At 53.0% G+C, this 112006-nt stretch carries 111 protein-coding genes, 1 tRNA gene, 1 other RNA gene, 1 pseudogene and 1 riboswitch (2 of these 115 only partly in view); of the genes and pseudogenes, 70 read left to right on the top strand and 44 right to left on the bottom strand.

From position 1 onward, the window contains the following. Together mutY and hemH are read left to right on the top strand one after the other, a co-directional pair. On the top strand, positions 1 to 671 hold the 3' portion of the coding sequence (gene mutY / locus ABNV41_RS10570; protein ID WP_050818758.1) for an A/G-specific adenine glycosylase. 403 nt of this gene lie to the left of the window's left edge; the window shows 671 of its 1074 coding nt (coding positions 404-1074); the start codon falls outside the window, past its left edge; its stop codon occupies positions 669 to 671. Between the two features lie 2 nt (positions 672 to 673). Beyond that, positions 674 to 1702 carry a ferrochelatase gene (gene hemH, locus ABNV41_RS10565; protein WP_050818756.1) on the top strand — a complete coding sequence of 343 codons (1029 nt, stop codon included), beginning with the start codon at positions 674 to 676 and terminating at the stop codon, positions 1700 to 1702. Positions 1703 to 1741: 39 nt separating this feature from the next. On the opposite strand, the gene nth is transcribed toward hemH, so the two are convergent. Beyond that, entirely contained in the window at positions 1742 to 2599 is an 858-nt protein-coding gene (nth, locus tag ABNV41_RS10560) for an endonuclease III (RefSeq protein WP_050820284.1), read from the bottom strand. A 68-nt stretch (positions 2600 to 2667) separates the two neighbouring features. Between nth and ABNV41_RS10555 the strand changes: the two genes are divergently transcribed. The 5 genes from ABNV41_RS10555 to ABNV41_RS10535 all read left to right on the top strand — a co-directional run bounded on the left by ABNV41_RS10555 (position 2668) and on the right by ABNV41_RS10535 (position 7774). Next, on the top strand, positions 2668 to 4461 hold the full coding sequence (locus ABNV41_RS10555) for an ABC transporter ATP-binding protein (RefSeq protein WP_050818754.1): 1794 nt from the start codon (positions 2668 to 2670) through the stop codon (positions 4459 to 4461). Positions 4462 to 4687: 226 nt separating this feature from the next. Further along, positions 4688 to 5899 (top strand): phage integrase central domain-containing protein, encoded by a 1212-nt coding sequence (locus ABNV41_RS10550; RefSeq protein ID WP_349934671.1) that lies wholly within the window; start codon positions 4688 to 4690, stop codon positions 5897 to 5899. 287 nt (positions 5900 to 6186) lie between these two features. Next, entirely contained in the window at positions 6187 to 7125 is a 939-nt protein-coding gene (locus ABNV41_RS10545; RefSeq protein WP_349934670.1) for a plasmid recombination protein, read from the top strand. A gap of 65 nt (positions 7126 to 7190) precedes the next feature. Beyond that, positions 7191 to 7445 (top strand): type II toxin-antitoxin system HicA family toxin, encoded by a 255-nt coding sequence (locus ABNV41_RS10540; RefSeq protein WP_006116155.1) that lies wholly within the window; start codon positions 7191 to 7193, stop codon positions 7443 to 7445. Beyond that, positions 7442 to 7774, top strand: a complete 333-nt coding sequence (locus ABNV41_RS10535; RefSeq protein ID WP_012812714.1) for a type II toxin-antitoxin system HicB family antitoxin — start codon at positions 7442 to 7444, stop codon at positions 7772 to 7774. The genes ABNV41_RS10540 and ABNV41_RS10535 overlap by 4 nt, the downstream gene beginning before the upstream one ends. 41 nt (positions 7775 to 7815) lie before the next feature. On the opposite strand, the gene ABNV41_RS10530 is transcribed toward ABNV41_RS10535, so the two are convergent. Then, complete coding sequence (locus ABNV41_RS10530) at positions 7816 to 8121, bottom strand: hypothetical protein (protein ID WP_349934669.1); 306 nt, start codon at positions 8119 to 8121, stop codon at positions 7816 to 7818. 374 nt (positions 8122 to 8495) lie between these two features. On the opposite strand from ABNV41_RS10530, the gene ABNV41_RS10525 reads away from it, so the two are divergent. Together ABNV41_RS10525 and ABNV41_RS10520 are read left to right on the top strand one after the other, a co-directional pair. Then, a complete protein-coding gene (locus ABNV41_RS10525) occupies positions 8496 to 9044 on the top strand; it encodes an ImmA/IrrE family metallo-endopeptidase (RefSeq protein ID WP_349934668.1) in 549 nt (182 codons plus the stop codon). 3 nt (positions 9045 to 9047) lie between these two features. Continuing rightward, positions 9048 to 10103, top strand: coding sequence for a hypothetical protein (locus ABNV41_RS10520; RefSeq protein WP_349934666.1), 1056 nt, complete (start codon positions 9048 to 9050; stop codon positions 10101 to 10103). A 509-nt stretch (positions 10104 to 10612) separates the two neighbouring features. On the opposite strand, the gene tnpC is transcribed toward ABNV41_RS10520, so the two are convergent. The 3 genes from tnpC to tnpA form a co-directional block, all read right to left on the bottom strand. Next, positions 10613 to 12223: an IS66 family transposase gene (gene tnpC, locus ABNV41_RS10515; RefSeq protein WP_349934665.1), complete on the bottom strand. Its 1611-nt coding sequence runs from the start codon at positions 12221 to 12223 to the stop codon at positions 10613 to 10615. Positions 12224 to 12286: 63 nt separating this feature from the next. Beyond that, the gene (gene tnpB / locus ABNV41_RS10510) at positions 12287 to 12634 is read right to left on the bottom strand and encodes an IS66 family insertion sequence element accessory protein TnpB (RefSeq protein ID WP_012812355.1); all 348 of its coding nucleotides are present in this window, start codon (positions 12632 to 12634) and stop codon (positions 12287 to 12289) included. Then, positions 12631 to 12990 carry an IS66-like element accessory protein TnpA gene (gene tnpA, locus ABNV41_RS10505; RefSeq protein ID WP_012812356.1) on the bottom strand — a complete coding sequence of 120 codons (360 nt, stop codon included), beginning with the start codon at positions 12988 to 12990 and terminating at the stop codon, positions 12631 to 12633. Before tnpA ends, tnpB begins: the two co-directional genes overlap by 4 nt. A gap of 231 nt (positions 12991 to 13221) precedes the next feature. Between tnpA and ABNV41_RS10500 the strand changes: the two genes are divergently transcribed. From ABNV41_RS10500 to ABNV41_RS10490, 3 genes are all read left to right on the top strand, one after another. After that, on the top strand, positions 13222 to 13647 hold the full coding sequence (locus ABNV41_RS10500; RefSeq protein WP_349934663.1) for a RusA family crossover junction endodeoxyribonuclease: 426 nt from the start codon (positions 13222 to 13224) through the stop codon (positions 13645 to 13647). A 909-nt stretch (positions 13648 to 14556) separates the two neighbouring features. Continuing rightward, the gene (locus ABNV41_RS10495; protein ID WP_349934662.1) at positions 14557 to 15402 is read left to right on the top strand and encodes a hypothetical protein; all 846 of its coding nucleotides are present in this window, start codon (positions 14557 to 14559) and stop codon (positions 15400 to 15402) included. 5 nt (positions 15403 to 15407) lie between these two features. Beyond that, complete coding sequence (locus ABNV41_RS10490) at positions 15408 to 15932, top strand: hypothetical protein (RefSeq protein WP_349934661.1); 525 nt, start codon at positions 15408 to 15410, stop codon at positions 15930 to 15932. Positions 15933 to 15988: 56 nt separating this feature from the next. Here ABNV41_RS10490 and ABNV41_RS10485 read toward each other — a convergent pair whose 3' ends face one another. After that, a complete protein-coding gene (locus tag ABNV41_RS10485; RefSeq protein WP_349934660.1) occupies positions 15989 to 16774 on the bottom strand; it encodes a DUF2971 domain-containing protein in 786 nt (261 codons plus the stop codon). A gap of 514 nt (positions 16775 to 17288) precedes the next feature. Here ABNV41_RS10485 and ABNV41_RS10480 point away from each other — a divergent pair. The 5 genes from ABNV41_RS10480 to ABNV41_RS10460 all read left to right on the top strand — a co-directional run bounded on the left by ABNV41_RS10480 (position 17289) and on the right by ABNV41_RS10460 (position 21409). Then, the gene (locus ABNV41_RS10480) at positions 17289 to 17486 is read left to right on the top strand and encodes a hypothetical protein (RefSeq protein ID WP_349934659.1); all 198 of its coding nucleotides are present in this window, start codon (positions 17289 to 17291) and stop codon (positions 17484 to 17486) included. Position 17487: 1 nt separating this feature from the next. Continuing rightward, a complete protein-coding gene (locus tag ABNV41_RS10475; protein ID WP_349934658.1) occupies positions 17488 to 17940 on the top strand; it encodes a hypothetical protein in 453 nt (150 codons plus the stop codon). 186 nt (positions 17941 to 18126) lie between these two features. Continuing rightward, positions 18127 to 18606 carry a hypothetical protein gene (locus ABNV41_RS10470; protein WP_349934657.1) on the top strand — a complete coding sequence of 160 codons (480 nt, stop codon included), beginning with the start codon at positions 18127 to 18129 and terminating at the stop codon, positions 18604 to 18606. Then, positions 18599 to 20698, top strand: coding sequence for a hypothetical protein (locus ABNV41_RS10465; protein ID WP_349934656.1), 2100 nt, complete (start codon positions 18599 to 18601; stop codon positions 20696 to 20698). The genes ABNV41_RS10470 and ABNV41_RS10465 overlap by 8 nt, the downstream gene beginning before the upstream one ends. 60 nt (positions 20699 to 20758) lie before the next feature. After that, on the top strand, positions 20759 to 21409 hold the full coding sequence (locus ABNV41_RS10460; protein WP_349934655.1) for a phage baseplate assembly protein V: 651 nt from the start codon (positions 20759 to 20761) through the stop codon (positions 21407 to 21409). A gap of 325 nt (positions 21410 to 21734) precedes the next feature. On the opposite strand, the gene ABNV41_RS10455 is transcribed toward ABNV41_RS10460, so the two are convergent. Further along, a complete protein-coding gene (locus ABNV41_RS10455) occupies positions 21735 to 23120 on the bottom strand; it encodes an IS1380-like element IS1380A family transposase (protein ID WP_012812390.1) in 1386 nt (461 codons plus the stop codon). A gap of 210 nt (positions 23121 to 23330) precedes the next feature. On the opposite strand from ABNV41_RS10455, the gene ABNV41_RS10450 reads away from it, so the two are divergent. Further along, positions 23331 to 24332: an AsnC family protein gene (locus ABNV41_RS10450; protein WP_349934654.1), complete on the top strand. Its 1002-nt coding sequence runs from the start codon at positions 23331 to 23333 to the stop codon at positions 24330 to 24332. Between the two features lie 155 nt (positions 24333 to 24487). Here ABNV41_RS10450 and ABNV41_RS10445 read toward each other — a convergent pair whose 3' ends face one another. The 5 genes from ABNV41_RS10445 to ABNV41_RS10425 form a co-directional block, all read right to left on the bottom strand. Continuing rightward, the gene (locus tag ABNV41_RS10445) at positions 24488 to 25552 is read right to left on the bottom strand and encodes an AAA family ATPase (RefSeq protein WP_349934653.1); all 1065 of its coding nucleotides are present in this window, start codon (positions 25550 to 25552) and stop codon (positions 24488 to 24490) included. A gap of 375 nt (positions 25553 to 25927) precedes the next feature. Continuing rightward, positions 25928 to 26164 carry a hypothetical protein gene (locus tag ABNV41_RS10440; RefSeq protein WP_349934652.1) on the bottom strand — a complete coding sequence of 79 codons (237 nt, stop codon included), beginning with the start codon at positions 26162 to 26164 and terminating at the stop codon, positions 25928 to 25930. Between the two features lie 47 nt (positions 26165 to 26211). Next, positions 26212 to 26637: a hypothetical protein gene (locus ABNV41_RS10435; RefSeq protein ID WP_349934651.1), complete on the bottom strand. Its 426-nt coding sequence runs from the start codon at positions 26635 to 26637 to the stop codon at positions 26212 to 26214. 335 nt (positions 26638 to 26972) lie between these two features. Further along, on the bottom strand, positions 26973 to 27221 hold the full coding sequence (locus ABNV41_RS10430) for a hypothetical protein (protein WP_087651612.1): 249 nt from the start codon (positions 27219 to 27221) through the stop codon (positions 26973 to 26975). After that, the gene (locus ABNV41_RS10425) at positions 27205 to 27426 is read right to left on the bottom strand and encodes a helix-turn-helix domain-containing protein (RefSeq protein WP_349935105.1); all 222 of its coding nucleotides are present in this window, start codon (positions 27424 to 27426) and stop codon (positions 27205 to 27207) included. The genes ABNV41_RS10430 and ABNV41_RS10425 overlap by 17 nt, the downstream gene beginning before the upstream one ends. Positions 27427 to 27591: 165 nt before the next feature. On the opposite strand from ABNV41_RS10425, the gene ABNV41_RS10420 reads away from it, so the two are divergent. From ABNV41_RS10420 to ABNV41_RS10370, 11 genes and pseudogenes are all read left to right on the top strand, one after another. After that, a complete protein-coding gene (locus tag ABNV41_RS10420) occupies positions 27592 to 27765 on the top strand; it encodes a hypothetical protein (RefSeq protein WP_185327938.1) in 174 nt (57 codons plus the stop codon). Further along, a complete protein-coding gene (locus ABNV41_RS10415) occupies positions 27762 to 28001 on the top strand; it encodes a hypothetical protein (protein ID WP_042786818.1) in 240 nt (79 codons plus the stop codon). The genes ABNV41_RS10420 and ABNV41_RS10415 overlap by 4 nt, the downstream gene beginning before the upstream one ends. Continuing rightward, the gene (locus ABNV41_RS10410; RefSeq protein ID WP_349934650.1) at positions 27998 to 28264 is read left to right on the top strand and encodes a hypothetical protein; all 267 of its coding nucleotides are present in this window, start codon (positions 27998 to 28000) and stop codon (positions 28262 to 28264) included. The genes ABNV41_RS10415 and ABNV41_RS10410 overlap by 4 nt, the downstream gene beginning before the upstream one ends. After that, positions 28261 to 28530 (top strand): hypothetical protein, encoded by a 270-nt coding sequence (locus ABNV41_RS10405; protein ID WP_087651608.1) that lies wholly within the window; start codon positions 28261 to 28263, stop codon positions 28528 to 28530. The genes ABNV41_RS10410 and ABNV41_RS10405 overlap by 4 nt, the downstream gene beginning before the upstream one ends. Then, positions 28527 to 28787: a hypothetical protein gene (locus tag ABNV41_RS10400; RefSeq protein WP_042786815.1), complete on the top strand. Its 261-nt coding sequence runs from the start codon at positions 28527 to 28529 to the stop codon at positions 28785 to 28787. The genes ABNV41_RS10405 and ABNV41_RS10400 overlap by 4 nt, the downstream gene beginning before the upstream one ends. After that, positions 28784 to 29035, top strand: a complete 252-nt coding sequence (locus ABNV41_RS10395) for a hypothetical protein (RefSeq protein WP_087651607.1) — start codon at positions 28784 to 28786, stop codon at positions 29033 to 29035. The genes ABNV41_RS10400 and ABNV41_RS10395 overlap by 4 nt, the downstream gene beginning before the upstream one ends. Further along, positions 29005 to 29376: an SANT/Myb-like DNA-binding domain-containing protein gene (locus tag ABNV41_RS10390; RefSeq protein ID WP_349934649.1), complete on the top strand. Its 372-nt coding sequence runs from the start codon at positions 29005 to 29007 to the stop codon at positions 29374 to 29376. Before ABNV41_RS10395 ends, ABNV41_RS10390 begins: the two co-directional genes overlap by 31 nt. Before the next feature lie 716 nt (positions 29377 to 30092). Beyond that, the gene (locus ABNV41_RS10385) at positions 30093 to 30305 is read left to right on the top strand and encodes a helix-turn-helix domain-containing protein (RefSeq protein WP_050818712.1); all 213 of its coding nucleotides are present in this window, start codon (positions 30093 to 30095) and stop codon (positions 30303 to 30305) included. Between the two features lie 132 nt (positions 30306 to 30437). Then, entirely contained in the window at positions 30438 to 30791 is a 354-nt protein-coding gene (locus ABNV41_RS10380) for a hypothetical protein (protein WP_087652125.1), read from the top strand. Beyond that, positions 30788 to 33331, top strand: a pseudogene (locus tag ABNV41_RS10375) (DUF927 domain-containing protein). The gene ABNV41_RS10380 and the pseudogene ABNV41_RS10375 overlap by 4 nt, the downstream one beginning before the upstream one ends. A gap of 154 nt (positions 33332 to 33485) precedes the next feature. Beyond that, positions 33486 to 34022, top strand: a complete 537-nt coding sequence (locus ABNV41_RS10370; protein ID WP_349934647.1) for a hypothetical protein — start codon at positions 33486 to 33488, stop codon at positions 34020 to 34022. A gap of 332 nt (positions 34023 to 34354) precedes the next feature. Here the strand turns inward: ABNV41_RS10370 and ABNV41_RS10365 are convergent. From ABNV41_RS10365 to gatC, 4 genes are all read right to left on the bottom strand, one after another. Continuing rightward, positions 34355 to 34447: transfer RNA gene (locus ABNV41_RS10365), tRNA-Ser, on the bottom strand. 102 nt (positions 34448 to 34549) lie between these two features. Further along, positions 34550 to 36004 (bottom strand): Asp-tRNA(Asn)/Glu-tRNA(Gln) amidotransferase subunit GatB, encoded by a 1455-nt coding sequence (gene gatB / locus ABNV41_RS10360; RefSeq protein WP_050818706.1) that lies wholly within the window; start codon positions 36002 to 36004, stop codon positions 34550 to 34552. After that, on the bottom strand, positions 36001 to 37488 hold the full coding sequence (gene gatA, locus ABNV41_RS10355; protein WP_050818704.1) for an Asp-tRNA(Asn)/Glu-tRNA(Gln) amidotransferase subunit GatA: 1488 nt from the start codon (positions 37486 to 37488) through the stop codon (positions 36001 to 36003). Before gatA ends, gatB begins: the two co-directional genes overlap by 4 nt. Beyond that, on the bottom strand, positions 37488 to 37775 hold the full coding sequence (gene gatC / locus ABNV41_RS10350; RefSeq protein ID WP_003626251.1) for an Asp-tRNA(Asn)/Glu-tRNA(Gln) amidotransferase subunit GatC: 288 nt from the start codon (positions 37773 to 37775) through the stop codon (positions 37488 to 37490). Before gatC ends, gatA begins: the two co-directional genes overlap by 1 nt. An 80-nt stretch (positions 37776 to 37855) precedes the next feature. On the opposite strand from gatC, the gene ruvX reads away from it, so the two are divergent. Both ruvX and ABNV41_RS10340 read left to right on the top strand, forming a co-directional pair. Beyond that, positions 37856 to 38320: a Holliday junction resolvase RuvX gene (ruvX, locus tag ABNV41_RS10345; protein WP_003626252.1), complete on the top strand. Its 465-nt coding sequence runs from the start codon at positions 37856 to 37858 to the stop codon at positions 38318 to 38320. Positions 38321 to 38322: 2 nt separating this feature from the next. Then, on the top strand, positions 38323 to 38979 hold the full coding sequence (locus tag ABNV41_RS10340) for an endoglucanase (RefSeq protein ID WP_050818702.1): 657 nt from the start codon (positions 38323 to 38325) through the stop codon (positions 38977 to 38979). Between the two features lie 374 nt (positions 38980 to 39353). Here ABNV41_RS10340 and gabT read toward each other — a convergent pair whose 3' ends face one another. Both gabT and ABNV41_RS10330 read right to left on the bottom strand, forming a co-directional pair. Then, entirely contained in the window at positions 39354 to 40640 is a 1287-nt protein-coding gene (gene gabT / locus ABNV41_RS10335; protein ID WP_050818700.1) for a 4-aminobutyrate--2-oxoglutarate transaminase, read from the bottom strand. A 160-nt stretch (positions 40641 to 40800) separates the two neighbouring features. After that, the gene (locus ABNV41_RS10330; RefSeq protein WP_050818698.1) at positions 40801 to 41748 is read right to left on the bottom strand and encodes a LysR substrate-binding domain-containing protein; all 948 of its coding nucleotides are present in this window, start codon (positions 41746 to 41748) and stop codon (positions 40801 to 40803) included. Positions 41749 to 41865: 117 nt separating this feature from the next. Beyond that, positions 41866 to 42086, top strand: a riboswitch (cobalamin riboswitch). Positions 42087 to 42491: 405 nt separating this feature from the next. On the opposite strand from ABNV41_RS10330, the gene ABNV41_RS10325 reads away from it, so the two are divergent. Both ABNV41_RS10325 and ABNV41_RS10320 read left to right on the top strand, forming a co-directional pair. After that, a complete protein-coding gene (locus tag ABNV41_RS10325) occupies positions 42492 to 42710 on the top strand; it encodes a CbtB-domain containing protein (protein ID WP_050818696.1) in 219 nt (72 codons plus the stop codon). Positions 42711 to 42733: 23 nt separating this feature from the next. Next, complete coding sequence (locus ABNV41_RS10320; protein WP_050818694.1) at positions 42734 to 43468, top strand: CbtA family protein; 735 nt, start codon at positions 42734 to 42736, stop codon at positions 43466 to 43468. A 118-nt stretch (positions 43469 to 43586) separates the two neighbouring features. Here the strand turns inward: ABNV41_RS10320 and ABNV41_RS10315 are convergent, their stop codons facing one another. From ABNV41_RS10315 to ABNV41_RS10300, 4 genes are all read right to left on the bottom strand, one after another. Further along, positions 43587 to 45167 carry a carbohydrate porin gene (locus ABNV41_RS10315; protein WP_050818692.1) on the bottom strand — a complete coding sequence of 527 codons (1581 nt, stop codon included), beginning with the start codon at positions 45165 to 45167 and terminating at the stop codon, positions 43587 to 43589. Positions 45168 to 45331: 164 nt separating this feature from the next. Next, positions 45332 to 45883 carry an iron transporter gene (locus tag ABNV41_RS10310; protein WP_196332591.1) on the bottom strand — a complete coding sequence of 184 codons (552 nt, stop codon included), beginning with the start codon at positions 45881 to 45883 and terminating at the stop codon, positions 45332 to 45334. A 33-nt stretch (positions 45884 to 45916) separates the two neighbouring features. Continuing rightward, positions 45917 to 46738: an FTR1 family protein gene (locus ABNV41_RS10305; RefSeq protein WP_050818687.1), complete on the bottom strand. Its 822-nt coding sequence runs from the start codon at positions 46736 to 46738 to the stop codon at positions 45917 to 45919. 3 nt (positions 46739 to 46741) lie between these two features. Then, the gene (locus ABNV41_RS10300; protein ID WP_014457553.1) at positions 46742 to 47101 is read right to left on the bottom strand and encodes a cupredoxin domain-containing protein; all 360 of its coding nucleotides are present in this window, start codon (positions 47099 to 47101) and stop codon (positions 46742 to 46744) included. Between the two features lie 74 nt (positions 47102 to 47175). Between ABNV41_RS10300 and ABNV41_RS10295 the strand changes: the two genes are divergently transcribed. Then, positions 47176 to 47706 (top strand): hypothetical protein, encoded by a 531-nt coding sequence (locus tag ABNV41_RS10295; RefSeq protein ID WP_050818686.1) that lies wholly within the window; start codon positions 47176 to 47178, stop codon positions 47704 to 47706. A gap of 76 nt (positions 47707 to 47782) precedes the next feature. Here the strand turns inward: ABNV41_RS10295 and thiC are convergent, their stop codons facing one another. Next, entirely contained in the window at positions 47783 to 49660 is a 1878-nt protein-coding gene (gene thiC / locus ABNV41_RS10290; RefSeq protein ID WP_050818685.1) for a phosphomethylpyrimidine synthase ThiC, read from the bottom strand. A 411-nt stretch (positions 49661 to 50071) separates the two neighbouring features. Here thiC and ABNV41_RS10285 point away from each other — a divergent pair, with 411 nt between their 5' ends. Then, on the top strand, positions 50072 to 51559 hold the full coding sequence (locus ABNV41_RS10285; RefSeq protein WP_050818684.1) for a sugar porter family MFS transporter: 1488 nt from the start codon (positions 50072 to 50074) through the stop codon (positions 51557 to 51559). Between the two features lie 95 nt (positions 51560 to 51654). Here ABNV41_RS10285 and accC read toward each other — a convergent pair whose 3' ends face one another. From accC to aroQ, 3 genes are read right to left on the bottom strand one after another with little or no spacing between them, the layout of a single operon-like run. Then, positions 51655 to 52998 (bottom strand): acetyl-CoA carboxylase biotin carboxylase subunit, encoded by a 1344-nt coding sequence (gene accC / locus ABNV41_RS10280; protein ID WP_050818682.1) that lies wholly within the window; start codon positions 52996 to 52998, stop codon positions 51655 to 51657. After that, positions 52998 to 53471 carry an acetyl-CoA carboxylase biotin carboxyl carrier protein gene (accB, locus tag ABNV41_RS10275; protein ID WP_014457552.1) on the bottom strand — a complete coding sequence of 158 codons (474 nt, stop codon included), beginning with the start codon at positions 53469 to 53471 and terminating at the stop codon, positions 52998 to 53000. Before accB ends, accC begins: the two co-directional genes overlap by 1 nt. Continuing rightward, a complete protein-coding gene (aroQ, locus tag ABNV41_RS10270) occupies positions 53471 to 53923 on the bottom strand; it encodes a type II 3-dehydroquinate dehydratase (protein ID WP_003626846.1) in 453 nt (150 codons plus the stop codon). The genes accB and aroQ overlap by 1 nt, the downstream gene beginning before the upstream one ends. A gap of 302 nt (positions 53924 to 54225) precedes the next feature. Between aroQ and ABNV41_RS10265 the strand changes: the two genes are divergently transcribed. Then, positions 54226 to 54777 carry a septal ring lytic transglycosylase RlpA family protein gene (locus ABNV41_RS10265; protein ID WP_408735225.1) on the top strand — a complete coding sequence of 184 codons (552 nt, stop codon included), beginning with the start codon at positions 54226 to 54228 and terminating at the stop codon, positions 54775 to 54777. A 107-nt stretch (positions 54778 to 54884) separates the two neighbouring features. Here the strand turns inward: ABNV41_RS10265 and ABNV41_RS10260 are convergent, their stop codons facing one another. After that, entirely contained in the window at positions 54885 to 55865 is a 981-nt protein-coding gene (locus ABNV41_RS10260; RefSeq protein ID WP_230844589.1) for a YihY/virulence factor BrkB family protein, read from the bottom strand. A 272-nt stretch (positions 55866 to 56137) separates the two neighbouring features. On the opposite strand from ABNV41_RS10260, the gene ABNV41_RS10255 reads away from it, so the two are divergent. Further along, a complete protein-coding gene (locus ABNV41_RS10255) occupies positions 56138 to 57451 on the top strand; it encodes a type III PLP-dependent enzyme (RefSeq protein WP_196332590.1) in 1314 nt (437 codons plus the stop codon). 47 nt (positions 57452 to 57498) lie between these two features. After that, on the top strand, positions 57499 to 58287 hold the full coding sequence (locus tag ABNV41_RS10250; protein WP_196332625.1) for a YfdX family protein: 789 nt from the start codon (positions 57499 to 57501) through the stop codon (positions 58285 to 58287). 68 nt (positions 58288 to 58355) lie between these two features. On the opposite strand, the gene ccmB is transcribed toward ABNV41_RS10250, so the two are convergent. Both ccmB and ccmA read right to left on the bottom strand, forming a co-directional pair. After that, positions 58356 to 59024, bottom strand: coding sequence for a heme exporter protein CcmB (ccmB, locus tag ABNV41_RS10245; RefSeq protein WP_003624591.1), 669 nt, complete (start codon positions 59022 to 59024; stop codon positions 58356 to 58358). After that, positions 59021 to 59767, bottom strand: coding sequence for a heme ABC exporter ATP-binding protein CcmA (ccmA, locus tag ABNV41_RS10240; protein ID WP_080986713.1), 747 nt, complete (start codon positions 59765 to 59767; stop codon positions 59021 to 59023). Before ccmA ends, ccmB begins: the two co-directional genes overlap by 4 nt. Positions 59768 to 59958: 191 nt before the next feature. On the opposite strand from ccmA, the gene acnA reads away from it, so the two are divergent. From acnA to ABNV41_RS10220, 4 genes are all read left to right on the top strand, one after another. After that, entirely contained in the window at positions 59959 to 62652 is a 2694-nt protein-coding gene (gene acnA, locus ABNV41_RS10235) for an aconitate hydratase AcnA (RefSeq protein WP_050818674.1), read from the top strand. 64 nt (positions 62653 to 62716) lie between these two features. Then, positions 62717 to 63478 carry an amino acid ABC transporter ATP-binding protein gene (locus ABNV41_RS10230; RefSeq protein WP_050818673.1) on the top strand — a complete coding sequence of 254 codons (762 nt, stop codon included), beginning with the start codon at positions 62717 to 62719 and terminating at the stop codon, positions 63476 to 63478. Beyond that, positions 63475 to 65034, top strand: coding sequence for an ABC transporter substrate-binding protein/permease (locus ABNV41_RS10225; RefSeq protein ID WP_050818672.1), 1560 nt, complete (start codon positions 63475 to 63477; stop codon positions 65032 to 65034). The genes ABNV41_RS10230 and ABNV41_RS10225 overlap by 4 nt, the downstream gene beginning before the upstream one ends. Positions 65035 to 65245: 211 nt before the next feature. Next, positions 65246 to 66160: a LysR family transcriptional regulator gene (locus ABNV41_RS10220; RefSeq protein ID WP_050818671.1), complete on the top strand. Its 915-nt coding sequence runs from the start codon at positions 65246 to 65248 to the stop codon at positions 66158 to 66160. Between the two features lie 39 nt (positions 66161 to 66199). Here the strand turns inward: ABNV41_RS10220 and ABNV41_RS10215 are convergent, their stop codons facing one another. From ABNV41_RS10215 to ABNV41_RS10205, 3 genes are read right to left on the bottom strand one after another with little or no spacing between them, the layout of a single operon-like run. Beyond that, on the bottom strand, positions 66200 to 67168 hold the full coding sequence (locus ABNV41_RS10215; protein ID WP_050818670.1) for a hypothetical protein: 969 nt from the start codon (positions 67166 to 67168) through the stop codon (positions 66200 to 66202). 43 nt (positions 67169 to 67211) lie between these two features. Continuing rightward, the gene (locus tag ABNV41_RS10210) at positions 67212 to 68495 is read right to left on the bottom strand and encodes an AAA family ATPase (protein ID WP_050818668.1); all 1284 of its coding nucleotides are present in this window, start codon (positions 68493 to 68495) and stop codon (positions 67212 to 67214) included. After that, the gene (locus ABNV41_RS10205) at positions 68492 to 69088 is read right to left on the bottom strand and encodes a hypothetical protein (RefSeq protein ID WP_050818666.1); all 597 of its coding nucleotides are present in this window, start codon (positions 69086 to 69088) and stop codon (positions 68492 to 68494) included. The genes ABNV41_RS10210 and ABNV41_RS10205 overlap by 4 nt, the downstream gene beginning before the upstream one ends. A gap of 234 nt (positions 69089 to 69322) precedes the next feature. Between ABNV41_RS10205 and rimP the strand changes: the two genes are divergently transcribed. Genes rimP through rbfA form a run of 5 tightly spaced genes read left to right on the top strand, consistent with a single transcriptional unit; the run spans position 69323 to position 75294 of the window. Further along, entirely contained in the window at positions 69323 to 69928 is a 606-nt protein-coding gene (gene rimP / locus ABNV41_RS10200; RefSeq protein WP_003624600.1) for a ribosome maturation factor RimP, read from the top strand. Between the two features lie 30 nt (positions 69929 to 69958). Continuing rightward, complete coding sequence (nusA, locus tag ABNV41_RS10195; RefSeq protein WP_050818664.1) at positions 69959 to 71503, top strand: transcription termination factor NusA; 1545 nt, start codon at positions 69959 to 69961, stop codon at positions 71501 to 71503. Between the two features lie 13 nt (positions 71504 to 71516). Further along, positions 71517 to 72167 carry an RNA-binding protein gene (locus ABNV41_RS10190; RefSeq protein ID WP_349934645.1) on the top strand — a complete coding sequence of 217 codons (651 nt, stop codon included), beginning with the start codon at positions 71517 to 71519 and terminating at the stop codon, positions 72165 to 72167. After that, positions 72164 to 74833 (top strand): translation initiation factor IF-2, encoded by a 2670-nt coding sequence (gene infB, locus ABNV41_RS10185; RefSeq protein ID WP_050818662.1) that lies wholly within the window; start codon positions 72164 to 72166, stop codon positions 74831 to 74833. The genes ABNV41_RS10190 and infB overlap by 4 nt, the downstream gene beginning before the upstream one ends. Beyond that, positions 74830 to 75294: a 30S ribosome-binding factor RbfA gene (gene rbfA, locus ABNV41_RS10180; RefSeq protein WP_050818660.1), complete on the top strand. Its 465-nt coding sequence runs from the start codon at positions 74830 to 74832 to the stop codon at positions 75292 to 75294. The genes infB and rbfA overlap by 4 nt, the downstream gene beginning before the upstream one ends. 4 nt (positions 75295 to 75298) lie before the next feature. Here the strand turns inward: rbfA and ABNV41_RS10175 are convergent, their stop codons facing one another. After that, complete coding sequence (locus ABNV41_RS10175; RefSeq protein WP_050818658.1) at positions 75299 to 75751, bottom strand: Lrp/AsnC family transcriptional regulator; 453 nt, start codon at positions 75749 to 75751, stop codon at positions 75299 to 75301. A gap of 128 nt (positions 75752 to 75879) precedes the next feature. On the opposite strand from ABNV41_RS10175, the gene alr reads away from it, so the two are divergent. The 3 genes from alr to ABNV41_RS10160 all read left to right on the top strand — a co-directional run bounded on the left by alr (position 75880) and on the right by ABNV41_RS10160 (position 80099). Then, positions 75880 to 77025, top strand: a complete 1146-nt coding sequence (gene alr, locus ABNV41_RS10170; RefSeq protein ID WP_080986712.1) for an alanine racemase — start codon at positions 75880 to 75882, stop codon at positions 77023 to 77025. Between the two features lie 30 nt (positions 77026 to 77055). After that, positions 77056 to 78315 carry a D-amino acid dehydrogenase gene (locus ABNV41_RS10165; RefSeq protein ID WP_050818653.1) on the top strand — a complete coding sequence of 420 codons (1260 nt, stop codon included), beginning with the start codon at positions 77056 to 77058 and terminating at the stop codon, positions 78313 to 78315. 251 nt (positions 78316 to 78566) lie between these two features. After that, on the top strand, positions 78567 to 80099 hold the full coding sequence (locus ABNV41_RS10160) for a glucoamylase family protein (RefSeq protein WP_050818652.1): 1533 nt from the start codon (positions 78567 to 78569) through the stop codon (positions 80097 to 80099). A gap of 50 nt (positions 80100 to 80149) precedes the next feature. On the opposite strand, the gene ABNV41_RS10155 is transcribed toward ABNV41_RS10160, so the two are convergent. From ABNV41_RS10155 to ssrA, 4 genes are all read right to left on the bottom strand, one after another. Then, positions 80150 to 80542: a VOC family protein gene (locus tag ABNV41_RS10155; RefSeq protein WP_003624614.1), complete on the bottom strand. Its 393-nt coding sequence runs from the start codon at positions 80540 to 80542 to the stop codon at positions 80150 to 80152. 60 nt (positions 80543 to 80602) lie between these two features. Beyond that, positions 80603 to 82255 (bottom strand): fumarate hydratase, encoded by a 1653-nt coding sequence (locus tag ABNV41_RS10150; protein ID WP_050818651.1) that lies wholly within the window; start codon positions 82253 to 82255, stop codon positions 80603 to 80605. A 46-nt stretch (positions 82256 to 82301) separates the two neighbouring features. Next, a complete protein-coding gene (locus tag ABNV41_RS10145; protein ID WP_050818650.1) occupies positions 82302 to 82838 on the bottom strand; it encodes an SspB family protein in 537 nt (178 codons plus the stop codon). A 175-nt stretch (positions 82839 to 83013) separates the two neighbouring features. After that, positions 83014 to 83342: a transfer-messenger RNA gene (gene ssrA, locus ABNV41_RS10140) on the bottom strand. A 97-nt stretch (positions 83343 to 83439) separates the two neighbouring features. On the opposite strand from ssrA, the gene thyX reads away from it, so the two are divergent. The 3 genes from thyX to ABNV41_RS10125 are packed head-to-tail and all read left to right on the top strand — an operon-like array spanning position 83440 to position 84971. After that, a complete protein-coding gene (gene thyX / locus ABNV41_RS10135; protein ID WP_050818649.1) occupies positions 83440 to 84348 on the top strand; it encodes an FAD-dependent thymidylate synthase in 909 nt (302 codons plus the stop codon). 22 nt (positions 84349 to 84370) lie between these two features. After that, the gene (locus tag ABNV41_RS10130; RefSeq protein ID WP_050818647.1) at positions 84371 to 84649 is read left to right on the top strand and encodes a hypothetical protein; all 279 of its coding nucleotides are present in this window, start codon (positions 84371 to 84373) and stop codon (positions 84647 to 84649) included. Positions 84650 to 84689: 40 nt separating this feature from the next. Beyond that, positions 84690 to 84971: a hypothetical protein gene (locus tag ABNV41_RS10125; RefSeq protein ID WP_050818645.1), complete on the top strand. Its 282-nt coding sequence runs from the start codon at positions 84690 to 84692 to the stop codon at positions 84969 to 84971. 75 nt (positions 84972 to 85046) lie between these two features. Here ABNV41_RS10125 and ABNV41_RS10120 read toward each other — a convergent pair whose 3' ends face one another. Continuing rightward, positions 85047 to 86162: an Mrp/NBP35 family ATP-binding protein gene (locus tag ABNV41_RS10120; protein WP_050818644.1), complete on the bottom strand. Its 1116-nt coding sequence runs from the start codon at positions 86160 to 86162 to the stop codon at positions 85047 to 85049. 157 nt (positions 86163 to 86319) lie between these two features. Here ABNV41_RS10120 and ABNV41_RS10115 point away from each other — a divergent pair, with 157 nt between their 5' ends. The 6 genes from ABNV41_RS10115 (at position 86320) to ABNV41_RS10090 (ending at position 93159) form a co-directional block, all read left to right on the top strand. Then, positions 86320 to 87531: an OpgC family protein gene (locus ABNV41_RS10115; RefSeq protein ID WP_050818643.1), complete on the top strand. Its 1212-nt coding sequence runs from the start codon at positions 86320 to 86322 to the stop codon at positions 87529 to 87531. A 33-nt stretch (positions 87532 to 87564) separates the two neighbouring features. Then, positions 87565 to 88200: an SGNH/GDSL hydrolase family protein gene (locus ABNV41_RS10110; protein WP_050818642.1), complete on the top strand. Its 636-nt coding sequence runs from the start codon at positions 87565 to 87567 to the stop codon at positions 88198 to 88200. Positions 88201 to 88334: 134 nt separating this feature from the next. Beyond that, complete coding sequence (locus ABNV41_RS10105) at positions 88335 to 89867, top strand: DegQ family serine endoprotease (RefSeq protein WP_050820280.1); 1533 nt, start codon at positions 88335 to 88337, stop codon at positions 89865 to 89867. Beyond that, complete coding sequence (locus ABNV41_RS10100; protein WP_050818641.1) at positions 89868 to 90896, top strand: aromatic acid exporter family protein; 1029 nt, start codon at positions 89868 to 89870, stop codon at positions 90894 to 90896. It abuts the gene before it with no gap. A 109-nt stretch (positions 90897 to 91005) separates the two neighbouring features. Continuing rightward, a complete protein-coding gene (locus ABNV41_RS10095) occupies positions 91006 to 91989 on the top strand; it encodes a quinone oxidoreductase (protein WP_050818640.1) in 984 nt (327 codons plus the stop codon). 465 nt (positions 91990 to 92454) lie between these two features. Beyond that, the gene (locus ABNV41_RS10090) at positions 92455 to 93159 is read left to right on the top strand and encodes a hypothetical protein (protein ID WP_050818639.1); all 705 of its coding nucleotides are present in this window, start codon (positions 92455 to 92457) and stop codon (positions 93157 to 93159) included. A gap of 127 nt (positions 93160 to 93286) precedes the next feature. Here the strand turns inward: ABNV41_RS10090 and ilvD are convergent, their stop codons facing one another. Next, positions 93287 to 95155 (bottom strand): dihydroxy-acid dehydratase, encoded by a 1869-nt coding sequence (gene ilvD, locus ABNV41_RS10085; protein WP_050818638.1) that lies wholly within the window; start codon positions 95153 to 95155, stop codon positions 93287 to 93289. Positions 95156 to 95419: 264 nt separating this feature from the next. On the opposite strand from ilvD, the gene pstC reads away from it, so the two are divergent. The 4 genes from pstC to phoU are packed head-to-tail and all read left to right on the top strand — an operon-like array spanning position 95420 to position 98842. Next, complete coding sequence (pstC, locus tag ABNV41_RS10080; RefSeq protein WP_014457531.1) at positions 95420 to 96403, top strand: phosphate ABC transporter permease subunit PstC; 984 nt, start codon at positions 95420 to 95422, stop codon at positions 96401 to 96403. Positions 96404 to 96405: 2 nt separating this feature from the next. Continuing rightward, positions 96406 to 97281, top strand: coding sequence for a phosphate ABC transporter permease PstA (pstA, locus tag ABNV41_RS10075; protein WP_050818637.1), 876 nt, complete (start codon positions 96406 to 96408; stop codon positions 97279 to 97281). Continuing rightward, the gene (pstB, locus tag ABNV41_RS10070; RefSeq protein ID WP_003624643.1) at positions 97278 to 98108 is read left to right on the top strand and encodes a phosphate ABC transporter ATP-binding protein PstB; all 831 of its coding nucleotides are present in this window, start codon (positions 97278 to 97280) and stop codon (positions 98106 to 98108) included. The genes pstA and pstB overlap by 4 nt, the downstream gene beginning before the upstream one ends. Before the next feature lie 17 nt (positions 98109 to 98125). Beyond that, a complete protein-coding gene (gene phoU / locus ABNV41_RS10065; protein WP_050818636.1) occupies positions 98126 to 98842 on the top strand; it encodes a phosphate signaling complex protein PhoU in 717 nt (238 codons plus the stop codon). Between the two features lie 28 nt (positions 98843 to 98870). Here the strand turns inward: phoU and ABNV41_RS10060 are convergent, their stop codons facing one another. Both ABNV41_RS10060 and ABNV41_RS10055 read right to left on the bottom strand, forming a co-directional pair. Then, entirely contained in the window at positions 98871 to 99743 is an 873-nt protein-coding gene (locus ABNV41_RS10060; RefSeq protein WP_050818635.1) for an SDR family oxidoreductase, read from the bottom strand. Further along, positions 99743 to 101074 carry a hypothetical protein gene (locus tag ABNV41_RS10055; protein ID WP_050818634.1) on the bottom strand — a complete coding sequence of 444 codons (1332 nt, stop codon included), beginning with the start codon at positions 101072 to 101074 and terminating at the stop codon, positions 99743 to 99745. The genes ABNV41_RS10060 and ABNV41_RS10055 overlap by 1 nt, the downstream gene beginning before the upstream one ends. A 206-nt stretch (positions 101075 to 101280) precedes the next feature. Between ABNV41_RS10055 and rplM the strand changes: the two genes are divergently transcribed. After that, a complete protein-coding gene (rplM, locus tag ABNV41_RS10050) occupies positions 101281 to 101757 on the top strand; it encodes a 50S ribosomal protein L13 (RefSeq protein WP_006115057.1) in 477 nt (158 codons plus the stop codon). A gap of 5 nt (positions 101758 to 101762) precedes the next feature. Beyond that, entirely contained in the window at positions 101763 to 102251 is a 489-nt protein-coding gene (gene rpsI / locus ABNV41_RS10045; protein WP_003624653.1) for a 30S ribosomal protein S9, read from the top strand. Positions 102252 to 102317: 66 nt separating this feature from the next. Here the strand turns inward: rpsI and ABNV41_RS10040 are convergent, their stop codons facing one another. Next, positions 102318 to 103910 carry a S10 family peptidase gene (locus ABNV41_RS10040; RefSeq protein ID WP_050818633.1) on the bottom strand — a complete coding sequence of 531 codons (1593 nt, stop codon included), beginning with the start codon at positions 103908 to 103910 and terminating at the stop codon, positions 102318 to 102320. Between the two features lie 184 nt (positions 103911 to 104094). On the opposite strand from ABNV41_RS10040, the gene ABNV41_RS10035 reads away from it, so the two are divergent. Next, complete coding sequence (locus ABNV41_RS10035) at positions 104095 to 104655, top strand: hypothetical protein (protein WP_230844588.1); 561 nt, start codon at positions 104095 to 104097, stop codon at positions 104653 to 104655. Between the two features lie 60 nt (positions 104656 to 104715). Here ABNV41_RS10035 and ABNV41_RS10030 read toward each other — a convergent pair whose 3' ends face one another. Beyond that, complete coding sequence (locus ABNV41_RS10030) at positions 104716 to 106473, bottom strand: DEAD/DEAH box helicase (protein ID WP_050818631.1); 1758 nt, start codon at positions 106471 to 106473, stop codon at positions 104716 to 104718. Positions 106474 to 106594: 121 nt separating this feature from the next. After that, positions 106595 to 108640: a hypothetical protein gene (locus tag ABNV41_RS10025; protein WP_050818630.1), complete on the bottom strand. Its 2046-nt coding sequence runs from the start codon at positions 108638 to 108640 to the stop codon at positions 106595 to 106597. 46 nt (positions 108641 to 108686) lie between these two features. Here ABNV41_RS10025 and ABNV41_RS10020 point away from each other — a divergent pair, with 46 nt between their 5' ends. From ABNV41_RS10020 to ftsY, 4 genes are all read left to right on the top strand, one after another. Then, complete coding sequence (locus ABNV41_RS10020) at positions 108687 to 109088, top strand: VOC family protein (RefSeq protein WP_003624126.1); 402 nt, start codon at positions 108687 to 108689, stop codon at positions 109086 to 109088. A 105-nt stretch (positions 109089 to 109193) separates the two neighbouring features. Further along, positions 109194 to 110006 carry a diaminopimelate epimerase gene (gene dapF / locus ABNV41_RS10015; RefSeq protein WP_050818629.1) on the top strand — a complete coding sequence of 271 codons (813 nt, stop codon included), beginning with the start codon at positions 109194 to 109196 and terminating at the stop codon, positions 110004 to 110006. Then, positions 110003 to 111247 carry a tRNA (N(6)-L-threonylcarbamoyladenosine(37)-C(2))-methylthiotransferase MtaB gene (gene mtaB / locus ABNV41_RS10010; protein ID WP_050818628.1) on the top strand — a complete coding sequence of 415 codons (1245 nt, stop codon included), beginning with the start codon at positions 110003 to 110005 and terminating at the stop codon, positions 111245 to 111247. Before dapF ends, mtaB begins: the two co-directional genes overlap by 4 nt. A 1-nt stretch (position 111248) precedes the next feature. After that, positions 111249 to 112006, top strand: partial view of a signal recognition particle-docking protein FtsY gene (gene ftsY, locus ABNV41_RS10005; RefSeq protein ID WP_050818627.1) — the 5' portion only. It continues 172 nt past the right edge of the window; 758 of the gene's 930 nt are visible here — the first part of the coding sequence; its start codon is at positions 111249 to 111251; its stop codon lies beyond the right edge, outside the window.

Below are 112006 nucleotides of genomic sequence, written 5' to 3'. Positions count from 1 at the left end.
TGCCTGTAGATGGCAATGTGGAGCGTGTAACGGCGCGCTTGTTTGCTATTACGGAACCATTGCCCCCAGCCCGTAAAAAATTGGCGCAACTGGCCAGAACATTAAATGCAGACGCAGAAGCGCAGGAACGACCATCAGACTTTGCCCAGGCTTTGTTTGATTTGGGTTCTTCCCTGTGTTCCCCACGCGCTCCAGCATGCGGCTTGTGCCCATGGCAGGGGGAATGCGCAGCCTACAAACAAGGTATTGCAGCCGAATTGCCGCGTAAGCTGCCTAAGGCAGAGCGGCCCGTACGCTATGGTGCAGTTTTTCTTGCGCAAGATGCTGCAAGGCAGGTTCTGCTACGCAAACGGGCGGAGAAAGGACTTTTGGCAGCCATGACGGAACTGCCCGGCACCGAATGGCGATTAGAAAACTGGAGCGAGGCAGATATTTTGCAAGCGGCTCCATTTGCAGCAGACTGGAAGTTGGCTGGGCGTATTAAGCATGTGTTTACACATTTTACCTTATATCTGGATGTGTATGTGGCCCAGATAAAGCATTTTTCCAATCAGGCTGTGAGTGATGGTTTTTTGGTGCCTGTGGAATGTGTGAAAGATACAGCGTTACCTTCTGTGATGCAGAAATGCTTTGAAAAAGGTTTAAGCTGTTTGAAAGAAAAGAAGTCATAAACATGGTTTTTCATCATATTCCAACTCAGCCACAACATGCACAGGCTGCTCCGCGCGTTGGTATCCTGCTGGTTAATCTGGGCACACCGGATGATACAGGTTACCGGGCTGTTCGCCGTTATCTTTCCGAATTTCTGTCTGACCGCCGGGTAATAGAAGGGCCCCCAGCACTTTGGCAGCCCATCTTGCAAGGGGTTGTGCTAACAACCCGCCCGCGTAGGAGCGGGAAAGCCTACGCGCGTATCTGGAATACTCATAAAGATGAAAGCCCCTTACGCACCTATACGCGCCATCAGGCTGAAGCACTGAGTGAACGGTTTGCGGCACAAAATGTGCCTGTTGCGTGGGGTATGCGTTATGGCACGCCCACTATTGCGCAAGCGCTGCACGAATTGCTTGAAAAAGGGTGTGATCGTGTTTTGTGCATGCCGCTTTATCCGCAATACAGTGCTACAACAACAGCCACTGCAAATGATCAGTTGTTTCGTGCGCTGATGCGTTTGCGTAATCAGCCTGCCATACGCACGCTTCCATCATTTCCGGATAACCCAGCTTTTATTAAGGCTATTGCAGATTCTATCCGTCTGGCTGAGGCAGAAGCCGATATTCCTTTCCAGATGGTTGTCGCCTCCTTTCACGGTTTGCCAGAAGAATATGTGCGCAAGGGTGATTCCTATCGAGCGGAATGTGAAAGAACTGTTGTGGCTTTACGCAAGGAGTTGGGGCGGGATGAAACAACTCTGCCCATGACATTCCAATCCCGGTTTGGGCCCACCAAATGGTTGGAGCCTTACACGGCACCATTTATTGCTGGTTTGCCGGAAAAAGGCATTACCAGCATTGCCGTTGTAACGCCCTGCTTTATGGCGGATTGTCTGGAAACACTGGATGAAATCGGCAACGAAGTGCGCGAAGAATTCATACAAGCTGGTGGGCAGGAATTTACGCTGGTGCCATGCCTGAATGATACGCCTGCCAGTATTGATTTGCTGGAGGCTTTAGCGCATCAGGAACTTGCAGGCTGGCTATAAGGGTTTTGCCATATAGCTAACTAGGGCCTGTGTGGGATTCTACTCGGCCAGGGTTTTGGGTGCCTTTACACGTGGCGCGGGTGTTTTGTCTGGAAATAGGCAGGGATTTTTAGCATTGCAGCGCCAGCACTCAGGTTTTCTGGCTTTGCAAACATATCTTCCCTGAAGAATCATCCAATGGTGGGAAGGCTGGATCATTTCCAGAGGAATGCGGGCTTCCAAAGCTTTTTCAACAGCCTCTACTGTTTTGCCTCGTCCCAGTCCAGATCTGTTGGCCAAACGGAAAACATGCGTATCTACCGGCACGGTAGGTTTGTGGAACGCAACATTCAGCACGACGTTTGCTGTTTTGCGTCCTACACCAGCCAATTTTTCCAATTCCTCTCGCGTGCCGGGCACTTCACCATGATGGTCTTCTACAAGTTGGCGGGAAAGTTCGACAACATTCTTCGCCTTATTGCGCCATAGCCCAATGGTGCGAATAAGTTTGCCCACTTCTTCTTCCCCCAGTTCCACCATGGCGGCAGGGGTGGGGGCGGCGTCAAACAAGGCGGGAGTTACGCGGTTGACGGAGGCATCTGTTGCTTGAGCTGAAAGTACAACGGCCACCAATAGCGTAAAGGGTGTGGTGTAAAGCAGTTCCGTTTTGGCATCTGGCCATGCTTGGGAAAGGTCTGTCAGAAAACTGTATATTTCCTGAGGTGTCATATCCCGTGGTGCAATAGCAGCAGGTTTATTCCCCGGTGTTGCTGGGGCCGGTTTTTTGGCTGGCGTACGTTTTTTTGCACGCGGCTTATCCGTCGGTTTGTCTGAGGTCACGGGGGCTGCTGTGGTGGGTTTTTTGGCCATGGGGCAGTGTAACGCGTCTGGCCGTCTGGCGTCCATGCTGATGCGTATTCCAGATTTGCAGGGCTTTATGTCTCGGGATACACAGCGCATCGGTTCTGTTTTTTCAGGTTTTTATCATGTCACAAACTTCAGAAAGTCATGTCGAATCCGGGCGTAAGGCATCGCTTTTTGTAGATGTGCTGAAGTTTGTGGTGCGGCGCTGGCTGGCGTTTCCCCTGCCTTTAACCATAACAGCCGGGAGCATTCTGGCCGCAACGGTAGCTGATGTGCTGATGCCTTTGGCCGCTGGGCGTTTGGTAACAGATGTTTCCGCCCCGGCAGTGCAGGCAGGCAAAGTGCATGATGCACTCTGGATGCTTGGCGCCATGGCGGCATGCGGGTTTGGGAATGTGCTGTTAAAGCGGTACGCTTATTTAGGCATTACGCACCTGACCACTCAGGTCATGCAGAAAATAGGTTCTGAAGCTTTTGCGCATGTACAAAAGCTTTCTGCAGAATGGCATGCCAATACGTTTGCAGGTTCCACGGTGCGGCGGTTAACGCGCGGTATGTGGGCTGTGGATATGCTGGATGATACACTGCTTTTAATGCTGATCCCCGAAGCGTGCCTGCTCGTGCTGACAACCTTGGTGCTGGGGTGGCATTGGCCGTTTATGGGGGCCATTCTGGGCGTGCTTTCTATTTTGTTTATTGTGCTTTCCTGCACGTTAACGCTGCGTTACGTGGCGCCATCTGCTCGTGCTGCCAATGCGTGGGATAGCCGTATGGGGGCAGCTTTGGCAGACGCCATAACCTGCAATACGGTTGTAAAAGCTTTTGGCGCAGAAAAGCGCGAAGAAAGCCGCCTACAGGCACTTATTTCTAAATGGCGAAAGGCCACCGTTCATACATGGACCAAAGGCACAAACAGCGCCAACATTCAGGCAACCGTTGTAATGTGCATGCGCTTTGTGCTGGCCGGTGCTGCTGTTTGGTTGTGGTGGAAGGGGCGTGCAGGCCCGGGTGATGTCGCCTATGTGCTGACCATGACCTTTTTGGTGCAGGGATACCTGCGCGATATTGGGCAGCAGGTTTCTGTCGTGCAGAGATCTGTGAATGAAATGGAAGAATTATTGGCGTTGTGGCGCACGCCTGCGGCGGTAGCAGACCTTGCCAACCCAGTGCCCTTGCAAGTGAGTGCGGGGGAAATCCGTTTTGAACATGTCTTGTTCAAATATCCGGGGCAGGAGCGGGCTCTTTTTACAGATCTTTCCGTTACCATTGCCGCAGGTAGCCGGGTAGGGTTGGTGGGGCCTTCTGGTTCAGGAAAATCAAGTTTCATTAAACTGCTACAGCGCTTTTATGTGCCGCAGTCAGGCAGAATTTTGATTGATGGAACAGATATTGCGCGCGTGCGTCAGTCTGATTTGCGGGCAAAAATTGCTTTAGTGCCGCAGGAAGCTGTGCTGTTTCATCGGAGTCTGGCAGAAAATATTGCTTATGGCAGGCCAGATGCCACGCCAGAGCAAATTGCGCAGGCGGCTCAATTAGCCAACGCCGCTGGTTTTATTGATAGGCTTCCCGAAGGATACCAAACGCTAGTGGGTGAGCGAGGGGTCAAACTTTCGGGCGGGGAGCGTCAGCGTATTGCCATTGCGCGCGCCTTTCTGGCCGATGCCCCCATTCTTGTGTTGGATGAAGCCACTGCCAGCTTGGATTCCGAATCCGAAGCGTTGGTGCAGGAGGCAATGGAACGCCTGATGACAGGCCGCACAGTGTTGGTGGTGGCGCACCGCCTTGCCACAGTTGTGGGGCTGGATCGGATTCTGGTTTTTGAACACGGCCAGATCGTAGAAGATGGCGCACATACAACATTGATTCAGCAACAAAATGGGCTGTACCGTCGGCTGTATGACTTGCAGTCTCTTTAACGCGCCTTGGCGCGGAAGAGACCAAAAAATATGTGCATAAGAAGTTTGGGGAGATTTTCATCTCTGGCGGAGGGGAAGTCCGCCTAACTGACGTGTCTGCGTGTGTCCACATGGTTCAAAAACCCCTAGAAAATTAACAACTTGTACGCTCTTGTGTGTCTGCGTGGGTCTGGACGGGTCTGCGTGACGCTGATTCTAAGGGGGGTAATAAGGTGGGGGAAATCAAGTGAGCAGGCTCGCACCGCATCAATTGACCGCTATGCAGGTATCCAGACTTAAGAGCGGATCTCTCTGTGATGGTGGCGGGTTATGGCTTGTGGTCTCTGGTGGCTCTCGGTTGTGGGAGTTGCGTTTCAAGTCTCCTGCAACACGAACGCGCCGTCAGATGAGCCTTGGAAGCGCCCATGTTTTTACCCTCGCAGAAGCACGGGAAAAAGCTGCTACCTGTCGGCGTATGATTGCCAACGGTCTTGATCCGATTATTGAACGGGAAAAGGAAAAGGCAGCTCGAAAGCTGGAAAGCGGCATTACCTTTAAGGAAGTGGCTGAGCAATTCATTCAGGAGAAAGCGCCTGAGTGGAAAGACCGCAAGGGTGTGGCTACCTGGCAGGGGTCTTTGTCGCTGCATGTCTTTCCTGTGTTTGGAAGTAAAACTGTTCGTAATGTGGATACGCAGGACGTCCTTGCTGCCCTCCGTCCAATTTGGACAAAAAAGACAGAAACAGCAGATCGCGTGCGGGGCCGTATTGAACGCATACTTGATTATGCCCGCGCTCATGGTTGGCGGGAGGGTGAGAACCCCGCTCTCTGGCGCGGGCATTTGTCCGCCACGCTTCCTACCCCATCCAGACTGGTACAGGTGCAGCACCTCAGGGCTGTAAAATGGCAGAATATTGCTGCCGTGATGGCGGCCTTGCGATCATCGGAAGGAATGGGGGCTAAAGCTGTAAGGTTTGCCTGTCTGACAGCGGCCCGGTCTGGTGAAGTTAGAGGGTGCTTGTGGGGAGAGATTGATGAGCGTGCCCGTCTATGGACAATTCCAGCTCACAGGATGAAGGCCAAAAGGGAACACCGCGTACCTTTGTCTGATGATGCCTGTGAGGTTCTGTCTGAGGTGCGCCTTTTGCACAAAGGGTCAGCGGATGAGTATGTATTCCCAGGTCATCGTGCTGGAAAGCCATTGTCCGATGTGGCGCTTAGCAAAGCCCTACACATTGCAGCCAAGTGCAATAGCGAGAATGAGGACGTAACAGTTCATGGTTTGCGTGCCACGTTTAGGAACTGGACTGCCGATACAAATGCTTGTTCGGGTGATGTGGCAGAATTGGCCCTCGCTCATGTTGTAAAGAACAAAGTGGAAGCGGCTTATCGCAGGACCGATTTGCTGGAGCAGCGTCGTTCCCTGATGAACGCGTGGGGTGTTTATTGTCGAGGGTAACCTGAAATCTCAAGCAGGTTACTTTTTTTGTGGGTAACCGTGGTAACTTGGTAACCGATCCCCTGAAACCGCAGAGAACTGACATTTTTTATGTATGGTAACGGTTACCATGCAGGGAAATTCACAGGTAACCATGGTAACCGACACTTGCGCCTGTTGGGTTTGCGCATCAAAAATTTAGTTGGGACAGACTGGAAGCCTTAGTCGGTTAATAAGGCTTCCAAATTGGTGCGAGTTTGCTTCCACAATATCTGGTGCCTTGCATACAATTGCGCACAATAATTTTTATGAGCACGCAATTTATTCATCTGGAAACATACTCCAGAAAAGTCGACAGACAGGGGCGATCGGTTTCGTTTGTTTTGGCTGAAGCCGCCCGTGAGGCATGGGCCTGTTATCATGTAGCCCGGCCGGAGCCGCCGGTTATTTTGCATGGTCTCCATCCTCTAGATGTGCTGGCCAATCATGATGAACTGGTCACCTCGCAGCGCATCAAAACGGCGACAGGCATACGCGCGATACGTCGTGATCAACATACGCTTTGGGCACTGGTATCGTCCTTCAACAGCTCACCCTCCGACTACTCTGAATGGGAGCAGCGCACCTTAAAATGGCTGCAGGAGAAATATGGAGAACGTATAGTTTCGGTGGTTCGCCACACAGATGAAAGTTGCCCACATCTGCACGCCTATGCATTGCCAGCGGCGCCAGAGATGCAGGCAAGAAAACTTCACCCAGGAGCAGTGGCAAAGGATAAAGCCATCCAATGTGGTGCTTCCAATAGGGCAGGGGATGCAGCTTACCGATCAGCGATGAGGGAACTGCAAAATGATTATTGGCTGGCGGTTTGTGCTCCATTAGGTATTCCGCGACTTGGCCCCTCCAGACGCAGAATGAGCCGGGCAGAGTGGCACCGGGAAAAAACCGAGCGAAAATGTAAGGCTGCTGCGGTCGCGAAGATTTCCCATGACATGAAGAAGTTACGAGAGGCCGAGGCCTGTTTGAAAAAATGGCAGCAGGATCTAGAGCAGGCTTATCAGGATTTGCGTAAGGGCCATGCTCAGATGCGGCGTGAGATCAAGCAGCGCTTGCTTGCCGAGCATGAGCAGAAGATGCAGGAGTTGGTACAGCTATATGAAGCGGAGCGAGAGAGATGTCTGGATCTGCAGGAAAAGCTTGAACAGGTAGCGCCTGATGAGACGTATTCATGGCAGGAGTCGCTGTAAGTGCTGGATGGAGTATATATGATTGATCTTGAAAAATGATACTAAAATATAGTATCTAAAAAGATATGAAAGCCAAGCACCGCCGCACATTGGAGTTGATTTTCAAACGTCCTGTTTCGGGCAATGTGCCATGGGCAGACATTGAAGCTTTGTTTGTTTCTCTTGGGGCGGAGGTGTCTGAGAGAGAAGGCTCCCGCATAGGGGTGTTCCTGTTTGATGAGGTGAAAGTGTTTCATAGACCTCATCCCAAGCCGGATACCGACAAGGGTGCTGTAGCCTCTGTGCGAAAATGGCTTGAGCAGAATGGAGTGACGCCATGAACAACGTAATGGAAATTGGCGGCCATCGGGCTGTTATTCAGTTTGATCCTGAAATCGGGATGTTTCGGGGCGAGTTTCTGGGACTGAACGGAGGGGCTGATTTCTACGCAGATAGTGTGGCAGGCCTTCAGCAGGAAGGGGAAGCTTCCCTCCGTGTATTCATGGAGATGTGTGCCGAAAAGGGCATTGATCCCGTGAAGCATTATTCAGGCCGGTTTGTTGTGAGATTGCCGGAAGAGGTCCATGCACGGGCAGTCGAGATTGCTGCAGCGCGTGGTGTCAGTCTTAACCGACTGGTACAGGATGCTCTGGCACAGGTTGAAGGATAAACTGTCCCGCGTATCTTAAACCCGCCAATTCGGCGGGTTCATCATTCGTCTTTCAATGCGGCTGCCAGCAGGCCGGAAACACCTGCCCCTTTTACTTCGATGGCCTGGCCATCTGGACCGCTATGTTCCAGAGCAAGGCGTGGTTTCCCATACGCTCTGTCCAAAATGGAATTGGCAGCAGAGACGCGGGCGGCTTCGCTTTCACCATTTTCAGCGATGAAAGCCAAGGTAGCGATGGCAGTATCGGTATAGGCTTGGGCAATTTCCTTGATTTCGCGTGTAGCCTTGTTGGGAGTGCCTTTCTGCCTGCCGCCTGTTTTGGGTGTACCGATCTTACGTCCTACCATCTCTATTTCTTTCTATTTTAGAAATGCGGCTATTCTTTCAGAGGAGATCAATCCTGTACAGATTGGGCAGTTATTAAGGAAATCCTGACAACTGGAACCGCGCGGAGGGACATGTGTAGAATTGCATACCCTTAGTGCTTTGGAGGGCAGTCAGTAGAAGCATTGCTCAGATGTGAGCAACGAGATCGCCAGAAATGCGTGGTCTTGATTATCTTATGAAATATCGATGCCGATTTCTGATCAAAACAAGCTATGCAAAAGCTTCATTTTTCTCGGCGCAGATATTCCTTAGGAAACCTATCCACGATTTGTGTCTTCCTTTATATAAAAGAGAGAACAAACCGTGCTCGAAAAAGGTATGAAAGTTAGATGCAATGATGTGCGCAACTAGAGAACAATTTGTCTCTCCTCTTCCAATAGGAGCTTCAAAAGTGGCCGTAGAGCAGTTTGCGGCTGACGTTGCGCGTAAATTGCATTTCAACATAGATGACAACATTATGCGTCTTGTTGCTCGGTTAGGTGGAAAAATTGTAACAGGCACAACCGGGCCAGAGGATGAAGAAAGTGGATCGTTGATTGCGGCCTCTTTGAATGAATTTACAATTTTTCTTTCACCACTAACTTCATCGGAACGTGACAGGTTCACCATTGCTCATGAACTTGGGCATTTATTAATGCATTTACCTGTGGTTAAAAAAAGAAATTCTAAAGCTATTATGCGCGCTACAAGATATGTTGATGAACGTTCTCCTCAACAACAGCGGGCTGAGTGGGAAGCTAATTGGTTCGCGGCAGCACTGCTTATGCCTGCTGACATCTTTAAAGCAGAAATGTTGTTCGGCTTTTCTCATTTAAAAGCACGATTCCAAGTTAGTGGGGCAGCTATCAATGCTCGCGCAAAATCCCTGGGGGTTAATTTATAAATTATGAGACTCCCCGAATATCGCGTTCGCCTTTTTCTATCCGTAGATCTTACAGGTTCTACGGCTTACAAACATGAAAAAAAACATTCTCTTCTTTGGATTAAGGCGTTTAAAACTTTTTATGAAACTTTTCCCAACCTTTTAAGCAAACATTACTCGGAAACTGCACAAGAAGATCGTCATTTATCTCGTATAGAACGAGAAAACGGTTTCCCTCGTCTATGGAAGACTGTCGGTGATGAAATTCTGTTTTGCTGTACCCTGACAAGCTTATGTCATCTAGGTGTGTGTATAGATGCATTTATTAAAACTCTAATTGATTATGGGAAGATTGCAAAAACTTATAACTTAGATACAAAAGGCAATGCTTGGGTGGCATCGTTTCCAACCCCAAATTGTAGCATTAAGCCTATAAAATCTTCTAGTGGACAAAATGAAAATAGCCTGCCAACGGAAGATGACGAAATAGAAGTTGATGAAGACCCAAGTAAATTTGATTTTCTGGGGAAAGGTATTGATGCTGGATTTCGTATATCTCGTAATTCAGGAATAAATGCATTAACAATTTCACCTGGTTTAGGAATTCTATTGTGTGAATGCAAAGAGTTGAAATCTATATCTAATTTTGACACTGATATTCGATTAATTAGTGTACAAGAATTCAAAGGAGTCGCAAAAAATAATTTATACCCTGTAATTACAATAGATACCTTTAGAGATGATAGTTACAAGAAAATAATAGATCAGCAACGAGACCTTCTAGGACAAAATCCAGAGCAAGACTTCAAAAAACTGCGGGATTATCTTACAGATTATTTGAAATACTTTAAAATAGAAATTCCAAAAGTGAGAAAACTTTATGATGATACAAACTTTACACTTCCAGACTTTTATGATTCTTATAAAGAAATATGGAATGAAGAATTTAAAGGCATCCAGAAAGAAGATGAGCAAATAGAATCGTCATCTAATATCCAAGAAGAAAATATACAAACATCAACTGGTGCCCAAAAGGCGTTAAAAAAATTAGAGAGTTCTATCCCTGATCTACCTCAATAAAAATCAATTCAGCACGCCTACTGCTCCGTAAGTGATCTGGGCAGTGGTGTAGTTTCTTTCGGCATCTTGATGTTGCTGTGGTCAAAGTGGCTTATAATACCTGACAATGATATGGATGGTTCAAGTCGGAATATCGCTGCCGGATGTCGCAAGGGGTGTGGCATAATTCCGATCAGGCTTGCGTAGTGTCTACTTGCGAAGGGGTGCGCACCCATTTCGCTCCCACGTCACGGTAGTAGGGGAAGGGTCTTCATAATATGAAGTTCTTTGCGTGTGCGCGTACTGGTCAGAAAACTACGCCAAATGTCCGAAACCGGATGCCTGAATGACGGGTATAAACAGGGTACGATTTGGCTGGCTTATCGCGAGCCAGATCATGTTCAAACCACCTGCGTAACCTTGCTACGATTTTGAGTGTTTTTCACTGCTAGAGAACCTGTGCAACTCGCGTGTATTCTTGTGGTCTCTTGCTATGATTTGGTGTAACCGGCCGTTCTAGGCCGCCTTGATTATGCGGCCTGCCTATGCGGTATATTCGCGGGTTTCCAGTTCCATGGCAACAGTTCGTGGAGCCGATTGATCTTGTGCTCGTTGATACGGGCCAGGACGTCGGCGAGGTAATCGTGCGGGTTGATGCCTGAGAGTTTTGCGCTTTCGATAAGCGTCATGGCATCAGCGATGTTGTCGCCCCCGGCGTCTGAACCGGCAAACAGATAGTTTTTCCGCCCGACGCATACCGGTCGTATGGCCCGTTCGGCAGGATTGTTGTCGATGGCAACACGACCATCTTCGAGGAAGATGGTAAAGGCTGCCCACCGGTTGAGCGCATAACGGATTGCTTTTGCCAGTTCCCCCTTGCCTGGGATACGGGCGAGCTGTGTTTCGCACCATGCGTGGAATGCTGTGACACGAGGGCGGCTTTTTTCCTGTCGGACAGCCAGACGATACGGAGCAGGAGACCCGGTGAGCTGCCGCTCGATATCGTAGAGTTCCCCGATCTGCTCGAGTGCTTCCCTTGCGATTGTCGAATCACTGCCCTTCCAGACATCATGGAAGGCCCTGCGGAGATGAGCCCAGCAGGCCGCTTCGCGCACATGCACGGTTCCCGTTGCATCGGGTTTATACAGATCCCTGAACCCCGCGTAGGCGTCAGCCTGCAGAATGCCCCGGAACTGTGCCAGATGGGTCTGGGGATTGATCCCCTTGCGATCGGGAGAGAACCAGTAGGCCACGGCGGGCGGATCACTCCCGCCCCAGGGGCGGGGATCGCGCAGATAGGTCCAGATCCGCCCTTCCTTCACACCACGTGGTTTCCCAGCCTGACGCAGGCGAGGATCAAGAACCTGGATGGGTGTATCATCGGCATGCAGCAGGTCTGCCTTTACGACATCCTGACGGATCAGATCTGTGAGAGGACGCAGAACGGCAACGGCCTGACCACACCAGTCGATCAGGGTTGAACGGGGAATGTCCACACCCTGACGGGAAAAGATCTCATTCTGACGATAAAGCGGAATGTGATCATCGAATTTTGAGACCAGGATATGGGCCAGCAGCCCGGGGCCAGCCATGCCCCGTGGGACAGGGCGCGACGGTGCTTCAGGCTGTACCATTGTTTCGCAATGACGGCAGGATTTCTTCAGCCGTGCCGTTTCGACAACTTTCAGTTTTGCCGCAATAAAGTCCAGTATTTCGGTGACATCTTCGCCAACGAGGCGTAGGGGACCGCCACAGGCGGGACAGGCCTCGCCCGGGTCGAGAACAATACGCTCCCGTGGTGTCGTGTCGGAAACCTTTGGTTTGCCGCGCCGTCTGGGGGAAAAGACCACACCATCGCTGTCATCGTGCTCCCTGATGTCAGGAGAAGGATCGGCTGCCGCGATGGCGATTTTCACATCTTCAAGAAGCAGTTCGAGCTGTTCAATCTCACGGTCTATCTTTTCTGAACTGGCCCCGAATTTCTGTTTCTGAAGACGCGCGATCCGGATTTTGAGAGACTGGACAAGAGCTTCATACGCACGGGCTGAAGCGGAAAGCCGAGCCACTTCAGTCTGCAGGGAAACAATCATTTCCCTCAGGATATCCGGATCATCAGGCAGGACCGCGGGCGCATGCGTCATTATGAAAAAATAGCAGAAAACCCAATAAAAGACAAAAGGTTCTGCATGATCACGTCATAAAAATCAGGCCACGCGAGACGGTGGCGCAGACCAGGAAGGTCGTCTCCACTCCATGCCTTCCCACAGCATGGCCATCTGTGCGGCTGTCAGGCGTGCAACGCCCTCTGCCGGCGAGGGCCATGGAAAACGTCCCTTCTCAAGAACCTTGTAATAAAGACAGAACCCCTGACCGTCCCACATCAGAAGCTTGATCCTGTCCCCACGGCGACCACGAAAGGCAAAGAGCGCCCCTGATGTCGGGTTCTGACGCAGCACGTCCTGTGCCAGTGCAGCCAGACCCGATATCCCCTTGCGCATATCCGTAACCCCGCAGGCCAGATAGACGCGCACACCGTTGCCCACGCCAATCATGCTGTCTCGGCAATCCGGATGATCTTCGCCAGAAACTCTTCTGCAGGATGTCCACTCACCCTGATACTGCGGCCATTACGCAGCATAATGGCCAGCCCTTCATTATCATCGCCAGAGACCAGAGCAGGTGTCTTCACTGCAGCGACAGGAACAAACGCCACAGACTGATCCGGGGAAGACAGTCTTTGGCGGAAAGACGTCCGCCATTGGTAAAGATGTTGACGGGTCAGGTCATGCCGACGGGCCACATCCGATACACTTGCCCCGTCCACACCAACTTCAGCCAGTATCGCAAGCTTGCGTTCATCCGACCAGCGGCGACGGCGTTCAACGCCAATCAGGATTTCTTGAGCCATAGCTACCTCCCAAACAACGTCAATAACGACGTCGTTAACGACGGTAACTTACCAGGCACAATCCTCACTCATAAGGCGGTCTCAAGCGGCCGCTTACGATTTGGTGGCGGAGGGGTTTCGCGGAGTGATGCCGCAAAACCTTACTTCGTACGAAATTCGTACGCACAAAAACACCGCAGGAAACAGCCATTTCCTTGTACTGTCTGCCTGTTCCGTACTATCCTTTCGGGTATGGAAACTGCTGCTTCTGAACCTTCTGTTTACCGCATCACCATTCCCGGCCAGCTGAGAGCCAAAGGACGCCCGCGTTTCGGGAACGGTCGCACCTTTACGGATGCTAAGACAGCGCAGGCCGAGAAGCATATTCAACGTCACGCCATAGAACAGATTGGTAAGCCCTGCCTGACCGGCCCGCTGCATGTTTCCCTGATGATCAACATTGCCCCTCCGCCTTCATGGAGCCGGAAGAAAACAGCAGACGCATTGGCAGGCCGTATCCTGCCGACTAGCAGGCCAGACATCGACAACCAGATGAAGACTGCTGCTGATGCTCTGAACGGTATTGCCTGGAAGGATGATGCCCAGATCGTGGATGCCACCTTATCGCGCCGATATGGGCTGGAGAGCATGACCGTGATTGAGGTGCGTCCGTTATGACCGGCAAGGGATCCCGAACTATGCAGAACTGCACAGTTTCAGAAACTACCGGGATGCCGGGAGTAAACCCCCATAATAGGGGAATTAAAGAGGTGGCCAGGAATATCCGGTTACGTAACAAAAGACGCATTCCTCGTAAACCAAGTCCTGCCCAGATTGCACGGTTTGAGGCCCTCCGTGCGCGGATAATGGGGATACCGGAAAGTCGGTAGGGGCTTCGGGGAATATCCCGTCCCCTCAAATGCTAAATTGACCTTACAGAATAACCAATCTCGCCAATGACGATTTTGCTCACCACATTTGGGGAATGAGCTGCCAACACCCGGCTGCTTCCTATTGCTTAGGTTTACGGCAGCGGCAGGTATGGAGGGAAAGCGGAATGTCAGTTATCGGAAAGGGATGACCGAAAGCCGCCATTCGCAGTGTTCACGTTCATGACAGCTACCGACCAAACCCGGTCGTTCGCATCAGTCGCCGGGAACGTCTGCCATTGACAGAAGCTGCCGGGGGGGGGCTCACGAGCGGACCATCGGCATAGCGCCACGACTGTCGTTCGCCGGAACCATTCTCTGTTCGGAAAACTGCCGTTAATTGACCCGCCAAGTCGTGGACTACTATTCGCTATCTGTGGTTCGTGAAGGGAGTGTCCAACAAAAAAAGCCGGAACAGCTTCGTAAGTCGCCCAGGGCCCGGTACGATGACGGTAGGCCATGTCGCCGTTGATCGGCTTTGCGTTCAGGTGCTATAAGGCCGACCGATCAGGCTGGCAGTTGGCGAATGTCGATGCGCTCCAGGATCGAGAGATACGCAATCTCCGAGCCGCCGTGGCAGCGCGACGGCTCGAATCTCCCGATCGACGAATCCAGTTTTCATCGAGTCGCAGGGTAAAAGAGCGGATGACGAAACGATATGGACGAGGAAAACCCTATAAAAAGCGAAGAAGCTGACAAGAGCTCGGGCGAGGAACCGACGGTGGAGTCATCCGAATCACATGTCGCCCCGGCCGCGACCAAGCCCGATGCGGACGCAGCCGCACAGCCGGTCGTGTTGCCCAAGGCCTCGACCACATCAGGCCGCGACATCACGAAAATCCGCGCCTCGGCGCTGCGCGATCCGCTTGATGGCGGGATTGCTCGCCCTCTGCGCGAGAGCATAGCGCGCGACCTTGGCCTAATCCGCGGCCCACTCGACGATCTTATCCCTGGGCGGAACCAGCTGTCGGGCGTCGCGCGTGCGGTCACCGACGCACAAAAGGCGAAGAAGGCGGCCCGCGGGTTAAGCGCGATCCATGATCGTATGACCCGTGCTACTGCCGGTCTGGATGCGCTTGGCGGTATCGAAAAGGTAATGCGCCAACAGCGCGCGAGGCGGCTCGAACTCAGGCTCCGGCGGTTTATCGAGAGGAAGATGATGGCCAAGCTCGGCCCGAAGTGGAGTAAGCAAAGGGTGCCCGGCAAAACCGTGACGGGATGGCGCGCGCGCCGACAGACTGACATCAACAATGGCCGGACCCCGAGCCGACTGTTCGACTATGCAGGCTTTGAGGACTACCGCGCGATCATCGAGCAGAAAGACAATTGGGCGGAGGTGTTCGAGCCTATCTTCAAGGTAAAAACCTCAATCCTTGAAACGCTGCGGCGGCTGAGCCTAATCCGCAATCCCGACGCGCACTATCGCATCGTTACGATTGAAGACTTTCTCGATCTGCATACCGAAGGACGCCGTCTGGATGCGTGGATGGACACGGCAAGCTGACCGCCATGGCACCTGATAGCACAAGCCCTGACGATCCTGGTCCCAACGATTTCGAACTCGAAGAGTTCGAGGTAGAGCATGTCGAAACCACCGCGCGCGCTCAGGAGTGGTGCGCCGGCCTAACAGCATTACCGCAAGGGCTTGAGCCGCGCTGGGACACTGCCCCCGAGCACTTTTACCTGGCACTCGACGGCGAACCCCCCGGCCTTGCGCGCGCTCAAGCGTGGGTGCTGATCCGTGCCGACGCGGGCGAGGTGCTTGGCGCGCTCACATACGCCTCGACCCGCGACAAGGACCCGTGGGACGAAGACTACCGAGATAAATCCTGCGGCACCGCATATCGCTGGAAGGTCGGTCTTGCCGTTACCCCGCCGCTGCTGGAGATCTACGAGACCTGCATCCATATCGCCGGGGGAATGCATCGCTTTCACCTCGCGGTGGCGTGCGGCACCGGGGAGATGCCGTTCTTGGTCGAGCCTGCTGCGCTGAACGCGATCGTCGCGCTGTTGCCGTCGGCGCGGGTGATCTAGCGCGTTGCGGGGCGGATGTTTTCCGGCGTTCTGGTCGTGGTCGTTTCCCGCCCTGCTCAAAGAAATCCGCGCATCCGTCGGACGTTGTCTTCGATCCGGTGGGTAGTCAGCTTGTAGGTGTCACGGGCTGAACCGACTTCCTCTACCGTGAAATCCGGGCGAGCCTTGCGCAGCGCCAGCGCCTTTTCGACCAGAGCCTCGGACACGCGCGCGCCGAGGATCACGCCGGCGACCAGGTCGGGGTCGATCGCATGGAACAGCGCTTGCCTGCCCGGTAGCCCGGTCAGCACGACGCGGTGCTCGGCTTCATAGGCCCAGTCCGACGACTTGGTCAGCAAGACCGGCGGCATGATGTCTTGGCGCGGTTCGGAGAACCAGCGCAGGTCCGGCACCGCATCGCCATAGGCAACATCGCCGTGCATCTCGTAATTAGGCAGCGTTGCGAGCGCGGTCACGATCTCGGGCTTGTAGCAGATCGCGAAGCCATGATGCGCGCTGGTATAATGCGACCACATGAGGTGGATGTCCCAGCGCTGCGCGAGGCACAGCACATAGAGGTGCTCGAGCATTGTCACGCGCGGCACAAGCCCGCTGTTCCAGTCTGCTTGCTTGCCGGTCAGCGCTTCCCAGCCATGGTCGCGCTGCACCGCGGTCACGTCGGGCCGATGCGTGCGGTGCCAAGCCTCATAGGCATCGCGATCAGGTGCAACCGACCTGAACTTGAACTCGAACGGGTCGTTAAACCGGGGCCCCGACGTGAATTTGAGCGAGCCGTTGACGACGGCGTGATCGAACACCGCGAGCAGATCCGCGTCGCTGCCGCCTAAGAACTTGTAAAACATGCCCATTCCCCTGCTGATCGCTCCTCCGGTCAACGATAACCACTAATCACAATACTCAATATTTCGAGAGTTGAGTGCGCCGCTCGAGGTCTGAACGAATTTCTTGGAACGTGGATGAACCGTCCGCATGGTCCATCTTCCTAGGAATGATCACTTTGCCGATTTTCGCAGGAAGTGCCGCCAGGGCGAACATCGAACCTCAGCTTCTGACAAGAGTTGCCGTTCGACATGTCGCGTCTGAATGTCGGGAATGTCCCAAACGTGGCCTATCGCGTTTAACCTGACAATGTCGGCTTTCGGGCAACAACCACCATCACTTTGGTGTCCGAGATGAGGCGAAAGTGGACACAGCCAGCAAGTAGATTGTCGTTGTTTCGTTCGATCACTGCAGCAAGAATGTAATAATCTAGGCAAGAACAAGCCGTAAGCCTCCCGCTTTTCCTTGTACCTTGCAGCCCTCCGTACTATCATTTTCCCAGCATCATTAAGCCTTTGGAGGGCAGGATTTATGGGAATGAACCACGGCATTATTCAGGCTCTTACGCAGACACCTCCGCCGGAACATATCAAAGCCGTTGCAGGTATTCTGAAGACCCCGCGTGGTCTGGAACTGGCACGTATTTCTGCTCTGAACGCTGGTTGTACGCTGGCAGATGTGCTGCCTAAATCAGTGAGTTTGCCGACGGCCTGTATGGCTGGGAAGGCTGTGTGAAATGACTGACAGCACAATGGAAAACAGGGCCGACACCCAGCAGGATAATGAACTTCCTCCAGCGCCGGAGGGTTTTTCCTTTAAGCAGGATACTTACACTGTAAATGGGAAGTCTACTGACACCTTCGAGGTAAAGTGGATGGGAGCTGATGGTAAATTGCATTCAGCCCGTTTTCTCAAGAAAGTCCCGCTTGGGAAACGTATCAGCGCAATGGAAGCCTTTGGCGAGCAGGTTACGGCAGAAGGTCGTGTTGGTTTTCTTGCTGCGATTAGCGCTGTGAACTTGGATGCTATCCCAGAGGCTCCTGCCCGCAGCAAGGGTGAGCTTTTAGATTTTCTGGATCGTCTGGATGATGTTGGCTTGATGGCATGGATGCGCGCAAAAGCTGAAATCGCCAAAAGCTCTGATGAACAGGCAGAAGCTGCAAAAGTTAAGGCTACGGTGGGAAACTGATGAAGGATGCCGAGTTTGGCCGGGCAGTGTTTCTGGCCAGATGCGGCATCCCTTTTAGTGTGCAGGAAACGCTTCCCGAAGCTGCGTTAATCGCGGCTTCCAATATCAACCTAATGTGGCAGATGCCGGGTCTGGCATCATGGAACCCCCATACAGGGGAAATGGATTTCACGAGCGTTCGGCAAAATGGTTAGAGAATTCACAGAGCAGGGCTTTCTGGATTATCTGGCCTCGACGCCCGTGCGGCTGGAAGCACAGCTTAGAACGGCCATGAAGCACCAAGCTTCTCATCTGCAGAAAGAAGCCCGTGAAGAGGTGGGGCATTATCAGGAAGCGGCTGGTCCGTTTCCTGCTTGGTCACCATTGGCAGACAGCACCATGGACGATCGTATTCGAAAAGGCTTTACTCCAAATGATCCGGGCCTGCGGACAGGTGGTATGCGTGACAGCTACAAGGCCAGTGTAGAGGGCAACAAGATCATTCTGGGGAGTGCCAGTGATGAAGCCCTGTGGTTTGAAGAGGGGACCATCAGGCAGCCACCACGTCCGGTTATTGGCCCAGCGATTTTCAGAAATACAGAGACCATAACAAAACATCTGGCTGAAAGTGTTTCTGCCGTCATGGCGGGACATACCATCACGCCTGAAAGTGATGTTGATGACTGAGACTTATACCGTCCGTGGCGAGTATCTTTTCATTACAGATGCTCCGCAAACTCTTGAACGTATCACACGCGGCTTTGCAGAAGCCGTCCGCTACGGAGAACGGTACCGCTCCCTGCTGAAAGAGATAGGTGAGCAGGCTTTTTCTCTCGAAAAGGCAGGCAAGTATCTGAAGGAGCTCAACGGGACCGGGCTGGAAGGTCTATCATCCAGCGCCAAGTCTGCGACTTTTTCGTTTGATGCTGTTTCTGCTTCCATTGGTAAAGCCCGTGAACAGATACGTCTGATGGCAGAAGAATCTGCACGTCTGTCCTTTGGTGAGGTGAATGCACCGGTGCCCCGTAATGGGGCGGGAGGAAGTGGAAGTTCAGGCGCCGGAGGGAGCGGATCCTCCCACAAGGAACCTTCTTATCTGCGGCGTGCTGTTGGCTTCGATATCCCTGGTTACAAATCTCCAGGCATCGCGACCTTTGTCGGTGGCACTGCACTCTATGAGACGGCCAAAACGTCTTTTGATGCGTATGCCCGTACGCAGCAGGTTTATGACACTATGCTGAGTGACAGCAGGGTCAGAACAGACCCGGCCATGATGAAGGTCATACAGGACAGTGCCACTGATAACCTGCGGAAATACAAAACACTGTCTCCGTACGATGCAGCGCGGAATTCAGCAGAAGGGTATGCTCTCTCTGGTGGTGAGAAGGCAGAGCAGCCTGCTATCACTGATCTGCTTGGGCAGATTGAAGAAAACATGATCCTACGCGGAAAATCATCCGAGGATGCTCAGCAGCAGGCCCGAATGATTGTGTCCGGTATGGATATTGGGAACCGTTTCTATAACCGCAAAACTGGTCAGCTTGATCTGAAACGGATGTATCACGAGGCTGAAATTACACAGGCTCTGGTTGATGTAGGCGGCGGGTTTACAACGGGCAGGGCAATCCGGGAGTTTTTCAAAAGCACAGGCACTGTTGGGCAGGACATGTCAGCAGTAGGCTTTGCACGAGCAGCTCACTTCATAGAAACCAACCCGCAAAGAGCGTCTCAAGCAATCGGATCATTTGTTTCTCTGTTTGAGGGAAGTGCATCCCGCATGAGCAAGAGAGACAAGGCTTGGTGGACGGAACATGACTTATACGGGAAAAACGGCAGGTTGTCGGAAGCTGCGGATACCTTGCTGCACTCTGATCCTATCGGGTTTGCTGAAAAATATCTTGGCAGGTTTACTCGGCAGCAGATCAGCGAACATACACAGAGGAGGAACGTTGGTTCCATTCTGAACGAAATACAGGGTTCTCAGGGCAATATTGATCGGCAGGCGGAGGCTGTAGCCCGCACGGATGTGAACGCCAATCATGCAGCACTTCTGGAAGGCCCCTCCGGCTCCGTAAAGGTTCTGGATGCTGCTATTGCACGGTTCATGACGACACTGGGGAAGTTTGAAGCGGGCCCGGGGATTAAGATACTGAACCAGATGACCGATGGTCTGGACAGGATGTCTAACTATATGAATGCCCATCCCAAAGATGTGGCCACCTTCATGCAGGAAATAGGCCATATCGCTTCTGCTCTTGGATCATTTGTCCTCTTTCTGGGGAAAGTATCTGCGGCCATTCCAAGCTGGCTTAAACCCATTCTTTTTGGAGGCGTGTCCGGTGCGGCAACGGCTTCTGTTGTGCCGGGGCTTGGAACAGGCACGGGAGCGGTTACTGGCGCGGCTACCGTCGGTTTGGATGAGCTTGCAAGTTATCTGAAACAGCAGGACCACAGGCTGAATTATGACGATGGTGCGCCTCTGACATGGAAAGATAAGCTGGATCCTTTCCAGTGGTGGCACCATCGTGAGAGGTATTATGCCCCTCCGCAGGACAATCTACAGCCGGCCAATTCAGTTGTGCGGCAACCGCAGTCGCAGCCCACCCAAGTTACGGTAAACGCCCCTGTTTATCTGGATGGCAAGAAGATTGCCGATAACACTCAGATCTATGTGATGCAGGAGGTTCAGCGTACTTTTGATCGCGAAATGCGGGCGAGTAACGCTATGCCAGATCCGCTTTCAACACCAAGGTTGCCGGGTGTGCCGTGGGGGCATTGATTAGCGTATTAAACTTTGTCCGGTTGTTTGAGTTAAAGATAAACAAGGTAACTCAGAAATATGATTGATAGCAGACCACTGGCATTCGCTGCTGGTAGCACTTATGGGCAGCAAGAAAACGGTCTGATCTCAGCGGTTGATCCGGTTACACATGACGTAAAGGTCAAGGTGATGTCGGGCGGCGTTGAAACGGGTTGGCTGCCGTTTGCCGCTGTACAGGTTGGAGACCTGTGCATTTCCTGCCCGCCCAATGTAGGCACGCAGGTGCATTTACTGCCGGTTTGCGGCGACCCTGAACATTCTGTTGTGGCTGCGCCTGTGTTCTGCACGGTGATGCCGCCTCCAGTATCTCCGGCGACAGGAAAGGTGGCCCAGCCAGGGGAATATCTCCTGATGGCTGGGTGTGGTGCGCCTCCTGTGGACGAAACAAGCCGCGAAAGAGGCGAAGCTGCGCAAGCTGCTCCATGGATGCACGTTACGCGGGATACGCTTTATTCGGGCGTGGGGGCAGATACCACGGCTACTATGAAGGATGGCCAGCAACAGTGGAAAGCTGGCGGAGTTACGGCTACGCTTTCTGCTTCTGGCTTTGAGGTCTCTGGCGGGAATATCACCACCGACAAGGATGTGGAGGCGGGAAGCATCAGCCTCACCAACCATGTTCACAGCAACGGCAATAAGGGCGAGGATACGGGAGCACCCGTTGGGTGAGGTGCTATTATTTGTCGTAGCGTTTTATAGTCTTTTTATCTTTGTCCAATTTGGACACCCTTCCTTGTACCGCACCCTGTCCACTGATATTGTCCATTTTGGACAAAGGCAGGTGGAATGGCAAAGAAACTCAATCTCGACGCGGATTTCTCACACTTGAGGCAATTTCGGGTCATTTTGTAGAATTCAGTCATCCCACAGGAGCCCGATCTGGAATATTGACGATATTCTGCTTCTGGCGGCGGGTTCTGAACGCAGTGAGGGTGTCACGGCCTGAGAAGGCAGTGTTGGTGGAAGCTATGTGGTCTGTGCACTGTCTGTTTCTTCAGATGGCCTGCCGGAGCCTTCGCAATCGTGCATGAGCGAGGGCGAATTCATGCTGACAGGGGAACATGTCCGGCATGGACAGGACAATCCGACGGACGCTGAGCGTTACACGTGTCGCGATTTTGAGCAGCCGTGCGCGTATGGTGCCACAGGTCGCCGTCTCCAGGCTGGTCTGGCCAAGGGCCAGTCTTTGCAGAGCGGTCAGCAGGACATAGGCTGCGGCCGAGAACCACAGCCGGAGCTGGTTGGCCCGGATGGTGTGGGACGAGGTCCTGTCTGAGAACAGATCCATCTGGCATTCCTTGATGCGGTTTTCCATATCCCCGCGTGCGCAGTAAATCTGTTCGTAGAGATGGCGGGGGTCGGACATTCCCTGCGGTAGGGTGGTGACAATGAAGCGATGATAGCGGTTGCCGTGGCGCCATTCGGCCTTGGCCACGACCCGCCTGCGGCGCGTCCAGCTGTCCTTTGTGATCCAGTCAAAGGAGGCGAAACCGCGCGCAGCTCTGCCTGTCGTGGCGGCTTCGTCACGAACCTCAGCGGACAAAGAGGCAATCCGGTCATACAGGCGGGTGTTGCCTGCAAGCCCGAACAGGAAGTCAACGTGGTTGTCTTCGCACCATGTCATCAGACTGTCCCGGGCGAAACCGCTGTCCCCACGCACCAGGATACGCACCCGGGGCCAACGGCTCCTGATCTGCTCGACGATCCGGCGGATGTCTGCCAGTGCTTCCTTCCCCGGGTCCCTGTCTGCCGTGCGCAGGGTAGCGCTGAGGAGATGGTCCCCGCAGAAGACATACAGGGGAAGATAGCAGTTATGGCCGTAATATCCATGAAAGGCGCGGCCTTCCTGATGGCCATGGATACGGTCATCGGTGGCATCCACATCCAGAACGATCCGGGCGGGTGCGTGCTCATGCTGGTCAAGGAAGAGCGTGACGAACAGGGTAGCCAGGGCCTCATGATCAGCAATGATCCGACAGTAACGATCTGCCTTGTGCCCACTGCGCTCCAACCGGTTCAGTGTAGATTTGCCAGCCAATGCTGCGCAGTTTGCCCGGCCTCCTGACAGACGACCCGAGGCCAGACCAAAGATCAGGTCATGCCGCAGGGCATCGTGATCATTGAGATCTTCATAGCCCAGTGCCAGGCCCATGATCCGCTGACGGACAAGGTCTTCAACCCGGTATTCCACAAAGCCGGGATGCCGCTTATCGCGAAAACAGGCAGCAAAGCGGCGGCTGAGCCCCAGAATGTCATCAGCCTGCTTCACCAGAATGACGCCCCCATCCGAACTCATGCGACCCCCGTCAAAACGGGCCACAACACGCCGTCCACAGGAGGCTGGAAACTCATACGCGCCTGCGCTACACTCTGTCTGCATCGGGTTTTCTTGATGATTATGGAAATTTCTTTTCTACAAAACAGACTTTTTCATAATCTAACCCGATGTACAACCCTTCTGTGAGATTTCCGCGTCGATCTTCTGAACAAAGTATGGGCTCTGGCAGAGCAGGGAACTGAAGGGGAGCGAGATGCAGCCCGTAATCGGGCGGAGGCGCTGGTAAAGCCACACGGATACACACTGGCAGATGTGCCTGATCTGCTTTTGACGGAGGGGTATCTGGATGAAGAGCCGGCACCCTCCGCCGGTGGCTTCACCTTCTATGACATGAGCAACCCGGCGCACCAGCGCGCCTATGCTGAAGCCGAACGGAAAAAGCAGGCTGCATGGCGCATGGCCAACCGTGCCAAGATTGATGAAGTGCTGGCGCGCTATGGTTCGGAAGAAGCTGTGTTCGCGTATACGGCAGAAGAGAAAGCCTATGATGCGGCGATCAAGCCCTTCCACAAGAAAGGAAAGGCTGGGCAGTGTGATACGTGGGATGGTGAGCACTTCAGCGCTACGGCAAAGGTTCGTGCCGCCCTCGCTACGGTCAAGCCTTGGCCTGACAACATTCCCGATGCCATTGCGGAATATGAGTATTGGGAGAAGCTCTATGATGACCGGAACATCGCAGACAGCAATGGCCAGTGGGATTATCTCACGCAAGGAGCCGACTTCAGACACCGGGCCTTAGGTGATCTGATCAACAAGGAGCTGGAAGCACGTAATCTGTCTGATGTTATCGTGCGTCTGCGGTTCCAGGAAGCAAGTCAAGGTATCTATGACGACAGTGCTTCCATCCTGCGGGATTTGGAACGGCTGCATGAGGCGGAGAACTCCCAAAGGCAGGATCTGGCCTTTGGGGATATTCCCCCTGACTGGGGATATTTGGCCGCCTCTGTCGGGAAAGTGGGTGGCGCCGAAAACCGCGCCGCCTCAGAGGCTCATAACATGGGAAATCCCCATGTTATAGATTCCCCAGATATGGGGAATAAGACGCGTCCGAATTCAACCTCATCCCCTCCGTCCAATTTGGACACGGCTACCAAGCGCCGGACGGAGATTGTACGGATACTGCAAACTGCGGAGGGGATGCGTATGCCACTTCGAGTAGTTGCCCAGATGGTGGGGGTTTCACCTACTACGGTTGGGAATATTAAGAGGCGTGTAAATGTAATGGAAAATGCATCAAGGTTTTGCATACAGTGATCAATATCAAAGATGTACCGCAGAGAAGATTTCCTATTTTTAAGAGATTATTAAAATAAATTTAGGGTAGGTCATAGTAATAACGTAAAAACCGCTTACCGAAAAAGTTATATGATCGATAAGCGGCGGAAAATGATGGAAGCATAAAGCTTAATTTATAAATGTGTTAGTATAGCAACTGAACGAGCAAGAGATTCAAAGGTTTCTTTGAAAGAGTCCCTACTTTTTTTCATTGTTTCTAATATCATTCCAGCTTGGTCTATTTCAGCATCTGTTAGTGCAAATACAGGCTTATTATGTCTTTGTGATTGTGCGATTAATGAGTTAAAATCAGGAATATTTGCTAAATTATAAGGTGTGTCTTGTGGATGAGCAGCTCTAAACTCTGCTTCTGTAACACACATGTTTGAAGCACGAAGCGTTGGAATTAACTCATTGTTTACTGTTTCCTTAACAGTATCAATCCATTTCTGGAATGACTTGGCAGGACCACCTAGTCGTGGACGATAACGTTGTGAAATAATTCCACAGAATTTGGGTGGATTTAAAGGGAATTTATATCTTAGAGATCCTGAACGGAATTTTTCTACACCTTCATTCCAACTTGGAACTACTCGAGCAAGCGATGTTATTGCCTGCTTACAATAGTAATCTGGAGAAGTAGGGACTATAAAATAATCACTGCCCATCAGGAAGCATTCATTTAGTGCACCGACACTAGGGCTCATATCAATCAGCACAACGTCAATATCATGGCTGCGCGCTGTTATGCGGAGTAAGTCACAAATTGACCCTGGCATATTAGCCAAAGCAGGTATGGCGGTGGAAGTTGTCAATGAAACAGCTAATTGTGTTTCATTCGCAGCCAGATCAATATTTCCTGCTAATAAAAACAAATTAGGGTGAGATGTTTCTACAGGATGCGCTGGGTCCAATGGTGTCCCTGTGCCCAGGAACACGGCTTCTAAACATGCACTTATGTTGCTACGTGGCCTGCTCGCATAAAAATGTGCAAAATCATCAATACCTTTAAATCCTAAAACTGTGCCCGTTAGATTGCATTGAGGATCTCCGTCAACGATAAGGACTTTTTTCCCCAGATCAGCCAGAGCCCATCCCAGATTAAAAGTTGTTGTTGTTTTGCTGACTCCACCTTTGTGGTTAAATAATGCAATTAATGGTGCTTGTGATCGTGCTCTATTTGTTCGTATGTCGGACACTTTAGCTTCCCCTCATGCTCCAATTTCCTAACGCTTATATAGTCGCTAAAATGCAGGACTGAAAAGTCAATATAACGATTGGAAATAATGATTCTAGAATATATAATAATTTCTATTTTATTTTTCTTGAAATAAAATCGTTTGGGAAGATTTTTCTTTGTGGGAAGGTTTAATTTAATATAATTCATGATCATATATTATTAAAATATATATAATCATTTTGTGTATTTGCTTTAATGTGCCGTTGTTTCTTGATAGTTTTCAAGCATTCTTACTATTGTGTTAGGGGCAGCGCGATAGTGGAGAAACATTATAGTCCCTCTCACTACAGCAAACCCGAATCTTGATTGTTCTCGTTTTATAAAAAAGGTTTGTTTAACGTCCCCAGCCGTTTCTGCGCGCTAAGAGAAACAGAATTTCAGCGTCTTCTAGTGTTGGTATTCTGGCTTGTCCTCGAGCTGCCTGCAGACTTCCATCAGGTCGGCGCCAGATGAAACGATATCCACCCAGATTTTCATCACCATCTTCGTAAATGACTTTTTGCAAACACAAACGCCAATCACCTTCAGGATGTTCGGGATGAATAACTTCTTCCTGAATACGTACGTCCATTTTTCACCTTCATTAAGAATTCAAGCCACGATATGATACTGACTACTTCAAATATTTCCACAATCAAGCTTTTCAATTTCATGCCACCGTCCTTTGAAGCGAGGATCAATATATCGAGGCGGATCTACCCAATAGACCGGGCCATTCGGGTCTTGCTTCATGCGCTCAATAACATCCTGCCGGTTCAGTAAAAAGCATGTAGGCGCATCTGATCGCACATTGATGGTGATCACTAGCCAGTCGAAGGGGAGACTATCTGGTCCTGTAATGTCTTTGCCAAGACTGACGGCTGCCTGACTGCTAAATGCACGCGATTGGACAAGAAGGGCGGAACCAATTCCTTCTTTCTTAATCTGGATCAGGGTGGATCGTTTTTTAGCATCAGGAACAGGTAAGACTTCCCAGTCACGTCGGGCAAGCTGCCACGTAATGTAAGCTAAGCCAGCTTGGGCCGTTTGGATCTTACTGTTCAATTTTAGTATTCTTTCTCGAATGCATTCCGACGAGATACCTGTGTCACTTTAAAATTATGTGCGATCTAGTAACACAGCCGAAGCGCAGAAAATCGGTTCGCCTGTTTCTCCTGTAATTAATGGTTCATCGTCGATGGTTTTCCATGCGACCATATATCCTCCGGGTGGGGCAGGGCTTTTCTGGAGGATCTGCATATCCCGACCATTGTATCTGTAGCAGCTACCAACTTCTACTTTCGTGATACTCATTTTCCTCTTTCCCTCTTAACGCCACCATCCTACTTGAAGACCACGTAGGCATAGCGATCGTTTTCTGCGTTGTTCTATGTAGGAGTTTACTTGTCCTGCGGCATTTCAGCAGGCCCAAGGTAGCTAAATCCTTTGTGCACAAGGCCGGAGGGGCTAGTTTGCAGCCCGTTATATTCGGCAAGCATCCAGGTACTGGCTCCAGACGGGTGATACATCCACCATGCCCAGACAGATTTACCATTCTTATCAATCAGGGCATGAGGCCCCGTGTGGGTAGGATTTAATGGCTCGCCCGGACGTTCAGGGTTTGGCCAAGTGTCATGCATATTGGTCATCTATTTCTCTCCTCAACCGAACCCCAGCTCCACCACCATTCTCAGCAATGAACTCGACGCCCGCGGCCTCAAGAGCTGTGCGGATGGCGGAGACCGTACGGGGGTAAAGCTGCTCTCCACGTTCTAGGCGTGTAATCGTCGTTGGGGAAACATTGGCAGCAGACGCCAATTCTCGCACGCCCAGCTGTAAGGCGGCACGGGCCATACGGCATTGTGCAGCGTTCAAAGTGTCACCCTGTAACAAAGTTATTGACATTGAAACTGAAGGTGGCACATTTAGCCCATCTTGTCACCGTGTGACAGGTGGCTGGATATGGAGCGTAGGACCTCCACACCCAGCCTAACCACAAACCGAACTGGAGTTTCGGCAATGGCTAAACGTGCCTATAGCACGCCCATACACACATGGGCATTCCGTATCTTCTGTACAAGCCTTCCCGCATTGGTGGTGCCAGCTCTTATTGCTCTGACGCTGTTGGGGCTGGGGGCTTCTGATCCTGTCGTAACTGGCCACGCAGCCCAGAAGCTGGAGGCTGTACGATGAATGCCAGCCTCAAGAACAATGCTGCATATACCGCAGAATTTCAGGCCAAGTATGCCCGGCGAGCAGCTTCCATTGCGGATGCAATCGCGCACTTTTCTGGTGATACAGATCGTCCTGAAAGATCTGAAGATGCTGAGATCATCGCTGGAGCAGCTTTGTTTCTATCATCGTATCTCGACATGATTGCAGTTGAAGCGGAGAAAAATGCTGCTTTCTTTCGGGGAGAGAAGGCATGAGCAACCAGATGTCTCTCACAGGTTTCGAACAGGAAGCCGTCAAAAACATGCGTATCCAAAGCTGCATTCTGCGTGACGCACGGATGATGGCCGCCCTTATAGTGGAAGTGACAGCCGGATGGAGCTGTGATGAATGCGACATCACCGAGCCCGAAGCTCTCCATTGGTTGAGCCACCGGCTACAGGATCATCTGGATCTGCTGGCCGCCCATACAGGCGTGAGAGATGCGCCTGGCTGGATGTTGCCGGAGGAAGTGGCATGACACCAGATGAAGCTTACGCAGTGTTGGGCGTGTGTGATCCGATCAAGCATAGCAGGACATGGGCCGAGAATATCTGGGGCGTTGATGGTCTGCCGCTATCTGTCGCGCAAAGACTTATTCAGCAAGAAGCGGGCACATTGGCTCGCAGACTTATTGAGCACGGAGGGGCGCCGCTTGTGGATGATTACGTCCTACTGTTCACCACATCAGCTAAAGCCCGTTTGTTTGATCTTTATATGTCTCAATATTTGGGAGGGGCAGCATGACCACTCCAATACAGGCCGCCACGGTCGCCGCCATCAATTCTGATCGCCGTAGCTGGAAAGCTCATAATTTCAAGGAAGGAGAAACGGAAAGCCGCCGCTTCGTGCAGGCCTGTCGCGCTGTTGCGAACACCAAAGCCCGGAATATCAAGGATATGCAGTGTAAGGCCCGTCTGGTTCTTCTTGTGTCCGAAGATGACAGAAGTATGGAAGCCAGTCTGGCGCGGGATGTTCTGGCACTTACGGGGGCAAAGGTATGAGCCAGAAACAGACTTTTGCGCCACAACGGCGCAAAAGCCCCGTGGCAACACCTGACCGGCTGAGCGTCATTCAGGACGCAACCAGCGAATTGTCCTGCATCGGGATTATCCTGCAATCCATGAGCAATGGCATGCTTACTGGTTCGGAAGAAAACGGCCCTAACATGAGCGCTGTGGGCATGGCTCTGGAATGGCTATCCGGTGAAATGGAACGCCGATGCGCAGCCATTGCGGAGGCATCATCATGACGGAGGGGCGTTCAAATTGGACAAAGGAGGAAATTGACCTTGTGGTGGCCCTCCGTAACCAAGGCCATGCATGGCGGGCTATAGGTCGTCACATTGGTCGATCTGAGGTGGTATGCCGGTATCAGTACGAACACCGGGTAGGCGTAAAAGGAACTGCAGTTTCTCAATCGTCAGATCATAAGAAAAAATTCTCTCCTTCTAATCCCAAAGCAAGTGACATCAGGGCTGAACGTGGACCAAACAGTGAGCCATTACCGATAGGGCATCCAGTTGTTCTGCGTGGGTTATGGCGAGGGTTGGAACAATGGATGGTCTGCTCGGATAATAAAGAGGGAGGGTAGCGTGCAGTGTTGACCGTCTATGTTCCAAATATGAACATAGATGGTCGCATGTAACTACCTGTTAATCATTTTATTATTTTTTCAAAATGAATATCTTGTTTCTACAAAAAGGAAAAACAGAAATATTAATATTTTTTTGTTTTTATCTTTGACTGGCTGTTTGCCGTCGCTAGGCTTTATTTAGAATAGGAGGAGAGAGAAAGAGAGAGAGTGTATAGAACGAAAAATCGCCCTGGTGCGCCAACACCAAGGCGACTTTTAGATGATTTGTTTTGCTGAACGGAACCGGTGACTAGACCGGGTACGGCCAGAAAAATCACGTTACCTTTGCTCGGGTTTCGCGCCAGTTTTTTGCCGTACCAGCACGCAAAATGGAAGCACTATGTGTGTGTGTCCGCTTGCGGCGTTGTAGTCACCGTCCCGTTTGGCGGTTTTTAACCGACCAACAGGACAGCAACATGACCACAGAAAACATAGAAAACTACGATTTAATTCCACTTTCTGACGCTGTTGCAGAAATTGGTGCGCAGTGCGGAGGCGACAACCTGCCGTCTATGAGTGCGATATACGGCAGAGCCAATACGGGGCGTTTTCCGTGTATCCGTAGGGGGCGTTGGCGGTACGTCCGTCGGTCCGACCTGCCTTTGATAGCAAAGGCGCTACTGGGAAATGGCGCTTCTGTCTCAGCTGCTTTTTCTGCGTAAGGGGCGGCAAACGTGAAAGCAGACTTTATTCCCGTTGCCGTGCCTCTTGAAGATGCCCCGCGCATGTTTGGTGTGTCCAGGTCCCATCTGTACCGAATGAGCAAGGCGGGGCGCATCGACATGCGCAAGGTCGGACGCAAAACGGTGGTTATTACGGATACCGTTGTGGCTTATCTGCGGGGGCTTCCTGCTGTGACCAACGCCACACCCAAAAACTCCAAATAAAGACACCGGCCACGAAAAACCGTGACCGGTGTCAAAGGGAATGTGCCCTAAAAATCCAAAAACAGCAGGATTTTTATAGCGCAAGCCCATGGTTTTGTCATGGTTTTTCGGGCCTTTCAGGACATAAAAACCATGAAAATACACAGTGCCGATAAGAAAGGGGTCTGCTCAAATGTGAGCACCCCTGTTGATTTTCAGGCAATCAATCGCGCTTCCCTTGGGGTGCTGCTTGTGCTGCTGGGGCGCTGGCTCCCGGATGGCAAAAAGCAGGGCCATGAATGGGTGGCGCGCAACCCCAAGCGGAGTGACAGGAAACCCGGCTCTTTCAGTGTGAACCTGAACACAGGTCGCTGGGCAGATTTTGCTCAGGCCGATGCGCGCGGCGGGGATGTCATCTCCCTTGCAGCCTATCTGGCGGATTGCTCACAATATGAGGCAGCCGTGATGTTGGCAAAAATGCTGGGGCTGGCAGGGGATGCGCGATGAGTGATTCCCAGCACATCCCTGCTATGGCCTGCATAGATGAGAACAGCCTGTTCAAACCGCTGACAGATCAGGAAAGGCAGGCTGCCGGTCGGCTTGCGGCAGATACCCGCGGTGCGGAAATTTGGGAGCCACTGACGCCAGCGCCCTCCGAACCGGAGAAGCCTCGCAATGTTACAGATATGTGGGTGTACCGGGACGCGGAGGGGCGACCTTTGTTCGCCCGTTTCCGGTATAACGGCAAGCCCGATGCAGATGGTCTTCCGAAAAAGGAAGTGCGCCCGCTAACGTATGGCCGCCGCGTCTGGACTGACAGCAATGGTAAACGTCATGACGTCACGGGATGGCATTGGAAACAACCAGCCAAGCCGTTGCCTCTCTATGGTCTGGATAGGCTCGCTGCCAAGCCTGATGCGCCAGTGCTTCTGGTGGAGGGCGAGAAAGCTGCTGATGCCGCCTGTGACCTGTTTCCCGATCTGGTAGTGCTCACCAGCGGAGGGAGCACATCAGCCCGCAGTGCCGATTGGTCACCGCTTGCAGACCGGGATGTCACGATCTGGCCTGACAATGACGAGGCCGGTGAGAAATATGCTGAACACGCTCTTGAGGCGCTACGGGACGCCGGTGCCGCGTCTGTGCGGATGGTTAAACTGCCAAGTGGTTTACCGCCCAAATGGGATCTGGCTGATGACCTTCCCCTTGAAATGACGGGAGGTGATGAGGTCGCTGCGGTAGAGATCCTACGCCCTCTCATTGATGGGGCGCCACAGGCAGAAGCCAATGTGAAGATGCCGCCCGGTTATAGCATGACGAGTCGGGGCCTCTATTACACACCAGAAGCAGGGGAAGATGACACGCCCAAATCTCCCGTGTGGATCTGCGCCCCTTTTGAAGTTGTTGCCGAAACGCGAGATGAAAACGGGACAGGGTGGGGATTGCTGATCAACTGGCGAGATCATGACCGGCGCGCGCATCAGTGGTCTATCCCGCGTAAAATGGTGCACGGGGAAGGTAAGGATATTGCGGGTGAGCTGGAAGATGCAGGCCTGAACTGCAATATTTCTGCTACCCGACAGCTTCGCCAGTTCATTGCCTCCGTTCATACCAAAAGCCGTCTGCGCTGTGTCACCAGTTCAGGTTGACACAGGACGGATGATGGACCGGCTTTTGTGCTGCCCAATGGCATGACATTGGGGGAGGGCCGTCGGGCTGTGGCATTTCAGACAACGCGCGCAGCTGCTGGCATGGAGTATGCCGCGGCGGGCAAGCTGGAGGATTGGCAGAAAGCTCTCGCTGTCTACGCCGTGGGAAACAGCCGTTTGGCATTTGCCTTGGCTGTGGCTTTCAGTGGGCCGCTTTTGGATATCATGGGTGAACAGTCCGGCGGTTTTCATATTGTTGGCGCAAGCCAGACAGGCAAATCCACAGCCCTGTTTGCGGCGGGCTCTGTCTGGGGCAAGGGCGATAGGGACGGGCAGATACGTTCATGGCGTGGCACGACAAATGGGACGGAGGGCATCGCTGCCGAGACGTCTGACACCTTGTTGATTCTGGATGAGATGGGGCAGGCAGACGGGCGCGAGGTCGGAGACATTACCTATATGCTGGCCAACAATACCGGCAAGCAGCGTGCAGGCCGAAACGGGGAAGCACGGGCCCGCAAGACGTGGCGGTCTCTGTTTTTATCAACGGGTGAGGTCACGCTTGCCACCAAGATGGGAGAGGCTGGCCGTCGGGTTATGGCAGGGCAGGAGGTACGTCTTGTCAGTATTCAGGCAGATGCTGGGGCCGGTATGGGGGTGTTTGAAAATCTGCACGGAATGCCTGGCGCTGGGGATCTTGCTGATCATATCCGCAGGGCTGCGCGCACTCATTATGGTACGGCCAGCCGCGCCTATCTTGATGCTCTTGTCAAAGAACGTGCTGACGATGAAGCGGGTCTCGCATCCGGTATCAAGAGGCTTGTGGACCGGTTTGAAGCAGACTGCCTGCCTAATGGCATAGCAACAAGCGGGCAGGTGCGTTCTGTTGTGCGCCGCTTTGGGTTGGTGGCTGCGGCTGGTGAAATGGCCGTGGCTTACAAGATTCTGCCGTGGCCATCGGGAGAAGCTACGCGGGCTGCGAAAACCTGTTTTATGTCATGGCTGGATGATCGTGGCGGAACGCAGGCTGGAGAAGATCAGGAAGCAGTTGAGCAGGTGCGCCTGTTCATAGAACAACACGGCAACAGCAGATTTGAGCCTCTGAGTTGCTCAGGTGACGCCAATAACTCATACGACAAGACGTTAAACCGCGTTGGTTATCGTCGTCGCGTTGACGCATCGGAAGGAAGCCGGTGGGAGTATCTCATTTTTCCAACATCGTGGCGGGATGTGGTTTGTAAGGGCATTGATCCTAGGCGCGCAGCGCAGGCTCTGATTGAAGCCGGCTATCTAAGGGCGGGAGATGGTGGCCGCCCTTCAAGCGCAGTTAAAAATCCAGTTACGAATAAAACGACACGTTTTTACGTGGTGAATGGAGACATTATCGGAGGTGACCAGTGATAATTTTTCATTTGGTTACCATGGTTACCGAGGTCAGAGTGGATGCGGTAACCAGCCTAATTGAAGAAAAACAGCAGAAATCTGCGGGTATTTATCCTTGGTTACCAAGTTACCAAGGTTACCGTGAAAAAAGGATAACCCGGAGGGCATTGTCATGGTGAGCAATGCTTTGCGCTCCTTATTTGAGAGAGAAGCTTTTGCTGAGAAATTTTATCCCTCCGCCTTAGAATTGCAGGCTGATGATACATCCTCAGAAATTGTTGCCGATCATCTGATAAACGAACTTGCAAGAATTGGTTGTCGGATTGTTCTCGTGGAGGGAAGGCCTGTTATCCGAGGTAACCGAGTCGCGATATCCTCAGATCTGCTGGCAAAGGTGAAGAAGAATAGAGAAGCTATTGTTGAAAGCTTGAAAGTCCTTCTGTCGGATGATCAAACCTCGTATAAGCAAGCGGGCATTCGTTTGGATAAGGAAACCGGTAAGATGCACATCTTCGGGGACCCCAGTTCTGAATGGCTCAGGGCACAAGGCTGGAAATGGGACAGGCGCCGCCATCGTTTCATGGCTCCCTATCCATTCGACAGGGAAGACCCGCATCCAAGTTGTATGATTGGTGGCGGCCCCAAGCTTCCCGCAGGTTTTCCTGAGGTGATTTATGAGCCAGAGCATCGGGAAGGACGGGCAGCTTAGAATAGGCAAAGCTAGTTGCTGCGGCGGAATTGATATGGGCGTTCCTCAGATATGAGGAGCGCCTTTTTCGTATAAGACGGTTATTCTGTTACCCTTATTCTCTCTGTGAGTAGCAATAAGGTATTTATTTATAATTTATATAAGAGTTCTTCATTATAAGAATATTATTATCTGAGGGACCCTTAATCTTTGCGGCTACATACTGCAGAGCGGCACGCATCAGGACGGCTGGATAATCTCTTCAGCGTTGTTTTTAAGAGGGGAGTTAAGGGGGGTAAAATTATAGCCCACTCTCGGAAAGTGGCTTTTTTCTGCGATTTTTTGGAAGTCTCTGGCGGAGGGGAAGGGATTCGAACCCTCGATACGACTTGACATCGTATAACGGTTTAGCAAACCGCCGCCTTCAGCCACTCGGCCACCCCTCCGCCGAAGAGTGCGAACATACACGACGTTTGCACCGCTGCTTTTAGGGGGTTCAACGCGTTCCGTCAAACCCCCTGAAAACTTATTTTTTCAAATTGTAGATTTTAGCCGTCTAGCTGAGCCTTCAGGGCCGAATTTACCAGGGCAGGGTTTGCCTTGCCTTTGGTTTCCTTCATGACCTGACCCACAAAGAATCCGAACAGCTTATCTTTGCCGCCACGGTATTCTGCCACCTTATCCGCATGTTTTTCCAAAATGGCGGCAATGGCAGCATCAATCACACCTGTATCGGTGACCTGCCGCAGGCCTTTGCGTTCCACAATGGCATCCGGGCTATCACCGGTTTCCACCATGTCTTCAAACACTTCCTTGGCGATCTTGCCGTTGATGGTGCCATCAGCAATCAGATCAAGCATTTTACCCAAGGAGGCTGCGCTGACAGGGCTGGTTTCAATGGTGTTGCTGGTGCGGTTCAGGGCCGCAAACAGATCACCAATCACCCAGCTTGCCGCCAGCTTGCCATCGCGCCCTTTGGCCACGGTTTCGTAAAAATCCGCCACAGCCTGTTCTGCAACCAGTACGCCAGCATCGTAGGATGGAATGCCGTAGTCTTTCTGGAAGCGCGCACGCTTTGCATCCGGCAGTTCTGGCAGCTTGGATTTCAGCTCATCCACCCATGCCTGTTCTACCACTAGTGGCAGCAGGTCAGGATCTGGGAAGTAGCGGTAATCATGCGCATCTTCCTTAGAGCGCATGGTGCGGGTTTCACCGCGGCCCGGATCAAACAGGCGTGTTTCCTGATCAACTTCGCCACCGTTTTCCCAGATTTCAATCTGGCGCGTGGCTTCCACTTCAATGGCCTGCATAACAAAGCGGATGGAGTTGACGTTCTTGATCTCGCAACGGGTGCGGAAAGGCTCACCTGTCTTGCGCACAGAAACGTTTACGTCCGCACGCATGGAGCCTTCTTCCATGTTGCCATCACACGTGCCCAGATAGCGCAGAATCTGGCGCAGCTTACGCAGGTAAGCCCCAGCTTCTTCTGGTTCGCGAATATCGGGTTCGCTCACAATTTCCATCAGGGCCACGCCGGCGCGGTTCAGGTCCACAAAGGATTTTGTGGGGTCCTGATCATGCAGCAGCTTACCGGCGTCCTGTTCTAGATGCAGGCGGGTAATGCCAATCTGGCGCGTTTCACCGCTCTGAAGCTCAATTTCGATAGAGCCCTTGCCGATGATAGGGTGCTCGAACTGGCTGATCTGGTAACCCTGCGGCAGATCGGCGTAAAAGTAGTTTTTACGGTCAAACCGGCTGAACAGGTTGATCTGGGCATTCAGCCCCAACCCGGTGCGAATGGCCTGCGCCACGCATTCCTTGTTGATAACAGGCAGCATGCCGGGGAAAGCCGCATCAACAAGGCTAACCTGTGTGTTCGGGTCACCCCCAAACTTTGTGGAAGCACCGGAAAACAGCTTGGACTGGCTGATAACCTGTGCATGCACTTCCAGCCCCACCACAATTTCCCACGGGCCGGTTTTACCTTCAATTACGTAGCTCATGCGCCTGCTCCCGCATGTACGGACGGAAGGTGCGTAAAGCCTGCCGCCGCTTCTAACGCGCCGCCAATGGACAGCACTGTTTCTTCATCAAAATGTTTGCCAATGACCTGCAGCCCCAGCGGCAGGCCATTACCATTCAGCCCAACCGGAACGGAAAGGGCAGGCACGCCGGCCATGCTGGCGGGCACGGTAAAGATGTCGTTCAGATACATCTGCACCGGGTCATCCATGTTTTCACCCTGCGCAAAGGCAGCAGATGGCGCGGTGGGGGTTAGCAGCACATCCACATTTTCAAACGCCTGTTCAAAATCGCGCTTGATAAGGGTGCGGACTTTCTGGGCTTTCAGATAGTAAGCATCGTAATAGCCAGCAGAAAGCACATAGGTGCCCATCAGGATACGGTTGCGCACTTCTGCACCAAACCCTGCGGCGCGTGTGGCTTCATACACACCATCCAGCGTGGGCGCATCCTTGCGGATACCAAAGCGGATGCCATCATAACGTGCCAGGTTGGAGGAGCATTCAGCCGGAGCAATAATGTAGTAAGTGGTCAGGCCGTATTTGGTGTGCGGGAGAGAAACATCCACAATCTCGCAGCCTGCTTCTTTTAGCCACGCAATGCCCTGTTCCCACATGGCCACAACTTCTGCTGGCAGATTGGGGGAGCGATATTCTGTGGGAATACCCACGCGCAGGCCCTTTACGCTTTTACCAACAGCTTTGCTAAAAGCAGGCACAGGGCGGTTTGAGCAGGTGCTGTCTTTTTCATCAAAGCCAGCCATGGCTTCCAGCATCAACCCGGCATCTGCCACGCTGCGTGTCATGGGGCCTGCCTGATCGAGCGAACTTGCGAAAGCAATGGTGCCCCAGCGGCTGCAACGGCCATAGGTGGGCTTTAGCCCCACAATACCGCAATACGCGGCAGGCTGGCGGATGGAACCACCTGTATCCGTGCCTGTGGCGGCAAGGCCCAAGCCCGCAGCAACAGCGGCGGAAGACCCACCGGAAGATCCACCCGGCACCAGTGTGGCGGAGGGATCATCCTTGCGCTTCCACGGGCTTGCCACCGGCCCGAAAGCTGATGTGATGTTGGCAGAGCCCATGGCAAATTCATCAAGGTTGGTTTTGCCAAGGAAAACCGCACCTGCTTTCAGCAGGTTGGCCGTTACTGTGCTTTCATAAGGTGGCACAAAGTTTTCCAGTATCTTGCTGGCAGCCGTGGTGCGCACGCCTTTGGTGCAGAACAGGTCTTTCACGCCAATGGGCAGACCATCCATAAGGCCGGCAGTGCCTGCGGCGTAACGGGCATCTGCTGCATCTGCCGCCGCCAGAACTGTTTCTTCTGGCAACACGGTAATATAGGCGTTCAGCACCGGGTTCAGGCGGGCAATGGCGTCCAGTTGGGCTTTGGCCAGTTCCCGTGCAGAAAATTTGCGGGCGGCAAGCCCTTCACGCGCTTGGGTGAGCGTCAGTCCGGTCAGCATTATTCCACCACCTTGGGTACTGTATAGAAGGGGCCAGATGTTTCTGGCGCACAGGCCAGCAGGGCATCACGGCAGTTGCCGTCTGTTACCTTGTCTTCCCGCTGGCGTAGGGTTTCGGTTTCTGTCCCCACCATGGGGGGAACGCCTTCCACATCCACTTCGGCAAGCTGGTCAATCCAGCCCAGAATACCGTTCAGCTTCTGGCGTGTGGCTTCAAGCTCATGCTCTTCCAGCCCGATACGGGCCAGTTTGGCAATGCGGCGGGTGGTCGCAAGGTCTAGCGACATGAAAGCGGACCCCTCTTTTCTTGATCTCAATAGGAAGAAAGCACCTAGCATAATCGCGCGAAAGGCAACATACCGTCCGTATGACACTGCTTAGCCTGACAGACCTTGTTGCAACCCTGCCCAGACACGCGCGCCTGCTAGGGATAGACCCCGGCAAAAAGCAGGTGGGGCTGGCGCTTTCCGATGTTTCCCGCATGGTGGCCTCACCATTTCAAACGGTAAAACGCGGGAAACTAGGGCAAATGGCCAGCTTTATTCGTGATCTTGCCAAAGAACACGAAATTGGCGGCATGGTTGTGGGGATTCCCCTTTCCTTAGATGGGTCCTTTGGCCCAGCGGCACAGGCCAGCCGAGATTGGGCGCTTGCGCTTTCGGAACAGACAGGCTTGCCCGTATGCCAGTGGGATGAACGCCTTTCTTCATCTGCAGTGAATCGTATGCTTATTGATGAAGCTGATCTCTCCCGCGCGCGGCGGGCAGAAATGGTGGATCGGCTGGCTGCGGCATATATCTTGCAGGCCGCGCTGGACTCTCTGCCGCGTTAAACGTGTTTGGCAGAACTGCCACGGATGTGGCGTACATTTGCCATAAAGCCTTTGAATACTTACCTTTAGCAATAAGGTTTTCACTTAAGAGGATGTATCTCGTGTCTCATAATTCTTTTCGGACGGCCGCTACAACTCTGCTGGGTGCTGCCATGTTTGCTGTAAGCCTGCCTTGCGCTCACGCTGAGGAAGGCATGCTGGGCCGCGCATGGGATAACACCCGCCAAGGAACCGAGCACGCTTGGAACAAGACCAAGGAAGGCACGAATAAAGCTTGGGAAAAAACAAGCAACGGCACAGAAAAAGCGTGGGACAAAACCAAGGACGGTACCCGCAAGACTTGGGACAAGACCACCGAGGGTAGTGAAAAGGCGTGGGATAAGACCAAAGAAGGCACCCATAACGCCTGGGATAAAACCCGCGAAGGTACGGAAAAAACTTGGGACAAAACCAAAGAGGGCTCTCACAAGGTTTGGAACAAGACAAGCGAAGGGACCGAGCATGCCTGGGATAAAACCAAGGACGGTTCTCGCAAAGCTTGGGACAAAACAAGTGAAGGAACCGAGCACGCTTGGAACAAGACCAAGGAAGGCACAGAAAATGCCGCGCACGATGTTGGCCGGTGGGGTCAGAACACGTTTTCTGATGACAAAAAATAACGCTGCATAACGGCGCTAAAAAAGCCCGCTCTACCTTTGATGGTAGGCGGGCTTTTTTGTTGTTTGCGCAAGAACAGGAGGGATGGCGTATTTAATGTTTGATATGTGCGGCTTTGCGCATTTTTAAATTGTGTAAAGTTTGCAGTAATTTGCGAAAAGAATTTTGTATTTGCAGCCAATACGCGCCAAATGCTGTCATTCTGGCCTCCTGTTTTTCTTGATCGTTATTTTCAAGAGTAAGTAGGAATGATGGCCTGACTATGACGATATATTTGGTGAAATGAATTCTGATTTTAAAAATATATGACAAGGCAAAGAAAAAGGCGGCCCCAAGAAAGGCCGCCTTTTTGCTGATAACTGCAGAAAAATGCAGATCAGGCTTTTGCTTCTTCCAGCAGAATCTGTTCGATGATGTCCAAGCCTTCATCAACCAGTTCATCAGATGCGGTCAGCGGTGTCAGAATGCGGATGGTAGCGCCCTGCACACCACAGGCCAGAAGGATCAAGCCTTTTTCACAGGCACGGGCACATAGTTTGGAACCAAAGCCTTTGCGCTGTTCCACACCAGCATGATGTTCCAGAATATCAAAGGCAACCATTGCGCCCAGCCCACGCGGCATGCTGACAGGCAGCATATCTGTGCGCTTGTGCCAGCCTGCAATGCGGGCTTTCAGGCGTTCACCCATGCTGTTGGCGCGGTCCAGAAGCTTTTCTTCTTCAATAATGTCCAGCACGGCCAGGCCAGCAGCACAGCCCAGCGGCGCGCCAGCATATGTGCCACCCAAGCCACCCGGAGGCACGGAATCCATCAGTTCTGCACGGCCAATCACGCCGGAAAGCGGGAAACCACCTGCCAGAGATTTGGCAATGCACACCAGATCGGGTTCTACGCCAGAATGCTCAATACCAAATAGCTTGCCAGTACGGGCAAAGCCGCTCTGCACTTCATCTGCAATCAGTTTAATGCCGTGCTGGTCGCAAATAGCGCGCAGGTGTTTGAGCAGTGCAGTAGGGGCAACGCGGAAGCCGCCTTCACCCTGCACAGGCTCAATAATAATGGCAGCCACATTGTTGGGGGAGATATCAGCCGCAAACAGGAAGTTCAGCATCTTCAGGCTGTCTTCCACCGTGATGTCATGATCATCGGGGAAGGGGATGTGGTAAACTTCGCCCGGCAATGTGCCGAAGGGTGCTTTGTAAGGCAGAACCTTACCCGTAAGCGCAGAAGCCAGCAGTGTGCGGCCATGGAAGCCGCCGCAGAAAGCAATCACGCCATTGCGGCCAGTTGCTGCACGCGCAATTTTTACGGCGTTTTCTGTAGCTTCACCACCCGTGGTGAAAAAAATGGTTTTGGCATCGCCAGAAAACGGTGCGCGGGCATTCAGCTTTTCAGCCAGTTCAATATAGGGCTCGTAAGCAGAAACCTGAAAAGCCGTATGGGTAAAACGGTCTAGCTGCTTTTTAACAGCATCCATCACTTTTGGGTGGCGATGGCCAACGTTCAGAACGGCAATGCCGCCTGCAAAGTCAACATAGCGCTTGCCTTCTACATCCCAGATTTCGGCATTTTCTGCGCGGTCTGCAAAAACGGGGGTGGAGGTAGCAACGCCGCGTGGCACAGCATTGGTGCGGCGGTTCAGAAGGTCTTTATTCGTGGCCATTAATATGGGCTCCCGGGAACTATGTTGCGGGCAAAGTTGTTTCTGTTCCGTAAAATGTTTCGCGGGGGAGGGGGAGGAGATTTTTTGTTGCCTCTGTGGTGATAAAAAGTCACCAGCAATTAAGCGCATTCATATCGTTACGTAGGCGCTTAACTGCATTTTAAGGGAGGGTATGTGTACTTTGCGTTTCCAGTTCCACCTGTTCCAAAAGCCAGTTTCGGAACGTGATGAGAGATTTTTTCTCCCATGTGGCAGTAGAAGCGCGCAGAAGATAGGCCCCTAGGGCTACTTCTCGCAAAGGGGTTTGCGTAGGCTGCACCCGCACAAGGTGGCCTGTTTCAAGGTCATTTCCCAGCAGGAAGATATTGCCAAGAGCAATGCCTTCTCCGGCGCGGGCAGCCGCCAATGTAATATGGGCCTGCCACAGGCGTGTTGCGGCAGGTAGTTTTGTGCAGGCTACATTTTGTGCGTGAAACCAGAGTTTCCATTCGGCTTCATCTTCTTCCTGCAATAAGGGTGCACGGAGCAAATCTGCTGTTGTGCGGGGCTGCCCGCCCAGTTCTGTAAGACATGTGGGGGCAGCTACCGGAAAAACATCTGGCCGGGCAATAATCATGCTGCGTGTGTTGCGGGGTTCAGCTAACGGGGCATCATCACGCACATAACCGATATGAGCATGATTATCTGTTTCCACGCCCGTAACGTGGAAAGCCGTATTCGCATCTACTGGGCGCAGCATGATTTCCAGTTGAGGGTGCGCGCGCCGAAAGGAGGAGAGTCGCGGCAGCAACCAATGGTACGCAAAACCATGCGCGCAGGTAATGGTAAGGGGGGGCGTGTGGTTGCGGATATCTGCCGTGGCCGTGGCCAGTTCTTCCAGCAATGGGGTGATGCGGGAATAATAAGTGTGACCCGCTAATGTAAGAGTTCCTGTTTCCTTATCCCGCAAAGGTGTGCCTAAAATATTTTCCAGATCCCGAATATGGCGGCTGATGGCTGCGTGATCTACGCGCAGTTCTGCTGCGGCCCGTCTGATACCGCCTGTGCGTGCAAACGCCGTAAAGGCATTGAGCATGGCTAGAGGGGGAATGCGGTATCGTTGGTCCATAAGTCGCCAGTCAGGGAAAAGTCTGCAGAAACAGGTGGGTTAAAATGGCGGCTCTGGCAAGAGTTATACCTGCATAATCAGGCAAAGATTGAAATATGAAGCAAAAATAAGGTAAGGGTTGCGCCATCTTACAACGGTCCCGCGCAAGCGGGTTTGAAAGGGAATGCCGGAGGTTCCTGCTTTGGAACCCAGTCGGCAACTGCCCTCGCAACTGTAGGCGGAGAGTCTATTACTCCTTAGCCGCATAAAGCGGTAGTCACTGGTGTTCGCATCGGGAAGGCTGAGTAATGCGCAATGACCCGCGAGTCAGGAGACCTGCCGTTGTTGTCTTGTTTAATCGCCGGGCGAGGGAACCGGAGATGGATGATTTGCGATGTTTACTCCTCTGCCCTCGGCAGATTTCTCCTTAAATACATCTTGGGCTTTTGTCTTCACGCGGCGTGGTGAAGTGTAACAATGCTTTGTGTTCCAAATAGAATTTGGAAGAGGTTTTGGTATGCTCTGCACCGTTGATTGCTGGTTGGCGAGAATCTGACGGATGGAGCAGGCAAGTATCTCACATGCAATGATGTTCCTTTCGGGTGCCGCTTTTCTCAAGGTGGGAGAGCAGCAGGCGTGTTCGGAATGCCCTTGCTGTTAGGCTTCGTCCTTCTATGATGAGGGCCGACCAAACCATGAAGTTCTGTTTCACACTCTTTTGTGCCTGCTCTGGCGGGCTTTAAATTTAAAAAGGATACAACATCATGAGCACATCTGTTCATACAGCTATGCCGGTTGCGGCAGCGGGCCAGAGCATTCCGGTTCGTGCCATTCTGCCTTGGGCTGTTTTCGGCCTGATTGTTTCTGCATTGCTGATCTACTTTGTAGGTGCAGAGCAGGGCGCCACTTCCCTGATTTCCGGGCATGCTGTGCATGAGTTTGTGCATGATGGCCGCCATCTTCTTGGTTTCCCCTGCCACTAAGGCACGAGAGGAAAGTTTTACTCATGGTTGGTCGTCTTTTAGCCCGCGGCATGGTCGCGGGCATTCTGGCTGCATTGCTTTCTTTTGTATTTTCAAAAATTTTTGGTGAACCGCAGGTCGCTTTGGCTATTGCGTTTGAAGCCGCTCAGGATGCTGCTGCAGGTGCCGCGCCAGAACCTGAACTGATAAGCCGTGGTGTGCAGGCATCTTGGGGCTTACTTACTGCTGTGCTGATGTACGGTGCCGCATATGGCGGTATTTTTGCTATTGTTTTTGCATTCGCCTATCAGCGCCTTGCAACATTAAGCCCACGCGCTATGGCATTATTGCTGTCTGGCGTTGGGTTTTTAACCTTTGTGCTGATACCAGATTTAAAATACCCACCCAATCCACCCGCAGTTGGGCAGGAAGAGACCATTGCACTGAGGACAGAAATGTATTTTGCAATGGTTGGCCTTTCTATTGCCATTTCCATGATTTGTTTGTTGGTGGGGCGCGCACTGTCTAACGTAATCGGGTATTGGAACGCTGCTGTATGTAGCATTATTCTGGGTATTGCGCTTGTCGCCGCTGTGCAATTTGGTCTGCCAGATTTTAATGAAGTGCCAGACAATTTTCCTGCTGTAGTGCTTTGGCGTTTTAGAGAAGCATCTATCGGAATGCAGATTGTTTTGTGGTCTGTATTGGGGCTGGTTTTTGGCGCTTTGGCTGAAAAATGCCTGCCATCAGAAAACGGTGTGGCGCGGAAGACTGTCTGATTTTTCCGAGCGGCCTTCTATACAAACTGTGCGTGTATAAAAAAGCATTTCCTAACGTTGCCATTTTTCCCATTTATGGAATGGCAACCGAAAGGGAATGCTTTTTTATTTATAATTTTTAGAAAGTGATGTTGGAATGGAGCCCGAAAATGGCTTCATTCCCGACAAGACGGTTGCCCGTCCAATCCGTCACACCGCCAGAGGGATGCCAGACATACTGGAAGTCTGGCTGCATGACCCACCAAGGGGTGACCTGTGCCTGATAGGTAAGTTCCAGATGGTTTTCATTGCCTTGTACAGGTGCGCCAGAGTTGCGGTCATACCGCCGTTGGCCAGAAGAAGCACGGCCAATGCCCCAGCCTAGGCCCACCGTATCATTATCGCGTCCCTTGAACGGGGCTTTAAGGTTGATGCCCGCATCAATGGCAAAGCTGATCATGTTTCGGTCCCCACCATTACCTGTGGCGCGTGCAAAAATGCCTACAGATTGTGGAGATTGGAGTGAAGGGCGCCAGATCATCTGGTCAATAATACCATAGACCATCCAGTTGCCCCGGTCCCACCGCGGAATACCTGTGGTGTCAGCCGCACTACCTAAAGCTTTCCCCTGATTGTTGTAGCGATAATCAGGGAATTTTGCCGTATCGTAATATCCACCCAGCTTGTAGATGCCTGGCAGGCCGGGATCTTTGGTGACATGTGACATGTCATCAGGCTGAGGGTTGAGAGCATACTGCAATTCGGTAATCAGCAGTGCGCCGGTGCCCATGTTGAAGTTGGCACCATCCTCATCATGAGTGTTCTGATTGGTCGGGTCTGCGCTGTTGCCACCGTTCTGGATGCCAAAGGAGTTGTTGCGGTTGCCCGGTGGGTTGTCATCTGCTGCCGCAAACATGAAGGTAAACTTGTCTGACGGACGGTAGCGGATGCGGATAGCTGGAGAAGATAGGGGCCAAGATGGTCCACCTGCGTACAGGTTCACCGAAGGTGCCATGGGCCAGCCAAAGTTGGAGTTCAGATATAAGGCCCCGTAATCACTGATCAGGAACTCGGTATCCAAATCCTGTTGCCCGATTTTGACATCCAGTTTGCCGTCCAGAAAAGACTGCTGATACCATAATTCGAACAGGCGCGTGGAACGATCGGCCTCAAATCCACTGACCGGGTTGAAGTTGGCCAGATGATCCTGAGAGATGGAGCGCCCGCGCAACTGTAGGGCGCTGACATTAAATGTGCCGCCTTTCAGGCCAATCAGTTTTTCCAAATCTACCGTCAAGGTTGGCATGGTTACACCGTCATAGGCTGGGCCGGTGCCCGAACCACTGGCGCCATCGGCCCCTGATGCTGTACCACCTGTGGCGTTGCCCCACAGTTCATCCACTTCCTGAATATCAAAGCTGATACCGTGTTTGGCCATCCAGTCCCGAGCGCCCCACATATTACCCAATAGGTGGTCGCTCATGTCTGGTGTGTCATCGCCCTTTTTCTCGGTAGCTGCCGCTTCTGCTGCGCGTTGGGAATCTCGCACTGTTGCCGGATCAATTTGCTCAATCAGTGGCCCAGAATTGCCCAACCGGCGACGGTCCTGCTCAACCTGCGTCTCTTCTGCATGTGCTAAAACAGGTGTGGTTGTGAGAATGGTTGCGCAAAGACAAAAAAATTTCAGAAATGTTCTGTTATATCTATGATGTTTTTGCATGGTCACAGGTTGCTCTGATGGTAGGTATGGATGATTGATATTCGGCAATGGAGAATCATTCTCAATTAGAGCATCTCAAAATGCAATTAGAATACGACCTTCATAAGCGCAGGGCAGGGGTGTTAAAAAGAGAGGGCAAAGCCCTCTCTTTTGGAAGTTTCTTATTATTTCTCAGGGTATGAGAAAGTGAATGATTCCGTAAAGGGCTGCCAAAAGCCGGGTGTGCCGGTTTCTTTATCTGTGTGATGAAGGAAGCCATTGGCTTCTGGTGAGCTATAGCTGAACACTACCGTATAGCTGCCGGGGCCATCCATTTTAACGTTATTGGCGTAATGCGGACCATCTTTTGCTGTCATCGGGTGCAGCGTGCCCTGGTTTTTCCAGTCAGATCCCTTTTTGGTAAGGGTGTAATCAACCTTCAGGTAGGGAACCCATGCACCATCGGGAAAGCCCCACTGGTTATCTGCTGTAGCATGCACATCTGTTTCCAGATGGATGGTATCCTTGCCCATGGCCATGTCTGATGTCATGGGCATCATGTCTACATCAAGCAGGTAGTTTGCAGCTATTTCCATGTCATGTGCATGTACGGGGCCACCCACCGGGTATTCACGCGCGGCAGCGGGAAGCGCAATGGCAAGGGTAAGAACCGATGCTGCGGAAAGAATTGAAAGATAGGATTTCATATGTCTGCACCTCAAGTTTTTGTAAGGCACAGTGGCAGATATTTTCTGCGCACCTGTGACAGATTATGAAGCGCTGGATTGAGGACGTGTGCGAACAAAGCGTTCAACCACAATCAGTCCGGCAAGTGTCAGCATCCATACAAGCAGTTGAATGCCCATTGGTCTGTCTGTGTATCCAATCAGAACTTTGGCCGTACGCCCAAGCATACTACCATCAGACAGCAGCCAGGATGTATCCCAGATATCGTATCCCAGAGCGGGGATCAGATCATCATTCGCCAAGATGGCAGCGGCCTGACTGGCCATGCCAGCAGCCAGAAAGGAGACCAGAACATTCGTGACTGCAAAAAGATGTTTTAGAGGAATGATAATCAATCCTCTATAAAGCGCCCATGAAAGTGCAGCTCCGCCCACAACACCAAGCAGGCCGCCTGTAAACATGGGCACAAAACCGGTATGTGCGGATACGGCAATACCATACAGGAACAGCACAACTTCCATACCTTCACGCAAGACAGCTACGGCAACAACTGTAGCCAAAGCGAAAAGGGAGCGGCTTCCTTCTGATACTTCCTTACCAACACTACGCATTTCCTGAGCAAGCTCACGACCGTGGCTTGCCATCCAGATAACATGCCAAGAAAGCATAAGAACAGCGATGCATAGGATAGAAGCAGAAAAGATATCCTGCCCGTTGCCAGAAAAAGCCTGAGAGAGTTGCCCCGCAAACATGGCCACAATGGCTGCGCCAACAACACCCGCCCCAATGCCGCCGGAAACCCACCATCCGCGCCCCGGAATGCCCCGCGTGGCTGCAAGCACGATGCCAACAATCAACCCGGCTTCCATAACCTCGCGAAAGACAATAATCAGGCTTCCAAGCATAATTTACTTCTTTTCTTCTGCTGTAACGGTACCCTTGGCCTCGTCTGGATGGTAATCATCAAAAAAAGTATAGGTTCCAGGGTGTAGAGGCCCGGCATGAACTTTGATTGTTCCTTGTGGAACAACAATTTTTTCAAATTTCATATCGTAGCTTTCGAACTCATCAGTTGTCGTGTCCTGATTGTTGAGTTCGATCATGAATCGCTCACCAGCTGGAACGGTGATATGATCAGGCTCGAAATGATGATCTTTGACAGTAAGCTGAAAAACTGTTTGAGAATGGGCCTGCTGAGGGAAACATATCCATGCACCTGCTAACAGAGGAATGGCTGCTACAAGCAGTTTCATTGTATGATACTCCATCAGTCATGCCGTTTGGATTAGTGCGAATCATTGTCAAAGTCAATCACACCAGATAACCCGCGAGCCTAACGCTTATGTCATCTCATCCCTTGGCGTTCCTACGCCTGCCCAACTCCGTGCTTATGGCGTTAGATAGTCGGGCTTATCATTTCTGGTTCCAGCCAGTGCATTACCTTGCAAGAATTGTGCATATTCTTACAATGGCAGCGTTTTTTGGTCTGGAATTTCTGTTTATTCTTGCTGTTATTCAAAATCTGGATCGGCCAACAGTGGTACGTATTTCACGGTTTATGGTGAAACCACTGCATATCAGTTATGCTTTAGCTATGATCTCCGGCTTTGCTTTGTTTTTTTATGATCCAGTGCATATTGGCAATCGGGCATATCTTTCCCCCAAACTTATCGCACTGGCCGTAGCTGGTGTTCTGGCGTGGTTTGGGCACAAATCCATTTACTGGCCAGTTATGGCTGGACGTGACAATGAGCTGCCAAAATGGACAAAAGCATTTTGCGTGGCATCCTGTGTGGTATGGGCCGCTGTTATTGTGTTTTCGTGCCTGAATAGTGAAGGTGTGCCGAAAGTTTATTTAAGACACTATTTCTAATAACAGTGATTTTTTGCGGTATAAAAAAAGCCCCGGACATATTTGCCCGGGGCTTTTTTAGTATCAATTTGGCAACTTACTCTGCGGGCACATAAACTTTGCCACCAGCTTGCCGGAACTCTTCGGTTTTCTGTTCCATGCCAGCAATGCGTATGGCGTCTTCTTTCAAATCCTGACTGATACGCATTGAACAGAATTTGGGGCCGCACATTGAGCAGAAATGTGCACTTTTATGTGCTTCACGCGGCATGGTTTCATCATGATACGCGCAGGCTGTATCGGGGTCCAAAGACAGGTTGAACTGATCTTCCCACCTAAAGGAGAAGCGTGCGCGGCTTAGGGCATCATCCCGGTATTTTGCAGATGGATGACCTTTTGCAAGGTCAGCGGCATGTGCAGCAATGCGATAGGTAATCACGCCTGTTTTCACGTCATTCCGGTCTGGGAGGCCCAGATGTTCCTTGGGTGTGACGTAGCAGAGCATGGAGGTGCCAAACCATCCGATCATGGCGGCGCCAATGGCGGATGTAATGTGGTCGTATCCTGGTGCAATGTCTGTGGTCAGCGGGCCAAGCGTATAGAAGGGGGCCTCCTTACATTCTTTTAGCTGCTTATCCATGTTGGCCTTGATCTTGTGCATGGGCACATGGCCCGGGCCTTCAATCATGACCTGGCAGCCTTTTGCCCAGGCAATCTCTGTCAGTTCACCCAGGGTTTCCAGTTCGGCAAACTGTGCGGCGTCATTCGCATCAGCAATACTGCCGGGGCGCAGACCATCGCCCAAAGAGAAGGACACATCATAGGCACGCATGATGTCGCAGATGTCTTCAAAATGTTCGTACAGGAAGCTTTCACGGTGACCATTTAGGCACCAGCTCGCCATGATGGAACCGCCGCGTGAAACAATACCTGTAACGCGGTTGGCTGTGAGTGGCACATGCTGCAACCGTACACCGGCATGAATGGTAAAGTAGTCCACTCCCTGTTCTGCCTGTTCAATCAGAGTATCACGGAACACTTCCCAGCTCAGTTTGCTGACATCTCCGCCCACTTTTTCCAAAGCCTGATACAGGGGCACTGTGCCGATAGGTGTGGGGGCGTTTCGTAAAATCCAGTCACGGATATTGTGAATGTTCCGGCCAGTGGAAAGATCCATCACGGTATCCGCACCCCAGCGGATGGACCATACAAGCTTTTCCACTTCTTCTGCTGCAGATGAGGTAATGGCGGAGTTACCGATATTGGCATTAATTTTTACAAGAAAATTACGCCCGATAATAACGGGTTCCAGCTCTGGGTGGTTGATGTTTGCCGGAATAATGGCGCGTCCGCGGGCAATTTCCTGACGAACAAATTCAGGCGTGATGAATTCTGGAATATTGGCACCAAAGGATTCACCATCTTCCAGACATTGGGCAGCATCATCCGCTGCCTTCTGGCGGCCCAGATTTTCGCGGTGGGCCACGTAAATCATTTCGTCAGTAATAATGCCAGCCTTGGCGAACTCATACTGCGTAACAAGCTGGCCTTCTCGCCCTTTAAGCACGGTATGTGGGGCAGGGCAGGGTGCTACAAGGTAGTTACCTTCTGCATTGCCATTGTCTTCTGGCTTAATGTCGCGTGGTTTGATGTGCTCAAAGCCGCGTGCAGCCAACCACGATGCCCGAATTTTTGGCAGCCCTTTGTTAACGTCAATTTCTACAGTGCTGTCTGTGTAGGGGCCGGACGTATCATACACACGTACAGGTGGTTCATTTGCGGAAGGTTCCAGCATGATTTCGCGGAAAGGTACGCGCATGTCCGGCCGATCGGCAGGGCTGGAATAAACTTTGCATGAGCCACGGATGGCACCGGTTGTAACATGCCCCGGAGCGGGTGCAGCCGTATTAGCGGGTTTAGGGTTGCCCCCTACAATAGGAGGGGCCGCATTTTGTTTGGAATCAACTGAAGACATGACGTTATCGTCTCCTCTGCCGAGAGGAGGACAGGTCTGAAAAAGACTCCGCTTGTATGAGCGGCTAGGTTCGGAAAGAACATAACTGTCTTTTCAGGCACCAGTCCCTCCGCCGGTATAAGCCGGATCAGGTTCCCCACCAAAACATCATGTTCTGGCGGCAGGGTCGCCACGGTGCCCGAAAGAATCGTGCAAAAAGTGGCCTCTCAGTTCCTTACCGGAACCCCCCTTGGTATCGGACAGCAGATAGCCTTAAGCGCAATTATGTCAAGAAAAATCAAAGGGAAACGAAAAACGAATGCGTGCGTTTTGTAAGGGTAAAATGCGTAAGGCATAAAAACCTATTTGTGACATAATAAATAAAATTATGTCAGCTATGCAATAATTTTCTGATTGTGGCATAATCACGACATGAAATCTGAAAAGAAACGAGCTCAAGAAGCTATACAAAATCTCGAAATTTCTCCGTATGCCAAGCACGTGTTGTGGATTGCAGCATTTGTTTCTGCCATTTGCGGCGGTCTTTACGGCTACGATACCGGTATTATTTCTGGCGCCCTTCTTCTTATTACAAAAGATTTCCATCTGACTTCTGGTCAGGAGGAAATTGTTACATCAGCTATTCTGGTGGGTGCTGTTATTGGTGCCATGGGCATTGCCAACCTGTCAGAACGTTTTGGCCGCCGTGTTTCGGTTATGGTCGTTACCGCAGTTTTTGTTGTTGGCGCATTAGCGTGTTCTTACGCACCTAATCTTACCAGCCTGATTATTGCCCGCGTGTTTTTGGGCTGTGCGGTAGGTGGTGCCACGCAGGTGGTTCCAACATATATTTCGGAATTGGCTCCAGCTAGTAAGCGTGGCAATCTGGTAACGCTGTTTAACGTGGCTATTGGGATCGGCATTTTTCTGGCCAACCTGGTTGGCTTTACCATGCGTGAAAAATGGGGTTGGCGCCCCATGATTTCTGTGGCCGCCATTCCTGCTGCCTTTGTTTTCATCAGCATGTTTTTCCTGCCCAAAAGCCCACGCTGGACTGCTGAAAATGAAGGGCTGGAATCTGCGGTGGAGCAACTGGGCCGCGTGCGTTCTTCCCGCAAGGTCATTCAGCGTGAGATCAATGAGATCCATGCCAATGTTGTAAATCTGGATGAAGATGAACGCGGCTGGAAAGGCTTGATGCTGCCTTGGGTGCGCCCTGCACTGATAGCAGCATTAGGGATTGCTTTCTTCACCCAGGCTGGTGGGTTGGAGATGATGATCTACTATACCCCTACCTTCCTGTCTGATGCTGGGTTTGGAAATTCATCCGCGCTGCTGACCAGTTTAGGGATCGCGCTTGTCTATCTCATCATGACCCTGCTTGGCTGCCTGTTTGTAGATAAAATTGGTCGTCGGCGCTTGGTGCTAATTATGGGGCCGGGTTCTGTTGTCAGCCTTATTGGCTTGGGCATTGTGTTTGCCATGCACCCCGCTCAGGGCAGTGTAGGAAGTTGGCTGATTGTGGCCTTCCTGCTGCTGTTCATGCTGTTTAACTCTGGCGGTATTCAGGTTGTGGGTTGGCTGTTGGGCGCTGAACTGTTCCCGCTGCCTATGCGTGCTGCGGCAACCAGCATACATGCGGCCATGCTGTGGGGGGCAGACCTTCTGGTAACATCCACAGCCCTTACGCTGGTGCAAACAGTCTCTCTGGGTGGCACCATGTGGATTTATGCAGGGGTTAACCTTGCTTCGGTATTGTTTGTTTACTTCTGTGTGCCGGAAACGGCTGGCGCAACATTGGAAGATATTGAAACCGCTCTGCGCCGCGGAGAGTTCCGCCCGCGTGTTGGGCAGGATCCTCGCATTCGTTCTTATGATGAGGAAGAAGAGGAAGCAGTTGGTGTGATGCCCAACGCCTAATGGCTTGTTCTGCTTCCTGAGCGTAAAAAACCCGGCGACATCTGGAAAGATGTGCCGGGTTTTTTATGGCTGCCAGAAAAGAGCCGAACCACAGTTTAGTGTGGCTTGGCTGTAAACTGTTCCAACCAATGAATGGTGTAATCACCCTTCTGGAACTCAGGATCTTCCAGAATACGGCGATGCAGCGGAATAACGGTTTTAATACCTTCCACCACAAACTCATCTAAAGCGCGCTGCATGCGGGCAATGGCCTGCTCACGCGTAGGGGCATGCACGATCAGCTTGGCAATCATACTGTCGTAAAAAGGCGGCACACGGTAGCCAGTGTAAAGGGCGCTATCTACACGCACACCCAAGCCACCGGGTGGGTGGTAAACAGCAACCGTGCCGGGGCAGGGGGTAAAGCTGTCTGGATCTTCCGCATTGATACGGCATTCAATGGCGTGGCCAGAAAATGAAATATCTTTCTGCGTATAACCAAGCTTCTCACCAGCGGCCAAGCGAATCTGCTCACGCACCAAGTCTACATCGCAGACCATTTCGGTCACTGGATGTTCCACCTGAAGGCGTGTGTTCATTTCGATGAAGCAGAATTGCCCATCCTGATACAGGAACTCCAGCGTGCCCGCGTTGCGATAGCCCATTTTAGAGAGAGCCTGCGTGGCTGTCTGGCCAATGGCATCACGCTGTTCTGCTGTTAGGGCCGGAGAACCGGCTTCTTCCAGAAGTTTCTGGTGACGGCGCTGGAGAGAGCAGTCGCGCTCGCCAAAATGAACCACGTTGCCGTAATTGTCCCCCAGAATCTGGAGTTCAATATGGCGCGGTCGATCCATGTATTTTTCCAGATAAACGGCATCGTTGCCAAAAGCAGCGCGTGCTTCGGCGCGGGCCATTTTCCAGGCGTCTTCCAGATCGCCAGCCGTTTGAGCCACCTTCATGCCACGGCCACCACCGCCAGCCGCAGCCTTGATCAGCACCGGATAGCCGACTTTGTCAGCAACTTCGCGGGCTTCTTCCAGGCTTGTCAGTTCACCATCAGAACCGGGCACCAAGGGCACGCCCAGCATCTGCATAGTGGTTTTGGCGGTAATCTTATCCCCCATCATGCGGATATGTTCCGCCGTTGGGCCGATAAAGGTCAGACCATGTGCTTCTACCGTTTCGGCAAAATCAGCATTTTCTGAAAGAAAACCATAGCCGGGGTGAATGGCTTCCGCCCCTGTAATGGTGGCTGCAGAAAGAATTGCAGCCACATTCAGGTAGGAATCGCGCGAGGCTGGCGGCCCGATGCAAACAGCTTCATCTGCCAGCCGAACGTGCATGGCGTCTTCATCCGCAGTGGAATGTACCGCTACGGTCTTGATCCCTAGCTCCCGGCAGGCGCGCAGGATACGAAGGGCAATTTCGCCTCGGTTGGCGATAAGGATCTTGGAAAACATTACTCAATAATAGCAAGCGGCTGGCCGTATTCCACCGGGTCGCCCGAAGCCACCAGCAGGGCCTTGAGCGTACCACCTTTGGGGGCCTTGATCTGGTTGAAGGTTTTCATGGCTTCAATCAGCATCAGGGTCTGGCCGGCGGTTACAATCTGGCCTTCGCTTGCAAAAGGAGGGGAGGACGGATCTGGCGTCAGGTAAGCCACGCCCACCATTGGGCTGTTGACAGCACCGGGGTGGCGGGAAAGATCTGCCGGAGCGGCAGGTGCTGCGGCTTCAGCCGGGGCTGCGGCGGGAGCCGGTGCCGGAGCAGCAACAGCCTGCGGCGCTGCGGCCACAGCCTGCACAGGGGCAGGCATGCGGGCAACGCGAATGCGGCTGTCCTTTTCCGATACTTCAATTTCAGTCAGGCCTGTTTCGGCCAGAATTTCAGCCAGAGCCCGAATGGCCTCCGCATCCACGAGCAATCCGCTCATCAGTCATCCTCATTCAGAATAAGATCGGTCATTGCCTGCAATGCCAGAGAATACCCCGCCACGCCTAGCCCACAGATAACGCCTGTAGCGGCGCGAGAGACATAGGAATGATGGCGGAATGGCTCGCGGCGGTGAATGTTGGAGATATGAACTTCAATCACAGGCAAGTCTGTTGTCAGCAGGGCATCCAGCAAAGCGATAGACGTATGCGTATAGCCCGCCGGGTTGATGATGATGCCCTGCGCCCGCTTGCGGCAGTCCTGCACCCAGGAAATCAGCTCACCTTCAATGTTGGTCTGGCGGAAATCTATGGCCAGGCCCAGCTTCTCAGCTGTTTGCAGGCAAAGTTGTTCCACGTCGTCCAGCGTTGCCCGCCCGTATATTTCGGGTTGGCGCTGGCCAAGCATATTCAGGTTGGGGCCGTTGAGCACAGCAATAAGAGGTCTTTCCATAACAGGAAGGGGCCGTAGCACGATGCTGCCCCGTATCCAAGAGAAGAGGCAGGCTGGGGGACAGGAAAATGCACTCTAGCAAAAAAGCATGCAGCGGAGCTACGCGCTTTAAGGCCATATTTTTGTCACGATAAGCGTGTTGAACATAAGTGACTATAAATCTGTATTTGCAACTCGAAGGTCGAAAAAGATTGCTTTTACAGCGTGAACACGGTCTTCTGGCGAACAGAACGATGTCAGAAAATGGAGTAAACAGGCGGATGTCAGCCCTGCGCCGGGCACTTCTTGGAAGTGTGTTTGTTATGTCTTCTCTTTTGTCGGCTTCAGCTGTTCAGGCAGCCGAGGCTGGGCAAGGCGGCACAGCGTGGGCAGATTCTGTCCGCCGTGCTTTGGCTGGGCGTAGCGCACAGACAGTCGCCACTGCGGATTCTGATACCAATCAGGCCCATCGCATTTTCCAGAAAGGTGTTGCCAGTTGGTATGGGGGGCGTTTCCATAACCGGCGCACATCTTCGGGTGAACGGTTTGACAAGGGTAGCCTGACAGCCGCGCATCCTACGGCTCCGCTAGGTAGTAAACTCCGCGTTGTTTCAGAAGATACAGGCCGCTCTGTGGTGGTCACAATCAATGATCGTGGGCCTTATAGCCGTGGGCGCATTATTGATGTGTCCAAAGCTGCAGCCGCGGAACTGGGGATGTTGAACAGCGGTATTGCCCATGTGCGGGTAGAGCCTGCTCCGGTTGAAGTGGCTTCTGCACCAGATGATGGTGGTTTGGCGGATAATACCCTTTCCTTGCAGAATACGGCGCCGCACACGGGTCGCACCCTTCATAGGGCGCGTCATCGTCGTTAAGAGATAGCGCAACCAATTTTTACGAGAAGCAGATTGCTGTGAATTAAAAAAGGGGTGTTCCGATCGGAACACCCCTTTTTTTAATGAGTTTTGAGAGGCTGATTAGGTCAGACTTCTAAAGGCTGCCGTGTAATGCCGCGGGCATAGCTTTCCATTTCAGCATTCAGTTCGGCGCCCATCAGCACAACCCATGCGGTTACAAAAAACCACATCATGATGGCGATAAATGCGCCTAATGGCCCATAGGTGGCGCTGTAACTGGCAATGTGTGCCACGTAGTAGGAAAAGCCGAGCGATGCTGCAATCCACGTTAATGTGGAACATAAGGCACCGGGCAGAACCCAACGCCATTGAGTAGCGATGTGCCGATTGGGGCCAAATCTGTATAGCGCAGAAAGGGCTAGGGTTTCGAAAGTAAACATCACCACCGGGCCGCTCCATCGGGCCATAAATTCAATGGAACCGGGCGGGGTGGGAATATGCAGCCATGCTGGCAGGTTAAGCAGCAGGGGCATAGCCACCATAAGCGCCAATGTGAGCACAGCCCCCAAAATGCCCGAGAGCGTAAGGGCAAAGGCGGTAATCTGGAACACAAAGAAATTACGATTTTCCCGTGTATTATACGCAATATTCAGAGCCGAAATAATGGAGCGCGTTGCGGCAGAGGCAGACCACAATGCCACACTAACCGAAATAATCAGGTTGAATGTGAGCGAGGATGGCGGCTCAGCTACAAGTGTCTGCACGCGATCATACAGCAGATTGAAGGCATTGGGAGGCAGCAGGCTGCGCAAGACTTCCATCTGTGGCGCCACGGTCTGCACATCAAAAGCCAGCCCGTAAATGGAGATCAGGGAGCTGATGGCGGGGAACAGAGAGAGCGTGGTATAAAATGCGCAGCCCGCGGCAACCAGCGTAGTGGGGCCGGAAATAAGGCTTTTGACGGTGCGCTGTAAAATGATCTTCCAATCTTTCCGCCCCAGTTCAGAAGGGCGAGAAAAATTGGGCTGCACATTTTCATGAATCGTGTGGGTGGGGGAATCCGGGTGCACAGATGGGCGCGTATCGGGCTGACAGATAACCTGCATCGGGATTGGAGCGTCCTTCGTTAAGGTAAAAGGTACCTTCTGCGGCACCAGCGATAAACTTGTAGCGGCACACCAAACACTAACGACCTGGTGTGAGGTAAAGAGGCATACTTTTTTGCAGGAACAAAAAGTTAACACTGCATGCGTTTGCCAAAAACGACATAAATGCCGTGTATAAAGCTTGCCTTGTCTTATCGGGCATAATGGCCAAGTGCCATGTTTTTTTATTTTTTGCGTGTTTTTGACTTGCACTTGTTGCGCTTTGGCCTCATATGCACGCCCCTACGCAGCAACGCACGTGCCACTGGCCCTCTGAGGTTACGCAACGACGTCAAGCGTTCTGGCAATCGGGATGTTTCGTGCATCTGCCTTTGGTCGCTGGTCCGTTAGACCGTTTCGCAACGTCCTTCTCCGCGCTGTTCAGGCGGGGGAGCCTGATCTGGGGGAGTGGGGATATGAATCCCAAAATCACCCGTTTTATCGCCGAGCAAAAGCCGGCAACGCCTTGCCTTGTTCTTGATGTGGATGCAGTGGCAGACCGCTATCATGCTTTGGGCAAAGCTTTGCCGCAGGCTCGCATTTACTATGCCGTTAAAGCCAACCCGGCGCAGCCTATTCTGCGGCGGCTGGTTGAACTTGGCTCCTGCTTTGATGCCGCTTCATGGGAAGAAGTTTCCCTGTGCTTGCAGGCAGGTGCCAGCCCGGATGCCATTTCCTTTGGCAATACGGTCAAAAAAGTTTCTGCTATCCGTGCTGCTTATGAGGCCGGTGTGCGGATGTTTGTTTTTGACTGCCGGGAAGAACTGGAAAAACTGGCCGCTCATGCGCCGGGAAGCCGTGTTTACTGCCGCCTTCTGGTAGATAATTACGGGGCGGAATGGCCGCTTTCCCGCAAGTTTGGCACCACAGTGGAATCCGCCAAGGAACTGATGCTGGCCGCCAGAGAACTGGGGCTGGACCCGTATGGCCTCTCCTTCCATGTGGGTAGTCAGCAGCTTTCTGCGGAAGCTTATGAGGTTGCCATTGCCCGTGCGGCGGCCCTGTTTACAGACTTAAGCGCCGCTGGTCTGGATTTGCGCATGGTTAATCTGGGGGGCGGTTTTCCTATCCGCTACCGGGATGACGTGCCAGAGATTGATCATTTCACCACGGCTATTTTCCGCGCCATGACAGAGCACTTTGGCAATGCGTTGCCAGAAATGCTGGTGGAACCCGGCCGCTTTATTGTGGGTGAAGCCGGCGTGGTGCGCTCGGAAGTTGTGCTTGTCAGTGCGCGTGGGCGCAAGGATGGGCTGCGCTGGGTGTATCTGGATATCGGGCGGTTTGGTGGCTTGGCGGAAACAGAAAACGAATCCATCCGCTACGCGATTCGTACCAGCCGTGATGGGTCTCCCACAGGGCGTGTGGCGTTGGCCGGGCCAACCTGTGATGGCGCGGATATCATGTATGAGAAAACGCACTACGAACTGCCGTTGGACTTGGCCGCAGGAGAGCAGGTCGATCTGCTGGGGGCGGGTGCTTATGTCTCCACTTACTGTGCAACGGGGTTCAATGGTTTTGCACCCTTAACCGAGCATTATATCTGATCCGATGTGAGGGCAGGCCAGCCTTGTGTTTGCCTGCCTTTGCTTTCGTGCTTTCTCGCTTAACAATCAGAACGCAAACAAGGCCATTATGGATGGCGTTCGGAAAGGGAGAAATCATGAAAAAAACGGGTATGCTGTTGGGGGCTCTACTGGCAGCAACAACGGCTGTTGCGCCAGCATGGGCACAACAGCAGGCAGCATCTACGGCTGCTGTGCCTGCAACAAATGCTGCAACTGCCGCAGCAACGCAGGACTTCGGCCGCCTTTCAGACGATGGTAACACAGCGTTTGAAGAACTGATGCTGGCACGCCGCGCCATTTTTGATGGTGATCTCAAAGGGGCTAAAACCCTGATTACAAGCGCACAGCAGGCGCTGGATCGGGCACGGGCAGACAACACAGCTTTCCAGAAGGCAGAAGCTGAACTGATGCCAGTAAAAACCAAGCAGGCTCAGACAGCTAAAAAAGGTACGGGTAGTACTACGCCAGTAGCTTGGTTGCCGATTGATGGCGAACTGGTTCTGGATGAAACAGTTGAACCCACAACAGAAAAAAGCGCTGCTGTTGCTGCGGCAAACCGCCACCTGCGCGCAGGTGACCCTGACCGTGCTTCTGAAGTGCTGAAAGTTTCTGGCGTAGATGCAGATTACGTGATTGCTGCAGTGCCGTTGGAACAGACACGGCAGGATGTAAATCGTGCTGCTGACTTTATTAAAAATGATCCGTACAAAGCCAGCGAAGCGCTGCGTGATGCAGAAAATTCAGTGCGCTATGCCTCTGTTGATATTCAGGCTGTAAGCCATCAGCAGGCTGCATCTGGCAATACATCTAAGTAATTTTGCCCAACATGCTGCTGTTATGGCTCCTGAATGGGCCATAACAGCAGGTGTATAAATCTCTAGGTTTATTCTGCCGCGGCTCTCAGGCCTGCACCGGCTGCCAGAGGGCAGAGTGGTAAGGCGCCAGCAACAAATGCTGCCAGAAGTTCTAAATCTGGTTGCCATGGTAGGCCAGTGGATGCGGCATCAATCGCCGCTGCCCCAAAAATCAGTGCAGGTGTTGCAAGCGGCAGCGTGAGCAGCGGCAAGAGGACCCCGCCGCGTCGTGCGCCCAGCACAATAGATGCACCCATTCCCCCAATAAGGGACAGCACAACAGACCCAAGGAAAAGCCCGGTCAAAAGCACAGGGAGGGCAGACGCAGGCAGGCCCAGCATGGTTGCCAGTGGAACAGCCGCCAGAAGCAAGGGGATGCCGGTAGTGAGCCAATGCGCGGTTATTTTGGCCAAGGCTACAAGAGAAGCCGGAACGCCCAGAAGCAGAAGTTGGTCCAGAGATCCATCTTCAAGCTCCGCACCAAATAGCCGATCTAGCGGGAGCAGAGCTGCCAGTAAGGCGCAGACCCAGATAATGCCCGGTGCCATATGCCGCAGCAATTCAGGGGATGGGCCAAGCGCAAGCGGGAACAGGGTGGCTGTGACAATAAAGAAAAGGATGGCCCCCATTGTGTCTGCCCCATGCCGGAGGGCAAGGCGGAGGTCACGCCCAACAATGGCCCAGAACAGCCCGATCATGCGTCATCTTCCTGCTGGTAAAAGGGAGAAGCGGACGAATCGCCCGCGCCCGGCAATGTAAGAGGCTGCACATTTTCTAGCGGCAGGGGCACATGCGTGGTGGCAATAACCAACCCGCCTTGCTGCCTATGTGCCGTAAGAGCTTGCCCTAAAAGGGTAATGGCATTGGCATCCAAGCCAAGGCTGGGTTCATCCAGCAGCCATAAAGGTGCGTTGGCCAGCAGAACACGGGCAAGTGCCGTGCGCCGTTTCTGCCCCGCAGAAAGCAGGCGGGCTGGCAGATTGGCAAGCGGCAACAAATCCATGGCTTCAAGGGCTGCGTGCATATCGCCTTGGCCTGCACGCGCGAACAGGGCGAGGTTTTCTATTACGGTTAGCCCCGGCTTAAGCGCATCCTGATGCCCCAGATAAGCCACTTTACTGGCATGGGCTGCGCGATCAGTAAAAATCGATTCGCCATGCCAGAGCAGTTGGCCGGAATCGGGTTTGCGCAGGCCCGCCAGAACGCGCAGCAAAGTGGACTTTCCGGCGCCGTTGGGGCCGGTCAACAGCATGGCGGCTCCGGCTTCCATCTGAAAGCTGACGCCATCCAGCACCAGTCTTTCCCCACGGAAAACACAAAGATCCTCAGCATAAAGTGCCGGAAATGCACCAGTTTCAGGCCCGGTTGGGGCAGATTGCCCGGCAGGGAAAGGACTGTCGGCGATAACACTTCTCCTTATTGTTACCGTGCAAGGCCGCAAAAGCCGGGGTGCTCGCGTTCTCGTGGTCGCTCCCTGGCTTGTGCCTTTTCCAACTGCCGGTATGTTCTAGGCCCAACGGGATATCAAGCCGGTTGCCCGGCAGATCAGGCAGGCACTCGGCGCCGAATGGCATATTTACGGTGTCCTGAACGCATCACCAGCCATCGGCTGTGATCGGGGAGAGAGCGATTATGAAAACGGTTGGGCACGATACGCTAAAGACAGGCCGCACCCTTGAGGTTGACGGCAAGACCTACCATTATTTTTCCATTCCCGAAGCGGCAAAAACCATTGGCGACGTAAGCCGCCTGCCGGTTTCGCTGAAGGTTCTTCTGGAAAACATTCTGCGGTTTGAAGATGGGCGTTCCTACAATGTAGAAGACGCCAAGGCCATTGCAGGCTGGTTGCCAAAGGGCAGCAGCAGCAAGGAAGTGCCTTTCAAGCCTTCACGCATTCTGATGCAGGACTTCACCGGCGTGCCGGGTGTGGTGGATCTTGCAGCCATGCGTGATGGGATTGTGAGCCTGAAGGGTGACCCGCAGAAGGTGAACCCGATGGTTCCGGTCAACCTTGTGATCGACCATTCCGTGATGGTGGACTATGCAGGCACAAAAGATGCGCTGCAGGAAAACATTACGCTGGAATTTGAGCGCAACGCAGAACGTTATGCCTTCCTGCGCTGGGGTCAGGAAGCTTTTGAAAACTTCTCTGTTGTGCCGCCTGATACGGGCATCTGCCATCAGGTGAACCTGGAATACATTGCCCAGGTGGCATGGACCGCTAATGTTGGTGGCAAGGAATACGTTTACCCGGATTCCCTGTATGGCACAGACAGCCACACCACCATGATTAACGGTCTGGGCGTTCTGGGCTGGGGTGTTGGTGGTATTGAGGCTGAAGCCGCAATGCTGGGCCAGCCCATTGCCATGCTGATCCCCGATGTGATCGGCTTTAAGCTGACAGGCAAGCTGCCAGAAGGCGCAACAGCTACCGATCTGGTGCTGACAGTCACCCAGATGCTGCGTAAAAAAGGCGTGGTTGGTAAGTTTGTTGAATTCTTTGGCCCAGCACTTGACCATCTGCCAGTTGCTGACCGTTCAACCATTGCCAACATGGCTCCGGAATATGGTGCAACTTGCGGGTTCTTCCCGGTTGATGCTCTTACGCTGGACTTCCTGCGTCAGACCGGCCGTGATGAACATCGTATCAAGCTGGTTGAAGAATACCTGCGTGCACAGGGCATGTTCCGCACGCACGAAACACCCGAACCGGTGTTCACAGATGTTCTGGAACTGGATCTCAGCACGGTTGTGCCGTCTCTGGCAGGCCCCAAGCGCCCGCAGGACCGCGTGGAGCTGAAAAGCGCCAAGACCGCGTTTGAAAAAGAACTTACCAGCTCTCTGGGTGTGGCCGCAAACGATGCCGATAAAAAGGTGCCGGTTGCCGGAACCAACTATGATCTGGGGCAGGGCGATATTGTTATTGCCGCCATTACCTCCTGCACCAACACATCCAACCCGGCTGTGCTGATTGCTGCCGGTCTGGTTGCCCGCAAGGCGCGTGCTCTGGGCCTTACGCCTAAGCCGTGGGTGAAAACCTCTCTGGCCCCGGGGTCTCAGGTTGTTACAGATTACCTGAACCGTTCAGGCCTGACGACAGACCTGGATGCCATGGGCTTCAACACCGTTGGGTATGGTTGCACCACCTGTATCGGTAACTCCGGCCCGCTGCCTTCCCACATTGTAGATGCGATTGAAAACAACGACCTGGTTGCTGTTTCTGTCCTGTCTGGCAATCGTAACTTTGAAGGCCGTATTTCCCCCAACGTTCGGGCCAACTATCTGGCAAGCCCGCCGCTGGTGGTTGCATATTCCCTGCTGGGCACCATGCGTAAGGATATCACCACGGAACCGCTGGGCACATCCAAGGATGGCAAGCCGGTTTACCTGAAGGATATCTGGCCCACCAATAAGGAAATTGCAGACCTTATTGCTTCTGCCATCAGCCGTGACGAGTTTATCAACCGTTACAAGAACGTGTCCAAGGGCACGAAGGAATGGCAGGGCCTGAAGGTTGCTACGGGTTCTGAAACCTATAAGTGGGATCCGAAATCTACCTACGTGCAGGATCCGCCGTACTTCAAGCATATGGACGTTGAGCCCAAAGCTCCCGGCAATATCGAAGGTGCGCGCATTCTGGCTCTGCTGGGTGACAATATCACAACTGACCACATCTCTCCGGCTGGTTCCATCAAGAAGGACTCACCGGCTGGTCGTTACCTGATGGAACACGGGGTTGAACCGAAAGACTTCAACTCTTACGGCTCCCGTCGTGGGAATGACCGCGTGATGGTGCGTGGTACTTTTGCCAATATCCGTATCAAAAACGAAATGTTGCCGGGTACGGAAGGTGGATATTCCAAGCACTTCCCAGATGGGAAGGAAGGCGCCATTTACGATGTGGCCATGGAATACAAAAAGGAACACACCCCGCTGGTGGTGATTGGTGGCAAGGAATACGGCATGGGTTCTTCCCGTGACTGGGCCGCAAAAGGCACCCTGCTGCTAGGCGTAAAGGCCGTTATTGCTGAAAGCTTTGAGCGTATTCACCGTTCCAACCTTGTGGGCATGGGCGTTCTGCCGCTGGTGTTCAAGGATGGCACAACCCGCAAGACCCTTGGTCTGAAGGGTGATGAGGTGATCAGCATCAAGGGTGTTGATAAACTTTCGCCGCGCATGGATGTAATTATGACAATTACAAGAAATGACGGCTCCACGCAGGAAGTACCACTGCTTTGCCGTGTCGATACCCTAGACGAAGTCGAGTATTATAGGCATGGTGGCATTCTTCAGTACGTCTTGCGAGGGATGACGAAAGCTGCCTGAGAACCAATTCGTTCAAGGTGAACGTCAAGATGCCGACCCGGTACGCACCGGGTCGGCGTTTTCTGTGGAAGACCCAGTCGTTTTGAGTGCGGAACATCTGCACAAAAGTTTCGGCGAGGGGGATGTCCTGTGTGGTGTATCCATGCAGGTGCGAAAGGGTGAGCTGGTTTCTATTATCGGCCCATCCGGTTGCGGAAAATCCACTTTTTTACGGTGTTTGAATTTTCTGGAAATTCCCGATAGCGGCAAGATCACTGCCATGGGGGTGACCATAGAGCGTAAAGATGCCGTCTGGCGTCGCGCTGATGAGCATATGGCACATCGCTTGCGCACTCATGTGGGCATGGTGTTCCAGAGCTTTAACCTTTTTCCCCACCTTACAGTTCTGGACAACGTTCTGCTGGCCCCCCGCGTGGTGAAGGGTGAGGGCGGAGAAGTTGAACGCGCCGAGGCCATGGCCCTGCTGGAAAAAGTAGGGTTGGCCCGTGTTGCGCAGCGTTACCCCGTTTCGCTTTCTGGTGGGCAGCAACAGCGTGCCGCCATTGCACGTGCTTTGGCCATGCGGCCAGAAATTATGCTGTATGACGAACCCACATCAGCGCTTGATCCGATAGTTGCGGAAGAAGTGCTGGGGGTCATGCGCACCCTTGATGATGAAGGGATGACGCAGATTATCGTCACCCACGATATGCGTTTTGCCCAAGTGGCATCGGATACCATTGTCTACATGGATGGCGGCCATATTGTTGAAGCCGGCCCGCCGGAGGTTCTGTGTGTGAACCCGGCCCATGAACAGACACGCCGCTTTTTGAGGACACTTCTGTGAAACAGAACGCACAGTATTGCCCGCCCCGCTTTTGGGGTTTGTTTCTGCGCTGTGTCTGTATGCTGCTGGCCGTAAGCTGGCTGGGTGCTGGCGCGCATGTGGCACACGCACAGGAAGAAAAGCCGATCCGCTGGGCTGCGGATGCTTCATCGGATGTGCCCTATACGTTTCATGATCTGAAAGATCAGGACAAGCTGACCGGGTTTGAATATGACCTGATGCAGGAACTGGGCAAGCACATGGGTGCGCCGCTTCAGTTCGTGCAGAATGACTGGGATGGCCTTATTCCCGGCTTGCAGCGTGGCCTTTATGAGATGGTCATCTGTGGCATCGAGATGACAGATGAGCATGCTGAAGGCATTGATTTTTCAGACCCGTACTACATCACATCAGAACGCATTGTGGTGCGGCGTAATGGCCCGCAACTGAAAACCCTTGCGGACCTGAACGGCCATGCCATTGGCACCATTAAAGATACGCAGGCTGAACGTATTCTTACCGAGAACGCCAAGGTTCAGCTTCGGACGTATGATGAAGAAACCGATGCGTTTATGGATCTGGCAAACGGGCGCACGGATGCCATTCTGATTGATGGCCCCATTGCCAAATATTACGGTGATACCAACCCGGCCCTACAGGTGGTGGGTGAACCCATTGGCCGTGTGGAATATGGTATTGCTTTTGCTAAAGGGCAGAATGTTGCCCTACGCGCAAAAGTAAATGCCGCACTGGCAACCATGCAGCATGATGGCACACTCCATCGCGTTTTGCTGCGGTGGGACCTATGGACGCCAGAAATGGCGCAGCTGACCAATGATCACACCACCTTAAACGTTACACCAGCGGCGTGGAACGCATATGTGGCAGAGCTGGAAGGCAAGGGCGGCTGGCGCGTTAAGCTGGAACGCTATATGGGTTTTCTGCCGCAATTGGCGAAAGCTGCATGGCTGACGTTGCTGGTTTCCCTATGTGCAATGGTGCTGGCTGTTGGTGCAGGTTTGGCTCTGGCGCTTCTGCGTTTGTATGGCCCTACGCCTTTGCGGTGGGTGGCGACTACATATGTGGAAGTGGTGCGTGGCACCCCATTGCTGATTCAGGTTCTGTTTATTTTCTACGGTCTGCCTGAATTTGGTATCAGTCTTACGCCCTTCCTGGCCGGTGTTGTCAGCTTGGGTATGAACTACGCGGCATATGAGGCCGAAAACTATCGGGCCGGCCTGCAATCTGTTGCGCATGGGCAGATGGAAGCCGCATTGGCCCTGAATATGACGCACGCTCAGGCACTGCGTTATGTTGTGGTGCCACAGGCTTTCCGTCTGGTTATGCCTGTCATGACAAACGATTTTATCTCGTTGTTGAAAGATTCGTCACTAGTCAGCGTGATTACGCTGACAGAATTGACCCAGACTTACATTCGCCTGTCCTCTTCCTATTTCGATTATTTTGGAACAGGGCTGATGGTTGGTGCGGCTTATCTGTTGCTGGGGCTGCCTTTTGTGCGTTTGGCACGTATGGCAGAAAAAAAGCTGGCACAGCCGCATATGCGGCGCCGGTAAAACCTGTTTGGGATATCTGTTCCGTCTTGCGAGACAAATGCAAGTGCATCTGTCACATGGCGGAACAGAGCCTGACGGATGTTGTGCGACCAGCCAGCTTGTTCCAAAATTGTCGGTAAATCAGGAATACGCGCAACATTAGATACACTTCTTGCTGGTAAGGGGTTGTAATGTAATGTGCGCGTGTTCGCAGGGACAGTGCTGGACTTCAATGGATCTTCTTTCCGCGCTTCACAGCTTTGTTCGCGTTGCGGCTACAGGCTCGTTTTCTGCCGTCTCGCGTGAGACAGGTGTTAGTCAGCCTACAATTTCCCGCCATATTGCGTTGTTAGAGGCGCATTACGGCACAACGCTGTTTGCGCGCACCACACGCAGCCTCACCATGACGGAAGATGGCAGAAGCCTGCTTCCACATGCCTATGAAGTGCTGGAAATTCTGGAAACCGCAGAAACAGTGCTGGGCCGCCGCCGGGCTTCTGTTTCTGGTTTGGTTCGCTTAGGGGTCACCACGGCTTTCGGCCTGTGTCTGACACGGCGGATAGGGGAATTGCTGGAACGGCACCCTGATCTGGCTATTGAAGTGGTTATGCGCGATGCGTTTGGTGATCTGGTAGAAGAAGGGCTGGATCTGGCCGTTCGTGTAGGAGAGATTGCCGAAGGGTCTCTTATTGCCCGCAAATTGGGTGTTGTGCGCAAATGGCTGGTGGCCGCGCCATCTTGCCTGAACCGTTGCGGCACGCCTACGCACCCACGTGATCTGCCGGAATATCCGGGAGTCGTCTATAATTACGGTTCCAGCAGGCTGGACTGGAACTTTGAACGGGATGGCGAAGAAAGCGTTATTGCGCCTTCTGCTGTTTTCCGTGCCAATAGCAGTGAAGCGGTGCTGTATGCTGTAGAATCTGGGTTGGGCATAGGGCTGCTACCAGAGTTTCAGGTGCGTGAGGCTGTCGCTAGTGGTCGGCTCACCCGTCTGTTTGCAGATTGGCAGATTCCATCTTTGCCGTTTTATGCCGTGCATACCGGCCCGCGCACGCTCCCCTTGCGGACGCGGACGGTTCTGGACTTTCTGATCGAAGTTTCTGCAGATCTTCTGCGTGAAGGCAAACTTCACCAAGCTGTTTAACGGTTTCCTATACCTTACAGAAAGCGTTCTAACGGTTGCTTAACCATGAAACGCAGGATCTGCCGATATAGTTGTGGGCAGCGCAGTGTCAGGAAGCTTGCTGTCAAACCCTTGGCGCAGATAAGGGCTCCATCCGCGTAGCCATGCGTTGGTGCGGCGGACAAAGTCTGACACAGCAGCGGAATCGGACATACCTGCGCGGGACCAGTTTTCTGGTGCACCCGGTACGGTTTTGCTGCCAGCTTCTGCCGGGCTTGTCAGCATGTGAACACTCATGAAATCCACACCGGGGCCGGATTTGCTTTTTTCAATCCGGTTCCATCCTGCATCCACCAGAACAGGGGGCAGATCAAAGCCCATACCCGTCAGGCGTTGCACTGCTGGGGGAATAAACATTGGGCTTCCCAACAAAGCCTGTAATGCGGGATTGGATGTTAGAAAAACGTTGTTCACCACACGGATGGGGGATGTCATCCAGCATTCTGTATGCGTGCCATCCTGCGGCAAGGCTTCGGACATAAAGTTAAAGTTGCTGTGGCATTCATCCTGCACCAACTGCGTATCCGTAATGGGTAAGGATTGTGTGGTAGCCTGCGCAACCAATAGGCCTGTGACAATGCCTTGTTCAGAACGCACATAAAGGGATGTCAGAATCTCTCCATGAGCAACATCATCCTGATAATTCAGGAGCGGGTGCCATTTGCCCGCGGGTAAAGGGAGCTGGCGGCCCGCAAAGGATAATGTGCCTTCAAATTGTGCATCCATAGGGGGAGCGGAAACGGTACGCCGGTCTTCATCCGGCCGCAACGCATCTTCTGACGAATCGGCAGATGATGCACCGCTCGGCAGCATATGGCTGATTTTAGAGGTAAGCTTTGCATAGGCTGGCAGGCGTGATGTCAGCCAAGGGGCTGGAAACATCACGGAAAACACACTGCATGCGCCAGCGGTAAACAGCGCGACACGCCATACAGGAGCGCGTTGCCACAATCGGGTAAAAGCAGACATGCAGAACAGCCTTGTGCCGGAAGAATAAACAGTAAGGGACCGCTTATGGAATCAGGCGCGCATGAATGCCATCGCCTTCATCCGTGCGGTTATCCGCCACTTTTGCAACCACAGCGCCATCATCTTCCTTTACCAGCCGCACCATATTGGCGCCCTGCTGGCGGGCTACAATCAGGGATTCGCTGATCATATCTTCAATGGAGCGCACCAGATCGCGGGCAGAAGCTGCATCTCCCATGCGGCTCTGGCGGCGCATGACATCCATCAGCAGGGTGGCATCAATCCCGCCGGTTTCTACCTTCAGGCCGTAGCTTTCAATCATGGTTTCAATTTCCAGCGCGGCCACGCGGGCAATATCCAGACCCTGTAGCGGACGGAAGACGAAGATCCGATCCAACCGGTTTAGAACTTCCGGGGCAAACCCAGCCTGACGCAGGGCTTCTACCGATTCGGCACGCATACGGTCTGGGTCATCATGCAGGCGGTCTGCAATTTCTGTGAGCGCATCCGTGGCAATGTTCGATGTCAGCACAAAAATGGCACGTACGGTAGAAATCTGCTGCCCGGTAGAGGCTTCGGTAATGTGTCCGTCATTCCAGGCTGTCAGGAATTTTTTGAACACATCTGGATGCGCTTTTTCAATTTCGTCCAGCAGCACCACAGCATCCGGTTTTTCCTTCAGGCCGCCCGTCAGCTTCCCGTAAGTGTCTGAACCTACATAACCTTTGGGTGACCCAAACAACTGGGTTGCGGCGTGGGGGCTGCTCATCTGTGTCATGTCAAAATGCAGCAGGGGGCGTTCAAGCTGGCGGGCAAGCTGCTTGGCCAGATAGGTTTTGCCTGTGCCCGGGGGGCCTGCCAGCAGAAAAATGCCTACTGGTTTACCGCGTACCTGCAAGGCAAGGCGGCGGCGCAACTGCACAGCCACATCCTCACATACCTGATCCTGCCCAATAACGCGGGCCCGCAGGTTGGCTGCCAGTTCTTCCGCATCAATGGTGGTTTCACGCTGCTCGCGCGCCATCATTTCTTCCAGTGCGGCGCGGTTGGTCAGTCTGGCAAGAACGTCCATGATGAATCCCCGTCGGCGTAAAAGCCCTTTGCGCGCTAGCTTTTCGGCGCGTGTTTCAAACAGCAGCCCTGCTACCGTAAGTATAATGCCACTTGCGGCCAAAATTGGCCACGCGGGAGCGCACCACTGCAAAACATGCGTAATGGAATGCAGGGAAAGATGCAGGCTGAGGGCAATCTGTATGCTGGCAAGCACCAGAAAGATGACCATCATCAACGGCATCAGCCGGTTTAGGGCGGGTAACAGTCCCTTCATTGCGCAATCACCGTTAGTGGCAAAGTATCCCCTTTATACATAATCGGCAGTGTTTGTGGGCCAAATACCGTAATGGCGCCGCTTCCAATGCCAGCAGGCCCAGGGTCTGATGCTGGTATGATATCAACATTACCGCTGATCGTAATGGGTAGAATGACGGTTTGCGGGGTAGGGGACAAATGCACAGTTTGGTGCCATGCTCCGCAAATAAGGGTAATGGTGCCCCCAGCGCCTGTGGCATCGTAAACAGGCATGGCTACCAAGCGAATGTCCCGCCGTTTTATGCCGGCCAGAATATCTGCCTGCTCCTGATCCGTGTAATTCGATTTTGCCAAGGTTTGAGCCGCTTTTTGCGAGGCAATGAGCGTAAGGGGAATCCCCAGCCGATTGGCGCTGTTATCGTGGTCTTGCGTATTGTTTTCTGCTGCGGGGGTAGAGGTATTTCCATGTCCTCCACCCATAAAATGCACACCAGCTCCAGCCATGATAACGCATGTAGCTAGCCCTATCAGAGCCATGCGCACGCCAGAGGGTTTATCTGCTGCCTGAGGTTGCGGCTGCGGCTTCCATGCGGGTTCTGGCTCTTTGTGCATATTGAAAGGTCAGCCCTTAGTGGTGTGTAGGATGGTAAAAATGTCGCAATAGAGGTAATAAAAGCATGTCCGGCGCACCCTGCAATGCGCAATTTGCATCCAGCCCGTAAAATTGTTTTTTATAAAGGGTAGAGATTTGCATAACGGGCAGTAACTTTATTCTGCCCTTGCGGTTTCACTCTGCATCCCTTACATAAAGAACCATCCTTCTCAATTTGTTTTACGTTTCGGGGGGTGGCCTTGACGGCCGCCTTTTTTGCATTGGATACAGACCTTTCTACTCACTCTGGCCTAGAAGCCCGCGTTGCTGCGCTGATAGCCCCTGCCGTTGAGGATATGGGTTATGAGATTGTGCGTGTTGCTGTGCTGGGGCGTGAGCGTCCGACTGTGCAAATCATGGCAGACCGCAAGGACGGTTCCCTGATCAATGTGGAAGATTGTGAACGGATCAGCCACGCGGTAGGTGCCGTGCTGGATGTTGAAGACCCCATTCCCGGGGCGTGGACGCTGGAAGTTTCCTCTGCCGGGATAGATCGGCCCCTTACCCGTGCGAAGGACTGGAACCGCTTTGCCGGGCACCAGGCCAAGGCAGAAGTTCTGCTGCCGGTAAATGGGCGCCGCCGCTTTTCCGGTACGGTTCTGGGGTCTGATGGAACTGTTGCGCGGATGCGTCTGGATGATGGCACGGAAGTTGCCTTGCCGCTGGAAGAACTCCGGCGTGCACGGTTGGTGCTGACAGATGCTCTGATTGAAGCTAGTGCCCGTATGGTGCAATCTGCGCCCGGCACTGATCCCGCCCAGAAGAATGACGACGATTCTTCCGGGCCCAAGGTGCATTGATAAAGCTGCCTGTTTTGGAGAGCTGAGAGTATGGATACCTCTGTTTCCCGTCCTGAACTTTTGCTGGTTGCAGACGCTGTCTCGCGCGAGAAAGGTATCGAGCGTGAAGAAGTGCTGGAAGCCATGGAACAGGCGATCCAGAAAGCCGGACGCGCCAAATATGGGCACGAAAAGGACATTCGTGCCACCATCGACCGCAAGACAGGCGATGTGCGTCTGTCCCGCTGGACGGAAGTGGTGGACGAAGTGGAAAATGAAGATACGCAGATTGCGCTCTCCATTGCCCGCAAGTTTCGCCCTGAAATTCAGGCAGGCGAATATCTGATCGATCCACTGCCCCCGATCGATTTTGGCCGTATTGCCGCGCAAACCGCCAAACAGGTGATTGTGCAGCGCGTGCGTGAATATGAACGCAAGCGCCAGTATAACGAATTCAAGGATCGCGTTGGCGAAATCGTAAACGGTACCGTCAAGCGGACCGAATACGGTAACCTGCTGGTTGAAATTGGTTCGGCAGAAGCGCTGCTTCGGCGTGATGAGCTGATCCCGCGTGAAACGTTCCGTAACTCAGACCGCGTGCGCGCTTACATTTACGATGTGCGTGATGAACCACGTGGCCCGCAGATTTTCCTGTCCCGCACGCATCCGGCCTTTTTGGCCAAGCTGTTTGCGCAGGAAGTGCCTGAAATTTATGATGGCATTATTGAAATTAAGGCCGTTGCGCGTGACCCGGGTTCTCGCGCCAAAATGGCTGTGATTTCTCGTGATGCGTCTATTGATCCTGTTGGGGCTTGCGTGGGTATGCGCGGTTCCCGTGTGCAGGCCGTTGTGGCCGAGCTGCAGGGCGAAAAGATCGATATCATCCCGTGGAGCCCGCAGGCCGCTACCTTTGTGGTGAATGCATTGGCTCCGGCTGAAGTCAGCAAAGTGGTGATGGATGAAGAAGCCGGACGCGTAGAAGTGGTCGTGCCGGATGAGCAGCTTTCTCTGGCTATTGGCCGCCGTGGGCAGAACGTCCGTCTGGCCAGCCAGCTGACTCGTTGGGATATTGATATCCTGACAGAAGCGGAAGAATCCGAGCGCCGCCAGGAAGAGTTCCGTCGTCGGACAGCGCTGTTTGTTGAAGCTCTGGATGTGGATGATGTGATTGCGGGTCTGCTCGTCACAGAAGGTTTCCACTCCATCGAAGAACTGGCTTTTGCTGATCCAGATGAACTGATTGGCATTGAAGGTTTTGACGAGTCGGTGGTTCAGGAGCTGGTTCAGCGCGCTGAATCTTATCTGGTTCAGCAGGAACAAAAGCTTGATGATCGGCGGAAAGAGCTTGGTGTTGTGGACGAGATTGCCGATATGGGCGTGTTTACAAACCAGATGCTTGTGACATTGGGTGAAAAAGGTGTAAAAACCTTAGACGACCTTGCAGATCTGGCTGGCGATGAGCTGGTTGAGATCTTGGGCACCGATGCCATTGAGGAAGATGCCGCCAATGAAATTATCATGGCAGCACGTGCTCATTGGTTTGAGGATGAAAATCAGCAGCCTTCCGATATCAAGGAAGGTGAGGCCAACGCCTGAGGCCTGATATAAAGTGGGTGGTGATTTCTTGCCAGAAACAGAAGAGAAAGGCAGCCTTCGGAGGTGCGCGGTAACGCGTGAAGAAGGCGAACCTTCTTTAATGATCCGGTTTGTAATTTCACCATCTGGTGAAGTGGTGCCTGATCTGGATGCACGTCTGCCGGGGCGGGGAATATGGTTGAGCCCCCGCCGGGATGTGATAGAACAGGCGCGTGCCCGGGGCGTTTTTTCACGCGCCGCACGCCAGCAGGTTAAGGTGCCGGAAGATATAGTAGCCCGTGTAGAAGCGGGGCTGCTCCGGCGGATGAGTGAACTTGTAGGGCTGGCTCGCAGAGCTGGTCAGGCTACAAGTGGATTTATGAAGGTGCGAGAATGGCTGGTACAGCGTAAAGCTGCCATTGTTGTTCATGCGCTGGATGGAAGCAGGGAAGAGCGGGAAAGGCTGGTTTCCGGCCAACGCGATATTCCTGTCGTTGAGGTGTTGTCATCTGAAGATCTGGCAAAGATTTTTGGGCGGGAACGAGTGGTGAACGTAGCGCTTTCAGCCGGTGGGCTGGCACAGCGCTTACGTTGTGAGAATAAGCGTTTTACGGGGGTTGCTGAAGGCGGCCCTCGCATGCCCCGGACCTTTCCGGCGCATGGGTGTGAACAGGCGGGTCAATGAGCGAAGGCAAGGATCAGGATCAGGGTAAGGGGCGTTTGTCCCTTCGGCCGGCAGGGCGTTCGGAGGTCGGACGGACGGTTGATGCCGGGTCCGTGCGGCAAAGTTTCAGTCATGGCCGCTCCAAGGTTGTGCAGGTTGAAGTGCGCAAAAAACGTGGTGCCGGGCCAGGTGGCTCTGGCGGACGTGCCGGTGGAGCGCGCGGTGGCGGTCGTACGCTAACAGCCGCTGAACTGGCCATGCGTCAGCGTGTGCTGGCGGAACAGAAAAAAGCAGCGGAAGAAGCCGCACGGCGTGAAGCCGAGCAGCGCGAAGCTGAAAAAATTCGTATTCTTTCGGCCGCTGAAGAAGCACGTCGTAAGGAAGAAGAAGATAAGCGCGCGGCTGAAGAAGCCGAAGCCGCAAAGGCTGCCGCTGAAGAGGATGAGCGCAAATCGCGCATTGAATCCATTCAGCCTATTGCCGTGAAAGAACCAGTTGTTTCTGCTGTGCCCATTCCGGGTGAAGTAACGCTGGCTCCGCCGGTTGGGCGTCTGCGTCCGTTGGCTGAACGCGCAATTATGCCAGCCAAGCCGCTGAAGCCTGTTCCTTCACGCTCTCAGCCTGCTGAAGCCAAGGAAAAAGAACCAGCGGCTGCGCAAACACTGCGCCTGCGTAGTGGCCGTGACATGGAAAGTGATGATGCGCCGCGCCGTGGTGCATCTCGTAAAACACCTGCTGGTAACCATCGCAAAAGTGGTGGTGGTCGTAAGTCGGATGTCGGCGGTGGTCGTCGTGCAGGCCGTATTGATGTGCAGGCCGCGATTGAAGGTGATGACGATAAGACGCGTTCACTCGCATCTGTCCGTCGTCAGCGCGAGCGTGAACGCCGTCAGGCTGAACTGGAACGTCTGCGCTCCGATCAGGTGAAGGTTGTGCGTGATGTGGTTCTGCCGGAAAACATTACCGTGCAGGAACTGGCTAACCGTATGGCAGCCCGTCAGGGTGAAGTTATCAAAGCGCTGATGAAAATGGGCGTAATGGCAACTGTCACTCAGACCATTGATGCTGATACGGCTGAACTGATTGTTGAAGAATTCGGCCATCGCGTGCGCCGTGTTTCTGAAGCAGACGTTGAACTGGGGATTGAAGGTGTGGAAGACGCACCGGAAGATCTGCGTCCGCGTCCGCCGGTTGTGACAATCATGGGTCATGTTGACCACGGTAAGACATCTCTGCTGGATGCTCTGCGCACAACAGACGTTGCGGGTGGAGAAGCCGGCGGTATTACCCAGCATATCGGGGCTTATCAGGTTACGCTGCCTTCCGGCTCCAAGATTACATTCCTGGATACCCCGGGCCATGAAGCCTTTACGGCTATGCGTGCTCGCGGTGCATCCATTACGGATGTGGTGGTGCTGGTTGTGGCAGCTGATGATGGTGTTATGCCGCAGACGGTTGAAGCCATTAAGCATGCCAAGGCTGCAAACGTGCCGATGATTGTTGCTATCAACAAGATCGACAAGCCAGGCGCCAAGCCTGATCGGGTGCGTCAGGAACTTCTGAGCCACGAAATTGTGGTAGAATCCATGGGCGGTGACGTTCAGGATATTGAGGTTTCCGCGCTTAAACGTACCGGGCTGGACAAGCTGGAAGAAGCTATTCTTCTACAGGCAGAAATTCTGGAACTGAAGGCAAACCCGGACCGGGCTGCTGAAGGTGCCGTTATTGAAAGCCGTCTGGATCGTGGTCGCGGTTCTGTTGCCTCTGTGCTGGTGCAAAAAGGCACGCTGCATAAAGGCGATATCGTGGTTGCTGGCACCGAATGGGGCCGGGTGCGTGCTCTGCTGGATGATCGTGGCCGTCAGGTTACGGATGCAGGGCCTTCCATGCCGGTTGAAGTGCTGGGTCTTTCTGGTGTGCCATCTGCTGGTGCTCCGTTCGTGGTGGTTGAAAACGAAAACCGCGCACGTGAGATTTCCGAGTTCCGTCAGCGTAAGCTGAAAGAACATCAGGTGGCTGGTCAGGTTGCTGCCCGTGGCACGCTGGATCAGATGCTGGCCCGTATTCAGGCCGGTGATCAGAAAGAAGTTTCTGTTCTGATCAAGGCAGACGTTCAGGGTTCTGCGGAAGCTATTCAGACAACCGTGCTCAAGCTGGCAAATGAAGAAGTGGGCGTTCGCGTTCTCAATGCTTCTGTTGGTCAGATCACGGAAAGTGATGTGCAGCTTGGTAAGGCATCGGATGCAGTGATTATTGCATTCAATGTGCGCGCCACAGCACAGGCGCGTCAGTTAGCGCAGCGCGAAGGTGTAGATATCCGCTACTATTCCATCATCTATCAGGTTGCTGATGATGTGGAACAGCTTGTGCGCGGTAAGCAGGCACCTAAGCATCGCGAAAAGTTCCTTGGCTATGCCGAAATCCGCCGTGTGTTCGAAATCAGCAAGGTGGGCAAAGTGGCTGGCTGTTACGTTACGGAAGGCGTTGTCAAACGCGGCTGTGGCGTGCGTCTGCTGCGTGATGGCGTAGTGGTTCATGAAGGTGACTTGAGCCAGCTCAAGCGCTTCAAGGACGATGTTAAGGAAGTCAGCAAGGGTTACGAATGTGGCCTTTCCTTTGCAGGCTACAATGATCTGCGCGAAGGCGATGTGGTGGAATGCTTTGAAAGTGAGCTGGTTCCAGCATGAGCCGTAAGAACGGATCAGGCAGTAAAGTAGCAGGGCCGGCGGGGTATCTCGCCGGTCTTGCTCCATCTGGCCCCTCCCAGCGTCAGTTGCGGGTGGGGGAAGAAGTGCGGCGTGTGCTGGCTGAAATTTTTGCACGCACCACGTTTCGTGATCCGGATCTGGCAGATGTTGACCTTACGGTTACAGAGGTTCGGCTTTCTCCAGATTTTCGTCACGCAACGGTTTTTATTACCCGTTTGGGTCGTAGCGATGTTGCGGAACTTCTGCCCGCTTTAAAACGAGTAGCTCCGTGGTTGAGAACACAGCTTGCGCATAAAATACGTGCGCGTACTGTGCCGGAACTGCATTTCCAGCCAGATACAGCGCTGGATACGGCCATGCACATGGATACACTGCTGCGTTCTCCAGAAGTGCAGCGTGATCTCAATGTGCCATCGGAAGATGAAGAGTCGGAAGACTAGGTATTCAGCTACATTTGCCCTGTTGCACAACGGGGCGAATGGCAAAGTTGCTTTGAATACGCACTACACCCGGCATGCGGGATAATTCCTCTTTGTGGATACGCTCATAATCCTGCATGTCTCGGGCTTCTACACGCAGTAGATAATCAGCATCACCTGTCATCAGATAACACTCCTTAACATCAGCACATTCTTTAATGCGGCTTTCAAAACGCCGCAGGCATTCCTCTGTCTGCTTTTCCAGCGTGATCTGCACAATAATGGTGGCAACTGCCGGGCTTTTCTGCCGAGCAATAATGGCGTGGTAGCCTTGTATGGTGCCCTGTTGTTCAAGCATGCGCACGCGGCGCAGACAGGCAGAAGGGGAAAGCCCCACTTTTGCAGCCAGCTCTGCATTGCTCAAGCGGCCATTGTGTTCAAGGTGCCGCAAAATGGCTTCGGTTACACGATCTGGCATAATCTGTCTTTTGTGGTCTGGTATTGAAATTTTATTCTAAAATACAGGAAAAATAATATGTTCTGCAACACACAGGCAGGATATCTTACAAAACACCTGTTAAAATTCTGAAACCGAAACAAATAAGGGTGGCGGTTGTGAATACTGTTTCGTCCTCAGCTAGAACAATGTGGCCTGCATCTCGCGCGGGGGCGGTTCTCACGGTTAATCTGTCCGCTATTGCTGAAAATTATCGCTACCTTGTAAGCCGGTTGGGCAAAACAGCTTGTGCTGCAGTGGTTAAGGCTGATGCCTATGGGCTTGGTGTTGCGCAAGTGGCCCCCGTTTTGGAAAATGCCGGTGCAAAGCATTTTTTTGTCGCACATGTAGATGAAGGGCTTGCCCTTAGGCCCTATTTATCTCCTCATACATCTATCACGGTGTTACATGGCCCTCGGCCAGAAGCTGCTGAAGTATGTGTACGCAACAATCTGCGGCCTGTTCTCAATAGTTTGGAACAAATTGCGGTTTTGCGAAATCTGGCTGCCAAGATGGGTAAACCCTTGGATGTCGCCATTCAGCTTGATACCGGTATGTCCCGTTTTGGGCTTTCAGAGGCTGATATTGATACGCTAGCAGCGTCTCCAGAACTTCTTACAGGTTTGTCTGTCAGTTTGGTTATGAGCCATCTGGCTTGTGCCGATACCCCTGAAAATCCAGCAAATACCATGCAGCGCGAACGGTTTGAGGCCTATGCGCATGTGCTCCCCAAAGCTGCTTTAAGCCTTTCTGCATCATCCGGTATTTTTCTGGGGCCGCAGTTTCATTTTGATCTTGTCCGCCCCGGTGCTGCTTTATATGGCGTGGCGCCACAGAATGAGGGTGATAACCCGCTTAAGCCTGTGGTTGGCCTGCAAGCGCATATTCTGCAAATTCGTCATTTATCTAGGGGAGACCGGGTAGGTTACGGGCTGACATGGCAAGCCGGTGGCCCGTGCCGTGTTGCCACTATTGCTACCGGTTATGCTGATGGTTTTGCCCGCGCCGGGGCTGCTGCAGGATGCGCTTGGTATAAGGGCTATCGGCTGCCAATTTTGGGCCGAATTTCTATGGATTCCATGACTGTTGATCTTTCTGCGGTGCCTGAAGGCCTGCTGGAGGAAGGTAGCATGGTGGAACTTCTGAACGAGTCTTACGGAGTAGATGCTGTAGCCAAAGCAGAAGGCACAATTGGTTACGAAGTACTGACATCTCTGGGGCGGCGCTATCATCGCGTTTACGCAGCGGCTGCCTGAACAGTTTACCCAACAGAAAGATAAGCAGAAATGAAAATTCTGGTTCTGGGAAGTGGTGTTGTAGGGGTTACATCTGCCTGGTATCTGGCGAAGGCCGGGCATGAAGTTACAGTGGTGGACCGCCAGCCGGAAGCTGGTATGGAAACCAGTTTTGCCAATGCGGGGCAGGTTTCTCCCGGTTATTCTGCGCCATGGGCTGGCCCGGGTGTGCCGCTTAAATCCATTAGCTGGCTGCTGATGAAGTATCGGCCATTTGTATTTTGGCCCATGCCAGACCCGCATTTGTGGAAATGGCTTTTTCAGATGCTGGAAAACTGCACGGCCGCTGCGTATGACCGCAACAAGGGCCGTATGGTGCGTTTGGCTGAATACAGCCGTGATGTCATGCAGGATTTACGTGCGACAACAGGCATCACGTATGATGACCGCCAGCAGGGCACGCTACAGGTTTTTAGAACCCAGAAGCAGCTTGATGCAACAGCCAAGGATATTGCTGTTCTTAAACAGTATAATGTCCCCTACGAACTTTTGGATGTAGATGGCTGCGTAGCGGCAGAGCCGGGTCTTGCAGCATCTCGCCAAAAGATTGTTGGTGGTTTGCGTTTGCCGGGTGATGAAACCGGAGATGCCTTTAAATTCACACAGCGTCTGGCCAGCATGGCGCAGGAAGCCGGTGTAAAGTTTCTGTATGATACGGTTGTGCGCCGTGTTCGGTCTGAAAGTGGGCGTGTAACGGGTGTAGAAACCTCTCGCGGCGTATTAACGGCAGATTCCTATGTGCTGTCATTGGGCAGTTTCTCTCCCGCACTGCTACGGCCTCTGGGGATTGATCTGCCAGTTTATCCCGTAAAAGGTTATTCGCTTACAGCATCTATTCAAAATGCAGATGCAGCGCCTGTTTCTACCATTATGGATGAAACCTTCAAAATTGGTATTACCCGTTTGGGGGATAGGGTGCGTATTGGGGGCACGGCAGAACTGGCTGGTTTTAGCCGCCGTTTGCGTAAACCCCGGCGTGAAACATTGGAACATTCTGTAACAGATCTGTTTCCCGGATGTTGCGATGTAGAGCAGGCACTTTTCTGGACAGGTTTGCGCCCGATGACTCCAGATGGCACACCGGTTATTGGACGCACAGGTTTGGACAATCTGTTCCTTAATACCGGGCATGGCACGCTTGGGTGGACTATGGCATGTGGTTCCGGCAAAGTGTTGGCAGATCTTATGTCCAACAAAAAGCCTGAGATTGATGCGGCAGATTTGAATATCTTCCGGTATCGTCAGTCATAATTCTATCATCTAAAATTATTTTCAGGTAAGGGCGGAAAGCGCTTTATGCGTTTTCCGCTTGTGCGCACCGCAAAAAATCTACCCTCAAAAGCATTGTTTTTGCATACGCTGTGTTTCATGCTCACGTTTGTGGGAACCTTACACAGTTGCTGGAATGTTTTCATGCGTCTTGCATACAGGCCGCTTAGCTGGGCGGTTGTGTAACGTAATGGTCGGGACGGTCTGGGGTAACAATCGGATTTTTGGCGGTTATGAAAACAAAGTGCGTGCCTGATGTGTGGAAAAACAAGAAGCCGGATCTTTCAGAAAAAAGAAAATCCTTTCTAAAAACAGGGGCTTTGCTTCTTGCCGGAAGCCTCTTTCTAGGTGTTGCCAGTGTTGGCGGGCAGGCTTATGCGCTTGCCCCTTCTGTGCAGGCACCACAGGCTTATACGCCCACGCCAGCTGATGTGGCGATGGTATCTGACCTGGAGCAACGAACATTCCAGTGGTTCTGGGATTCAGCAGATCCGGCTACGGGGCTTATTCCAGATCGTTATCCATCAGATCAGAAGCAGGATAGTGTTGCATCTGTAGGTTTTGGTCTGACTGCTTATGGTATTGGTGTTAAGCGCCATTATATTACGCGCCAGCAGGCTGTAGAGCGTACGCTTACAACGCTGCGCTATATGTGGAAATTGCCGCAAAATGAGAGTGCGGATAAAGCCTCTGGCTATCACGGGTTTTTCTATCACTTTCTGGATAACCGTACAGGTTTGCGCCTGAACCCAGATATTGAACTTTCCAGTATTGATACTGCATTATTAATGCAGGGTGTTCTGTTCTGTCGTAATTTTTATACGCAGGATACAGCGCAGGAAAAAGAAATTCGCCAGCTTTCAGACCAACTTTTTAATAGAGTGGACTGGAAATGGATGGAACGTCCAGACCATCGGCTGAGCATGGGATGGTCACCCGAGCATGGCTTTCTTCCCAATTATTGGGAAGGGTACAGCGAGGGTATGATGCTGTACATTCTTGCCTTGGGGGCTCCCGAACATGGGTTACAGCCTGTTTCCTGGCAAGCATGGTTGGCAACAAATGATAAGCGCTGGGGTGAGGAATACGGGCAAACATTCCTGAACTTTGCACCTTTGTTTGGGCATCAGTATTCCCACGCATGGATAGATTTCCGGGGGATTCAGGATAATTGGATCAGTGGCAAGGGTATTGATTATTTTGAAAACAGCCGACGTGCTGTGTATGCGCAACGTAATTATGCTGTGTCCAACCCCGGAAAATGGCAAGGTTACGATGCCAACACATGGGGCTTAACAGCCAGTGATGGCCCCGGTGATGTGACCAAAACAGAAAACGGGCAGACACGTCACTTCCTGTCTTACAGTGCCCGTGGTGTGGGGCGTGACTATACACAGGATGATGGCACCATTGCGCCAACGGCCGCTGGTGGTTCTGTGGCTTTTGCGCCGGAAATTGCCATTCCGGCATTGCGCACCATGAAAGAAAAATATGGAAACCATATTTACGGCAAATATGGTTTTGCAGATTCGTTTAATCCCAGCTTTCATGATGAGAAGCAGGATTACTGGGCCGATAATACTTACTTGGGTATCGACCAAGGCCCCATTTTGCTGATGGTGGAAAACTGGCGCAGCGGCCTTGTGTGGGACACAATGCGGCAAAGTACTGTTATTCGCCGTGGTTTGCTGCAGGCCGGTTTTCATGGTGGATGGTTGCAGCAGGTTGCGCAGCAGCCTTCATCCGTTGTGCGTCGTAAGGGCTGAAAGTAAAAAAGCCTCCCTCTTTTATAAGTTTCAAAGAGGGAGGCTTTTTTTTAACCTTGATAAGATGCAATTTCGATCAGATTTTCATCCGGATCATGGCAGTAAACGGATGTAATGGGGCCTAGCGCACCAAGGCGGGCCACAGGGCCTTCTACAATTGTTACGCCGCAGGTTTTAAGGTGTTCGCAAACATCTTCACTAGTAATGGCGGTTACAAAACATAAATCGTTTCCGCCGGGCAGGGCGTGTGTGGCTGTTTCCCACCCTTCGGCATTATAAGCACGCAGGTTCAGCTTCTGGCCTCCAAAACGCAGCGCAGTGCGATTGTTGCGGCCGTATTCTTCCCGGTCCATTCCCAGCACGCGCTGGAACCATGAAGCGGAAATTTCTACATCCCTTACAGTCAGCACCACATGGTCTAACCGATCTACTGTAAAACGCATGAAACCGCATCGCTCCCTTGCTGTTGGCCCCTTTGCAGCAAAGGGGCCAAGGCTGCTGTCTTACAGCTCAGCGTAGAAGTCGTTGCCCTTATCATCAATAACAATAAACGCAGGAAAATCTTCCACTTCAATTTTCCATACGGCTTCCATGCCCAGTTCAGGGTATTCCAGCACTTCCACCTTGCGGATGCAGTCCTTGGCAAGCCGTGCAGCTGGCCCACCAACAGAACCCAGATAGAAGCCACCATATTTCTGGCAGGCATCCTTCACGGCCTTGGAGCGGTTGCCCTTGGCCAGCATGACGTAAGAACCACCATTGGCTTGAAGTTCCGCCACGTAAGAATCCATACGGCCAGCCGTTGTGGGGCCAAAGGAGCCTGTAGGCATGCCAGCAGGGGTTTTGGCCGGCCCAGCGTAATAGACGGGGTGATCTTTCAGATACTGCGGCAGGCCTTCGCCTTTTTGCAGGCGTTCGCGGAATTTGGCATGGGCGATATCACGCGCAACCACCACAGTACCCGTAAGGGCCAGACGGGTTTTGACAGGGTATTTGGAAAGCTCTTTGCGGATTTCATCCATCGGCCGGTTCAGGTCGATCTTGATGGCTTCGCCTTCCAGATGTTCATCTGTGGTTTCTGGCAGGAAGCGGGCGGGATCATGCTCCAGCTGTTCCAGAAAGAAGCCTTCTGCTGTTACGCGTGCCTTGATCTGCCGATCTGCCGAGCAGGAAACACCAATACCAACCGGCAGAGATGCACCGTGCCGGGGCAAGCGGATAACGCGCACATCGTGGCAGAAATATTTGCCGCCAAACTGAGCGCCAATCCCCAGCTTGCGGGTAAGCTCCAGCACCTTCTGTTCCATCTCAACATCACGGAAGGCGTGGCCAGTCATATCCCCTTTGGTTGGCAGGGCATCATACCAGTGGGTAGATGCCAGCTTAACTGTTTTGAGTGTCTGTTCAGCAGACATGCCACCGATAACAATGGCCAGATGGTAAGGCGGGCAAGCGGACGTGCCGAGTGTCTTGATCTTGGTATCCAGCCAGTCCAGCAACTGCTGTTCAGATCCCAACAGGGCGCGTGTTTCCTGAAACAGGAAGGTTTTGTTGGCAGAGCCACCACCCTTGGCAACGAACATCAGGTCCATCTGCTCATCGTGCTCACCAGCTGGGCTGGCAAAAATATCGCACTGAACGGGCAGGTTGGTGCCGGTGTTCTTTTCATCAAACATGGTGAGTGGCGCCATTTGGGAATAGCGCAGATTGGTACGTGTATAGGTTTCGTACACACCTTTGGAGAAGGCAACTTCCTCGTTCCCTTCTACCCAGACACGCTGGCCTTTTTTGCCAAACACAATGGCGGTGCCGGTATCCTGGCACATGGGCAGCACGCCCCCTGCGGCAATGCAGGCATTTTTCAGCAGATCAAGCGCCACAAAGCGATCGTTATCCGAAGCTTCGGGGTCTTTCAGGATGGAGGCAAGCTGCGCCAGATGTGCGGGGCGCAGAAAATGCGCCACTTCATGAAAAGCCTGCGCAGTGAGTTCCGTAAGGGATTCGGGTGTAACGTGCAGAACAGTTTTGCCACCGCACTGTGATGTGCTTACACCTGCAAGATCCAGCTTGCGGTAGGTGGTTTTATCCTCCCCCATCGGGAACAGGGGAGAATAGGCAAATTCCGGCACCGGGGGGCGAGGGGGCTGGCTGGTCATTTCTTCGTGTCTTCTCCGTCAACCTGGCCCCGTTTGCGCCGGGGCTTCAGGCGGGTGATGGTCCTTTCTTACGGAAAGCGTCAAGACTCACGACCTGTGAGGACGAGTCGCTTTCCTCCGGCCCGTCCTGTTCGGGCTGGCCGGTGGTGGGTTCTTCCGGCGCGGGTTCCTCTGTTGGCTCCACGGCAGCAAAATGCAGGCTGAACCTTATGGCAGGATCAGCAAACCCAGTAATAGCCTGCACAGGAATAACCAGTATGGAGCCAACACCCCCAAAGGAAAGACCGACAGAAACAGTTTTTGCTTCCCGGTCCACCTTCAGATCCCAGAACTGGTGCTGGAGCACGATGGTCATTTCATGCGGATACTGGGCGCGAAGTCTGGCAGGAATATCCACGCCGGGAAAATCCGTAAGGAAAGTCAGATAGAAATGGTGCTCTCCTGCAAGCCCTTCGCGGCTCACATGTTCGAGCGCATTCAACATCACACTGCGGGAGGCTTCATTCAGCCAGCGTTCATACGGCAGCAGGCTGGGAGCCGGAAAAAGGGAGTCGTCCTGTGTGGGGTCGTGGTCATCAGCCATATTATTTGCTCCTTGCCGCCACCGGGGTTGCCCCGGCTTTTTGATCGAATATTTATATAACGCAGGGATGCGCGAAAGATCACGCCAGTGCAAGCACGCCGGACATGTTTGTTGCAACACCAGCCATGCAGGCCAAAGTATAGCGTTTAAAACGGAGCTGAATTTGGAAAATTGAGGTGGGAGGGCTTCTGTTGCCCGGTGCCCTCCCGAACCGCGCTTATCGCTTATGCAGCAACAGCGAGCACCTCAGAGTTATCATTGGCACTTGTAAAAATAGCCCGATAACGGTGGTACAATACCGGGCAAAAAGAATATCTTTACTGCGCGTGTCGAGCCTATTTCGTCCCCATCTGTCCAAACCCTTGAGAGGCCGGATGAGTGGTGGAGACGCCGGGTACCGCCCCCGGGTCCACTACGCCTATTCCATATTCCGTTTATTGCCATAGTCAGAAGCGAACTTCTAACACCCCAAACATAGGCGGGAGTGTAAGGCTGCGCAAGGTGTTTGCAGTAAGAAAATTACAGGGTGCAACAGTAGCATCCATAGTGCTGTATGGAGTATGGAGGTCTGAATTCAGACCACGGTTAGGAATAAGGCGGCATGGCACTCACGGAAGAACAGCGGGCGGAAATAGCAGCTCACGGGCAGGAAACCTTTGCCACGCGCAGGCCTACCGTGCCAGCGCTGGAAGCCATGCTGTATGAACCGCAGGAAGTGCTGGATCATGGGTTCCTGCGTGTTATTGACTACATGGGGGATGATGCCGCCATTGTGCAGGCAGCGCGTGTTTCATACGGTCGGGGCACTCGCAAGGTTTCAGAAGATGCGGGGCTGATCCGGTATCTGATGCGCCATCGCCATTCTTCACCGTTTGAAATGTGCGAGATGAAATTTCACGTCAAACTGCCCATTTTTGTGGCACGGCAGTGGATTCGGCATCGCATGGCCAGTGTAAATGAATATTCTGCACGTTATTCCATTCTAGACAGTGAATTTTACCTGCCAGCACCAGAACATATGGCCGCACAGAGTGAAGTGAACCGTCAGGGACGAGGACAGATTCTGGCTCCTCAGCAGGCAGCTGAAGTTCTCGATATCCTGCGTGATGATGCCATGCGGACGTATCGTGATTACGAAAAAATGCTGGATGCAGAAAACGGGTACGGTCTGGCCCGTGAACTGGGCCGTATTAACCTGACCCTGAACACCTACACCCAGTGGTACTGGAAGATAGATCTCCATAACCTCATGCATTTTCTGGCCCTGCGGATTGACCCGCATGCGCAGTATGAAATTCGTGTTTATGCAGAAATTATGCTGAAGATTCTGCATGCGTGGGTGCCGGTAACAGCCAGTGCTTTTGAAGAATATCGCCGTGGAGCAGTCACATTCTCTGCAACCATGATGCAGGTTCTGCGTCGTATGTTGGCCGGAGAGAATGTGGAGCAGAAAGGTTCTGGCCTCAGCCGCCGTGAATGGGACGAAATGATGGCCAGTTTAAAAGGCTGATTGCCAGAGTGTTACCCTAACCATGACAAGCAAGTTGGACGATAAAAACGCCTCAAAGAAGGAAGCCCCCTTCTTTGAGCAGATTAAGAAGGAAGGCTTGCGCGGTAAAAAGTTACGGCAACCTTTTAGCACGGCACATCTGCCGCCGTTGTGGCCTTTCGTGGTTATTGCTGTTGTGCTGGTGGTTGTATGGGGTGTTCTGTTTATGAATGCCCCAGCTACCAAAGATAAGTGGCATTTTGAGTTTTGTGATCAGGCGCAGGGTGGAATGAAAAATATTTGCCCTAAGCTGGGTCCGTAAGAATGGCATGTTATAGATGCCTCGTAATTTCTAAAATTTAATGGAGTATAGAATGACAAATTTTATGCGACGTATCTCTATAGTGTTTTCCGGTATGGCTCTGCTCGGGCTGGCATATCCTGTTCATGCAGACACATTGCGGGAAAAACAGACAGAAGCTTGCAAAGGGGATGCTCTGCGCCTTTGTGCGCTGGCTATTCCCAATGAAAAGAAAATCACACAATGTATGGAGCGTAAGCAGGATAAGCTGAGCCCCAAATGTCGTGCTTTTTTCAAAAAAGGTTCAAAAACACCTCCGGCACATAAGCCAAAATCCAAATAATTACTTGTTCAGTTTGTAAGAAAACCGGCCGCCCGTTGCATGAAGGGGAACGGCCGGTTTTTCTTTTAAAACTGTTTACTTTTGCAGTTGTGGCCGCAGCATTTCTGCAACTGTATGTGCGATGTGGCGCCATGCTTTGGCACCTTCACCATCCGGGTTTTCAATAATACCGGGCACGCCTTTGTCCCCACTGGCGCGAATATCCGCCAATAGTGGAACTTCGCCTAAAAAAGGCACACCCATGGCTTCGGCTTCTTTCTTGGCGCCCCCATGGCCAAACAGTTCTGTATTGTGTCCGCAATTCGGGCAGCAGAAATAGGACATGTTTTCAATCAGGCCCAATACGGGCACATTTACTTTTTCAAACATTGTCACGCCGCGGCGCGCATCGATCAGTGCGATATCCTGCGGGGTAGAAACAATAACAGCGCCGGTTAAAGGCACTTTTTGTGTAAGAGAAAGCTGCGCATCGCCGGTGCCGGGTGGTAGATCCACCACCATTACGTCCAGATCTCCCCAGGTTACATCTGTCAGCAGCTGATTGATGGCGCCCATCACCATGGGGCCGCGCCAGATCATGGCGGCCTTTTCATCAACGAGCATGCCAAGGGAAACAGCTTTAATTCCCCATGCTTCAACAGGCTGCAGTTTGCCTTCTATAACCTCGGGCTTGCCCGTTGCGCCCAACATGCGGTGCAGGGAAGGGCCATGAATATCTGCATCCAGAAGGCCAACTTTCAGGCCCTCCAAACCAAGCCCAACGGCCAGATTGGTTGCAGTGGTGGATTTGCCCACGCCCCCTTTGCCCGAGGCCACGGCAATAATGGTTTTTACACCGGGAAGAATAGGGGCATTGCCATCAGCCGGTGCCACACCCCCTAAAGGACGATGCCCACCAGATGCTGCTTTGGGTTTTGCTGCGGCTCCGGCAGGGCGATGTGCGGTAAGAATAATACTGGCACTTTGCACACCCGGAAGGGTTTCTAGCTGACGGGCAGCGCCATCGCATAAAGCAGAAATGGTTTGGGCATGTTCCCGCGCGACAGCAAAAGCGACAGAAAGTTTGCCTTCCGTAAGTGAACAGCCTTCCAGATGCCCATAAGCCAGCAGGTTTTTGCCCGTTTGTGGGTCTTTTACATTTTCCAGAACACGTGTGATGTCCTGAGAGGAAACGGAGGGAGGCTGGGCCACAATTTTGCTCCTGTTAAAGGTGATGAGGTCTGTTGTGTTGGCAACAGCAAGTATGGCTTGCCGTCAAGGGGAAGGCCTGCGCGGGATGTTGTGCAGGTTCAGTATGTTTCCTGCGTGTGACAGATTTTTTCTGGCACAGAACAGACGAGGCCGGTAGATGACGCACATGGTAAATGCAGTGGCGGATGGCCGGGTGGATAAAATGACCTCACAGGCTGAAAAAACTTCAGGATCTGGTGTTGTCTCTGCACCGCCTTCCAAGTTGACTGTTGGCCGAGGGCGAGATCATCGGATTGATGCCATGCGTGGTGTGGCGTTGCTGATGATGTTTATAGACCACATCCCTCAAAACCTGCTCAACCGTTTTACCATGCGCAATGTCGGGTTTGCAGATGCGGCAGAAGTGTTTGTGCTGCTTGCGGGCTATGCATCATGGTTGGCATATGGGCGTGGCTTTAAAAAATATGGTGTGCCCACAATTCTCAAGCGGATTTTCCGCCGGTGTGTGCAGCTTTACATTGGCCAAACCATTATGGTGGCAGCTTACGTCTTTACCGTACGGGCATGGCGCCATTTTACGCCGGTTTCAGTCGATTATCTGGAGCCAGAACTAGCACATGGCATGGGCTGGGTCTGGCGTGTGATGATGTTTGATGCCTTGCCCAGCAACCTCAATATCCTGCCTCTTTATATCGTTCTGCTGGGTGGGTTCCCGCTTTTTTATGTGTTGATGCGTGTGCACCGCTCACTTGCGCTCGTGCTGTCTGGTGCTGTGTGGCTGTTTGTCAATTTTGATCCGGAAATAAACTTTCCCAACTGGCTGGACCCCGATGGATGGTATTTTAATCCGTTTGCATGGCAGTTTCTGTTTGCGCTGGGGCTGACTGCTTCTGCCGAAACAGAACGGCGCGGGGGGGATCTGCCACGTAAGCGGTTACTTGTGATCGCCAGTATTTTGTATCTGGTGTTTTCTGCCATTCAGGCGTTCCCATGGACATTGTGGGGGCTGCCAGATTTCCGCCCGTTTGGAGATTCCATAGCGCCTGCCAAAACATGGCTTTCTCCGTTTCGTCTGCTGGATGTTGTGGCCATTTTTTATCTGGTTCAATCTTCAGATAAAGCGCGGCAGTGGGCAGCAGAAAGCAAGCTGGGGCAAATTCTGGCGCGGGTTGGCCGTCATTCGTTGGAAATCTTTGTGGTTGGCACGGTGCTGGACCTATACGCGCGGCTCATTTTCAGCACGTTTGGTGAAGGCTGGGGCTTGCAGGTAGCGGTTAACATTGTGGGGCTGGCAGTTCTGTTCTGGCTGGCAGCTTGGCTGGATGCCCGCCGCACACGCCAGCGTGCTGCGTTGGCGGCCAGTAAGTAACGCAGTGTTGTCCGTATTACGTAAGGAAACACCATGTCTTTCACGAAACTTTCTTCTCTGCCGCATATGGCCCGGCTTTTGCGGCATAAAAAGCCTGTAAAAATTACGTTGTTTGGGTCTTCCTCTACAGAAGGCGTGGGCGCTTCATCAATTGCAGCCAGTTACGCAGGTGTTTTTGAACAAACATTGCGTGCTGCCGTGCCGGATAAGCTGGAAGTCATCAATCGCGGTATTGGTGGGCAAGGGGCCGTGCAAATGCATGCCCGCTTGGCGCAAGTTCTGGCAGATAAGGCCGATCTTGTAATCTGGCAGGGCGGTGTAAATGACCCGCTAACAGGCGTAAATCTGGCAGACTTTGAGCAGCTAACGCGAGATGATCTGCAAGCGCTGCGCGAAAACGGAGCAGACATTGCGCTTATGGATTTGCAATGGTGCCGTTTGCTGGATGAATGCCCCGTGGCCCCGGCTTTTCAGGCATCTGTGCATGCACTGGGGCGGGAACTGGAAATGCCTGTGTTCCCACGTTTTGATCTGATGAAACAGTGGAGCAAAACATACGGTTTGGGGCGGGAAGATCTTTCGCCCGATGGCATCCATATGGGTGATATTGGCTACCGATTGTTGGGTGAGGCCGTAGCGAAGTGGGTACTGGAACTGGCGGAGGGGTAACGGCTTTAAAACCGGGCTGATAGAAGCGGAACAACAAGCCGCCTGTGCAAAGCGGGCTGACCTTTCAGCATGTTCATGCCATAAACTCAGAATACATTTTCCTGCCGCTGTCTGACAGAAAGACTGTTTCTTCCATGCATATATCTGTCCGTTTTGCCCGTGTTTTTTCTCTGTCTGGCCTTTTGTTGGCAGGTGCAAGTTTTGTGCATCCTGCACAGGCAGATCAGGCTGCTACGGCTGCGCCGCCTGTAGTGGTTGCGCAGCGCGTGCCAGAAAGCTTTGCAGATCTGGCCGCAAAACTTCTGCCTGCTGTGGTGAATGTATCTACCACCCAGACTGTGCGGGCAGATTCGGACGATGATGAAGAAGATGACCAACTGCCACAGATGCCCAATTTTCCGCAGGGCTCTCCGTTCGAGAAATTCTTTCATGATTTCATGAACAGGCAGACAGAACCGGATGCACCGCCACGGCGGATGCAGGCATTGGGTTCTGGCTTTATTATTGATCCTACCGGTTACATTGTGACCAATAACCACGTTATCCGTAAGGCAGACCGTATTACAGTCACCTTGCAGGATAACACGGTGCTGACAGCCAAAGCTGTGGGCCATGATGACAGAACAGACCTTGCTCTGCTGAAGGTGGAAAGCAAAAAGCCTCTGCCTTTTGTGCAATTCGGTAATAGTGACAGCCACCGGGTAGGGGATTGGGTGCTGGCCATTGGCAACCCGTTTGGTCTGTCTGGCACTGTTACGGCAGGTATTATTTCCTCACGCGGGCGCAATATTGACCAAGGCCCGTATGATGATTTTATCCAGACGGATGCGCCCATCAACAAGGGCAATTCCGGTGGCCCGCTGTTTGATATGAATGGGCAGGTTATTGGCGTAAATACAGCCATTTATTCGCCCTCCGGTGGGTCTGTTGGTATCGGGTTTGCCATTCCTTCCAACGAGGCCCGCAATGTGGTCGAACAGCTGCGTAAAACCGGCAAGGTGTCACGCGGGTGGCTGGGTGTCAGAATCCAGAATGTCACGCAGGATATCGCCGATGGTTTGGGCCTTACGCCAGCACGTGGCGCTCTAGTGGCTGGGGTGGAAAAAAATGGCCCAGCAGCCAAAGCAGGATTGCAGACAGGGGACGTGATTCAGGCGCTTAATGCGCAACCGATTGAAGGCAAGGCGTTGCCACGCCTTTCTGCCCAACTGCCGGTGGGAAGTGTGGCGCATCTTGGCGTATGGCGGCATGGCAAAACTTTGGATCTGCCTGTCACTATTGCGGCCTTGCCTGAACCTGCGGATGAAACACCTCAGAAACCAACGGCTCCATCTAAAACCAAGGAAACTGTCAGTTTTGCAGATTTTGGTTTTTCTGTTGGCATCATTGATACGGCAGCCCGGCAGAAATACGGCCTGTCTGCCAATCAGAAAGGGGTGCTGGTCACATCCGTGCAGGAAGATGGCCTTGCCGCAGACCGAGGGCTAAAGCCCGGAGATGTGATTACCGAAGTGCAACAGGCTGAGGTGAACACACCAGCAGATCTGAAAAAGCGGATTGAAGCCGCCAAGAAGGACAAAAAGCGGTCCGTACTGCTTCTTGTGCATGATTCGGACGGTTTGCGCTGGATTCCGTTTTCCTTAACGGGTGAAGATACGTCTCAATAAATGGTTCCATTTTCTATTCAGGCGCCATGGCTGAACAACGCCGTGGCGCGGCAGACCGTACGGCTACTGAGTGCCGTTGGCCTTTCTGGTTTTATGGTGTGGCTGACCAATCTGCAGGAGCCGGGCTGGGCCATTATTACATCCGTTATTGTCACGCAGAACAGTATCACGGATACCATTTCTAAAGGACGAGATCAGATTGTTGGCACCCTTATTGGGGCGGCTGTCAGCATTGTACCCATTACACTGATGATGTTTTTGCATTGGCCTTTGTGGGAGGCCTTTGCCATTGCTTTTATACCACTTGCTGTATTGGTAAGCTGGAAGCCCGCCGCGCGCATGGGTGTGGTGACACTCATGATTGCGACGTTGTTCCCCACAGAGGGAGATCCCTATCTTCGCCCCATCGAGCGTGTGCTGGCTATTCTGATCGGGGTGGGGGTTTCCACGTTGGTAACGTACGTTGTGCTGCATGAGCAGGCACGGCGAGACGCTTTTCGCAACGCAGCGGAAACAGTGACGCAAATTGTGGCCATGTTGCAGAAAGCCCGTTCTGGAGACACAGATTGGGTGACCATTCAGGATATGAATGATGATTGCGCGGCTTCTTTGCGCAAGGTGCAGGCCGCGTTGGAAGAAGCGCGGCGTGAACACTGGAAGCCGTTAGAGCAACGAGACCCCATGTTGGCGCAACTTCCCAAGGAAGTGCGGCAATTGCAGATGGACGCATTGGTGGTGGCTCGTGCCATGCTGCGTTTTCCACACTCTGGCGCCACTATTCCTGCACAACAGGTGGCCACCATTAGTGCTGGTCTTTTGCGTGGGTTTCAGTGGGTTATTCAGCGTTGTAATGATGAAGCCACTGCCCGTTCAGGGGATGACAGCCGCGTGGCCGCAGAAGTTATTTCTGCCCTTCCGACTGAAGATGAAACGGCAGACCCTATTATACGTTTTGTTGTGGGAATCCTGCTGACAGATCTGAAACATATTATCAGTTTTCTGGGCGAGGATGATGCAGATCGGCCTTGATCTTCAGGTAGGTCAATCTGTCTGAAACGCTATAAACCTGTCTGGCGGCCGGAGTGCTTGAGGCATGATGAAGCCCCATTGTGGCTGACAGCGGAGGAATGGGCAGGCAATGGTGAGTGATCTCAACACGGTTGTGCGTGTGCATCAGACAGGCTCCCCCGAGGTATTGCGTGTTGAAACGTTACCTGTGCCAGAACCTCAAAAAGGAGAGGTTCTGCTGCGGCAGGAGGCCATAGGTGTTAATTTTATAGATACTTATTTCCGTTCCGGCCTCTATCCATTTCCGACTTTGCCAGCAATCCCCGGAAATGAGGGGGCAGGCATTGTGGAAAAACTGGGTGAAGGCGTACAGCATCTTCAGCCTGGAATGCGGGTTGCCTACGCTGGAGTTTTGGGGGCCTATGCCCGTTATCGCACCATTGCAGCAGACAAGCTTGTGGTGCTGCCAGATACTATTCCGTTTGATATTGCAGCAGCAGTGACCTTACGTGGCCTGACAGCCCATATGTTGTTGCGCCAAGTTTACCATGTGCGTGCAGGGCAGGATATTTTGGTTTATGCCCCAGCCGGAGGGGTAGGGCAGCTTGTCTGCCAGTGGGCGCGCCGCTTGGGGGCCCGTGTGATAGGCGTAACATCTACAGAGGAAAAAGCGATCATTGCCAAAGCGTGTGGCGCTTCAGACGTTGTTATTGGAACATCAGATTTACCTACCCGGATAAGAGAGCTGACTGACGGGAAAATGGTGCCTGTGGTATATGACAGCATTGGGCGCGATACCTTTGAAACCAGCCTGAACTGCCTTGCCCCACGTGGGCTTATGGTCAGTTATGGAAATGCATCCGGGCCGGTGACGGGGATATCTGTGGGCACCTTGAGTGCGCATGGCAGCTTGTATCTGACACGCCCTTCTCTGACGACATATATTGCTGACCGTAAGGAGTTGGAAGCAAGCGCGCAGGAACTGTTTGCGATGCTAGCGCAGGGTGTGTTGAAGCCAGAAATTGGCCAGCGCTTTGCACTTAAAGAAGCAATGCAGGCCCATAGGGCGTTGGAATCGCGCAGCACAACGGGCAGTACGATTCTGACAGTCTAGGTTTTTGCGCAGCTGTCATGAACATGCGCCAACACGCATTTCAATGGCATGACGTGCAGGCGCGTATAGGGTAGGATAACTTATCTGCCTGATTGTAATGGGCGGAATAGATCAAGGATAACAGAACATGTCCAAGTGTGCGGTTAAGTGCCCGAAATCTCCGTGTGTGCGTGGTCTTCTGGTTGCCGGACTGATTGCAACAGTGGTGTATTTCCTGCGTAAGAAGAAGTCCTGCGCATAAAATTTGCTTCTTGCAGATTTCATGCAGCAAAGCCCGTCTGGTCTGCCAGACGGGCTTTCTGTTTTCTGCTCGCGCCGTTGTCAGACCCCATAACATGGCGTCATGGCTTGTGTTATGGTGAAACCATTGTATCACGGGCATTAAAATAACCCAGTGTCTGGCGCATGGCTGCATCAGACTGATGTTGGAAAGGATTAAGAGCGTTGCATCCTCTCGTTTCCCGTATGTCTTCTTTGGTCACAGGTTCAGTGGCCGTGTGCACGCTCGCTGTAGCTGGCTTGGCTGCTGCTCCTTCCGCAGCTCATGCTCAGGCTTCCGTGCTTCTGAAAAACCAGACCGCAACCGCTGTGGTTGAAACAGTGGACCGTGATGCGCGTGAAGTGCTGCTGCGCGAAGGCAATGGGCATCTGATTACCGTTGAATACGGTAGCGCTGTGCGTGATCTGCCGCATCTGCATGAAGGTGATCACCTCAAGATTCGGTTTGTGGAAACGCTGGGCGCACAGATGGCTCCACCAGATAGCCCGCTGCCCGAATCCACACTCACAACAGCACGCGGTTATGCGCATGGCCATCCACGCGGCGTGATTGCAGCTTTCAACCGTGAACGTGGCACCATCAAGGCAATCGACCTGAAAACGCACACGGCTTCCTTTGTGACGGACGATGGCGCGCTGCATGTTGCTGTTCTGCGCACGCAGGCCATGCAGGATTTTCTGGCGACCCTGAAAATTGGCGATGTGGTGGATATTACGCGTGCGGAATCCATCTCCTACGTTATCACCAATGAAAACGTGCCGCAGCCGCCAACCAATGGTCAGCAGCTTGCTGTTCCGGCTGGTGATAGCGTAGCCGCTACGCCTGCTCCGGCAACACAGGCTGCCCCTCCGGCGGCTCCGCTTGAAGCGCCTCCTGTCGCTGGTCAGTAAGTTTCATTGTGTTCGGGATATCATCTATGTTGCGGTGATATCCGGCTTGTTTGAAACATCATAAAAAACCCCGGTGGATTATTTTCCACCGGGGTTTTTTGTAACTTATACGCTCAAAAACTGCGTTTTAACGAGGTGTGCGCCGTGTAAGCTGGCTGACATCCCTTACAGCGCCACGGGCAGCACTGGTGGTGAGGGCTGCATAGGCTTTCAGTGCGTTGGAAACCACGCGGTCACGCTTGGGCTGCCATGCCTGATCACCCTGATCATCCATGCGGGCGCGGCGGTCAGATAGCTCACTTTCTGGCACAGCTACAGCCAGTTTGCGGTTCGGGATATCAATTTCAATAATATCACCTTCCTCAACCAAGCCAATCACGCCACCTTCGGCAGCTTCAGGGGAGATATGGCCAATAGAAAGGCCAGAACTACCGCCTGAAAAACGTCCATCCGTAATCAGAGCGCATTTTTCAGCCAGCCCTTTGGATTTCAGATAGCTGGTGGGGTAAAGCATTTCCTGCATGCCGGGGCCGCCTTTGGGGCCTTCATAGCGGATCAGTACTACATCACCGGGTTTGATTTTGTCGCCCAGAATGGCGGAAACAGCGGCATCCTGGCTTTCAAAAATACGGGCCGGGCCAGAAAATGTTTCCAACCCTGCGGCAACGCCTGCTGTTTTAACAATGGCGCCATCTTCAGCCAGATTGCCGTACAGAACAGCCAGACCGCCATCCTGATTATAGGCGTGTGCCCCGTTACGGATGACACCGTTTTCCGTATCCATATCCAGTTCATGATACTGGCTGGACTGAGAGAACGCTTCCGTAGTGCGCACACCGCCCGGAGAAGCACGGAAGAAGTCTCGCGCTATGGTGTTGGTTTCAGCACCCGGAGCACGAATGTCCCATTTTTTCAGGGCTTCGGGCAGGTTGGCAGAATGCACCATAGGCACATCGCGGTGTAGCAGGCCAAGCCGATCCAACTCACCCATAATGGCCGGAATGCCACCCGCACGGTGCACGTCTTCCATATGCACATCCGGGCGGGAAGGGGAAACCTTGCACAGATGCGGCACCTTGCGGGAAAGGCGATCAATGTCCTTCATGGTAAAGGGCACATCGCCTTCATGCGCAGAAGCCAGAAGATGCAGCACAGTGTTGGTGGAACCACCCATGGCGATATCAACAGACATCGCATTTTCAAACGCATCCATGGTGGCAATGCTGCGTGGCAGCACAGAGGCATCTTCCTGCTCATAATAACGGCGGGCCATATCCACAATGCGCTGCCCGGCTTCTACAAACAGGCCGCGGCGTGCGGAATGTGTGGCTACAAGGCTGCCATTGCCGGGCAGGGAAAGACCCAGAGCTTCTGTCAGGCAGTTCATGGAATTGGCGGTGAACATGCCGGAGCAGGAACCGCAGGTAGGGCAAGCCGAACGTTCAATAGCGAGCGAATCGGCATCGCTTACATTCGGGTTGGCTGCAGAAACCATGGACGTGACAAGGTCTGCCCGCTGTTCAATATCCGCCAGTGTTACGCGTCCGGCTTCCATTGGGCCGCCGGAAACAAAAATGGTGGGGATATTCAGCCGCATGGCGGCCATAAGCATGCCCGGCGTAATTTTATCGCAGTTGCTGATGCAAACCAGTGCATCCGCACAATGTGCGTTCACCATATATTCTACGGCATCGGCAATCAGCTCGCGCGAGGGCAGGCTGTACAACATGCCGCCATGGCCCATGGCAATGCCATCATCCACTGCAATGGTGTTGAATTCACGGCCAATTCCGCCAGCTTCGGCAATGGATTGGCACACAAGCTGGCCCATATCCTTAAGATGCACATGGCCGGGCACAAACTGGGTAAAGGAGTTGGCAACCGCAATAATGGGTTTGCCAAAATCGGAGTCTTTCATCCCGGTGGCGCGCCACAGGCTGCGAGCGCCTGCCATGTTGCGCCCGTGTGTAGTGGTGCGGGATCTGTAACCGGCCATGGTGGGGTCTTCTCTCTGGTTTCTGTCTGCTGTGTGGTTCCGGAGCAATCTGGCGTCCGCCAGATATATGGGGGCTGCACATTAGACTACAAAGAAACTTCTGTCAGGCCGGGATTACGGCCTAAGGGCGGATAGTGGTTTTTCCTGCTACAGTTTTGTGACAAATCTGCTTTTCTCCAGCTTTCTTGCGGGGATTATGTTGCAGGAGACGGAGGCGTTCAGTATTCCTCCTCGCATCCGGCGGACGTTCGGAACGGAGAGCAGATGGAAATTTCCGCAAGGCAGCCCCTGCCCGCAACAAAAAAGAACCACCCAGCCGGAGGTGTTCGCACAGCAGATCCTTTCTTTAGGATGCTGGTGATGGCAACCGGTATTGGTGTTCTGGTGGTGCTGGGGGCCATTATTGGTGTGATGGCAGTAGGGGGCTGGAAAGCCTTTGCTGTTTTTGGCCCTGAATTCCTTATATCTGCGGTGTGGAACCCTGTTACCCAGCATTTTGGGGCAGCGGCACCCGTTTTTGGCACTATTGTTAGTAGTGCGATGGCGCTTGTTGTGGCCGTGCCATTGGCTTTTGGTACTGCATTCTGGCTTGCAGCACTTGCCCCTCCGGCAGCCGCAGCTTTTATTGGCATGGCTGTGCAGCTTCTGGCTGCTGTGCCTTCCATTATTTTCGGGATGTGGGGCTTTTTTGTGGTGGTGCCGTTGGTGGCCCACTATGTGCAGCCTACGGCCCGGCATCTGTTCGGGCACGTGCCTGGGCTTTCTGCGCTTGTAGCTGGTGCACCATTTGGCACGGGCTTGTTCACCGCCAGCCTTATTCTGGCAATCATGATTACGCCTTCCATTACCGCCGTGATGCGGGACGTGTTTGTTTCCATGCCAACGGTATTGCGTGAAAGTGCCTACGGATTGGGCGCTACGCGGTGGGAGGTTATGCGCAACGTGGTGTTGCCGTGGTCTCGGCAAGGTGTGATTGGCGCGGTTGTTCTAGGCATGGGCCGCGCCATGGGTGAAACAATGGCTGTGACCTTTGTTATTGGTGATAGCAACCATATCGGTTGGTCACTTTTCGCCCCGGCTAACACCATTGCTTCTCTTATCGCTCTGGAATTCCCTGAAAGCGCGGCAGGTAGCTTGAAGTTGGCGTCTCTCATGGCGCTGGGGGCTATCCTGATGGCAATTTCATTCCTGACACTCTGGTTCTCTCGCTGGCTTCTGGCCCGTGGGCAAAAAGCTGCGGGAGGTTAAGAATGGCTACGTCACGTTCTCTCCTTCGGTCTGATCGTTCTGCTTCGCTTCTGTTGCGCAGAAAAATCACCGACAGAATGGCAACCGGTCTGAGCTGGCTGGCCATGCTGATTGTTGTGTGTGTTTTGGGGTCCATTTTGTGGACACTGATTAAAAACGGGTTGGCTGGGCTGAGCATTAACCTGTTTACGCATTCCATGGCGGCACCGGGCCAGAATGGTGGGCTGGCAAACGCCATTATGGGCAGCCTTCTGCAAACCGGGCTGGCCATTTTGCTGGGCACACCAGCCGGGCTGCTGACAGGTATTTATCTGGCAGAATACGGAGCAAACAGCGTGCTGGCGCGCACGGTACGCTTTGTTTCTGACATGCTGCTTTCTGCCCCATCCATTCTGATCGGTCTGTTTATCTATATGGTGCTGGTGGCGCCGCTGGGGCATTTTTCTGGTTATGCGGGGTCTTTGGCTCTTGCCATTCTGGCTATGCCGATTGTGGTGCGCACAACAGAGGACATGCTTTATCTGGTGCCCGTTGCCATGCGTGAGGCCGGTATTGCGTTGGGTGCCCCCAAATGGCGGGTCATTCTGTTTATCTGCCTACGTGCAGCGCGCGGTGGCATTCTTACTGGTGTGCTGCTGGCCGTGGCACGTGTGGCGGGTGAAACAGCACCGCTGCTGTTTACATCACTGGGGAACTCCGAGTGGTCTGTTGATATGAACAGGCCTATGGCCAGCTTGCCCGTAGCTATCTACCAGTATGCAGGTTCCGCTTATCAGGATTGGATGCAGCAGGCCTGGACAGGTGCGCTGCTGGTTACACTTGGTGTATTGGTCATTAATATTGTGGTGCGGGTAGGAACCCGTGGAGGACGGACATGAGCGTAGAGGTCCAAACGGAAACCGTTGCCGCAGAGCAGACAGTGACTGTTGCTGAGACAGAAAAAGATGCCCGCCCGATTGCCTTGCAGGTGCGGGATCTGAATTTCTATTACGGCAAGTCACACGCGCTGCACGATATTTCTCTTAATTTCCCCGAACGCAGCGTAACGGGCATGATAGGTCCATCAGGGTGTGGTAAATCTACCCTGCTGCGTGTGTTAAACCGGATGTATGACCTGTATCCGGGCCAGAAGGCCACGGGCGAAGTCATATTTGATGGCCAGAATATTCTGGCCGCCGGGGTGGACTTGAACGTTCTGCGTTCTCGCATTGGTATGGTGTTTCAGAAACCCACGCCATTCCCGATGTCCATTTACGATAATATTGCTTTTGGTATTCGGCTGCATGAGCGTGTTTCTCGTTCAGAAATGGATGGACGGGTAGAAGACGCCCTGCGGCGCGTGGCTTTGTGGTCTGAGGTGCAGGACAGGCTCAGCAGTTCTGCTACGGCCATGTCTGGCGGCCAACAGCAGCGTTTGTGCATTGCGCGCACAATTGCTGTACGGCCTGAAGTTATTCTGCTGGATGAACCTACAAGTGCGTTGGATCCAGTTTCCACAGCCCGTATTGAAGAACTTTTGGATGAACTGAAAACGGAGTTCACCATTGCTATTGTAACGCACAACATGCAGCAGGCTGCGCGGTGTGCGGATCAGGTGGCGTTTTTCTATATGGGCAAGCTGATTGAAGTGGACAGCACGGCACGTATGTTCACAACCCCGCGTGAGCAGCAGACGCAGGATTATATTACCGGCCGCTTTGGGTAAGCAGAAAGGAACACGTTATGGGAAACGAACCCGCACATACCGTTACCCGATACGATCAGGAGCTTGATCGGCTGCGTGGAATTGTTGCCCGCATGGGTGGTTTGGTGGAACGCCAGACAGCGCAGGCCATTGCCGCAGTGGTCGATCAGGACGAAGAAGCCGCGATTGAACCACCTGAACTGGATACAGAGGTGGATGCGCTGGAGCGTGAGGCAGAAATGCTGGCAATCCGCATTCTGGCTCTGCGCGCGCCAATGGCGGTGGATTTGCGCATGATTGTTGCCGTTCTGAAAATGAGCGGTGATCTGGAACGTATTGGCGATTACGCCTCCAGCATTGCCCGCCGCGCCATGAAGGTGGAACCGCTGGACGGTGCATTTTCCTTTAGCCCATTACGGGCCATGGCGCGCCTTGTTCAGGAAAACCTGCACAAGGCTATTGAGGCTATGGTGGAAAATGACAGCACCCGCGCCATGGAAGTATGGAATGCGGATACCGCTGTGGATGAGCTGTATACAGCCATGTTCCGCGAGCTGGTGACGTATATGATGGAAGACCCGCGCAAGATTGGCCCGTGTATCCATCTTCTGTTTGTTGCGAAAAATCTGGAACGCATTGGTGATCATGCCACCAATATTGCAGAACGGGTTTATTACGCTGTTACCGGCAACATGCTGCCTGCAGTGCGCCCAAGAGGCGGAGCTGCCAGAAAAGACGCCAACAAACAGTCTTGATTGTCTAAAAGTAAGGATTGGCGGGTTTTTACCTTTTAAAGGTACGCGCCAATCCTTCTTGCAGGTCTATGGGCTGCACACCCAGAAAATCCTGCATCTGCGAAATATCAAAATTTTTGTTTTCAAGTAGACGCCGAATTTCATCCGGCCCAATTTCAGGTAGCCCGGGAACCCGAGATGTTACACGGGCACACGCCATAAGCAGTTTGGCGGATAATGAAATAAATGGGCGCGAGCGTAATCCGCTAGCCTGTTCTACCAACGTTACAAACTGTCTGTAGGTTACGGCATTTTTCCCGGCAATCACAAGGCTGCGTGGGCCATGCCATGTTTGTGCAAGTGCGGCCAGAATACTGGCGGTCACATCTCCCTGCCAGATGGGTTGCACCAGTGCTGTGCCGCCATTTGGCAAAGGGATAACAGGTAAAAAACGTAGAAGTGCCGCCAGGCGCTGCACGTTATTTTCACCCTGTGCACCATAAATCATGGTGGGGTGTAAAATAATGCCATCTCGCCCGGAGTCCAGCAGGGCTTTTTCACCCAACAGAACCCCATTACCGTGTGCATCGGGCCAGCGGGTAAATTTGCGCGTGCTGCCCAAACATACCAGTTTGGCAGAAGCAGGTGCCGCAGCTAGCAAGGCTGGGATATTACGCGCATGCGCTGTGCAAACAATACGCGTGGCATCTGCCAATGCGGGTTTTACCAGCTCTGTAGGGGCTGTGAGATCGGCAATGCGGATATTTTCTAATCCTGCTGCCCGGCTGGCGTTACGCACAATCGGAACAACAGGAATACCCTGATCCCGCAAAGCCTGACACACAGCTTGCCCGGAGCGGCCTGATGCTCCGATAACATGAACAGGTTCTGCCGCAGGTTGGGATGTCTGAGGAGGCAGCATTACGGCGTGTGCAGGGAAAGGCCGACCTGCTGCGCAATTTGTGGTGCCACGCCCACAGCCCCCAAAGAAGCCAGAACTGTCATGAGGGGAAGAGGGCGCTGTGGCTGGATATAGATGTCCAGCGGGCCTTTTTCAGGGTGCAGAGCATAGGCAAGTGCTTGCGTTAGAATCGGGTTGTTGCCCTGTTTGGTCTGTTCCTGCCAGCCGGACAGCATATCCTGCAGGTTCATGTTGCGTGCCTTGGCAGCCTGATCCAGTATTTTAGGCACAAGCCCATGATCCATATAGTTCATGTGCATGTGTAAAACCTGCATATCTGCATTTGCAGCTACAACAGTATGAGAACCTGCCTGCGCAAAATCTCCATCCAGATGCAGGCGGCCCATCTGGGCGGCATCTACACTCAATTCTTCAATATGCAATTTGTCTGTTTTGAGATCATGCGTGTCGTTCAGAACCACAGAGGCACGTAGGCGATCATAACCTAGGGCGGGTAGCCACGACATATTGGGCAAGTTGGGCCAGAGTTCTGCATCCTGCACGCTGGAAACTTCCTGTTCAGCCGCTTCAGACCTGCTGGAATGGGAAAGAATTTTTACAGCGCGTAAAAGCGGGCTGTCACCATCAATGGCAAGGTGGTCAATCTGGATATCGCGGGTGCCATTGCGGCCGGTATAAGCTGTTCCGGTTGTAAGGCTATTGTACAATCCGGCCAGATCCAGCCCATCAATGCCAACATGGTCAGCAGAAACATGGCGCGCAGGCGGCACATCCGCAGAAAATTGTAGCTTTGTGGCCTCAAGGTGTGAGGCCATGCTTTCTCCAAAGTCATCTACCGTAACGGTATCGGCTGCAATATCGGATTGCAGGCTATCAATAAACCCGTGCAGCTTTGTGGCCTCTGCATGCTGGATAGAAAGCGTATGCGCTGGTGTGTGCACATCTTCCTTAACAGGGAGTGTCACGCCCTCCATGGCCAGTTTTGCCAGATGCAGGCTGCCTGCCGTATCTGCCATTTGGAAGTTGCGGAAGGTAAGGTGTTCAATAAGTGGAGACTCGGAGCCTTTGGTAACAGGCTTGGAAACCTCTGCTTCATCTGCAGTTATGGTTTCTGGCCCTTGGCGGAACACAAGGCTGGTAAACTTTACACTGCGCCCCAGTACACCGGGTGTGGCTTTCTTATATGTAAAAGAAGCATCAGGCCCCAAGGTTTGCCTAAAACGCTCTATGCTTTTGTCCAGCATAAGGTGTTCGGCATGGCGTGCACCAAGCCAACCAATGCCACCTAGAATGGCAATGCCGGAAATCATGACCAGAACGTTCTTCTTCACCCGTTGGAAATCCTACTGTTTCGGGACACAAAACCAGCTTTAGTGCATGGCGGATGGGGCTGCAAGCGCCGATACGGTAATATGTTACCTATAGAAAACCCCCTGAAAATACAGACATCAACGCAAACAGTGCTTGACCTTTTGTTTTGAGCACCGCATAAGGCGCCATCTTGGATACACAACTGTTCTAGTATGGAATCAGTGTCATGAAGACCACCCTCTCGCTGAAGCCCGCGGAGGTGACGAAGAACTGGATCCTGATCGATGCCGAAGGTCTCGCTCTAGGTCGTCTCGCCGTCATCATTGCCCAGCGCCTGCGCGGCAAGCATAAGCCTCAGTTTACTCCGCATGTTGATTGCGGTGACCACGTTGTTGTCATCAACGCGGAAAAAGTTGCCCTGACAGGCCGTAAGGCTGATCAGAAGCTCTTCCACTATCACACCGGTTACCCCGGCGGCATCAAGGAACGCACTGTAAAGCAGCGCCTTGAAGGCAAGAATCCGGGTCAGCTGGTTGAAAAAGCTGTGGAACGCATGATCACACGCGGTCCGCTGCAGCGTCAGCAGATGCGCAGCCTGCATGTTTATGCTGGTGCAGAACACCCGCATGCTGGCCAGAACCCCCAGCAGCTTGATGTTGCGGCCATGAACCGCAAGAACGTTGTTAACGTGCAGAAGGGCTGAGCAGAATGTCTGAAACTCAGGAACGTACAGGCACGCTGGCCGATCTGAAGACCGTGGTTCCAGAAATTGCTTCTGACGCCCCGGTTTATGAAGCCAAGCGTGACGCTCAGGGCCGCTCCTATGCAACGGGCCGTCGTAAAGACGCAGTTGCTCGCGTGTGGATCAAGCCTGGCAAAGGTGAAATCACCGTTAACGGCCGCCCGGTTGGTACCTACTTTGCACGCCCCGTGCTGCGTATGCTGCTGACCCAGCCTTTCCTTGTATCTGACCGCTACAACCAGTTCGATGTGGTTTGCACCGTAACCGGTGGTGGTCTGTCTGGTCAGGCAGGTGCTGTTCGTCATGGTATCAGCCGTGCGCTGACACATTATGAACCAGAACTGCGCAGCATCCTTAAGGCTGCTGGCTTCCTTACGCGTGACTCCCGTAAGGTCGAACGTAAGAAATACGGTCGCGCCAAGGCACGTCGTTCCTTCCAGTTCAGCAAGCGCTGATCTGTCGGGAAAAACGGTTTACCGTTTGGCAAAAACGGGTGGGGAAGAAATTCCCCACCCGTTTTTTTATGGCGTCATGAAAGTTTTGGCATCTTGCGCAAGGGCTGCGCGGCTGTCTGCACGGATATAAAGCATATGCCCGCCGGGGTAGGTATGCAGGGCAATACGGTTTCTGCCTACAGGGATATGCTCAGCAACCCAGCGTGATGAAGCAAAGGGGCAGACCAGATCATAATACCCGTTGGCAATAAAAACCCGTAATGTCGGGTTAAGTGCTAAAAGACGGCGGAGAGTAGGAATAGGGCGGATAAGAGGGGTGTTTCCATCTCGATAGTCCCACGCTTCATTCACCTTCATGTTCAATAGTGAATAAGTCAGTGGTGTGCGAAAGTTCAGGTTTGTTGCGGCATATTGCTCAAATGCACTGCCATAGGCACGCGTAAAGCCGTCCAGAATTGGGTCTGGGCTTGCACCATTTTCCACACCTTCGGGGAATGGATCGGCAATAGAAAACGTACCATCGTACAGAGAATAAAGTCGCCCACCACGGCTGCGCACATCATGAGCCTCTGGTTGCAGCATGCCGCTTTCTTTTACGACAGTTTCAAGCGGTATGCCGGAATGCGCGGCAACGTCTTCATAAAAATATTGTGCAGCATTTCCGGCAAGTGGCGTATTGGCCAAGGTGCTGAGGTATGGGCCAATGGCGTAATGGTATGCGCTATCCAAATGTCCGGCGGCATTTTCTGGTGTGAGCTTATGTTGGAGCGCCAGTTGGGATGCTTCCAGAGAGGGCAGGACAAAGCTTGTTGCCAGAATATCGTTGGCTGTGTCCAGCAGTGTCATATCCAGTGCAGGTGAGATCATGATGATCCCGTTCACCAGAATGTTTTGTTCTTGCGCGAGGGCATCTGCAACTTCAATGGCCCGTAGGCCACCGTAACTTTCACCTACAAGATAGCGCGGAGAAATCTGCCGATTATTGCTTTGTGCCCAAAGTTGAATGGCCTTGGCAAATGCATGGGCATCCTGTTTGACACCGTAAAATGTCTTGATGGCTTTTTTGGCATCTGTGGGGATAGACCAGCCCGTGCCGGGTGCATCTATAAACACCAGATCCGCCGCAGCCAGCCAACTTTCAGTGTTGGGAGTAAGCTGGGCATTGGCACCATCTGCCGGGTTGCCATTGGGGAAAGAGAGAACGGAAGGTCCAGCTGCACCTAAATGCAGATAAGCCGTGCCTGCACCCGGGCCACCGTTAAAGAAATAGGCAACGGGCCGATGTGCCGGATCTACACCATCCTGCGTATAGGCAACGTAAAAAACACGTGCTGTAGGGGCGCCTTCATCATCCCGTAGCGTCAGGGTGCCGGTATGGGCTGTGTAGGAGATCTTGCGCTTATCAAAAATGCCAGTGTGATGCGTGATGGCATCCTGAGGCAGCAGGGCTGCTTCATTGTGAAATGTATCTGTTTGCGTTTGTGCCGGAGCTGGGCCTGTTAATGGGGGTATGGGCTTGGTTGGCGGTGGTGATGGCTCAGTTGCGGCTATGGCTGCGGTAGATAGGCTAAGGGCAACCGCCAAAGAGCCAGCAAGCTTCAGCTTGCTAAAACTTGGCCATTTTGCCGGGTAGAAAACAGATTTCATCACGATACGCATGATCCTTGAGTTTCTCGAAAATACTTGTCGCTATGCTGCGTCTGCAATCGTGTTCTCGCAAGGGCCGGGCTGGACTATTTTTTGCCAGAATTACATGTCTAAAAATTCATTAACGCTCCACTTCGTGTGGACAGAATTGAAGAAAGAATAGGTTATTATGAGGTTTATTCAGAAATTTGCGGTGATGAGTTTATCTGTGGCAGCGTTGGCTGGCACGGCATCTTTGGCACATGCTGATCCATGCCTGTCTCTGACAGGTTGCCTGCAGCAGGACGCACAAGACCAACTGAATGCAACGCGTGATAGCGTGCGCAATGATGCCAATAATCTGACATCGGGTTTCAGAAACAGTGGTCAGGCTGCGCGGGATCAGGTGCGCAACAGTTGGAATAATAGCACTGAAGCAACGCGTGAACAGCTGCAGGCGCAGCGTGACCGCGTCACCAACGCGGAAAAGAATGTGCGGGACCGCTGGAACAACAGCGGTGAGGAAGCACGTGAGAAACTGCAGGCACAGCGTGACCGTGTCACCAATGCGGAAAAGAGCGTTCGGGATCGGTGGAACAACAGCGGTGAGGAAGCGCGTGAAAGACTACAGGCGCAGCGTGACCGCGTAACCAACGCAGAAAAGAACGTTACAGACCGTTGGAACAATGCGGGGGAAAATACGCGTAAGGCTTGGAAGGCTCAAAAAGACCGGGTTTCTTCAGACCTGCGCGATGCAACCACTCTGCCGCCTTTGTAAGGCTGGCTCAAACTGCATCAGGCCGCTTGAGTGCGGCCTGATGGGTTGAGGAGTGTAGAGTTATTTTGACTTACGCTTGCGGGAAGAACCGTTTTTGCTGGCACCTTCCCGACGTGGCGCAAAAGAGCGGCCACCTTTTGGTTTCCGATCTGCATAAGCTGGGCGAGGCCCGCCACCACCACCGCCGCCTTTGCGGGGTGCTGCTGCTGGTTCTACTGTAATTTCATCCGGGTCCGTGGCAGAGGCGCAAGACGCAAACTGCTCGGCTTTATCGGGAGAAATTTCAACCAGTGTGTGGTCCTGCGTGATACGGATAGAGCCGATATCCTGCTTTTTAATATTCCCCAAGCGGCACAGCATGGGCACCAGCCATTTGGGGTCTGCCCGATCTTCACGGCCAACAGAAAGGCGGAACCATTTACCATCCATCGCAGGGGCGCGTTCTCTTTCGCGCGCAGGGCGGTTTGGATCACGCTCACGCGGAGCACGGCGAGCATCTGGTGTAATAACGCGCACAGAAACAGGTGCCGGCAGGCTTTTATGCCATAGGCCAACAAGTGCTGCCGCCAACTGTTCTGGCGTGTGTTCAGCTGTAAGGCGGCCGATTAGCGTTTGCGTTTCTGCATCTTCTGGTGCCGGAGCAGAAAGGAACGGGGCACCTAACAGGCGTTCGGCATCGGCCGTGGCAATGGCAGCCGGGGTAGGGGCACCACTCCATTCTGCGGTGACCTTGGCGGCCTGAAGCAGGCGCTCTGCCAATCTTCTGCGTGCGGGCGGTACCAGCAACACACAGGTACCTTTTTTGCCCGCACGGCCTGTACGGCCGGAACGATGCAGCAGGGTAGCTGGGTTGGAAGGCAGGCTGGCATGAATAACCAGCCCCAAATCTGGAATATCAATACCGCGGGCAGCCACGTCTGTTGCCACGCACACACGGGCTTGGCCGTGACGCAGGCTTTCTATGGCGCGGCTACGTTCGTTCTGCCCCAGATCACCTGAAATGGCGACGGAGGAAAAACCGCGTTCTGTCAGAATCGCCTGCAACTGGCGCACCGCTTCACGCGTGTGGCAGAAAACGATGGCAGCGGAGGATTCCATCAACCGCAGCACGTTTACAACCGTGCCAGCCATATCGCCCTGTTCTGTCAGAACGGCGCGGTAGGTAATATCGGCATGGGGTGTGTTAGCACCTACTGTATCAATGCGCAGGGCATCGTGCTGATAGCGGCGGGCAAGGGCCGCAATATCGCGTGCAATAGTTGCGGAAAACAGCAGGGTGCGCCGCTCTTTGGGCATAGCGTCCAGCAGGGTTTCCAGCTCATCACGGAAGCCCAGATCAAGCATTTCATCTGCTTCATCCAGCACCACTGCTTTGAGGTGTGAAAGATCAAGCGCACCGCGGCGCAGATGGTCACACAGGCGGCCCGGCGTGCCCACAACAATGTGGCAGCCAGAGGCAAGGGCACGGGCTTCCTTGCGGGGTTCCATGCCACCAACGCAGGAAACAATGCGTGCACCGGTTTCGGCATACAGCCATTCCAGTTCACTGCGCACCTGCAAGGCAAGTTCACGCGTGGGAGCAATAACCAGAGCGATAGGCGCGCCAGATGGCACGCAGCGGCCTGCATCATTCAGCAGCAGGTCAGCCAGCGTTAGGCCGAAAGCAACAGTTTTGCCAGATCCGGTGCGGGCTGAAACCAGCAGGTCGCGATTTTTGGCATCATCGGCCAGAACGGCGGCCTGAACAGCGGTAGGAGCAGTAAAGCCACGTGCAGCAAGAGCACGAGCGAGAGGGGCAGGAGCATTCTGAAAAGGCATACAATCCGGATCCGGGCAACGGGAATAGAAATGCGAGATAAAGGTTCCTGCCCGGAAAAGCTAGTAGTTTGACGGCAGAACCCTGTACTGCATGATTTTATAGCACAGGAATTATGCGCTTTTACTGGAAAGGAAGATAGCGGAAATCCATAAAAACCTGGCTCATACCAGCACTTGGGGCGCCACCCAGCCCTTCCCAGGCCTTGCGGCGGGAATAAGCAAGCTGCAAACCGGCTTCTACAGTGCCGTAATGGCCCTTGAAGAAACGATACCACGCGCCAACGGTTGCTTCCATAACGCTGCGGGTGTTGCCTGTGCAGCCAAGGGTTGAAAGTTCTGTGGCCATTTCAACATTACAGCCGCTGTTATCAAACGATGGGTTGCCATACCCATAGGCAGAGCCATTGGCATCAAAGTAACGACGTCCAGCCTGTTGGTAGCCAAAATAGCCATACACATCGATAAGCTGGTTGGGGTGGGCAATCACGCCAGCCGTGCCTTGTACGGATGGAATGGGTGAGGGCTCGCCTCTGGAATTGAGGGTGGCATCAGGGAGCAGCACGGAACCATAGCGGCCAATACCTACCCCAGCCAAACCAGCAAGCCGTACTTCCACCTTATGCGGAAGGACGGGAAGCACCACAGAGCCACCACCGCCGCCAGCAATGGCAGTATGGTTGCGTCCGCCACCAAGTTCGGAAACGCGGGTATGGGGGAAGTGCAGAATACCCTCAACTTCGTAATGGCCCCAGTGTGGGTCCCATGCCAGTTTACCAATAATGTCTGGGGCAATTTCGTTGGGGAAGAGGGCATTGTTTGTCAGACCGGTGCCGTCATACCCAACAGTTGCAATGCGTCCATTTGGTAGGCGTACTTGCCCATCTGTCACGCTTGAAAAGCTATCAACATTATACAGCGTGGCCGAGTTTTCGATGGAAAGACCTGCCCATAATCTGTGCTGGAAGAAGTCTTTTACAAAGCGGAACTGGAGCTGCCGCGCCCATGTCTGGCCTGCCAGCATGGAGGATTCGATGGTGAGTGGCAGATTTTCCTGACGGGGAATAATACCCACGCGGCCCGGTGTCAGCATGCTCCATGCTTGTCCGGCCAGAAAGTGGAAGTTCAGAGCACTGTTATCGTAGGCCATATAAAGCTGACGCATACGGAAGGTGTAACTGTTACTTTCGTATGGATCTGTTGTGGAGGCACCCGCCCCAAAGTCCATTTCGTAAAACCCGGAAATGGTGGAGTTTTTATCGACGTTGCCGCGGGCCATAAGGGAAATACGGCTGTAACGTGCGCTGCCTTCAAAGTTATCGGTATGATAACGGGCATCGCCTTTGTAAGGCATGTCTGCCCAATAGTTAAAGGTGCCGGTAGATGTGTGGCGGTTTGATTCCACAGCTGCTGCATCCAGAAAACCACCTAAAATCAAGGTTATTGGCCCTAGGTGGAACACGCCGTGGTCACCCAGCGCACCGGCGGCCTGTGCGCCAGCCGTTTCACGCTGGTGCGGGCCAACCTGGTTTTCTGCAATGCGGGCAATCATGTCTTCTGCACGGTGGCCAACAACAGATTCCACTTCAGGGGTATCATTTTTGCCAGAAAATACCGGCTGTGCATCTGGGCCCATGGCATGGCGCATGGAGCGTGTGGAAGCTGGTGCGCTAATGCCCGGATCTGTGGAGGCGGTGCTGGCAATCGTGCCATCCTGCATGGCAACAGTAACGCCAGAGCCAGAACTGGCAACGGCATGGTGGCTGCCAGAAACAGCCCGCGCTGTAGTGGAAGTGCCATTACCGGCGTGTACAGTGCCGCGGCGCTGGGCAATCTGTTTTTGCACGCTTACAAGTGCTTTTTGCAATTCGCGCTGTTCGGTTTGAATGCGCGCAATCTGCTGTTCCAACGCATCAAGCGAGGCCGCATCATCTGCTGCCGCATAGGCGTAGTTCATGGCCATTCCGCCAGAGGCCAGCACAGTGCCCATGCATAGGCCTGTTTTGATATGACGTGCCATGCGGCAGGAAAACTGGCGGAAGATGCGCATTCGCTTTTCAAATATTGTTGAAGTGGTTCTTGTATGAAGGTGAACCATTTTCCTTGGCTTGTCGTAAAGAGCTCTCTCCTTAAAAAATAATTTCAGGGAAAAAAGATGTGCGTTAAGCAACAGGCGTTGGTTTTTATTATGCTCTGTTTGGTAAAGGAATATTTTTATGGCCAAGATGATCCACAGCATGTTGCGGGTGTTGGACGAGGCGCGTTCCACGCATTTTTACGCAGATACGCTTGGCATCAAACCTGTGGGCCGGTTTGAATTTGAGAGTTTTACATTGGTGTATCTGGCCAATGATGAGCAGACTTTTGAGCTTGAACTCACAATCAATCACGGTCGTACAGAACCTTATGATCTAGGGGAGGGTTACGGCCATCTTGCTGTGTCTGTTGCGGATGTGCAGGCAGAACACGATCGTATGGAAGCAGCCGGACATCCGGTTACACCGGTTAAAACGCTGGAAAATAAAGGTCAGGTGGTTGGGCAGTTCTTTTTTCTGACCGATCCAGACGGTTATAAAATTGAAGTATTGCAGCGCGGTGCCCCGGGGCGCTTCCTGTAAGCACGTTACAATTATGCCAGTAGAGCTCGGGAAAGACCGATTTCCGGGCCTGCTGGCTGTTTTCTCTCATGGCATCGGCGCTTAAAGTGGCGTATAAGCCACAGCATGCTGACATCTTTCCGTAAAATGCATGGTCTGGGGAATGATTTCGTCATTCTGGACGAGCGCGGTGGGCATCTGCCCCTTACGCCAGCCCGTATAGCTGCCTTGGCGCATAGGCGCCGTGGTATTGGGTGTGACCAGTTGGTGACGCTGCGCCCTGCCTGTGCAGAAGGGGCAGATGTTTTTGTGCGTTTTTTCAATCCTGATGGATCAGAAGCAGGTGCGTGCGGAAATGCTTCACGTTGCGTGGCAGATCTGATCTGGCGAGAAACGGGAAACAGAGCGCCTGTATTGCAAACGCGTGCCGGGTGTTTGCCTGCCCGGATAGAAGAAAACGGCTTGGTTACGGTAGATATGGGTGAACCCCGCCTGAGTTGGCAGGATGTGCCTTTGGCTGCGGAAATGGATACCCTGCATCTGCCATTGGAGGGTGATCCTGCCGCGGCATCTATGGGGAACCCGCACGCAACGTTTTTTGTGGAAGATTTTGCACGTCTCTCGCAAGGGGATGCGCTGGAGCATGATCCGCTTTTTCCCGAACGGGCGAATATCGGGTTTGCGCGTATTGATGGGCCTGCACGTATGCGGCTCAAAGTGCATGAACGCGGTGCCGGTGTAACAGAAGCCTGTGGTTCAGGCGCATGTGCTGCGGTGGTGAACGCAGCACGGCGCGGTTTGATCGAGCATGTGTGTGAAGTGGAGTTGGACGGTGGCGTTCTGAGGATTGAATGGGCAGCCAACAATCATGTGCTCATGACAGGGTCTGCAACAACAGCTTTTGAGGGGGCGGTTGATCTGGCCGCGTACCCGGAATGAGCAAGCCAGAAATTCTCACATTTGGCTGCCGTCTGAACACATGGGAAAGTGAAGTGATGCGTAACCACGCAGCTTCACTGAATAATGTGATTATCGTGAACACCTGTGCCGTTACGGGAGAAGCAGAGCGGCAGGCGCGGCAGGCTATTCGTCGCGCGCATCGTGAAAACCCGGATGCCCGCATTGTGGTTACTGGGTGTGCGGCCCAGATTAACCCTGAAAGCTGGAGTGATTTGCCCGGTGTAGCCCGTGTGCTGGGGAATGAGGAAAAGCTGAAGGCCGAAAGCTGGTCAGCTTCAGCCTTGTCTGAGCCACTTGCTGTGTCTGATATTATGGCAGCCAAGGAAACGGCCGCCCATCTGGTAACTGAGTTTGCAGGTCGCACACGGGCCTTTGTGCAGGTTCAGCAAGGGTGCAATCATCGGTGCACGTTCTGCATTATTCCTTTTGGGCGAGGGCCGTCTCGGTCTGTCCCCGTGGGGGCTGTGGTGGAGCAAGTGCGGGCTCTGGTGCAATCAGGGTATCGGGAAGTGGTGCTAACCGGGGTGGATATGACATCTTGGGGGGAAGACCTGCCCGGCAAACCGGTGCTTGGTCAGCTTTGCCGCCGCGTGTTGCGCCTGGTGCCAGAACTGGAGCGCATGCGCCTTTCTTCGGTTGATCCGGTCGAGATTGATGAAGATATCTGGCAGCTTCTGGCTGAAGAGCCGCGTTTTATGCCCTATCTGCATCTTTCCTTGCAGGCTGGGTCGGACCTTATTCTCAAGCGCATGAAGCGGCGGCATTTGGTTGCAGATGCAGCACGTGTGGTAGAACGTGCGCGAAACCTGCGACCAGATATTGGTATTGGCGCGGATGTTATTGCGGGTTTTCCAACAGAAGACGAATCGCTGTTTGAAGAAACGCGCAGTTTTCTTGCACAGCAGGCGCTGCCGTATCTGCATGTGTTCCCGTATAGTGAGCGGCCAGGCACGCCAGCTGCGCGTATGCGTGCTGTACCTGTGCCTGAACGCAAGGCGCGTGCTGCGCAGTTGCGGGAAGTGGGGGCAGCCTCTGCCGCCCGGTATTATGAAAGTCTTATAGGTCAGCCCCTACGTGTGCTGATGGAAACCCCAACCACCGGCCATAGTGAGCAGTTTGCGCCGGTGCGGCTTGCACAGGGTGAAGCCGAAGTGGGGGAAATTATAACCCTTCAGCCCACAATGGCCGAAAGTGCAGGGCTGGTGGTGGAAAGGATCTGAGATGGCGCTTGGTTTTTTCTCTCGTCTCAAGCAGGGATTGTCACGTTCTACCCAAAAGCTGGGTGGGGGTATTACGGGCATTTTCACCAAGCGCAAGCTGGATGACGAGGCACTGGAAGAGCTGGAAGATCTGCTGATTACAGCAGATATGGGACCGGCTGTTGCAGAGCGTATTATCGAATCCTTCCGATCTTCCCGTTTTGGCACTGAGGTGACGGACGAAGAAATTCGCACCACCTTGGCAGACGAAATTGCCACCATTCTTGAGCCAGTTGCCAAACCTTTTGAGCCTGACCCCGCGCACAAACCGCATGTTGTGTTGGTGGTGGGGGTAAATGGCGTGGGTAAAACAACCACCATTGGCAAAATGGCCCGCTTTTTTACTGAGGAAGGTAAGAAGGTGATGATGGTGGCGGGTGATACCTTCCGCGCCGCTGCGGTGGAGCAACTGCAGATTTGGGGGGAAAGAACCGGTTGCCCGGTTATTGCTGGCCCCCCGGGTGCAGATGCCGCTGGTTTGGCCTTTGAAGCGCTTAAACGCGGTAAGGCTGAAGGGGCTGATCTGCTGTTTGTGGATACGGCTGGCCGCTTGCACAATAAAAGTGCGCTGATGGAAGAACTTGCCAAGATTATCCGCGTCATGCGTAAGTTCGATGAAACGGCACCACACTCCGTGCTGTTGGTGCTGGATGCCACAACTGGCCAGAATGCTGTGGAGCAGGTGCGGGTGTTTCGCGAACTTGTGAATGTGACCGGTTT

This window comes from Acetobacter sp. A11-2 (assembly GCF_040208445.1).
Classification (GTDB): domain Bacteria; phylum Pseudomonadota; class Alphaproteobacteria; order Acetobacterales; family Acetobacteraceae; genus Acetobacter; species Acetobacter oryzoeni.
This window is presented reverse-complemented; position numbering and strand designations above follow the sequence as displayed.

What these genes read in the sequence shown, in the direction of transcription:
- gatA (WP_050818704.1), bottom strand. Translation starts at nt 37,488, where the DNA reads ATGCTGACCGGACTGACGCTCACCCAAGCGCGTGAAGGGCTTGCCGCC.
- ABNV41_RS10485 (WP_349934660.1), bottom strand. Translation starts at nt 16,774, where the DNA reads ATGTTTTACAAGTTCTTAGGCGGCAGCGACGCGGATCTGCTCGCGGTG.
- pstC (WP_014457531.1), top strand. Translation starts at nt 95,420, where the DNA reads ATGGAAATTTCCGCAAGGCAGCCCCTGCCCGCAACAAAAAAGAACCAC.
- ABNV41_RS10060 (WP_050818635.1), bottom strand. Translation starts at nt 99,743, where the DNA reads ATGCTGCCTCCTCAGACATCCCAACCTGCGGCAGAACCTGTTCATGTT.
- nusA (WP_050818664.1), top strand. Translation starts at nt 69,959, where the DNA reads ATGGATACCTCTGTTTCCCGTCCTGAACTTTTGCTGGTTGCAGACGCT.
- ABNV41_RS10210 (WP_050818668.1), bottom strand. Translation starts at nt 68,495, where the DNA reads ATGAAGGGACTGTTACCCGCCCTAAACCGGCTGATGCCGTTGATGATG.
- rbfA (WP_050818660.1), top strand. Translation starts at nt 74,830, where the DNA reads ATGAGCCGTAAGAACGGATCAGGCAGTAAAGTAGCAGGGCCGGCGGGG.
- ABNV41_RS10500 (WP_349934663.1), top strand. Translation starts at nt 13,222, where the DNA reads ATGGAAACTGCTGCTTCTGAACCTTCTGTTTACCGCATCACCATTCCC.
- ABNV41_RS10285 (WP_050818684.1), top strand. Translation starts at nt 50,072, where the DNA reads ATGAAATCTGAAAAGAAACGAGCTCAAGAAGCTATACAAAATCTCGAA.
- ABNV41_RS10520 (WP_349934666.1), top strand. Translation starts at nt 9,048, where the DNA reads ATGAGACTCCCCGAATATCGCGTTCGCCTTTTTCTATCCGTAGATCTT.
- ABNV41_RS10480 (WP_349934659.1), top strand. Translation starts at nt 17,289, where the DNA reads ATGAACCACGGCATTATTCAGGCTCTTACGCAGACACCTCCGCCGGAA.
- ABNV41_RS10405 (WP_087651608.1), top strand. Translation starts at nt 28,261, where the DNA reads ATGACACCAGATGAAGCTTACGCAGTGTTGGGCGTGTGTGATCCGATC.
- thyX (WP_050818649.1), top strand. Translation starts at nt 83,440, where the DNA reads ATGGCACTCACGGAAGAACAGCGGGCGGAAATAGCAGCTCACGGGCAG.
- ABNV41_RS10465 (WP_349934656.1), top strand. Translation starts at nt 18,599, where the DNA reads ATGACTGAGACTTATACCGTCCGTGGCGAGTATCTTTTCATTACAGAT.
- ABNV41_RS10110 (WP_050818642.1), top strand. Translation starts at nt 87,565, where the DNA reads ATGTCTTTCACGAAACTTTCTTCTCTGCCGCATATGGCCCGGCTTTTG.
- ABNV41_RS10470 (WP_349934657.1), top strand. Translation starts at nt 18,127, where the DNA reads ATGGTTAGAGAATTCACAGAGCAGGGCTTTCTGGATTATCTGGCCTCG.
- ABNV41_RS10300 (WP_014457553.1), bottom strand. Translation starts at nt 47,101, where the DNA reads ATGGAGTATCATACAATGAAACTGCTTGTAGCAGCCATTCCTCTGTTA.
- ABNV41_RS10330 (WP_050818698.1), bottom strand. Translation starts at nt 41,748, where the DNA reads ATGGACCAACGATACCGCATTCCCCCTCTAGCCATGCTCAATGCCTTT.
- tnpC (WP_349934665.1), bottom strand. Translation starts at nt 12,223, where the DNA reads ATGACGCATGCGCCCGCGGTCCTGCCTGATGATCCGGATATCCTGAGG.
- ABNV41_RS10125 (WP_050818645.1), top strand. Translation starts at nt 84,690, where the DNA reads ATGGAGTATAGAATGACAAATTTTATGCGACGTATCTCTATAGTGTTT.
- ABNV41_RS10260 (WP_230844589.1), bottom strand. Translation starts at nt 55,865, where the DNA reads ATGCAGGTTATCTGTCAGCCCGATACGCGCCCATCTGTGCACCCGGAT.
- tnpA (WP_012812356.1), bottom strand. Translation starts at nt 12,990, where the DNA reads ATGGCTCAAGAAATCCTGATTGGCGTTGAACGCCGTCGCCGCTGGTCG.
- gabT (WP_050818700.1), bottom strand. Translation starts at nt 40,640, where the DNA reads ATGGCCACGAATAAAGACCTTCTGAACCGCCGCACCAATGCTGTGCCA.
- ABNV41_RS10130 (WP_050818647.1), top strand. Translation starts at nt 84,371, where the DNA reads ATGACAAGCAAGTTGGACGATAAAAACGCCTCAAAGAAGGAAGCCCCC.
- ABNV41_RS10105 (WP_050820280.1), top strand. Translation starts at nt 88,335, where the DNA reads ATGCATATATCTGTCCGTTTTGCCCGTGTTTTTTCTCTGTCTGGCCTT.
- ABNV41_RS10530 (WP_349934669.1), bottom strand. Translation starts at nt 8,121, where the DNA reads ATGGTAGGACGTAAGATCGGTACACCCAAAACAGGCGGCAGGCAGAAA.
- ABNV41_RS10115 (WP_050818643.1), top strand. Translation starts at nt 86,320, where the DNA reads ATGACGCACATGGTAAATGCAGTGGCGGATGGCCGGGTGGATAAAATG.
- ABNV41_RS10155 (WP_003624614.1), bottom strand. Translation starts at nt 80,542, where the DNA reads ATGCGTTTTACAGTAGATCGGTTAGACCATGTGGTGCTGACTGTAAGG.
- ABNV41_RS10090 (WP_050818639.1), top strand. Translation starts at nt 92,455, where the DNA reads ATGTCTTCTTTGGTCACAGGTTCAGTGGCCGTGTGCACGCTCGCTGTA.
- ABNV41_RS10455 (WP_012812390.1), bottom strand. Translation starts at nt 23,120, where the DNA reads ATGCAGACAGAGTGTAGCGCAGGCGCGTATGAGTTTCCAGCCTCCTGT.
- ABNV41_RS10410 (WP_349934650.1), top strand. Translation starts at nt 27,998, where the DNA reads ATGAGCAACCAGATGTCTCTCACAGGTTTCGAACAGGAAGCCGTCAAA.
- ABNV41_RS10295 (WP_050818686.1), top strand. Translation starts at nt 47,176, where the DNA reads ATGTCATCTCATCCCTTGGCGTTCCTACGCCTGCCCAACTCCGTGCTT.
- ABNV41_RS10380 (WP_087652125.1), top strand. Translation starts at nt 30,438, where the DNA reads ATGAAAATACACAGTGCCGATAAGAAAGGGGTCTGCTCAAATGTGAGC.
- ABNV41_RS10475 (WP_349934658.1), top strand. Translation starts at nt 17,488, where the DNA reads ATGACTGACAGCACAATGGAAAACAGGGCCGACACCCAGCAGGATAAT.
- ABNV41_RS10165 (WP_050818653.1), top strand. Translation starts at nt 77,056, where the DNA reads ATGAAAATTCTGGTTCTGGGAAGTGGTGTTGTAGGGGTTACATCTGCC.
- rplM (WP_006115057.1), top strand. Translation starts at nt 101,281, where the DNA reads ATGAAGACCACCCTCTCGCTGAAGCCCGCGGAGGTGACGAAGAACTGG.
- gatB (WP_050818706.1), bottom strand. Translation starts at nt 36,004, where the DNA reads ATGAGCTACGTAATTGAAGGTAAAACCGGCCCGTGGGAAATTGTGGTG.
- ilvD (WP_050818638.1), bottom strand. Translation starts at nt 95,155, where the DNA reads ATGGCCGGTTACAGATCCCGCACCACTACACACGGGCGCAACATGGCA.
- mtaB (WP_050818628.1), top strand. Translation starts at nt 110,003, where the DNA reads ATGAGCAAGCCAGAAATTCTCACATTTGGCTGCCGTCTGAACACATGG.
- ABNV41_RS10400 (WP_042786815.1), top strand. Translation starts at nt 28,527, where the DNA reads ATGACCACTCCAATACAGGCCGCCACGGTCGCCGCCATCAATTCTGAT.
- ABNV41_RS10420 (WP_185327938.1), top strand. Translation starts at nt 27,592, where the DNA reads ATGGCTAAACGTGCCTATAGCACGCCCATACACACATGGGCATTCCGT.
- ccmB (WP_003624591.1), bottom strand. Translation starts at nt 59,024, where the DNA reads ATGATCGGGCTGTTCTGGGCCATTGTTGGGCGTGACCTCCGCCTTGCC.
- ABNV41_RS10540 (WP_006116155.1), top strand. Translation starts at nt 7,191, where the DNA reads ATGAAAGCCAAGCACCGCCGCACATTGGAGTTGATTTTCAAACGTCCT.
- ABNV41_RS10150 (WP_050818651.1), bottom strand. Translation starts at nt 82,255, where the DNA reads ATGACCAGCCAGCCCCCTCGCCCCCCGGTGCCGGAATTTGCCTATTCT.
- ABNV41_RS10370 (WP_349934647.1), top strand. Translation starts at nt 33,486, where the DNA reads ATGGTGAGCAATGCTTTGCGCTCCTTATTTGAGAGAGAAGCTTTTGCT.
- ABNV41_RS10460 (WP_349934655.1), top strand. Translation starts at nt 20,759, where the DNA reads ATGATTGATAGCAGACCACTGGCATTCGCTGCTGGTAGCACTTATGGG.
- ABNV41_RS10255 (WP_196332590.1), top strand. Translation starts at nt 56,138, where the DNA reads ATGCACGCCCCTACGCAGCAACGCACGTGCCACTGGCCCTCTGAGGTT.
- acnA (WP_050818674.1), top strand. Translation starts at nt 59,959, where the DNA reads ATGAAAACGGTTGGGCACGATACGCTAAAGACAGGCCGCACCCTTGAG.
- ABNV41_RS10495 (WP_349934662.1), top strand. Translation starts at nt 14,557, where the DNA reads ATGGACGAGGAAAACCCTATAAAAAGCGAAGAAGCTGACAAGAGCTCG.
- ruvX (WP_003626252.1), top strand. Translation starts at nt 37,856, where the DNA reads ATGACACTGCTTAGCCTGACAGACCTTGTTGCAACCCTGCCCAGACAC.
- tnpB (WP_012812355.1), bottom strand. Translation starts at nt 12,634, where the DNA reads ATGATTGGCGTGGGCAACGGTGTGCGCGTCTATCTGGCCTGCGGGGTT.
- ABNV41_RS10320 (WP_050818694.1), top strand. Translation starts at nt 42,734, where the DNA reads ATGGTTGGTCGTCTTTTAGCCCGCGGCATGGTCGCGGGCATTCTGGCT.
- ABNV41_RS10265 (WP_408735225.1), top strand. Translation starts at nt 54,226, where the DNA reads ATGTCTTCTCTTTTGTCGGCTTCAGCTGTTCAGGCAGCCGAGGCTGGG.
- dapF (WP_050818629.1), top strand. Translation starts at nt 109,194, where the DNA reads ATGCTGACATCTTTCCGTAAAATGCATGGTCTGGGGAATGATTTCGTC.
- ABNV41_RS10160 (WP_050818652.1), top strand. Translation starts at nt 78,567, where the DNA reads ATGAAAACAAAGTGCGTGCCTGATGTGTGGAAAAACAAGAAGCCGGAT.
- infB (WP_050818662.1), top strand. Translation starts at nt 72,164, where the DNA reads ATGAGCGAAGGCAAGGATCAGGATCAGGGTAAGGGGCGTTTGTCCCTT.
- ABNV41_RS10100 (WP_050818641.1), top strand. Translation starts at nt 89,868, where the DNA reads ATGGTTCCATTTTCTATTCAGGCGCCATGGCTGAACAACGCCGTGGCG.
- ABNV41_RS10095 (WP_050818640.1), top strand. Translation starts at nt 91,006, where the DNA reads ATGGTGAGTGATCTCAACACGGTTGTGCGTGTGCATCAGACAGGCTCC.
- accC (WP_050818682.1), bottom strand. Translation starts at nt 52,998, where the DNA reads ATGTTTTCCAAGATCCTTATCGCCAACCGAGGCGAAATTGCCCTTCGT.
- rpsI (WP_003624653.1), top strand. Translation starts at nt 101,763, where the DNA reads ATGTCTGAAACTCAGGAACGTACAGGCACGCTGGCCGATCTGAAGACC.
- ABNV41_RS10315 (WP_050818692.1), bottom strand. Translation starts at nt 45,167, where the DNA reads ATGCAAAAACATCATAGATATAACAGAACATTTCTGAAATTTTTTTGT.
- ABNV41_RS10535 (WP_012812714.1), top strand. Translation starts at nt 7,442, where the DNA reads ATGAACAACGTAATGGAAATTGGCGGCCATCGGGCTGTTATTCAGTTT.
- ABNV41_RS10205 (WP_050818666.1), bottom strand. Translation starts at nt 69,088, where the DNA reads ATGCACAAAGAGCCAGAACCCGCATGGAAGCCGCAGCCGCAACCTCAG.
- ABNV41_RS10390 (WP_349934649.1), top strand. Translation starts at nt 29,005, where the DNA reads ATGCGCAGCCATTGCGGAGGCATCATCATGACGGAGGGGCGTTCAAAT.
- ABNV41_RS10440 (WP_349934652.1), bottom strand. Translation starts at nt 26,164, where the DNA reads ATGGACGTACGTATTCAGGAAGAAGTTATTCATCCCGAACATCCTGAA.
- pstA (WP_050818637.1), top strand. Translation starts at nt 96,406, where the DNA reads ATGGCTACGTCACGTTCTCTCCTTCGGTCTGATCGTTCTGCTTCGCTT.
- ABNV41_RS10545 (WP_349934670.1), top strand. Translation starts at nt 6,187, where the DNA reads ATGAGCACGCAATTTATTCATCTGGAAACATACTCCAGAAAAGTCGAC.
- ABNV41_RS10525 (WP_349934668.1), top strand. Translation starts at nt 8,496, where the DNA reads ATGATGTGCGCAACTAGAGAACAATTTGTCTCTCCTCTTCCAATAGGA.
- ABNV41_RS10555 (WP_050818754.1), top strand. Translation starts at nt 2,668, where the DNA reads ATGTCACAAACTTCAGAAAGTCATGTCGAATCCGGGCGTAAGGCATCG.
- ABNV41_RS10425 (WP_349935105.1), bottom strand. Translation starts at nt 27,426, where the DNA reads ATGGCCCGTGCCGCCTTACAGCTGGGCGTGCGAGAATTGGCGTCTGCT.
- ABNV41_RS10220 (WP_050818671.1), top strand. Translation starts at nt 65,246, where the DNA reads ATGGATCTTCTTTCCGCGCTTCACAGCTTTGTTCGCGTTGCGGCTACA.
- phoU (WP_050818636.1), top strand. Translation starts at nt 98,126, where the DNA reads ATGGGAAACGAACCCGCACATACCGTTACCCGATACGATCAGGAGCTT.
- gatC (WP_003626251.1), bottom strand. Translation starts at nt 37,775, where the DNA reads ATGTCGCTAGACCTTGCGACCACCCGCCGCATTGCCAAACTGGCCCGT.
- ABNV41_RS10215 (WP_050818670.1), bottom strand. Translation starts at nt 67,168, where the DNA reads ATGTCTGCTTTTACCCGATTGTGGCAACGCGCTCCTGTATGGCGTGTC.
- ABNV41_RS10145 (WP_050818650.1), bottom strand. Translation starts at nt 82,838, where the DNA reads ATGGCTGATGACCACGACCCCACACAGGACGACTCCCTTTTTCCGGCT.
- pstB (WP_003624643.1), top strand. Translation starts at nt 97,278, where the DNA reads ATGAGCGTAGAGGTCCAAACGGAAACCGTTGCCGCAGAGCAGACAGTG.
- ABNV41_RS10430 (WP_087651612.1), bottom strand. Translation starts at nt 27,221, where the DNA reads ATGACCAATATGCATGACACTTGGCCAAACCCTGAACGTCCGGGCGAG.
- ABNV41_RS10490 (WP_349934661.1), top strand. Translation starts at nt 15,408, where the DNA reads ATGGCACCTGATAGCACAAGCCCTGACGATCCTGGTCCCAACGATTTC.
- hemH (WP_050818756.1), top strand. Translation starts at nt 674, where the DNA reads ATGGTTTTTCATCATATTCCAACTCAGCCACAACATGCACAGGCTGCT.
- ABNV41_RS10325 (WP_050818696.1), top strand. Translation starts at nt 42,492, where the DNA reads ATGAGCACATCTGTTCATACAGCTATGCCGGTTGCGGCAGCGGGCCAG.
- thiC (WP_050818685.1), bottom strand. Translation starts at nt 49,660, where the DNA reads ATGTCTTCAGTTGATTCCAAACAAAATGCGGCCCCTCCTATTGTAGGG.
- accB (WP_014457552.1), bottom strand. Translation starts at nt 53,471, where the DNA reads ATGAGCGGATTGCTCGTGGATGCGGAGGCCATTCGGGCTCTGGCTGAA.
- ABNV41_RS10020 (WP_003624126.1), top strand. Translation starts at nt 108,687, where the DNA reads ATGGCCAAGATGATCCACAGCATGTTGCGGGTGTTGGACGAGGCGCGT.
- ABNV41_RS10395 (WP_087651607.1), top strand. Translation starts at nt 28,784, where the DNA reads ATGAGCCAGAAACAGACTTTTGCGCCACAACGGCGCAAAAGCCCCGTG.
- ABNV41_RS10305 (WP_050818687.1), bottom strand. Translation starts at nt 46,738, where the DNA reads ATGCTTGGAAGCCTGATTATTGTCTTTCGCGAGGTTATGGAAGCCGGG.
- ABNV41_RS10035 (WP_230844588.1), top strand. Translation starts at nt 104,095, where the DNA reads ATGAGTTTATCTGTGGCAGCGTTGGCTGGCACGGCATCTTTGGCACAT.
- ABNV41_RS10030 (WP_050818631.1), bottom strand. Translation starts at nt 106,473, where the DNA reads ATGCCTTTTCAGAATGCTCCTGCCCCTCTCGCTCGTGCTCTTGCTGCA.
- ABNV41_RS10415 (WP_042786818.1), top strand. Translation starts at nt 27,762, where the DNA reads ATGAATGCCAGCCTCAAGAACAATGCTGCATATACCGCAGAATTTCAG.
- aroQ (WP_003626846.1), bottom strand. Translation starts at nt 53,923, where the DNA reads ATGGAAAGACCTCTTATTGCTGTGCTCAACGGCCCCAACCTGAATATG.
- ABNV41_RS10040 (WP_050818633.1), bottom strand. Translation starts at nt 103,910, where the DNA reads ATGCGTATCGTGATGAAATCTGTTTTCTACCCGGCAAAATGGCCAAGT.
- ABNV41_RS10175 (WP_050818658.1), bottom strand. Translation starts at nt 75,751, where the DNA reads ATGCCAGATCGTGTAACCGAAGCCATTTTGCGGCACCTTGAACACAAT.